The organism is Halomonas sp. ND22Bw (genome assembly GCF_003011945.1).
Classification (GTDB): Bacteria; Pseudomonadota; Gammaproteobacteria; order Pseudomonadales; family Halomonadaceae; genus Halomonas; species Halomonas halophila.
In genome coordinates this window covers 1-111,703 of the sequence record NZ_PXWD01000004.1, presented here as the reverse complement: position 1 = coordinate 111,703, position 111,703 = coordinate 1, and the positions used below count along the sequence as shown (strand labels likewise).

Sequence of the window (111,703 nt, the reverse complement as noted above, 5' to 3'; positions counted from 1 at the left end):
CCCTCGGCGATGTCGGCCTCGGGGATCACCAGCGACGGCGCCATGCGCAGCACGTTGGGGCCGGCGACCAGCGCCATCAGGCCCTCGTCGATGGCCAGCGGCAGGATGTCCTTGGCGCGGCCCTCGTATTCGTCGGCCATCTCGGCGCCGATCAGCAGGCCCATGCCGCGAATTTCATTGAACACGCCGTGCTTGCGATTGATGGTCTCGAGGTGCTCGCGGAACAGGTCGTGGCGACGCTTGACGCCCTCCAGCACCTCGGGGGTGTCGATGTGCTCCACGGCAGCCAGGGCCACGGCGGAGGCCAGGGCATTGCCGCCGTAGGTGGAGCCGTGGGTACCGATGGCCATGGCCGGCGCGATACGGTCGGTGGTCAGCATGGCGCCCACCGGGAAGCCGCCGCCCAGCGACTTGGCACTGCTCAGGATGTCCGGGGTCACGCCGTACTGCATGTAGGCGAACAGCGTGCCGGAACGGCCCACGCCGGTCTGCACCTCGTCGAAGATCAGCAGGGCGTCGTGCTCGTCGCACAGCGCACGCAGGCCCTGCAGGAACTCGGGGTCGGCGGGCAGGATGCCGCCCTCGCCCTGCATCGGCTCGACCATCACCGCGCAGGTGTCGTCGCCCATCAGCTCGCGCACCGCCTCGAGGTCATTGAACTCGGCATGAATGATGCCGCCCGGCACCGGCCCGAACCCCTGGGCGTACTTGGGCTGGCCGCCGACGCTGACGGTGAAGAAGGTGCGGCCGTGGAACGACTGGCGGAAGGAGATGATCTTGTCCTTGTGCTCGCCATGGGTGTTGTAGGCCCAGCGGCGCGCCAGCTTCAGCGCGGCCTCGTTGGCCTCGCCCCCGGAGGAGCACAGGAAGACCTTGTCGGCGAAGGTCCGCTCGACCAGGGTACGCGCCAGCTCGAGTGCCGGCTCGTTGGTATAGACGTTGGAGAGGTGCCACAGCTTGTCGGCCTGCGCCTTGAGCGCGTTCACCAGCACCGGATGGCAGTGGCCCAGGGCGTTCACCGCGATGCCGCCGGCGAAGTCGATGTACTCACGACCTTCCTGATCCCACAAGCGGCTGCCCTCGCCGCGCACCGGGATGGTCTTCTGCGGCGAGTAGTTGGGCACCATGTACTGGTTGAAATCGCTGCGGGTCGGGGTGTGGGTCATGACGTTCTCCGTTGTCTCGAGCCGAACTCGTTCAGGATGAATCGGGGATCATTCGAGTATAGGGAGCCCCCTGCCGAGGGTCTTTCAGCAATGGGACGACGACTTGTGAAAAAGGCAGGCGCCCGTCGAGGCGGCTCACGGTGCGATCGGCTAAGGTGACGCCAGACCGAGGAGGCTTCTGGATGTTCAATACCACCGCCTGGAACCGGCTGCGCTACGACGCCTATGCCCCGATCTACGATGCCGTGGCCGAGAGCGCCTTCCGCCGCGCCCGGCAGGCCGCGCTCGGACAGGTGCACTGGCGCCCCGGCATGCGCGTGCTGCTGGTGGGTGCCGGCACCGGGCTCGACCTGCCCTGGCTGCCACGGGACATCGAACTGCACGCCACCGATCTCAGCCCGGCCATGGTCCGGCGCCTCGAACGGCGCGCCGAGGCGCTGCATCGCGACGTCCAGGCCGAGGTGATGGACGCCGAGGCCCTCGACTATCCCGAGGGCCACTTCGACGTGGTGGTGATGCACCTGATCCTGGCGGTGATGCCCGACCCGGCCCGCGGCCTCGCCGAGGCGCACCGGGTGCTGGCCGACAACGGCCAGCTGTGCGTGATGGACAAGTTCCAGGCCGACGCGCGTCCGGCCGGGCTCGGCCGACGCGCGCTGAACCTCGTCACCTCGGCCATCGCCACCGACATCACCCGCCAGGCGCGGCCGCTGCTGGACGACGCCGGCTTCGCCGTCGAGGCCGACCGGCCGGTGATGATGGGCACGCTGTTTCGCGCCCTGCTGGCGCAAAAGCACGGCTGACGATATCGAAGCCCTCAGCCCAGACGCTCTTCCCGGGGCGTGATGCCGAAGTGGTTGCGATAGGCGGTGGAGAAGTGCGCCGCCGAGGAAAAGCCGGTCTGCAGGGCGATCTCGCCGGCCGGGCGGTCGCTCTCGCGCAGCTGCTTGCGGGCCTGCTGGAGGCGCAGGTTGAGGTAGTAGCGGCTGGGCACCGCCTGCAGGTGCTTCTTGAACAGCCGCTCGAGCTGGCGCCGCGAGATGCCCAGGTGCTCGGCCAGCTCGTGGGTGGTCAGCGGCTCCTCGATGTTGGACTCCATCAGCGCCACGGCGTCGATCAGGCTCTGCGGGGCGTTGCCCAGCCGGGTGCGCAGCGGCACCTGCTGCGGCTCGTCACCCATGCGGATGCGCTCGAGCACGAAGTGCTCGGAGATGCGTTCGGCCAGCTCGGCGCCGTGCTGGCTGCCGATCAGCGTCATCATCATGTCCATGGCCGCGGTGCCGCCGCCGCAGGTCAGGCGGTCGCGGTCGATCTCGAACAGCTGCTGGGAGAGGCGCACCCGCGGGTAGTCGCGGGCGAAGGCCTCGAAGCGCGTCCAGGGCAGGGTCGCCCGGTAGCCCTCGAGCACGCCGGCCCGGGCCAGCACCTCGGTGCCGCCGCCGATGCCGCCCAGCACCACCCGGGCGGCGGCCAGGCGGCGCAGCCACTCGAGCAGCGCCTCGGGCACGCTGCCGGAGAGCGGCCCGGGGGCACAGACAAGCAGCATGTCGAGGGCCTGGTCGGGCTCGCCGGCCGAGGCCTCGGGCACCAGCGCCTGGCCGGCGGCGCTGGGCACCGGACGCGCGTCGATCGCATAGGTGGAGAGCCGGTAGAGGCTGCGCTCCGCCAGGCGATTGGCCACCACCAGCGGCTCGGTGGCGCAGGCCTGGGCGAGCAGGGAGAAGCCCGGCAGCACCACCACGCCCACGTGCCGGGACAGCGGCACGGCGGATGCAAGGGGTGAAGCGTCGGGCATGGGGGTTCTCTCGCGGGCGGAACAGAGCCCCATTCTAGGCCGAAGGCGCCGGGCGTAACAGCCGTGCGGACACGACGACGCCGGGCACAGGGCCCGGCGTCGCGCACGATGGAGGCTCAGTCGGCCAGGCCGATCACCAGCAGGCCGACGACGACCACCGCCACCACCACGATCAGCGCGGGCAGCAGCCAGGCCATGCCGCTGTCGGGCTCGCGGGCCTCGGGCTGCTCCACGTCCGGCTCGGGGTGGTCGTAGTCCTCGGGCTGGCTGACCTCGTGCAGGTGCTCCAGCTCCTCGTCCGGCGTCTTGCTTTCCCTGGTATCCATAGGCACCTCCCGGGCGCGTGGGTCGGGAAACGGGACGCCGGCACGCCGGGCCCCGTTACAGGTTCACGACATCGAAGTCCCGCTCGGTTTCCACGTCGGCGTCGTAGTCGACGTCGTCGCGCTCGAAGCCGAACAGCTTCAGGAACTCGTGCTTGTAGCCAGCATAGTCGGTGATGTCGAACAGGTTGTCGGTGGTCACCTGCGGCCACAGGTCCTTGCAGGCCTGCTGGACATCGTCGCGCAGCTCCCAGTCGTCGAGGCGCAGGCGGCCGGCCTCGTCGGTGTCGGCGCTGCCGCCCTGCCCTTGCGATGAATAGAGCCGTTCGCCGAACAGGCGGTTGAGCTGGTCGATGGTGCCCTCGTGCAGGCCCTGCTCCTTCATCACCTTGTAGACCATGGCGATGTAGAGCGGCATCACCGGGATGGCCGCGCTGGCCTGGGTGACCACGGACTTCAGCACCGCCACGTTGGCGCTGCCGCCCTGCTTGGCCAGGCGCTTGTCGATCTCGCCGGCGGCGCGATCGAGGTCTTCCTTGGCCTTGCCCAGGGCGCCGTGCCAGTAGATAGGCCAGGTGATCTCGGTGCCGATGTAGCTGAAGGCCACCGACTTGGCGCCTTCGGCCAGCACGCCGGCCTTGTCCAGGGCGTCGATCCACAGCTCCCAGTCCTCGCCGCCCATCACCGCGGTGGTGTCGTCGATCTCCTGCTGGGTCGCCGGCTCCACCTCGGCCTCGATGATGGCGTCCTTGTTGGTGTCGATGGCGGTGGCACGGTAGGTCTCGCCGATCGGCTTGAGGCTGGAGCGCTTCACTTCGCCGCTGTCCGGCAGCTTGCGCACCGGCGAGGCCAGCGAGTAGACCACCAGGTCGACCTGGCCCATGTCCTGCTTGATCAGCTCGATGGCCTGCTCGCGGGCCTCGTGGGAAAAGGCGTCGCCGTTGATGGACTTGCTGTACAGCCCTTCCTGCTTGGCGAACTTGTCGAAGGCCGCGGCGTTGTACCAGCCGGCGGTGCCCGGCTTCTTCTCGGTGCCCGGCTTCTCGAAGAACACGCCCAGGGTATCGGCGCCGTAGCCGAAGGCCGCGGTGATGCGCGCGGAGAGGCCGTAGCCGCTGGAGGCGCCGATCACCAGCACCTTCTTCGGCCCAGCGCTCTTGTCCAGGTTGCGGGCGCGGGTCGCCTCGATCTGCTCGAGCACGTTCTGCTCGCAGCCGACGGGGTGAGTGGTGGTGCAGATGAAACCGCGGACCTTGGGCTTGATGATCACGTTAGACCTCTTGGCGTTCGCAGCGGGGCGCCGGACAAGCGCCGCCCCGGTGAAAGGAAATTCGTACGTGGCGACATTCTAGCGGCCTCGCCCGGCGCTGTCCGCCCTTGAGCGCGGCCGCCGGCTGGGGCAGGATGCTCGCCATCCCCCCACCCTCAGGAGATCCCATGGACGCACAGACCCTCGTCGACACGCGCGGCGACCTCTGGTTGGCGCTGGCGCCACTGTGGCTGGAGCGGGAACCGCGGGAGACCGACTACGCGCGCATGATCGAGGAGATCGAGCGCCACGGTCTGAGCGAGCGCGAGCTGGAATGGGTATTCCGCCTGGAGCTGGCGCCGGTGCTGACCCGCCAGCAGATGTCGGTGGCCGGCGAATGGCGCGAGTTCGACGACTACCGGCTGATGAAGCGCCTGGTGGCCCACAACCTGCGGCTGACCGGCTGGCGACGCCGGACCTGGGCGCTGTTCTCGGGGCTGACCACCATGATGGCCCGCCATCGCTTCAACGAGCTGATGGAGCGGCTGATGATCGCCCGTGGCCGGGACGTGCCCTCCTGACGACTCAGGATTCGTCGAGCGCCTGCTCCAGCGCCTCGATCAATGTCGCCTCGCCGTCCCGCGGCGAGAAACGCCGGATCACCCGGCCGTCGCGCCCCACCAGGAACTTGGTGAAGTTCCACTTGATCATTCCCGTGCCCAGCACCCCCGGCGCCGCTCGCTTGAGCTCGACGAACAGCGGATGGGTGCCACCACCGTTGACCTTGACCTTCTCCATCAGCGGGAAGGTCACGCCATATTCCCGCTCGCCGAAGGCGCAGAAGGCCTGGGCCGATTCCGGCGACTGGTGGGCGAACTGGTTGCAGGGAAAGGCCAGCACGGTGAAGCCGCGATCGCGGTAGCGGCGATAGAGCCGCTCGAGGTCGCGCAGCTGGGGGGTGAAGCCGCATTTGCTCGCCACGTTGACGATCAGCAGTACCTGGCCGCGCAGGGCGCGCAGGTTGAAGGGCTCGCCATGGGAAGTGTGGCAATCGTGATCATGGATGCTCATGGCGCGTGCTCGCAGTCTGATCCTCCACGATGCCACGCCGCATGGCGGGACGCCAGTCCCGGCGCGACCGTGCCAGCACGACGTCAGAGCGATGCCGGATAACGTGCGAGCGGCCGATTCACGCGCCCGCCTCCAGCCGCCCGCGCTGCCACAGGGTCTCCACCGCCTGGCGGGTATCCGACGTCACGCCATCCAGCGCCAGCGCCTCTTCGGGCGAACACCAGAAGGCATCGGCGACCTCCTCGGCCTGCAGCGTGAGCGGCCCGTCGTAGTCGACCAGATAGGCGCTGCCGAAGATGTGGTGGCCATCGGCGTCATACACGAACTCCAGCACGTGACGCAGCGGCTCGCCGATGATGCCCAGCTCCTCGGCCAGCTCGCGCCGCGCGGCCTGGTGTACCGATTCCCCGGCCCCGACCACGCCGCCGGCGGCCAGGTCGAGACCGCCCGGGAACACCTCCTTGGTCAGGGTGCGACGCTGCACGCACAGCTCGCCGGCGGCGTTGCGCACCACGATGTAGGTGGCGCGATGCCAGTAGCGATAGCGGCGCATGGTGGCCCGGGAAGCACTGCCGCAGGGCCGGTTGTGGGCGTCCACCAGCTGGATGCTCTCATCGGCGATGCGGGGGGCAGGCAGCGGCGCGGGCGCCAGGGCGTCGTCGGTCATCGTGGCTCTCCGATGAAATGCCTTCAGCCTACTCAGTCAGGCCCCGAGCGTCACGCGTCATCGCCTCGCCGGCTTTGACCGGCCCGCCGGCAGCCGCCATGCTCAGGAGAGACCGCTGGCCGGAGGTCCGCCATGCACGATCACGCGCCCCGCGACCGGCTGGCCACCCACACGGTGGCCAACCAGCCGCCCCCGCCCGAGGACCGCGACGCCCTCGTCGACGACATTCCGCTCCAGGAGGCGCTGGCGCGGGAGGCACCGGACTGGGTCGCCCGCCGACTGGCCTCGCTGGGCCGTGAGGTCGGCAGCCGGCGCGTGCAGGCACTGGGCGAGGCGGCGAATCACCACCCGCCCGAACTCAGGCTGTTCGACCGGCACGGCCGGCGCCTGGACGAGGTCGTCTATCATCCCGCCTATCACGAACTGATGCACCTGGCGATGGACCACGGCTGGCACGCCGTGGCCTGGCAGGAGGAGGGCCGCGGCGGGCACCAGGCCCACGTCGCCGCCCTCTATCTGCTGACCCAGGCCGAGCCGGGCTTCTGCTGCCCGGTAACCATGACCCACGCCGCCCTGCCGGCGCTGCGCGCCTCGCCCGAGGCCATGACCGAGTGGGCGCCGAAGCTGCTGGCCTGGGACTACGATCCTCGCCCGCTGCCCGCGGAGCAGAAGAGCGCCCTGACCTTCGGCATGGCGATGACCGAGAAACAGGGCGGCAGCGACGTGCGTGCCAATACCACCCGGGCACAATCCACCGGCGACGGCTGGCGGCTGACCGGCCACAAGTGGTTCTGCAGCGCGCCCATGTCCGACGCCTTCCTGACCCTGGCCCAGACCGACGAGGGTCTCGGCTGCTTCCTGGTGCCGCGTTTCGCCCCGGACGGCACGCGCAATCCCATCGAGCTGCAGCGCCTCAAGGACAAGTGCGGCAACCGTGCCAACGCCTCGGCGGAGATCGAGTACCGCGACGCCTGGGCCCGGCCGCTGGGCGAGCCCGACCGCGGCGTGGCGACCATCCTGTCGATGGTGCAGCAGACCCGGCTGGATGCTGCCACCGCACCGGTGGCGATGATGCGCCAGGGGCTCGTCGAGGCCTGGCGCTTCGTGCGCCATCGCCAGGCCTTCGGGCGGCGGCTGGCGGAACAGCCCCTGATGCGCACGCTGATCGCCGACATGAGCCTGGAGGTGGAAGCCGGCGTGGCGCTGACGCTGCGCACCGCCCGGGCCTTCGACGGGGCCGCGCGAGGCGACGACCACGAACGCGCCCTGGCCCGGCTGCTGCCGGCGCTGGCCAAGTACTGGCACAACAAGCGCGCGCCGGGCTTCCTGGCCGAGGCCATGGAGTGCCTCGGCGGCATCGGCTACGTGGAGGAAACGCCGCTGGCGCGGCTCTACCGCGAGGCGCCGGTCAACTCGATCTGGGAGGGCTCCGGCAACGTGATCTGCCTGGACGTGCTGCGCGTGCTCGGCCGTCATCCCGAGGCGCTGGCCGCGCTGCGCGTGGAGTGGGATGCGGTGAAGGGCGAGTCCGCCGAGCTCGACCGCGCCCAGGCCGGACTGGAGGGCCTGATGAACGAGCCGCCCGAGACGCTCGAGCCACGCGCCCGCTGGCTGACCCAGCGCCTCGCCCAGTGCCTGCAAGCCGCACTGCTGCTGCGCCATGCCCCACCGGCGGTGAGCCACAGCTTCTGCCGTAGCCGGCTGGGCGAGCATGCCGGCGGCGCCTACGGGGTGCTGCCCCCCGATGCGCCGCTGGACGAGATTCTCGCCCGCCTGCCGAACTGAGGCCGGCGAGCGAAATCGAGCGGGCTAGAGGATCGGCCCGGACACCACCCGCAGCGCCAGGGCCAGCAGCAGCAGCCCGGTGATGCGGTTGATCCAGTGCGCCCGGGCCTGCAGCCAGGGCAGCACCCGCGAATGGGAGAGACCGACGGCCACCAGCACGTACCAGCCGCCGTCGATGATCACCGCCGTGAGCACGATGATCGCCCGGGCCGCCAGGCTCATGTCCGGGGTCACGAACTGGCTGAGCAGGGCCACGAAGAAGAGGATCAGCTTGGGATTGGCAAGCGCCACCAGCATGCCGTCGCGGGCGGCCTGGCCTCGGGTGGTGGCGACCGCCTGGGCGTTCACCGCCCCACCGCGGCCGGCGCGCAGCGCCTTGATGCCCAGCCAGGCAAGGTAGGCCGCCCCGCCCCAGGTGACCGCCTGGAACAGCGTCGGGAAGCGCACGATCAGCTCGCCCAGCCCCCACACGGTGAGCAGCGCGTAGAGCCCCACCCCCAGCGCGTGCGAGATCGCCGCCGCGATGCCCGGCACGCGCCCACCGCCCAGGGTATGACGCAGCACCATGGCCAGGCTCGGCCCCGGCGACATCGCGCCCATGGCACAGATCGCGGCCAGCGACATCCATAACGAAAACGGCATGACGGTCTCCTTGAGTCGATGATGGGGCGGCGACGCCTCCGCCCAGCAGGGCCTCCCTGGCCTCGCCCGGCTTCCCCGGCGAGGCGGGTAAGGACGGGCCGGACATCATACGATATCGTGTCGTGGGTTGCCCGGCAGGGCGCCCCTCCCCGACCCGAACGCCAAGGACCGCATGAGCGACGACGCCCAGCAAGCTCCGCCCCAGGACAGGCCCAACAGCCTGACCACGCTGATCACCCAGGTACAGCAGGCCGGGCGGCAACGAGACGACGTGAGCCTGGAGGCGATCCTCGACACGGCGGGCCGGCGCAGCTTCGCGCCCTTACTGCTGATCGCGGGGCTCATCACCCTGGCCCCGCTGATCGGCGACATCCCCGGGGTGCCCACCCTGATGGCCAGCCTGGTGGTGCTGGTGGCGGCCCAGCTGCTGATGGGCCGCAAGCACTTCTGGCTGCCACGCTTCCTGCTTGAGCGGCGGGTCTCCCGGGCACGCTTCGTGCGGGTCACCGACGGACTGTTGCGCCCCGCCCGCTGGGTTGATCGCATCCTGCAGGCGCGGCTGGTCTGGCTCACCCGCGCTCCGGCCCACCTGCCGGTAGCCCTGACCTGCCTGCTGATCGGGCTGGCCATGCCGCCGATGGAACTGGTGCCCTTCTCCGCCAACGGCGGCGGCCTGGCGTTGACGCTCTTCGGCCTGGCGCTGCTCGCCGAAGACGGCCTGATGGTACTGGCGGCCTATCTGCTGACCGGCACGACCCTGGCCCTGGTGATCATCGGCCTCGCCTGACACCGCGACCCCGGAGCCCGCGATGCCAAGACCCGATTCACGACTGGCGCGGACCGTCGCCCTGGCCGCGGGCGCCGGCTACACCGCCAAGGGCATCGTCTACCTGCTGGTGGGCGGCCTTGCCTTCCTGGCGGCGATCGGCCTGGGTGGCGACAATGTCGGCACCAAGGAGGCCCTGTTCGGCCTGGCCCGCCAACCGTTCGGCGACCTGATGATCACCGGGCTCGGAGGCGGACTCGCCGCCTATGCCGCCTGGCGTCTGCTCCAGGCCCTGCTGGACACCGAGGACGTCGGGCACGGCCTCAAGGGGCTGGTCACCCGATTGGGCTTTCTGATCAGCGGGCTCATCCACGCCAGCCTCAGCGTCTACTGCCTCGACCTGCTGCGCGACGCCGCCGAGGCCACGAACAACGGCACGGCCAGCGACCATACCGCCCAGGTGATGGGCCATCAGGGCGGGCTCTACGTGATCTTCGCCGTCGGCCTGGTATTCATCGCCATCGGCCTGCGGCAGCTGTGGCGAGCCATGCGGCAGACCTACCTCAAGAACTGGTATCGCCAGGACCTGGGACCGCTGCAGCGGCGGCTGGCCGACATCGTCACCCGCTGGGGGCTCTGCGCCCGCGGCCTGGTGTTCCAGATGATCGGCCTGTTCCTGTGCCTCGCGGCCTGGCGCACCGACCCGAGCGAGGCTCAGGGCCTCGGCGGCGCACTCAACGTGCTGGCCGCCCAGCCCTTCGGCCCCTGGCTGCTCGGTGCGGTCGCCCTGGGACTGGCGAGCTACGGCCTCTACTGCCTGATCAACGCCGCCATTCGCGATACCAGCCTCGACTGATGCCCCAACCGGCGCGGCCATCACCCACCGCCACGAGCCGTTGTCGACCGATAAAAAAACAGCGGCCCAACAAGAGGCCGCTGCCAAAACAGGGAATGTGTCGTGCAGGAAATAACGACACCCCATGATTATCCATCGATAGTCAGCGAACGATGTTCCAGTAAGGGCTAATGAAAAGGGTCATATCTGAGCTTAAACAAGTGTTGTATACGAGCGTTCATCGTCAGGAAAAACAATAACGTAGACAAAACCCACCCGCATCGTTTCGACACCAGGAAAACAACTGATTCAGGTCAATGAAGTGTCTTTTCCGATGAATCGATTCAATGAAAATCGCGGCGTTTTCGCTCGATGAAATACCTACTACACGGAAAGAAATGCAGGACCAAAAAAAGCCGCCCTGAGGAGGCGGCGAGAGACCGTGACTAGCAATGAGGAGAAGCCGACAACCGCTGACCCTAGCGGCCGTCAGCCGTGGCGGTTCATCAACGCCACGTCCTCAACGTAAGCGTTCCTCGCTCGCCCGTCAATGCAAATGCGAATATTTTTTATCTTTAGGCGTAACGCCATCCTCCGGGCCAGGCCTCCGGGCATAAAAAACGCGGCCGGAGAGGGCCGCGAAGGATACGGGGATGTGTCGGGCTGAGGGATGCCGACACCCTTCCAATATGCACACGCCACGGGAGGCGCAGTGAATCAATGAAAACTGATAAATGAACGCTGCTTGGGCTTTCGACGGACACAAGAGCCGGGACGCGGGGCAGTAAGGGCGCACAGGACAACGAGCACGACGAGGCGATGACCGGCGTGGACACCTTGTGGGTACTTGAAAGTTATCTAATTCAGAACAAGCACGAGGAGGGAAGTAAGTGCTTGATTTGGTGGTACCGGTGGTCGGACTCGAACCGACAAGGGCTTGCACCCGGCGGATTTTGAATCCGCTGCGTCTACCAATTCCGCCACACCGGCAACGGCGCTGCATTATACGTGGGCCGGGCGGGAGGTCAATCGCGCCCCCTGACTTCACGGCGGCGACAGGGTATCCTAGGCGGCTTGCCAATGGCTCGGCCGAGCCGCCCTTCTCATCCCACCATCCGGACGTTTCACCCCATGCAGCGCGCCGATTTCCACTATGAGCTCCCCGAGGCGCTGATCGCCCGCTATCCCTCCGAGCAACGCAGCGACTGCCGGCTGCTGTGCGTCGACGGCGAGAGCGGCTCGCTCGCGCACCGCCGCTTCCCCGACCTGCTCGAGACCCTCGATCCGGGCGACCTGCTGGTGTTCAACGACACCCGGGTGATCCCGGCCCGACTGCACGGCCACAAGGCCAGCGGCGGGCGCGTCGAGATGCTGCTGGAGCGCCCGCTGGACGCCCATCGCGGCCTGGCCCACCTGCGCTCGAGCAAGTCGCCCAAACCCGGCACCGAGATTGCGTTCGAGGGCGGCATCCGCGCCGTGGTCGAGGGCCGCCGCGAGGCGCTGTTCGAGCTGCGATTCCTCGGCGAGACGCCGCTGGTGGAGCTGCTGGAGCAGCACGGCCACATGCCGCTGCCGCCCTACATCACCCGCGAGGACGAGCTCTCCGACCGCGAGCGCTACCAGACCGTCTACGCCCGCCGCGAGGGCGCGGTGGCCGCCCCCACCGCGGGGCTGCACTTCGACGAGCCGCTGCTCGAGGCCCTGGCCGAGAAGGGCGTGGAAAGCGCCTTCGTCACCCTGCACGTGGGCGCCGGCACCTTCCAGCCGGTGCGCGCCGACGACATCCGCGACCACGAGATGCACAGCGAGTGGATCGAGGTCTCCGAGGCGGTCTGCGAGCAGGTGCGCGCCGCCCGCGCCCGGGGCAACCGCGTCATCGCGGTGGGCACCACCAGCGTGCGCTGCCTGGAATCGGCCTGCCTGAAGAGCGACGACGGCGAGATCGCGCCCTACAGCGGCGAAACCGACATCTTCATCTATCCCGGCTACGACTGGCGGGTGGTCGACGCCCTGATCACCAACTTCCACCTGCCGGAGTCGACCCTGCTGATGCTGGTGTCCTCCTTCGCCGGCTATGAGACGGTGATGGCCGCCTACCGCGAGGCGGTGCACGAAGAGTACGCCTTCTTCAGCTACGGCGACGCCATGTTCCTGACGCGCGCCCGCTGACCCGAGCCTGCCGGCCCTCCATACGGCCGACCGCTTCGACGAATTTCGAGAGACCCCATGCGAGACGAATGCTTCATGAACTTCGAGCACCTGGCCAGTGATGGCCGGGCGCGCCGCGGCCGCCTCAGCTTCCCGCGAGGCACCGTGGAAACGCCGGCCTTCATGCCGGTGGGCACCTACGGCACCGTCAAGGGCATGACGCCCGAGGCGGTCAAGGAGATCGGCGCCGAGATCATCCTCGGCAACACCTTCCACCTGTGGCTGCGCCCGGGCACCGAGGTCATCGAGGCGCACGGCGACCTGCACGACTTCGCCCAGTGGGACAAGCCGATCCTCACCGACTCCGGCGGCTTCCAGGTGTTCTCGCTCGGCGAGATGCGCAAGATCACCGAGCAGGGCGTGCACTTCCGCTCGCCGGTGGACGGCTCCAAGGTGTTCATGGGCCCCGAGGAATCGATGGCCGTGCAGCGCTCGCTGGGCTCGGACATCGTGATGATCTTCGACGAGTGCACGCCCTACCCGGCCACCGAGGACGAGGCCCGGAAATCCATGGAGATGTCGCTGCGCTGGGCCCGGCGCTCCCGCGACGCCCACGGCGACTCGCCCTCGGCGCTGTTCGGCATCATCCAGGGCGGCATGTATCCCGAGCTGCGCGAGGCCTCGCTCGAGGGCCTCGAGAAGATCGGCTTCGACGGCTACGCCATCGGCGGCCTGTCGGTGGGCGAGCCCAAGGAAGAGATGATCAAGGTACTCGACTACCTGCCCGAATGGATGCCGGCCGACAAGCCGCGCTACCTGATGGGCGTGGGCAAGCCGGAGGACCTGGTGGAGGGCGTGCGCCGCGGCGTCGACATGTTCGACTGCGTGATGCCGACCCGCAACGCGCGCAACGGCCACCTGTTCACCGGCGAAGGCACGGTCAAGATCCGCAACGCCAAGCACCGCCACGACACCCGTCCGCTGGACGAGGCATGCGACTGCTACACCTGCCAGAACTTCTCCCGCGCCTACCTGCATCACCTCGACCGCTGCGGCGAGATGCTCGGCTCGATGCTCAATACCATCCACAATCTGCGCCATTACCAGCGCCTGATGGCTGGTTTGCGCGGTGCTATCGAAGCGGGTACATTGGCGAACTTCGTGGAAGGGTTCTACGCGCAGCGCGGTCTGCCGGTTCCCCCCGCTCCGAATTGATCGACGGCCGGCCCCCGTGGCCGGCCGTCGAGCGCCGCTGGAAGGCGTCTTGTTTCCCCGCGACTCAGGAGATCGTCGTACATGCTGGACTTCCTCATTTCCCCGGCCATGGCCCAGGACGCTGGCGCCGCTCCGGGCGGTGGCATCGCCCAGATCGTGATGCTGGTCGGCTTCGTGCTGATCTTCTACTTCCTGCTGTGGCGTCCGCAGGCCAAGCGGGCCAAGCAGCACAAGCAGCTGATCGCCGGCCTGTCCAAGGGTGACGAGATCGTCATCGGCGGCGGCATGATGGGCCGCATCACCAAGGTCAGCGAAGACAGCGAGTTCCTGTCCATGGAAATCGCCGAAGGCACCGAGGTCAGCGTCCAGAAGAACGCCGTGGCTTCCGTTCTGCCCAAGGGCACGCTCAAGTCCATCTGATCGGATGCCCCCGCGCCCGCACGCCTACCCGGCCGTGCGGGCTGCCCTGCGACCACCGAGGCGGGGCCCGGCCGACCGGCTCCGCCCGGTGCTCGTGATGGCGCAGCGTCCGTCCCATCATTAGCAACCTGAGGGCAGGGCCCCCATGCTCAATCGTTATCCCCTGTGGAAGTATCTGCTGATACTCCTCGTGCTCTCCGTCGGCCTGATCTACTCTCTCCCCAACCTCTTCCCCGAGGACCCGGCGGTACAGATCAGCAGCGACGGGGGCGACTTCAACCTCGACCAACGCCGCCTCGAGCAGCTCGAGAGCTCCCTCACCGACGCCGGCCTCGGCATCCAGTCCGTCGAACGCGACGCTGGCAGCGTGCTGATCCGTCTCGACAACGCCGACGACCAGATCCAGGCCCGCGACATGCTCAGCGAGCGCCTGGGCGACGACTACGTGGTGGCGCTGAACCTGGCCGAATCCACCCCGGGCTGGCTGGAATCGCTGGCTGCCTCCCCCATGACCCTGGGCCTGGACCTGCGCGGCGGCGTGCACTTCCTGCTCGAGGTCGACATGAAGGCGGCCCTGACCCAGCGCCTCGAGGTCAACGCCAGCGCCATGCGCGAGACCCTGCGCGACGAGCGGATCCGCTATCGCAATACCGAGGTCGAGGAACGCTCGATCCACATGGACTTCATGAACGAGGAAGATCGCGACGAGGCCCGCCGCCTGATCAGCCGCGACTTCCCCGAGTTCGAGTACAGTGACCTCGAGCGCGACCGCGGCGCCGGCCTGGCGATGACGCTGACCGACACCGCCGTGCAGGAGATCCAGGACTACGCGGTCAACCAGAACCTGACCACGCTGCGCAACCGCGTCAACGAGCTCGGCGTGGCCGAACCGCTGGTCCAGCGCCAGGGGCCGGCGCGCATCGTCGTCGAGCTGCCCGGCGTGCAGGACACCGCCGCGGCCAAGCGCATCGTCGGCGCCACCGCCAACCTGGAGTTCCGCCTCGAGGCGCGGCCGGACACCCCGGAGGCCGAGACCGAGACCTATGCCTTCCGCAACGCGGAACGCACTGCCACCCTGATGCGCGACGTCATCATCACCGGCGACAGCGTCTCGAACGCCAACCGCAGCTTCGACGAGAACGGCCGGCCCCAGGTCAACATCAACCTGGACGGCACCGGCGGCACCCTGATGAACCGCGCCACCCGCACCAACATCGGACGCAACATGGCGGTGCTGTTCATCGAGCACAAGACCCGCGAGCGCACGGTGATGGAGGACGGCGAGGAAACCGTCGTACGTTCGCCCTACACCGAGCGCAGCATCATCAGCCTGGCCACCATCCAGAGCGCGCTCGGCAACAGCTTCCGCATCACCGGACTCGACTCGCCCACCGAGGCGGCCGACCTGGCGCTGCTGCTGCGCTCAGGCTCCTTGGCCGCGCCGATCTACTTCGCCCAGGAGCGCACCATCGGGCCGAGCCTCGGCCAGAAGAACATCGAACGCGGCATCCTCTCGGTGCAGATCGGCCTGCTGCTGGTCGTGGCCTTCATGCTGATCCGCTACAAGGTGTTCGGGGTGATCGCCAACGTCGCGCTGGCCTTCAACCTGGTCATGCTGGTGGCGGCCATGTCGCTGCTCGGGGCCACGCTCACGCTGCCCGGCATCGCCGGTATCGTGCTGACGCTGGGCATGGCGGTGGATGCCAACGTGCTGATCTTCGAGCGCATACGCGAGGAGATGCGCGGCGGGCTCTCGGCCCAGCAGGCCATCCACGCCGGCTACGAGCGCGCCTTCACCTCGATCGTCGATGCCAACATCACCACCCTGCTGGTGGCGTTGATCCTGTTCTCGATCGGCACCGGCCCGGTCAAGGGCTTCGCCGTGACGCTGTCGCTGGGCATCCTGACCTCGCTGTTCACCTCATTGATGGTGACCCGCGCCATGGTCAACCTGTGCTACGGCGGCAAGCCCGTGAAGAAGCTCTGGATTTAGGAGAAGGCCATGCAATCGTTCATCAATCGACAGCTCGACTTCATGGGCAAACGCCGGCTGGCCTTCATCGCCTCCGGGGTGATGCTGCTGGTGTCGATCGTCGCCCTGCTGGTCAACGGGCTCAACCTGGGCCTGGACTTCACCGGCGGCACCCTGGTCGAGGTCCGCTACGCCACCGCGCCGGCGCTGGCCAGCGTGCGTGAGGCCCTGGAGGCCGCCGGCTTCCAGGACGTGGCGGTGCAGACCTTCGGCGCCTCCACCGAGGTGCTGATCCGCCTGCAGCAGGCCTTCGATGCCGGTGTCGGCGACCAGGTGGTCGACCTGCTGAACCAGGGCGGCGCCAGCGTCGACCTGGTGCGCGCCGAGTTCGTCGGCGCCCAGGTCGGCGACCAGCTCCGCGACCAGAGCGGCATGGGCATGCTGGTGGCGCTCGGCATCGTGATGCTCTACGTCGCCTTCCGCTTCCAGTACAAGTTCGCCCTCGGCGCCCTGCTGGCCCTCGTCCACGACGTGGTGATCGTGATCGGCGCCTTCGCCCTGTTCGGCTTCGAGTTCGACCTCACGGTGCTGGCCGCGGTGCTGGCGGTGATCGGCTACTCGCTCAACGACACCATCGTGGTCTACGACCGCATCCGCGAGAACATTCGCAAGTCGCGCATCGACGACATGCCGGCGATCTTCAACGAGGCGATCAACCAGACCCTGTCGCGGACCCTGGCCACCTCCGGCACCACCCTGCTGGTGCTGCTGGCGCTGCTGATCCTGGGCGGCGACATGATTCACTACTTCGCCGTCGCGCTGATCATCGGCATCGCCGTGGGTACCTTCTCGTCGATCTACGTGGCCGCGGCCCTGCTGCTGCCGCTGAAGCTCAGTCGCGAGGATCTGATCCCGGCCAGGAAGGAAGATCCGGAGGCCGAGGAGCTGCCCTGACGGCATTGCCTCACCATCCGTTCACGACACCCCGCTTCGGCGGGGTGTCGTCGTTCAGGGCGGCAACACTTCCCTCGTCCGCCTGGCGACGTCGACTTTAGGCGTCCCCGAAGCCGAAGACTTTCCCGCAAAGACGTGCCGAATCATCTTCTTAATGCTGCCGATAACCGTTTTAATATCAAAGAGCCGGAATCCATATATTAGACGCTATCCCAGGACGCTCCCTAGGCTTTGCCTGCTAAATAATAACGAGCGAGGAGCGCGCGATGACACAACGCAGACTCGGCATCGTCGAGAAAATCGGCTTCGGCATGGGCGATGCCGGCAACAACATGACCTTCGCCGCCGTGGTCATGTATCTCTCGTACTTCTACACCGACGTCTACGGCATCTCCCCGGCCGTGGTCGGCACGATCTTCCTCTCGATGCGCTTCGTGGATGCCATCACCGATCCCCTGATGGGCGCGCTCGCCGACCGCACCCGCAGCCGCTGGGGGCGTTTCCGGCCCTACCTGCTGTTCGTGCCGGTGCCGCTGGCCGTGGCCTGCGTGCTGATGTTCACCACTCCCGAGTGGTCCGGCACGGCCAAGATCGCCTACGCCTTCGCCACCTACTTCATCATGTCGCTGCTCTATACCGCGGTGAACATCCCCTACTGCGCGCTGGGGGGCGTGATCACCGACGATCACCGCGAGCGCGTGTCGTTCCAGTCCTGGCGCTTCATCCTGGTCGGCGTGGCCTACCTGATCCTCAACAGCGGCCTGATGCCGCTGGTCGAATGGATCGGCGGCGATGACGAGGCCAAGGGCTTCCAGTACAGCATGACCATCATGTCGGCGATCGGGCTCGGGATGTTCCTGTTCTGCTTCCTGACCGTGAGGGAACGCGTGCACCCGACGCCGACGCAACACGACCGGCTGACCGCCAAGCTCAAGGCCCTGGCCATGAACCTGAAGTGGCGGATCGTGCTGGGCGTGACCTTCCTGCAGGCGCTGCAGTTCTTCCTGCGGCAGGGGGCGGCGATCTACTTCGCCACCTACGTGCTGGGCTTCGGCACCCTGGGCATTTCGGCATTCATCACCAGCGGCGCGCTCGCCAGCATCGCCGGGACCGCGCTATCGCCTCGGCTGAGCCGGCGCATCAGCAAGCGCAAGGTGTTCCAGGCCAGCACCCTGGCCCTGATCGCGGCCTCCTGCCTGCTGTTCCTGGTGCCCGGCCAGTGGGCCATCGTGGCGAGCCTGCTCTTCGTGCTGGTCAGCTTCATGCACGGCGTCGGCGCCCCCATCTCCTGGGCGCTGATGGCCGACGCCGAGGACTACGGCGAGTGGAAGACCGGACAGCGCAACACCGGGGTCTCCTTCGCCGGCAACCTGTTCTTCCTCAAGATGGGGCTGGCGGTCTCGGGCGGGATGATCGGGTTCCTGCTGTCGTGGGGCGGCTATCAGGCCAATGTCGACCAGCAGAGCGACTCGGCGCTGCTGGTCATCAGCCTGCTGCTGACCTTGATCCCCGCCATCGTCTGCCTGCTGATGTTCTGGGCCACCTACCTGTTCGGCCTGAACGACGATGACATGGACGAGGTACGCGCCGCCCTCCAGCAGCGCCGACCCGATGACGGCACGCCGTCCCCGGCCGCCGATCCCGCCTCCGGCGAGGCTTCGGCCTACACCTGACGCCGACGCACTTCCGTGCCACACGGCTCCCTGAAACGCGAGACGCCACCCCGAGGGGTGGCGTCGTCGTGGCTGGACGGGCCTCTCGCGAGGCGTCGGCTCAGTCCTGGGTCACCGCCTCCCGGGCGCGGCGCACCGCGCCGGCCAGCGAGCGGGTCAGCTCGAGCACGCCGCGCGAGGCCTCGGCGGGGCTCTCGGCCGCGGCCACGGTGTCGGTCAGCGCCGAGCCGACCACCACCGCGTCGGCGAAGCGGGCGATGCGCTCGGCCTGCTCGGGGGTGCGGATGCCGAAGCCGACGCCGATCGGCAGGTCGGAGTGCACGCGGATGGCCTCGACCTCCTGCGCCACGCGCTCGGCGGATGGCGCGGCGGCGCCGGTCACGCCGGTGCTGGAGACGTAGTAGAGGAAGCCCGAGGTGTTCTCGAGCACCAGTGGCAGGCGCTTGGCGTCGGTGGTCGGGGTCGCCAGGCGGATGAAGTCGAGGCCGTGGGCCTGGGCCGGCAGGCACAGCTCGGCGTCGTGCTCCGGCGGCAGGTCGACCACGATCAGCCCGTCCACGCCGGCCTCGGCGGCCTCGGCGAGAAAGGCCTCGACGCCCATGCAGTAGATGGGGTTGTAGTAGCCCATCAGCACCACCGGGGTGGCGTCGTCGCGCTCGCGCAGGACACGCACCATGTCCAGGGTCCTGGCCATGGTCTGCCCGCCTTCCAGGGCGCGCAGGGTGGAGGCCTGGATGGAGGGGCCGTCCGCCATCGGGTCGGTGAACGGCATGCCCAGCTCGATCACGTCGGCGCCGGCCTCGGGCAGCGCCAGCAGGGTCTCGAGGCTGGTGTCGTAGTCGGGATCGCCGGCGCTGATGAAGGTGACGAGGCCGGCGCGGTCGGCGGCCTTGAGCTCGTCGAAGCGGCGCGCGATGCGGTCGTGGCGTTGGGTCATCGTCTCTCTCCTCATTGTGCCGGTGCGTCGGCGGCCAGCTCGTCGGCCAGGCGTTCGGTGACGGTGGTCATGTCCTTGTCGCCGCGCCCGCTCAGGTTCAGCACCATGACGTGATCCTCGGGCAGGGTCGGCGCCAGCTTGATCGCATGGGCGATGGCGTGGGACGACTCCAGCGCCGGGATGATGCCTTCCAGGCGGCACAGGGTCTTGAAGGCATCCAGCGCCTCGCCGTCGGTCACGGCGACGTACTCGGCGCGGCCGACCTCGTGCAACCAGGCGTGCTCGGGGCCGATGCCCGGATAGTCCAGACCCGCCGAGATCGAGTGCGCGTCGGTGATCTGGCCCTCGGCGGACTGCAGCAGGAAGGTGCGGTTGCCGTGCAGCACGCCGGGGCTGCCGCCCTGCAGGCTGGCGGCGTGCTTGCCGGTGTCCAGGCCTTCGCCGGCGGCTTCCACGCCGATCAGGCGCACGCGCTCGTCCTCGAGGAAGGGGTGGAACAGGCCCATGGCGTTGGAACCGCCGCCGATGCAGGCCACCAGCGAATCGGGCAGCCGCCCCTCCTTCTCGGCCAGCTGCTCGCGCACCTCCTGGCCGATCACAGACTGGAAGTCGCGCACCATGGCCGGATACGGGTGCGGGCCGGCCACGGTGCCGATGATGTAGAAGGTGTCCGCGACGTTGGTCACCCAGTCGCGCAGGGCGTCGTTCATCGCGTCCTTCAGGGTGCCGGTGCCGCTGGTCACCGGGATCACCTTGGCGCCCAGCAGCTTCATGCGCTGCACGTTGGGCTGCTGGCGGTCGATGTCGGTGCTGCCCATGTAGATGATGCATTCCATGCCGAAGCGGGCCGCCACGGTGGCGGTGGCCACGCCGTGCATGCCGGCGCCGGTCTCGGCGATGATGCGCTTCTTGCCCATGCGCCGGGCCAGCAGCACCTGGCCGATGCAGTTGTTGATCTTGTGCGCGCCGGTATGCATCAGGTCTTCGCGCTTGAGATAGATCCGCGCGCCGCCGAGCGCCTCGGTCAGCCGCTCGGCAAGATACAGCGGGCTCTCGCGGCCGATGTAGTCGCGGCGCAGCGCGTCGAGCTCGGCGTGGAAGTCCGGGTCCTGCTTGGCCGACTCGTAGGCTTCCTGCAGCTCGAGAATCAGCGGCATCAGGGTTTCGGCGACGAAGCGACCACCGAAGCGGCCGAAGAAGCCATCGGCATCGGGGGCGATCTCGGCGGTGGGGTGCGGCAGACCCATGGTGACGACTCCTGACGATCAGTGGGGAATGGCCACCACGATAAATCGCGCCGCCCCCTGTGATAAGCGATCATTGCTCGCTAATCTGTGAGAAAAGCTGACATGTCTGGAGCCCGCCTTGAGTGATCGACTGCCCTCGCTGAATGCCCTGCGCGCCTTCGACGAGACGGCCCGCACGCTGAGCGTCACGCGCGCCGCCGAGGCGCTTCACGTCACTCATGGCGCGGTCAGCCGCCAGCTCAGGCAGCTCGAGGAACAGCTCGGGGTGACGCTGTTCCGGCGTCAGGGCCGCGGCCTGGCGCTGACCCAGGAGGGCGAGCTGTTGCGTGCCTCGACCTCACAGGCCTTCGAGCGCCTCGGCCAGGCCTGCAGCCAGCTGCGCCGACGCGCCTCGGAGGCGCCGCTGGTGCTCGGCTGCCCCGGCAGCTTCCTGGCCCGCTGGTTCATCCCCCGACTGGATCGGCTGAAGGCCCAGTGCCCGGCGCTGAACCTGCACCTGACCGCCGACGACGAAGTCGCCGCCCGGCTCGGCACCGACGTCGACGCCGTGCTGCGCTTCGCCGAGCCGCCCTGGCCCGACGGGGTGCGGGTCGTCGAGCTGGCCCCGGAGCGCATGGGGCCGGTGCTGGCACCGGAACTGCTCGAGGACGCCAGCCCGGCCACCGCCCCTGCCGCGCTGACCACGCTGCCGATGCTGCATACCCAGTCGCGCCCCCAGGCCTGGTCGCAGTGGTTCGCGGCCCGGGGGCTGGACCCCGCGACGATGCGCCACGACCAGTCGTTCGAGCACCTGCACTACATGCTCGAGGCGGCGCTGGTAGGCCTGGGCGTGGCCATCGCGCCGTCCTACCTCGTGGAGGAAGACCTGCGCACGGGCCGGCTGGTCGCGCCCTGGGGCTTCATCGAGACGCCGGCCCGGCTCGGGCTGTGGCTGCCGGCGGGCGCCCCGCGGCGGGACATCGATCGACTGGTCGAGTGGCTCAAGCAGGAGCTGGCCCGCTCCAGCGGCTGACGCCTCGCGCCAGCCTCTCGCCTCCCCCCACACAGCAAAAAGCCCCCGGGGTCGCCGGGGGCTTCTCGTGCCGCGTGCCGCCGAGTGGGCGGCGGGCTCGCCTCGGGTCGTGCCTAGGCGACGCCCTGCGCCTCGTCGTCCGTATCGGGAGCGAAGACTTCGCGGGCATGATGATAGAGCACGCCGGCGTAGCCGTTGCGCTGCATCACCTTGAGGATCTTGGCCGGGTTCTCGTCATCCAGGGCGCGACGCAGCTTGTCGCGCTGCTCGTCGTCCAGCGACTCGTGCCAGTGGTAGGGCTCGCCATTCGCGCTGGCCGCCTCGGCACGGCGGATCAGGTCCATCTCGACCCGGCCGCCGTAGCGGTACAGCAGGTCGTAGCCTTCCTGGAGATGCAGGGCCGGCACGTCGCACGGTTTCTCCAGGCTTTCCAGCACGTTGTAGTAGTAATAGCTGAGCGGTTCCATCATCACTCCTCTCGCGAATGAGGGGCATGGCCCGGCCGTGGTGAGAGGGTGGCCGGGGTGCATGGAGCCGGGGCGAAAAATGCCGCCGACTTCCCCACGCTACACCCAGTGGCGCGCCCAGAACAGTCTCGAGAACGTCATACTTCTGTCGCTGTTGCCCTGAAACGCAAGACGCCCCCGCGGCTGGGCCGCGGGGGCGTCTCGATCGACCTGAGATTCCAACAACAACACCATCTCGGACGAGGGAATGCAGATTCCTGTCGCGAGCGCAGCAAGAAATCGGCGTTTCCTCAGAAGTGCGGCTTGAGCTGCTTCAGCAACGCCTTGAACATCCGCGGTCCGGCGGCCATCAGCTGGCCATCGGTGGTCACCGAGGGCTGGCCGTCCGGCGTGCCCTGCAGGGCGCCGGTTTCCTTGAGCAGCAGCGAGCCGACCAGCAGGTCCTGCTCGTCGATGCCCATCACGAAGGCGGCGTCGACGCGGCCGGCGGCCAGATCGGCGAGGTCCAGCAGGCCGCAGCCGGAGGCGCGCATCAGGTCCACCTGGGGCGCCAGCTGCTGGGTGACGGTCAGGTAGGACGGCAGCTGGCGCTCACGCACCCAGCTCTCCGGCAGGCTCATGGCGATGCGGGAGCCGGGGATCGCGGTGGCCTTGGAGACGCGCAGGCGCTTGCCGTTGAGCTGGGCACCGCGGCCGCGGCTGGCCAGGTACTCGTCATCGCTGAAGGGGCAGATCACCACCGCATGCTCCGGGCGGCCCTTGACCAGGCATACCAGCGACAGTGCGAAGCTCGGCGCGGCGACGGCCAGGTTGGAGTAGCCGTGGAAGGGTTCGATGCGCCACAGCACGTCGGCGCCCTCGCCTTCGCCGGCGCGGTGCGGCGTGTAGCGGCCGACGACGCCGTGCTGGGGGTAGCCACGGGACAGCTGGCGGGTGATCAGCGCCTCGGCGTTGCGGGCGGTGTCCTCGAGCAGCTTGTCGAGATTGTGTTCTTCGTGGGCGTTCTCGATACGCTCACGGATACGCAGAAACTGTTCGCCGGCGCTGCGTGCGGCACGCAGGGCGTACTGGACCATCGGATGCATGATCGGGCCTTGGGGAGTCGGTGGTGTTAAAGAACGGAGATCGGCGCGCATCCTAGCAGAAGCACGGGAGCCGCGCCACGCAAAGCCGCGGCATGCTAGACTCTCGCCCCTTCACCATCGACGCGACACCAGACAGGCCCTCCCCATGCTCGAGCGCATCCGCATCGTCCTGATCGGCACCAGCCATCCCGGCAACATCGGCGGCACCGCCCGCGCCATGCACAACATGGGCCTGGCGGACCTGGCCCTGGTGGCGCCGCGCTGCGAACCGCTCACCGCCGATACCGTCTCGCGGGCCTCCGGCGCCGACGCGCTGGTCCACGCCGCCCGCACCGTGGAGACCCTGGAGGAAGCGGTCGCCGACTGCACCCTGGTGGTCGGCGCCAGCGCCCGCTCGCGTACCCTGCCCTGGCCGATGATCACGCCCCGCGCGCTCGGCGAGCGACTGCCCGAGGAGCTGGCCGCCCCCGACGGCCGCGTGGCGCTGGTCTTCGGCCGCGAGGACAGTGGCCTGACCAACGCCGAGCTGCAGCGCTGCCATGCCCACGTGCACATCCCCACCAACCCGGACTTCAGCTCGCTGAACCTGGCCGCCGCGGTGCAGGTACTGGCCTACGAGTGCCGGCTGGCGTGGATGGAACACGGCGAGACGCCGGCGGCGTCCGCGGAGAAAGACGATGCCCAGCCGCTGGCCAGCCACGAGGAGCTGGAGCACTACTTCACGCACCTCGAGCGCACCCTGATCGCGATCGGCTTCCACGATCCGGCCCAGCCCCGCCAGCTGATGGCGCGGCTGCGTCGCTTCACGCTGCGCGCGCGTCCGGAGCGCATGGAACTCAACATCCTGCGCGGCATCCTCTCGAACACCGAGAAGCTGGCCCGGCCGGAGCAGCCGGCCACCGGCGAGCGGGCCTCCGGCGAGCCCGGCAGCGACTGAGCCGATGCCGGGGGTGCGGCGGGCCACGGCTTGAAGCCGGCCCGCCGCACCCCCACTATGAAGACATTCCCCGCTCCCGTTCGGCCGCTTGCCCCGCAACGCCTGGCTCTTCAACCAAGGACCCGCCGCATGTTTCAACGTCTGCGCGAAGACATCAACAGCGTATTCGACCGTGACCCGGCGGCGCGCAACTTCCTGGAAGTGCTCACCAACTATCCCGGACTGCACGCCCTGCTCGTCCATCGGCTCAGTCACTGGCTGTGGCAGAAGAACCTCAAGTGGCTGGCCCGCACCCTGTCGAGCCTGGCGCGCTGGTTCACCGGCATCGAGATCCACCCCGGGGCGACCATCGGCCGGCGGTTCTTCATCGACCACGGCATGGGCGTGGTGATCGGCGAGACCGCCGAGGTCGGCGACGACGTCACCCTCTACCAGGGCGTGACCCTGGGCGGCACCAGCTGGAACAAGGGCAAGCGCCACCCGACCCTGGAGGACGGCGTCATCGTCGGTGCCGGGGCCAAGATCCTCGGCCCGTTCACCGTCGGCGCCGGGGCCAAGGTCGGCTCCAACGCCGTGATCACCAAGGAGGTGCCGGCCGGCGCCACCGTGGTCGGCATCCCCGGCAAGGTGGTCAAGCGCGACGACCCCGACACCGTCACCCCGCTGGAGGTCGACCCAGAACGCCGCGAGGCCATGCGCCGCAAGTTCGGCTTCGACGCCTATGGCGTCAGCCAGGACATGCCCGACCCGGTGGCTCGCTCGATGCAGGCCATGCTCGACCACATGCACGCCGTCGACGAGCGTCTCGAGCGCATGTGCACCACCCTGCGCAGCATCGACGCCGGCTTTCGCGACAGCAATCTGCCCGAGCTGCGCGACGAGGACTTCGCCAACGTCCTCGCCGACGTGGACAGCTGCTGCGGCCCTCAGGACGAGCCCCAGGGCGACAAGACCGCGGATGCCCAGGACCACACCGAGGCCGAAGGCGGCGACACCGCCGCGCGCCGCCGCCAGAATGGTTGACCGTGATACTCGGGTTTCCTCATAATATTGGCCCGATCCGACGCCGCCGGAATCGGCCCGCCTCGCCGCTGGCCGACGCCCGCGCCGGCACCGAGGTAATGCCCCCATGCGCCTGACCACCAAGGGACGCTACGCCGTCACCGCCATGCTCGACCTGGCCATGCATGCCGACGAAGGCCCCACCAGCCTCGCCGACATATCGCGTCGCCAGGAAATCTCGCTGTCCTATCTCGAGCAGCTGTTCGCCCGCCTGCGGCGCGCCAGACTGGTGGACAGCGTGCGCGGTCCGGGTGGAGGCTACCTGCTGGCGCTGGCGCCGGACGCCATCTCGGTGGCCCGGGTGATCGACGCGGTCAACGAGTCGGTCGACGCCACCCGCTGCGGCGGCCTGTCGGACTGTCAGCAGGGTGACACCTGCCTGACCCACCATCTGTGGAACGAGCTGTCCGACCAGATTCACGGCTACCTCGAGGGCGTGACCCTGGGTCAGCTGGCCGGTCGCGAGGAATTCCAGCGCATCGCCGAACGCCAGCGGCGCCGCCTCGACGACGACCAGATCCCCACCGTCTCGCCCTGAACCCCTTACCGGTCCGATTCCATGAGCGCATCCGTCTACCTCGATTACGCCGCCACCACGCCCGTCGACCCACGCGTCGCCGAGGTGATGAGCCGCTATCTGACCCTGGAAGGCACCTTCGCCAACCCGGCCTCGCGCAGCCACATGCCCGGCTGGCAGGCCGAGCAGGCGGTGGAGAGCGCGCGCCGCCAGGTCGCCGACCTGATCGGCGCCGATCCGCGCGAGATCGTCTGGACCAGCGGCGCCACCGAGGCCGACAACCTGGCGCTGACCGGCTACATGCGCGCCAACCGCGCGCGCGGCAACCACCTGGTGACCTCGACCATCGAGCACAAGGCCGTGGTGGACACCGCTCGCGCCCTCGAGCGGGAAGGCGTCGAAGTGACCTGGCTCGCGCCCGAGTCCGACGGACGCGTCACCCCCGAGGCGCTACGCGCCGCCATGCGCGAGGACACCGTGCTGGTGTCGCTGATGGCGGTGAACAACGAGCTCGGCACCATCAACGACATCGCCGCGCTGGCCGAGGTCGCCCACGCGGGCGGCGCCGTCTTCCACACTGATGCCGCCCAGGCCACCGGCCGCATCGCCCTCGACGTGGCGGCTCAGGGCATCGACCTGATGTCGCTGTCCGGGCACAAGGCCTACGGCCCCAAGGGCGTCGGGGCACTCTACGTGAAACGCGACCCGGACCTGCGCCTCGAGGCGCTGATCCACGGCGGCGGCCACGAGCGCGGCATGCGCTCGGGCACCCTGCCGACCCATCAGATCGCCGGCATGGGCGAGGCCTTCGCCATCGTCGGCCGCGAGCACCAGGACGACCAGGCCCGCATCGCCGCCCTGCGCGACCGCTTCCTGGCCGGGCTCGAGGGCCTCGAGGGCGTGCATCGCAACACCGCGACCGCGCACTCGGTGCCCAACATCCTCAACCTGGCCTTCGAGGGCGTCGACGGCGAATCGCTGCTGATGGCGCTGCGCGAGATCGCGCTGTCCACCGGCTCGGCCTGCAACTCCGCCAGCGTCGAGCCATCCTATGTATTGAAAGGCATCGGCGTGCCACGCCGCCTGGCGCTCGCCTCGCTACGCTTCAGCTTCGGCCGCTTCACCACCGAGGCCGACATCGACCGCACCCTGGAGGCCCTGCGCCACGCCCTCACCGGGCTTCGCCGCTAGCCTCCGACGCCGCAGGAGAACCACCATGGCGACACTTTCGATCACCACCGCCGCCGCCGACCAGATCCGTCGGGTGCTCGACGAACGCGGCCACGGCCTGGGCCTGCGGGTCTCGGTCAAGCCCAGCGGCTGCTCCGGCTACAGCTACGTGCTCGACTTCGCCGACGAGGCGGCCAACGACGACGTCATCGTCGAGGAGCACGGCGTGAAGGTCTACGTGGCCCCGGACGCGCTGGAAGTGCTCGACGGCAGCGAAGTGGACTATGTCTCGGAAGGGCTCAACCGCTACTTCCGCTTCAACAATCCCAACGTCAAGGACGAGTGCGGCTGCGGCGAGAGCTTCAGCGTCTGAGCCCGCCGCGCCGATTGTCCATCGCCGCTCGGGGACGGTATACTCTGCGCCCAATTCGGCGCCCGGCGCCGAGACGCCTCTTTACTCCGGCCTCGCGCCACCCCGGCCCTCCCGGGGTGGCGCGAGGCCGTCAACGCTCGTGACTTCCCAGACTGGAGAACGCACCCATGGCTACCGAACGCACCCTGTCCATCATCAAGCCCGACGCCGTCGCCAAGAACGCCATCGGCGAGATCGAGAGCCGCTTCGAGAAAGCCGGCCTGAAGATCGTTGCCGCCAAGATGCTGCAGCTGTCCCAGGAGCAGGCCGAAGGCTTCTACGCCGAGCACAGCGAGCGTCCGTTCTTCGGCGCCCTGGTCGGCTTCATGACCTCCGGTCCGGTCGTCGTGCAGGTGCTCGAAGGCGAGAACGCCATCGCTGCCAACCGTGACCTGATGGGCGCCACCAACCCGAAGGAAGCCGAGGCCGGCACCATCCGCGCCGACTTCGCCGAGTCCATCGACGCCAACGCCGTCCACGGTTCCGACTCTCCGGAATCCGCGGCCCGCGAAATCGCCTACTTCTTCGAAGACAGCGAGATCTGCTCCCGCTAAGGAAACGCCGATTCGGGGCGCGCCCGCGCCCCGAATCCGCGGTTTCCTCTCGGACCGGCAGCCTCACTGCCGCGCGGGGGCGATCTCGCCCCCGCACCCAGCCCCACCGACGCCGCTGACCGCCCATGACCGACACCACCGCACCCCAACGCTCCAATCTGCTCGGCATGACGCGCGAGGAGATGGAAGCCTTCTTCCTGTCCATCGGCGAGAAGAAGTTCCGCGCCGCCCAGGTGATGAAGTGGATTCACCACGAGGGCTGCGACGACTTCGCGTCCATGACCAACCTGTCCAAGGCGCTGCGCACGCGTCTCGAGGAAGTCGCCGAGATCCGCGGACCCAGCGTGGTCTACGAGGGCACCTCCAGCGACGGCACCCGCAAGTGGGTACTGGAAGTGGAGGACGGCAGCTACGTGGAAACGGTGCTGATCCCCGCCGAGAACGGCAAGCGCCGCACCCTGTGCGTCTCGTCCCAGGTCGGCTGCTCGCTGGACTGCAGCTTCTGCTCCACCGGCAAGCAGGGCTTCCAGCGCAACCTCACCGCCGCCGAGATCATCGGCCAGGTGTGGGTCGCCAGCAACAGCTTCGGCCCGCGCAAGGACACCGCCAATCGCCCGGTCACCAACGTGGTTATGATGGGCATGGGCGAACCGCTACTGAATTACGACAACGTCGTGCCGGCCATGAAGCTGATGCTCGACGACAACGGCTACAGCCTTTCCAAGCGCCGCGTCACGCTCTCCACCTCGGGCGTGGTGCCGATGCTCGACCGCCTCGGCGACGAGCTCGACGTGAGCCTGGCCATCTCGCTGCACGCCGCCAACGACGAGCTGCGCAACGAGCTGGTACCGCTCAACCGCAAGTACGACATCCGCACCCTGCTCGACGCCTGCCAGCGCTACCTGGGCAAGTGCGACGACACCCGCGTGGTCACCATCGAGTACACCCTGATCAAGGACGTCAACGATCAGCAGGAACACGCGCGCGAGCTTGCCGAGCTGCTCAAGGAGCTGCCGTGCAAGATCAACCTGATCCCGTTCAATCCCTTCCCGCACTCGGGCTACGAGAAGCCGTCGCGCAACCAGACCATGCGCTTCCAGCAGTGGCTGGCCGACCTGGGCTACACCGCGCCGGTCCGCTCCACCCGCGGCGATGACATCGACGCCGCCTGTGGCCAGCTGGTGGGCCGGGTCAAGGATCGCACCAAGCGCCACGCGCGCTACATCCAGTCGATCCAGATCGACGCCGACTGAGCCCCGGGGGCGCCTTGACTTCAACCGGGCACGACGCTTTGATGGTCGGGCCTTTTTCACCCACGGTCGCGCGGCCCCGTGCCGCCGCCCAGCGAGGATGCCATGACACGCCGCCCGCACGGTTCCCGACTGTTATCCGTCACCGTCGTCCTGGCGAGCGTTCTCTGGCTGACCGGCTGCGCCACCCGGTCCGACGTGGCGCCGCCCGCAGCGGACACCGGCGACCCCGTGGCCGCCTATACCCGGCTCGGCACCGCCTACCTGGAGCGCAACAACCTGCCTCGCGCGCTCTCGGCCCTGGACCGCGCCCTGGAGATCGACGACGACGCCCCCGAGGCGCTGCAGGCCATGGCCATCGTCTATCAACGCCAGGGCGAGGACGCGCTCGCCGACGAGACCTTCCAGCAGGCCATCGACGCCGCCCCCGACCTGACCCGGGCACGCAACAACTATGCCGCCTTCCTGTATGATCAGGGGCGCATCCGCGAGGCCTGCCATCAGCTCGAGCAGGCCGCCGCCGATACCCAATATGCCAATCGCGCCCAGCTGTTCACCAACCTGGGCCAGTGTCAGCGGCGCCTCGGCGACATCGAGGCCGCGCGCCACAGCCTGCAGCGTGCCCAGAGCATCGATCCGCGTCGCGCGGACAGCTACCTGCGCCTGGCCCAGCTCGAAGTCGACCAGGGGCGCTACGCGGTCGCCGAGCAGCAGCTGCAGCGCTACCGGCGCCTGGCCGGCCCCACGCCCGCGGCGCGGCAGCTGTCCGAGGAGCTGTCACGCGCCCGGGGCGAACGCTCCACGGCCGCCGTCGAGGCGCCCTGACGCCGTTTTTTCATGAAGGATGCACGCATGAGCGACAACCCTTATTCGGAGCCCGACGCCGCCCCCCAGGCCTCGCCCGGCGAGCTGCTGCGCCGCCAGCGCGAAGCCCAGGCGCTGTCCCGCGACGAGGTCGCCGAGGCCCTGAATCTGCGGCCGGCGGTGATCGACGGCCTGGAACGCGACGACTACGAAGAGGTGCCGATCGCCACCTACCGTCGCGGCTACCTGCGCAGCTACGCCAATCTGCTGGGCATCGACCCGGCGCCGGTGCTGGCCGCCTACCGGGCCCACAGCGGCGGCGAGGAGCAGGAAAGCAAGGTGACCCCGGTCCACGTGGTCAACAAGCCGCCCTCGAAGCTCGGCGCCTGGCTGTTCCGCCTGGCCACCCTGCTGGTCATCGCCGGCATGGTCGGCCTGACCCTGATGTGGTGGCAGAGCCGCGGCGGCAGCGAGCCGCCCACCCCCGGCGACAACGCCCCGGTGGCGGTGGACAGCCTCGACGGCACCACCATCACCGAGGGCGGCGAGGCCCCGAGCGACGAGCGCACCGGCGACTGGACCCAGGAAGTCGCCGCCACCCGCGCCGAGGAAGCCGCCGCCACCCGCGCCGAGGAAGCCGCGGCCGAGCCTGACGCCGACACCGACGCCGCCGACAGCACGGGCGAGCCGACCGAGGACGCAACCGCCGACGGCGACGAGACGACCATCGCCGATACGGATACCGACGCCGCGGCCGACGACAGCGTCGCCGCCGACGAGGCCGACGACGGCAGCGACACCGACACAGAGACCGCCGCCGAGCCGGCGGCCGATCCCCGGGTACTGGAGCTGACCTTCAACGAGCAGTCCTGGACCGAGATCTTCGACGCCACCGACGCGCGCGTCTTCGTCGGCCTCCAGCAGCCCGGCACCACGGCCACCGTCGAGGGCGAGCCGCCCTTCCGCCTGACCGTGGGCAACGCCACCGGCGTCGAGCTGAGCTGGCGCGGCGAGCCCGTGGACCTGACCACGCGCACCGGCGCCAACAACGTCGCCCGTTTCACTCTGGGAGAATGAGTCCGACCATGCACGCTACATCGCCCATCACCCGTCGCCAGTCACGCCGCATCCATGTCGGCAAGGTGCCGGTCGGCGGCGGCGCCCCCATCTCCGTCCAGAGCATGACCAACACCGACACGCTCGACGTGGCGGCCACCGTGGCGCAGATCCGCCAGCTGGAGACGGCAGGCGCCGACATCGTGCGCGTCTCGGTGCCCACCATGGACGCCGCCGAGGCTTTCGGCCGCATCAAGCGCGAGGTCGAGGTGCCGCTGGTCGCGGACATCCACTTCGACTACCGCATCGCCCTGCGCGTCGCCGAGCTCGGCGTCGACTGCCTGCGCATCAATCCCGGCAACATCGGCCGCGAGGACCGCGTCCAGGCCGTGGTCAGCGCCGCCCGCGACAACGGCATCCCGATCCGCATCGGCGTCAACGCCGGCTCGCTGGAGAAAGACCTGCAGAAGAAGTACGGCGAGCCGACCCCGGCCGCGCTGGTCGAGTCCGCGATGCGTCACATCGACCACCTCGAGCGCCTCGACTTCCCCGACTTCAAGGTCAGCGTCAAGGCCTCCGACGTGTTCATGGCCGTGGCCGCCTATCGCGACCTCGCCGGACGCATCGAGCAGCCGCTGCACCTCGGCATCACCGAGGCCGGCGGGCTGCGTTCGGGCACCGTCAAGTCCTCCATCGGGCTCGGCATGCTGCTGATGGACGGCATCGGCGACACCATCCGCGTGTCGCTGGCGGCCGATCCGGTCGAGGAGATCAAGGTCGGTTTCGACATGCTCAAGAGCCTGCGCCTGCGGGCCAAGGGCATCAACTTCGTCGCCTGCCCGAGCTGCTCGCGCCAGAACTTCGACGTCATCGGCACCATGAACGAACTCGAGGAGCGCCTCGACGACGTGCTCACGCCGCTCGACGTCTCGGTCATCGGCTGCGTCGTCAACGGCCCGGGCGAGGCCAAGGAAAGCGACATCGGCCTGACCGGCGGCAGCCCCGCCAACCTCGTCTACATCGACGGCAAGCCCGCCAGCAAGCTGCGCAACGACCACCTGGTCGACGACCTCGAGCGGATGATCCGCGACAAGGTCCGCGAGAAAGAGCAAGCCGAGCAGGATGTCATCGCCCGGGACGCCTGAGGCGTGCCGACAAGGAGCCAGCATTGAGCAAGAAGATCCAGGCCATTCGTGGCATGAACGACCTGCTGCCGGAGCAGTCCCCGCTGTGGCAGTACTTCGAGGGCCAGGTGCGCACCCTCATGAGCCGCTACGGCTATGACGAGATCCGCACCCCCATCGTCGAGCAGACCGCGCTGTTCAAGCGCTCCATCGGCGAGGTCACCGACATCGTCGAGAAGGAGATGTACACCTTCGAGGACCGCAACGGCGACAGCCTGACGCTGCGTCCCGAGGGCACCGCGAGCTGCGTGCGCGCCGCCATGGAACACGGCCTGCTGCACAACCAGACCCAGCGGCTGTGGTACCAGGGCCCGATGTTCCGCCACGAGCGCCCGCAGAAGGGTCGCTACCGGCAGTTCCACCAGGTCGGCGTGGAGACCTTCGGCCTCGAGGGCCCGGACATCGACGCCGAGCTGATCCTGCTCTCGGCGCGGCTGTGGAAGCAGCTCGGCCTGTTCGAGCACGTCACCCTGGAGCTCAACTCCCTGGGCTCGCCGGAGGCGCGCGCCGCCTACCGCGACACCCTGGTGAGCTACTTCCAGCAGCACCTGGATGTGCTCGACGAGGACTCCCGCCGCCGGCTCGAGACCAACCCGCTGCGCATCCTCGACTCCAAGAACCCGGACATGGCTCCGATGCTGGCCGACGCGCCGCGGCTGATGGACCACCTGGACGACGAGTCGAAGCAACACTTCGAGCGCCTGACCGCCATGCTCGATGCCGCCGGCATCGCCTACGTGGTCAACCCGCGGCTGGTACGCGGCCTGGACTACTACTCGCGCACCGTCTTCGAGTGGACCACCACCGCGCTAGGCAGCCAGGGCACGGTGTGTGCCGGCGGCCGCTACGACGGCCTCGTCGAGCAGCTCGGCGGCAAGGCCGTGCCGGCGGTCGGCTTCGCCATGGGCATCGAGCGCCTGATCCTGCTGCTCGACACCCTGGATCTCGTTCCCGACGAAGCCCGCGGCGACCTGGACGTCTACCTGCTGCCGATGAGCGAGGCCACCGAGTCGGCCGCCCTGCTGCTCGGCGAGCGCCTGCGCGAGGCGCGGCCCGAGCTCGGCGTGCAGCTGCACTGCGGCGGCGGCAGTTTCAAGAGCCGCATCAAGAAGGCCGACAAGAGCGGTGCCCGCCTGGCCCTGCTGCTGGGCGAGGACGAGCTGGCCGAGAACGCCGTGACGCTCAAGTTCCTGCGCGAGGACCGCGAACAGCAACGCCTCGACCAGGACGCCCTCGCCGATACCCTCGCCTCCCTGCTGGCAGGCGACGCCTGACGCTCTAGGACAGACAAGGAGACCGCCCGTGGCGGAGATGAGAACGGAAGAAGAGCAGGTCGAAGCGATCAAGCGCTGGTGGAAGGAAAACGGCACCTCGCTGATCGCCGGCGCGGCGATCGCCGCCGCCGGGGTCTTCGGCTGGAACGCCTGGCAGGACTACCAGACCGGGCAGGCCGAAGCGGCCTCGGCCACCTACCAGCAGGTGCTGACCCTGAGCGGCCAGGACAGCCTGGATGACGGCGCCCGCCAGCGCATCGACGAGCTGACGACGCGACTGGTCGAGGACCACGGCGACAGCCTCTACGCCGACCTGGCGCGCCTGATGGACGCCCGCGTGGCGGTAGATGCCGGCGACCTGGACGCCGCCGAAGGCACCCTGGCGGCGCTGATCGACGACGGTGACCGCCCCTACCTGCAGGGCGTGGCGCGGCTGCGCCTGGCGCGCCTGCAGCTGGCCGGCGACGACGCCGAGGCGGCCCTGGCGACCCTCGACGGCGACCTGCCGTCGCCGCTGGCCGCCCAGCGCGCCGACATCCGCGGCGACGCCCACCTCGCACTGGGCGACCGCGACGCCGCCCGCCAGGCCTGGCAGGAGGCCCTGAGCCTCTCCGAGGCCGGCGACCAGCCGCTCTACGGCGTGCAACTCAAACTGGACGATCTGGGCGTCGAGGAGACCTCATGAGCAAGACTGCACTCGCCATCGCCGCCACCGCCGCGCTGGGCCTGCTGACCGGCTGCGCCGGCCAGGTGGAGCCCGAGTATCCGCCCAAGGAACTGCGTGACACCGCGGGCACCACCAGCGTCGAGACCCTGTGGGAAGAACAGGTCGGCGACGGCCTCGGCCAGGGCGGCTATCCGCTGGCCCCGGCCCGGGACGGCGACCTGCTGTTCGCCGCCGACCACAGCGGCCTGGTCCAGGCCATCGACGCCGACAGCGGCGAGCCGCGCTGGCGCGTCGAGCTCGATGCCGCCGCCTCCAGCGGCCTCACCGCCGTGGCCGACCGGGTCTATCTCGGCACTCGCAACGGCGAGGTGCTGGCCCTGGACCAGGCCGACGGCGAGGTGCTGTGGCGCACCCGCGTCAACAGCGAGGTGCTGGCCGCGCCCCAGGCCAACCGCCAGCTGCTGGTGGTGCAGGCCGTGGACGGCAGCGTGACCGCCCTGGACCGCGCCAGCGGTGCCGAGCGCTGGGTCTACAGCGGCAACCGCCCCGCCCTGACCCTGCGCAGCACCGGCACGCCGCGGGTCATCGACCAGGTGACCTTCGCCGGCCAGGCCAACGGCCGGCTGGTCACCCTCGACAACCGCGCCGGCCAGCCGCTGTGGCAGCGCCGCATCGCCGTGCCCCAGGGCCGCAGCGAGATCGAGCGCCTGGTCGACCTGGCCGGCCAGCCGCTGCTGACCCAGGACGGCCGGCTGTTCGTGACCAGCTACAACGGCCGCCTGGCGGCCCTGCAGGCCACTACCGGCGAGATCCTCTGGGCCCGCGACATCTCCAGCTATCGCAGCCCGGTCATGGTCGGCGACTTCCTGTTCGTGGTCGACGAGGCCAGTCACGTGATGGCCCTCAACGCCGGCAACGGCGAGACCCTGTGGGAACTCGATGACCTCGAGGGCCGCGAGCTGACCGACCCCGCCTTCGCCGACGGCCGCCTGGTGGTGGGCGACTTCGAGGGCTACCTTCACCTGATCGACGCCCGCGAGGGTGACCTGGTCGGCCGCACCGAGATCGACGACGCCATCAGCGTGGCTCCGCTCACCGACGGCAAGCGCATCTACGCCCTGGCCGACGACGGCAGCCTCGAGGCCCTGGAACTGCAACCATGACTCCCGTGATCGCACTGGTCGGCCGCCCCAACGTGGGCAAGTCGACCCTCTTCAACCGCCTGACGCGCACCCGCGACGCCCTGGTGGCCGACTTCCCGGGCCTGACCCGGGATCGCAAGTACGGCAACGGCGCGCTCGGCGGCAAGGCCTACACGGTGATCGACACCGGCGGCATCAGCGGCGACGAGGAAGGCATCGACGCGGCCATGGCCGAGCAGTCACTGCAGGCCATCGACGAGGCCGACATCGTGCTGTTCCTGGTCGACGGCCGCAGCGGCCTGAACGTGGCCGATGAAGCCATCGCCAACCACCTGCGCATCAACCAGAAGAAGACCTGGCTGGTGGTCAACAAGACCGACGGCCTGGAAGAGCACTCCGCCATGGCGGACTTCTGGCAGCTCGGCCTCGGCGATCCGCATCCGATCGCCGCCGCCCACGGCCGCAACGTCACCGCGCTGATCGACGAGGTGCTCACGCCCTTCCCCGAGCGCGACGCCGACGTCCCGCTCGACACCGGCACCAAGGGCATCCGCATCGGCGTCATCGGCCGCCCCAACGTGGGCAAGTCGACGCTGGTCAACCGCCTGCTCGGCGAGGAGCGGGTGGTGGTCTTCGACGAGGCGGGGACCACCCGCGACGCCATCGAGATTCCCTTCGAGCGGCGCGGCGAGCCCTACGTGCTGGTCGACACCGCCGGCGTGCGGCGGCGCAAGAACGTCAGCCAGACCGCCGAGAAGTTCTCGATCATCAAGACCCTCGAGGCGATCAAGGAGTGCCATGTCGCCATCATGGTGCTCGACGCCCGCTCGGGGCTGGTGGAACAGGACCTGCACCTGCTCGACTACGTGCTGACCAGCGGCCGCGCCCTGGTGCTGGCGGTCAACAAGTGGGACGGCCTGGAGAGCGAGGCCAAGGACAAGATGCGTGCCCAGATCAAGCGCCGCCTGGGCTTCGCCGACTACGCCGACCTGCACTTCATCTCGGCGCTGCACGGCACCGCGGTGGGCGATCTCTACCCGTCCATCGAACGCGCCTTCGCCTCGGCCAACAGCCACTGGTCGACCAACCGCCTGACCAACATCCTGCACGACGCCGTGGAGCAGCACCCGGCGCCGATGATCCACGGCCGCCGCATCAAGCTGCGCATGGCCCACCAGGGCGGCAGCAACCCGCCGATCATCGTCGTGCACGGCAACCAGACCGAGTCGCTGCCGGAGGCTTACAAGCGCTACCTGACCAACACCTTCCGCAAGGTGCTCAAGGTGCGCGGCACGCCGATGCGCTTCGAGTTCCGCTCGGGCAAGAACCCCTACGATCACATGGCCGGCGCCAGCGACCGCGAGAAGGCCAAGAAGCGCGAGCTCGACCGCACCAAGGAGTCTCGCCGCGGTCGTCGCTGACGTCGCCCGGCGACGACAGGTAGCGTCGCCATCCGTCGACGCTCGACGCACCGGCGAATCTCGCCGATAGTACTCGCGCCGATAGCGCAGACCGCCGGCCCTCGGGCCGGCGGTCTGCGTCTGTCACCCCGAGGCGGTCGCCGCCAGCCCACCTCCCGTAGCGAGAGTCGCCATGTTCCTTCGTGCCCTGCGCCGCCGCGCGCGCGTCCTGATTCCCGGCTGTCTGGCCCTGCTGCTCGGCGGCTGCCTGACGCTGCCCCAGACCGGCCTGTTCGCCTTCCGCCTGGCCGTCACCTCGCTCGGCGTCGAGAACATCCGCATCGGGCCCTACGCCCTGGATGCCGGCCTCGACACCACCGATCTCGGCTCGCTGATCGCCTCCAGCCTCGGCACCGGCAGCCTGCCGGTACAGGCCACCATGGCGCTGGGCCTGGGCCTGCCTGCCGGGCTGCCCGCGGTGCAGATGGACGGCTTCGACTGGCACCTGGACGTGCCCGGGCTCGAGGCGGTCAACGGCCGCTATGAGCAGGACGTGACGCTGACCCCGGGCGACGACGCCGACCTGCGCCTGCCGCTGGCCTTCGACCTGCTGCGGGCCGATCGCAGCCAGCTCTCGCCGCTGGTCGATCTGGCCCGCCAGATGGCCCGCACCGGCGACCTGCCCCAGGGCAGCGAGCTGGCGATCACGCCGGGCGATCTCAGCGGCCTGGGCATGACGCTGCCGTCGGGGCTGCTGACGCCGACCATTCGCCTGGCCGTGGGCGAGGACGGCACGCTGAGCCCGATCGGCGATCAGCCTTGGTGATCGGAACCCTGGTCGTGGAGACGCTGGCGACCGATCCACTGGCAGGCGAACTGCCAGGCCACCCGGCCGCTGCGTCCGCCGCGCAGGGTGGCGTAGCGCACCGCCTCGGCCCGCGCCTCGTCGCCCCAGTCGTCCGCGTCGCCGAGGCGCCGCGTCCAGTGCTCGCAGGCCTCGAGGTAGGCGCTCTGGGAGAACGGGTGGAAGGCCAGCCACAGCCCGAAGCGGTCGGACAGCGAGATCTTCTCCTCGACCGCATCGCCGTGGTGGAGCTCCTCGCCGACCAGGCGGGTGGCGTCGTTGTCGGCCATCGACTCCGGCAGCAGGTGGCGGCGGTTGGAGGTGGCGTAGAGCAGCACGTTCTCGGGCGGGCCGGTCAGGGTGCCGTCGAGCACGCTCTTCAGCGCCTTGTAGGCATCGTCGTTCTGCTCGAAGGAGAGATCGTCGCAGTAGACCACGAAGCGGTGCGGCAGGTGACGCAGCTGGGCCACCAGCGACGGCAGCGCGCCAAGATCGTGACGATCCACCTGGACCAGGCGCAGCCCCTCGTCACCCAGGCCATTGAGCAGCGCCCGTACCAGCGACGACTTGCCGCTGCCCCGGGCGCCCCACAGCAGCGCGTGGTTGGCGGGGTGACCGCGCAGGAAGGCGCGGGTATTGTCGACCAGCTGGCGCTTCTGGCGCTCGATGCCGAGCAGATCGTCGAGGGCCAGGGCGTCGCGCGGCGGCACCGGCACCAGCCGCCCGCCCAGGGCATGGCGCTCCCACAGCGCGGCCACGTCACGCGTCCAGTCGACCGCCTCGGCGGCCGGCGGCAGCCAGGGCTCGACCCGGGCCAGCAGCGACAGCAGACGCTGCGACAATTCCTCGTCCATGAACTTCCTCCATGCTTGCAGGTTTCGTGGTTGATCTTGCAGGTGTGGGGGGTATCTTGTGGCGAACGCTTATTCGCCGTCCAGTGGCGCTGCCACGGCCGGCCTCAGGAGGACTCCGATGCGCTGGATTCACTGTCTCGCCGTGGGCGCGCTCAGCGTCGCCCTGGCCGCCTGCACCACCTCGCCCACCGGACGCTCGCAGCTGACCCTGATGTCCGACGACCAGCTCGACCAGATGGGGGCCCAGGCGTTCTCCCAGTATCAGCAGGAACGCCCCATCGTCGGCGGCGCGCCGGATCGGCTCGCCCAGTGCGTGACCCGCGAGATCGTCGCCGCCCTGCCGCCGAGGCTGCAGCAGGAGAACTGGCAGGTGCGGGTCTTCGAGGACGACTCGGCCAACGCCTTCGCGCTGCCCGGCGGCTACGTGGGGGTGAACACCGGGTTGCTCGAGATCACCGAGAACCAGGACCAGCTGGCGGCGGTCATCGGCCACGAGATCGGCCACGTGCTGGCCCAGCACGCCAACGAGCGCGCCTCGACCCAGAGCGCCACCAACCTCGGCCTCTCGGTGCTGTCCTCGGCCGCCGGCCTGGAAGGCGCCGGCGGTCAACAGGTGATGGCGGCACTGGGCATGGGTGCCCAGTACGGCATCCTGCTGCCCTTCTCGCGCCGCCACGAAAGCGAGGCCGACACCATCGGCCTGCGACTGATGGCCGATGCCGGCTTCGACCCGCGGGCCAGCGTCGCGCTGTGGCAGAACATGGCCAACGCCGGCGGCGGCCAGCCCCCGGAGTGGATGTCCACCCACCCCAGCCACGGCAGCCGCATCTCGGGCCTCGAGTCCGACATGAACGAGGCGCTGCAGCGCTATCGGCAGGCCGGGCGGGCGCCGAACTGCGGACAGCCCTGAGCGGGTAGAGAGCCCTGAGCGGGTAGAGAGCCTTGAGCGGATAGAGAGCCCTGAGCCAGCCCCCTTATCGAGCCACATATCAAAACGCCCCGAGCCGGACGATGGCTCGGGGCGTTCTTTTTCGCGGCCTGGTGGCGTTACAGCGCCCGGCGCAGCGCCTCCAGCACCGGATCCACGTCCGGGCGTACGCCGCGCCATAGACAGAAGGACTCGGCCGCCTGGCCCACCAGCATGCCCAGGCCATCGATGGTGGCCGCGTCGCGCTCGGCGGCCCAGCGCAGGAAGACCGTGGGCTCGGCGCCGTACATCATGTCGTAGGCGGTGGCGCCGGGGGCGAACAGATCGTTCGGTAGCGGCGGCAGGTCGCCGCCGAGGCTGGCGCTGGTGCCGTTGATCACCACGTCGAAGGGGCCTTCCACCGATTCGAAGCCGCCGCCGCTCACCCGGCCCAGGTCCGCGAAGTCCGCGGCCAGGCCGTCGGCCTTCTCGCCGGTGCGGTTGGCGATATGCAGGCGCGCCGGGGCTTCCGCCAGCAGCGGTTCCAGCACGCCGCGCACCGCGCCGCCGGCGCCGAGCACCAGAATCCGCGCCCCGGAAAGCGTCACGCCGCGGCGCTTGAGATCGCCGACCAGACCGGCGCCGTCGGTGGTGTCGCCCCGGGTGCGGCCGTCGGCCTCGAGGATCAGGGTGTTCACCGCCCCGGCGCGCTCGGCCCGGGGAGTGAGCGCATCACACAGCCGGTAGGCCGTTTCCTTGAACGGCACGGTGACGTTGGCACCGCGCCCGCCCGCCTCGACGAAACGCCCCCAGGCGCCGGCGAAGTCGTCCAGCGGCGCCTCGATGGCGGTGTATTCGAGCGTCTCGCCGGTCTGCTCGGCGAAGGCGGCGTGGATGGCCGGAGACTTCGAGTGGCCGATCGGGTGGCCGAAGACGCAGTAGCGGTCCGTCATGCCGGGTTCTCCTTGGATGGGCTCTCCTGGGCCTGGTGTTCCTTGGCCTGCTCGCCCAGCCAGTCCCGGGGCGCCAGGTAGTTCTCGTAGAGGTCGGCCTCGGGGCTGCCGGGTTCCGGCGTCCAGGCATATTCCCAGCGCGCCAGCGGCGGCATCGACATCAGGATCGATTCGGTGCGCCCGCCGCTCTGCAGGCCGAACAGGGTGCCGCGGTCCCAGACCAGGTTGAACTCCACGTAGCGGCCGCGGCGGTAGAGCTGGAAATCGCGCTCGCGCTCGCCATAGGCGGTCTCGCGGCGGCGGCGGACGATCGGCAGGTAGGCCTCGAGGAAGCTGTCGCCGACCGCGCGCTGGAAGGCGAAGCAGTCATCGAAGCCGCCCTCGTTGAGGTCGTCGAAGAACAGCCCGCCGACGCCGCGGGTCTCGTCGCGGTGCTTGAGATAGAAGTAGTCGTCGCACCAGGCCTTGTAGCGCGGGTAGACGTCGTCGCCGAAGGGCGCGCAGGCGTCCCGGGCCACCCGGTGCCAGTGGCGCACGTCCTCGAGCACCGGGTAGAAGGGCGTCAGGTCGTAGCCGCCGCCGAACCACCACACCGGCTCTTCGCCTTCCTTCTCGGCGACCAGGAAGCGCACGTTGCCGTGGCTGGTGGGCACGTGGGGATTGGTCGGATGCAGCACCCAGGACACGCCCACCGCGTGAAAGCCGCGGCCGGCGAGCTCGGGCCGGGCGGCGGTGGCCGAGGGCGGCAGGGTCGCGCCATGCACGTGGGAAAAGTTGACGCCGCCCTTCTCGAACACGGCGCCGTCTTCGATCACCCGCGAGCGGCCGCCTCCGCCCTCGGCGCGCTCCCAGGCGTCCTCGCGGAAGGTCGCCCGGCCGTCCTCGGCGGCCAGCGCCTCGCACAGCCGGTCCTGAAGGTCGAGCAGATAGGTCTTCACGGGGTCGAGATGGGCGTAGGCCACGGGGCCTCCTTGATCGGCAGTGAAGCGGGGAGTCAGTCGCGCAGCACGCGGCCGGTGACCAGGTCGCGAATGGTGCTGGGGCGGTCGTAGCCGCCCAGGGGGCCGTCGAGCACGGCGTCGAGCTCGTCATCTTGCCCGTCACCGAAGATCGCACGGATCTCGTCGGCGCTCATCGCCGAGGGCTCGCCGGCGCGGTTGGCCGAGGTCGAGACGATGGGGCCGCCGAAGGCGCGGCACAGGGCGGCGACCAGCGGGTGGTCGCTGACCCGCAGCGCCACCCGATCGTGCTCGCCACGCACCAGCGGCAGCGACCGGCCGTTGTCCGGCACCAGCCAGGTGGTCGGCGTGTCGCGGGGCTCGGCCAGGGCCTGCCGGCGGGCGTCGTCGAGCCCTTCCAGCCAGGGCGCCAGCTGCTCGAGGTCGGCGGCCACCAGGATCACGCCCTTGGCCGGGTCGCGGCGCTTGAGCGCGAGCAGCCGGGTCAGGGCGGTGGCGTCGTCAGGGTCGCAGCCGAGGCCCCAGACGGCCTCGGTGGGATAGGCGATCACGCCGCCGGCGCGCAGGGCGGCCACGGCGTCGGCGAGGGAAGGATCCTGGGTCATGTTGGGATTCCGGCGATGTCCGACATGGGCCGGGATTCTACCACGCTCCCCCGGGGGCCGGCAGGCGCACCCAGCCGCCGGCGGCGGGGCCGGCGCGTCCCTCCAGCTCGAGGGCCAGCAACCGGCGCTGGCAGTCGGCCACCGACAGCCCGGTGAGGTTCACCAGGGCATCGACCGGGGTCGGGGTGTCGCTGAGCCAGGCCAGCAGCGGGTCGTCGTTGGCCGTGGAGGCCGCCGGCGCAGCGTCCGCCTCGGGACGCGCGGGCGTTGCCTCCACCGGCGCGGCCCAGGCGGGCAGCTCGGCGAGGATGTCGTCGACGTCGCGCACCAGCACCGCGCCGTCGCGCAGCAGCCCCAGGCAGCCGCGCGCCTGGGGATTGTGGATCGAGCCCGGCACGGCGAACAGCTCGCGGCCCTGCTCGCCGGCCAGCCGGGCGCTGACCAGCGAGCCGCTACGCTCGGCGGCCTCCACCACCAGTACGCCGCGAGCCAGCCCGGTGACGATGCGATTGCGGCGCGGGAAGAAGGCGGGATGAGGCTTGGTGCCGGGCGGATGTTCGGACAGCAGCAGGCCGCCCGGCTCGCGCAGCCGCTCGTGCAGGGCGCGATGGCGGGCCGGGTAGATGACGTCCGCCCCACCGCCCAGCACCGCCACGCTACGGCCGCCCGCCTCCAGCGCCGCCTGCTGGGCGGCGGCGTCGATGCCCAGCGCCATGCCGCTGACCACGCCCCAGCCGCGCTCGGCCAACGCCCGGGCGAAGCCGCCGGCGTTGGCGAGTCCCTCACGAGTCGGCTTGCGAGTGCCGACCATGGCCAGCCGCGGCGGCGCCAGCGCGCCGAGATCGCCCCAGGCCCACAGCACCGGCGGCGGATCGGCGATCTGGGCCAGCGGCGCCGGCCAGGCGGGATGATCGGGATGAAGCAGCACGCGATCGGACGCCTCGGCGAGCCAGGCCTCGTCGGCGTCTAGCGAGACCGTCAGCGGGCTCCTGGCGGGATGGTCGAGCCACAGCCGCAGGGCGGTCGCCGCCTCGCGCGGCATCACCGCCAGCCAGCCTTCGGGCCAGGCCGGGGCCCGGGCGGCGAGTTCGGCCAGCCCCGCGGGTCCGAGCCCGGGCAGGCGCGACAGCAGCAGCCACTCCCTGGCCGTCGGCATGATCGCGGCCTAGCGCTGCGCGGTGTCCAGGCCTGCGCCCGGGGTATGCAGGCGATCGCCCACCGCCAGGGTACGCGAGGCCTGCATCACCAGGCCGTAGCTCATCTTCTCGTAGGGTCGCACGACCATCACCAGGCCGGCGTCCTCGCCGGGCAGGCGCAGCATCTCGCCGGTGCGCGGGTCGTTGACGAGCTCACCGCGCTGCTCCACCGTCAGCACATGGCCGGGCGCCAGGCCGTCGCGGGTGCCGCGGTCCAGAGCGACCATCTGCAGCCGCCCGATGAAGCGCACGCCGCCGGGCACCGACAGGATGCGGCCGTCGACCCGGCGCTCCGGCGCCCGCGGCTGGAACTCGGTGACCAGACCACGGTCTTCCAGCGGCAGGATGATGTCGTCGTTGCGGATCTCCTGGCGGGTCCTGGTGGCCTCGAGCACCGCGATGTCGTCCTCCTGGCGCAGCTGGCGGGCCTCGCCCACACTCTCGAGCTCGAGGCCCAGTACCTCGCCGGTGGCCTCGTCGAGATAGCGCTTGCCGGGGCGATAGATGCCGACGCGACCGCCGGCCGGCACCTCGCCGCGGGCATAGAAGCGATCGCCGGCACCGCTGATCAGCCGCCGATCGTCGCCGCCCACCACGTAGGCCAGCTCGGCGAGCGTCTCGGGGTCGGTGAGGACCCGGTGATCACGGGTGAACAGGCGCACGGATTCCAGCGGAATCGGGTCGATGGCCTCGCGCCGCGGCACGGTGCGCACCTCGGGCGACAGGCGCACCACGCCCCGGCCGCGCTCCAGCCCCAGGCAGGCCCGGCCGCCGCAGTCATAGAGGGTGACGATGTCGCCGGGGTAGATCAGGTGCGGGTTCTCGATCTGGGGATTGACCTGCCACACCTCGGGCCACTGCCAGGGGTGCTGCAGGAAGCGCCCGGAGATGTCCCACAGGGTATCGCCCCGCACCACGGTATAGCGATCCGGCGCGTCGCCCCGCAGCCCGTCATTCCAGGACAGCCCCTGCGCCTGGACGACACCGGCCGTCATCGCCCCCAGCGCCAGCGCCCCCAGCCAGCGCCTCACGAGCCCGCTGCGTCCGATCTGCTTCATTCCCTTGCTCCCCGGCCGATGATCGCGGCGGCACCGGGAACCTCGCCATCGTGGTATAGTCTGATGCTATCGATACGATGCGCGAGGCGCGGTTTCCCGGCTCGCCGCAGGCTTCTAGAATAGTCGTATTTCCCGAATGACAGCACAACGGTGACACCAACGCCATGGCCAAACTCCCCATTCTCGAATTCCCCGACGAGCGGCTCCGCACCAAGGCGGCCCCGGTCGAGACGGTCGACGACGAGGTGCGCCAGCTGGTCGACGACATGCTCGAGACCATGTACGCCGCGCCCGGCATCGGCCTGGCGGCCACCCAGGTGGACGTGCATCGCCGGGTCATCGTGATCGACGTCAGTGAGGACCAGAGCACGCCGCTGGTGCTGATCAACCCCGAGTACACCCCGATCGGCGAGGAGCGCGAGCCGATGCAGGAGGGTTGCCTGTCGGTCCCCGAGTACTACGCCGAGGTGCCGCGGGCGCTGAAGGTCCGGCTCGAGGCGCTGGATCGCGACGGCCAGCCCTACGAGCTGGAAGCCGACGGCCTGCTGGCCCACTGCATCCAGCACGAGCACGATCACCTCGAGGGCGTGCTGTTCGTCGACTACCTCTCGCCGCTGAAGCGCGACCGGGTGATGAAGAAGATGCAGAAGCGCCACCGGCTGACCCAGCCGGCCTGAGCCGCCTCGACGCCCTTCGCGACACGAAGGCCGGTGCCCCGATGGGCGCCGGCCTTCGTCGTTTGGGCCCGGCTCCGTTATCATGGGCAGCATTCATTCCGGCAAGGCCCCGAACCCATGTCCCGACCCCTGCGCGTCATCTTCGCCGGCACGCCCGACTTCGCCGCCGAGAGCCTGGCAGCGTTGCTGGCGAGCTCCCATCGCGTCGTCGCCGTCTACACCCAGCCCGACCGCCCCGCCGGCCGCGGCCGCAAGCTCACCCCGAGCCCGGTCAAGGCGCTGGCCCAGGAGCATGAACTGCCGGTCTACCAGCCGGCGTCGCTGAAGACGCCCGAGGCCCTGGCGGAACTGGCCGCCCTCGAAGCCGACATCATGGTGGTGGTGGCCTACGGCCTGATCCTGCCCAAGGCGGTGCTCGACACGCCGCGCCTCGGCTGCATCAACGTCCACGCCTCGCTGCTGCCGCGCTGGCGCGGCGCCGCGCCCATCCAGCGCGCCATCGAGGCCGGCGACGCCGAGAGCGGCGTGACCATCATGCAGATGGACGAAGGGCTCGACACCGGCGCCATGCTGCGCATCGCCCGCACCCCGATCACCGCCGCCACCACCGGCGGCGCCCTGCACGATGCCCTGGCCGCCCAGGGCGGCCGGGCCATGGTCGAGACGCTGGACGCGCTGGCCGGCGACGGCCTCGCGGCCACGCCCCAGCCCGAGGACGGCGTCACCTACGCGGCCAAGCTGTCCAAGGCCGAGGCCGAGCTGGACTTCCGCGAGAACGCCGAGGCCCTGGCCGCGCGCATCCGCGCCTTCAATCCCTGGCCGGTGGCCTGGTGCGCGCTGGGCGACGACCGCCTGCGCCTGCTGATGGCCGAGGCCGACGCTCAAGCCACACCCGGCGGCGACAGCGCCGCGCCCGGCACCCTGCTGCCCCACGCGGACGACGCCCTGCGCATCGCCTGCGGCGAGCGGGGCGATCAGGTCCTTCGCGTCACCCGGGCCCAGCTGCCCGGCGGCAAGCCCCTCGACGTGCGCGAGCTGCTCAAGGCTCGCGCGGATCGCTTCGCGCCCGGCAGTCGCCTGGGCCGGCCGAACCAGGAGACCACCGCATGAACCAGCCGCGCCATTCCTCCCGCTCGCCCGACACCGGCCAGGCGGTGCGCGCCGCCGCCGCCCGTGCCCTGGTGCCGGTGATCTCCGGCCGCGGCTCGCTCAGCAATCTCGACGACCATCAGGTCGTCTCCCGGGACCGTGGCCTGTTCAAGGAGCTGTGCTTCGGCAGCTGCCGCACCCTGTGCCGTCTCGAGGCACTCGCCGGCAAGCTGCTGGACAAGCCGTTCAAGCCCCGCGACGCCGACGTTCAGGCGCTGCTGCTGGTGGGCATCTACCAGCTGCTCTACATGCGCATCCCGCCTCACGCCGCGGTGGGCGAGACCGCCGGCGCCGCGCGACTGATCAACAAGCCCTGGGCCACCCGGGTGCTCAACGGCTGCCTGCGCCGCCTGCAGCGCGAGGCCGGCCCGCTCCAGGCCGAGGTCGACCGCGACCCGGCGGTGGCGCTGCTGCATCCGAAGTGGTGGCTGAAGGCCTTCCGCCAGGCCTGGCCGGACGACTGGCGGGCGATCTGCGAGGCCAACAACCTGCCGGGGCCGATGACGCTGCGCGTCAATCGCCGCCACGGCGACCGCGAGAGCTACCTCGCGCGCCTCGATACCCCGGACATCGGCGCCCGCCTGTGCCTGCACTCGCCCGAGGGCCTGACCCTCGACGAGCCCTGCGACGTCGGCCGGCTGCCCGGCTTCCAGGAAGGCCTGGTCAGCGTGCAGGACGAGGCGGCCCAGCTGGCCGCCGAGCTGCTCGGCCCGACCCTCGCCCCACGCCCCGGCGCCCGGGTGCTGGACGCCTGCTGCGCCCCCGGCGGCAAGACCGCCCACCTGCTCGAGCTGTTCGACGTCGACCTGCAGGCCATCGACAGCGACGACACCCGATTGGCGCGGGTGGAAGACACCCTGTCGCGGCTCGGCCTGGAGGCCGACCTGGCCCACGGCGACGCCACCCGGCGCGACTGGTGGGACGGCACGCCCTTCGACGCCATCCTGCTCGACGCGCCCTGCTCCGGCAGCGGCGTGATCCGCCGCCATCCCGACATCAAGCGCCTGCGCCGCCCCTCCGACATCGCCAAGCTGGCCGAACTCCAGGCCCGGCTGCTCGACAACCTGTGGCCGCTGCTGGCGCCGGGCGGCACCCTGCTCTACGCCACCTGCTCGGTGCTGCCCGAGGAAAACGCCGACCAGGTCGCCGCCTTCCTCGCCCGCACGCCAGAGGCCGAGGTGACCACGCCGGAGGGCGTGGCCTGGGGCCGCCCCGCCGGCGCCGGCCGCCAGCTGCTGCCAAGCGCCGACAGCCATGACGGCTTCTTCTATGCCAGACTGAGGAAGCGGACCGCCTGACGCGGCCGGAGGAGGCCGGCGCCCGCCGGCCTCCTCGTCACTTTCCCGCTGCCAGAGGACGACACCATGAACCATACCTACAAGCACATCGAGCTGACCGGCAGCTCCGAGACGAGCATCGAGGACGCCGTGCAGGGCGCGCTGACCAAGGCCTCGGAGAGCCTGCACGGCATGCGCTGGTTCGAGGTCATCGACACCCGCGGCCACATCGAGCACGGCCGGGTGGCACACTGGCAGGTCACGATCAAGGTCGGCTTCACCCTGGACTGAGCGCGATTCCGCCCTGTTCATCCACCCACGGCTGGTTTAGGCTTGCCGCCCATCCAGAGACGGCGCTCGCGCGGCGCCGTCCGTCTTGCTGCGGACTGTGACACGCGATGAAGATCATCATCCTCGGCGCCGGCCAGGTCGGCGGAACCCTGGCCGAACACCTGGCGCACGAAGAGAACGAGATCACGGTGGTGGACACCGATGCCAAGAAGCTCCGCGAGCTTCATACCCGGCTCGATATCCGCACCGTGACCGGCGCCGGCTCCTATCCGATGGTGCTGCGCCAGGCGGGCTGCGAAGACGCCGACATGCTGATCGCGGTGACCAACTCCGACGAGGTGAACATGATCGCCTGTCAGGTCGCCTACACGCTGTTCCGCACGCCGACCAAGATCGCCCGCGTCCGCGCCACCGCCTACCTGACCCGCAAGGGCCTGTTCGCCCACGAGGCGGTACCCATCGACGTGCTGATCAGCCCCGAGCAGGTGGTCACCGATCACATCCGCCGGTTGATCGAGCACCCCGGCGCCCTGCAGGTGCTGGAATTCGCCGGCGGCCAGGTCCAGCTGGTGGCGGTGAAGGCCTTCTACGGCGGCCCGCTGGTCGGCCAGGAGCTCGGTTTCCTGCGCCGCCACATGCCCAGCGTGGACACCCGGGTGGCGGCCATCTACCGCCGCAACCGGCCGATCATCCCCCGCGGCGACACCGTCATCGAGGCCGACGACGAGGTGTTCTTCATCGCCGACCGCCGCGACATCCGCGCGGTGATGAGCGAGCTGCGTCGCCTCGAGCGCGACTTCCGCCGGGTGATCATCGCCGGCGGCGGCAACATCGGCGAGCGCCTCGCCGAGCACCTCGAGCACAGCCACCAGGTGAAGATCGTCGAGCACAGCCTCGAGCGCTGCACCCAGCTCTCCGAGCGCCTCGACCGCACCGTGGTGCTCCACGGCAGCGCCACCAGCAAGCGCCTGCTGGAGGAAGAGAACATCGAGGACTGCGATATCTTCTGCGCGCTGACCAACGACGACGAGGTCAACATCATGTCGTCGATGCTGGCCAAGCGCATGGGCGCCAAGAAGGTCCTCACCCTGATCAACAACGCCGCCTACGTCGACCTCGTCCAGGGCGGCGAGATCGACATCGCCATCTCGCCGCAGCAGGCCACCATCGGCAGCCTGCTGACCCACGTCCGTCGCGGCGACATCGTCAACGTGCACTCGCTGCGCCGCGGCGCCGCCGAGGCCATCGAGGCCATCGCCCACGGCGACCAGCAGTCGTCCAAGGTGGTCGGCCGTGCCATTGGCGAGATCGACCTCCCCCGGGGCACCACCATCGGTGCCGTGGTGCGCGGCAAGGACGTGCTGATCGCCCACGACGACGTGGTCATCCAGTCCGGGGATCACATCATTCTGTTCGTCATCGACAAGCGCCGCATCCGCGACGTGGAGCGGCTGTTCCAGGTCGGCCTGACCTTCTTCTGATGCCGAGCGCCGCCGGCCTTCACGCGAGGGAATCCGCATGACACACCTGCCACCGTTCGATGACGCCGTTCGCCACCCGCGGGTCCACGCCGCGGAGACGCGCCCGTGAGCCTGCTGGTGAAGCGGGCGGCCATCCAGCGCACCCGCCACTGGGCACCGGTGTTCAAGGTACTGGCCCTGCTGTGGCTGGTGCTGGCGGCCTTCATGCTGGTGCCCTGGCTGGTGCTGCTGCTGGAGGGCGACGTGGACGCCACGGCGTTCGGCCTGTCGATCCTGATCATGCTCGGCGCCTCGGCCACGGTGCTGCTCTCGACCCTGCGCGTGGAGGTCAGCTTCAAGCCCTGGCAGATGTTCGTGCTGACCTCGCTGAGCTGGGTGTCGATCAGCGGCTTCGCCAGCCTGCCGCTGGTGCTGGGCGCCACCCAGCTGTCGTTCTCCAACGCGGTGTTCGAGTCGGTCTCGGGGATCACCACCACCGGCTCCACCGTGCTGAGCGACATCGACGACCTCTCCGACGGCCTCAAACTGTGGCGAGGCCTGATGCAGTGGCTGGGCGGGGTCGGCATCATCGTGATGGGCATCGCCATCCTGCCGTTCCTCAAGGTCGGCGGCATGCGACTGTTCCACACCGAGTCGTCGGACTGGTCCGACAAGGTGATGCCCCGCACCGGTGGCATCGCCAAGGCCACCCTGGTGATCTACTGCGGCATGACCCTGGCCGCGGTGGCAAGCTACTGGCTCGGCGGCATGCTGCCACTGGACGCCATCGTCCACGCCATGACCTCGGTGGCCACCGGGGGCTTCGCCAACTCGGATGCCTCCTTCGGCGCCTACGCCGACCGGCCCCACCTGATGTGGATGGGCAGCCTGTTCATGCTCGGCGGCGCCCTGCCCTTCGTGATCTACATCCGGGTGCTGCGCGGCGCCCGCATGGCACTGTGGCAGGACCAGCAGGTACGCGGCCTGCTGGGCCTGCTGGCGCTGGTCATCCTGCTGCTCACCGCCTGGCGCATCTGGCAGGGCCGTGACGCCTTCGAGGCCCTCACCCAGGTGACCTTCAACGTCGTCTCGGTGGTCACCACCACCGGCTATGCCGGCGACGACTACACCGCCTGGGGCAGCCTGGCGGCGGTGGCCTTCTTCTACCTGAGCTTCATCGGCGGCTGCAGCGGTTCCACCAGCGGCGGCATGAAGGTGTTCCGCTTCCAGGTCGCCTCCATCCTGCTGCGCAACCAGCTTCGCTTTCTGGTGCACGCCAACGGCGTCTTCTCGGCCCGCTACAACGGCCACCCGCTGACCGACGACGTGACCCGCGGCGTCATCGCCTTCTCGTTCTTCTTCTTCCTGACCATCGCCGGGCTGGCGCTGGGGCTGTCGCTGCTGGGCCTGGACCTGGTCACCGCCCTGTCCGGCGCGGTCACCGCGGTCGCCAACGTCGGCCCCGGCCTCGGCGAGATCATCGGCCCGGCGGGCAACTTCGGCCCCCTGCCCGACGCCGCCAAGTGGCTATTGTGCGTCGGCATGCTGATGGGCCGGCTGGAGATCCTCACGGTGCTGGTGCTGTTCACGCCGATGTTCTGGCGCAAGTAGGGAAGCCCGGATTCATGGCGGCGCTCGACATCCATCAGCGCTTCCCCCCGACCTTCCATCGGACGCGGTACAGCGACAACTCGCAAAGCCGGTGCAAGCGCCCGCGGCGGGTTTGGCCCGCCGGCGGGCTTCGTGGATAATCGAGCCTTCATCCTTCAGACCCGAGCGTCCATGACCGACTCCCAGGACACCGCGACCGTCGATCGCGAGCAGGCCGCCGGCGGCGGCCCGCGCCGCACCCTCAAGGTGGGCGAGACCCGCTACACCCTGCTGGGCACCGCCCACGTCTCCGCCGAGAGCGCCACCGAGGTGCGCGAGCTGATCGACTCCGGCGAGTTCGACGCGGTGGCCATCGAGCTGTGCGACTCGCGTCACCAGAACCTGGCCAATCCCGATGCCCTGGGCGAGCAGGACCTGTTCCAGATCTTCCGCCAGGGCAAGGCCGGGATGGTGGCCGCCAGTCTGGCACTGGGCGCCTTCCAGCAGCGCGTCGCCGAGCAATCCGGCATCGAGCCCGGGGCCGAGATGCGCGCCGCCCTGGAGGCCAGCCAGGCCCGTAACCTCCCGCTGCTGCTGATCGACCGCGACGTCGGCGTGACCCTGAAGCGCATCTATCACAACGTGCCCTGGTGGCAGCGTTTCTCGCTGTTCTCGGGGCTGCTCGGCGGCGTGCTGTCGCGTCAGGACGTCTCCGCGGCCGACATCGAACGGCTCAAGGAAGGCGACGTGCTGGAGTCCACCTTCAGCGAGTTCGCCAGCGAGTCCGAGACCCTCTACACACCGCTGATCAGCGAGCGCGACCGCTACATGGTGCTGCGCCTGGCCGAACAGTGCCCGCCGGGGCGCTACCGCCACGTGCTGGTGGTGATCGGCGCCGGCCACCTCAAGGGCATGGCCGAGCACCTCGAGCAGCCGCTGCCCGAGGCGCCGACGCCGGAGCGCGAGACGCTCGAGGCCACGCCGCCGCCCTCGAAGGTGTGGAAGGCGCTGCCCTGGCTGATCACCGCCCTGGTGCTGACCGGCTTCGCCATCGGCTTCTCGCGCAACACCGAGCTCGGCTGGCAGCTGGTGGCCGAGTGGTTCCTGATCAACGGCGTGCTCTCGGGCGCCGCCACCCTGGTGGCGCTGGCCCACCCGCTGACGGTGATCGCCACCGTGTTCGCCGCCCCGCTGACCTCGCTCAATCCCACCATCGGTGCCGGCTTCGTGGCCGCCGGGGTCGAGCTGGCCATGCGCAAGCCCAAGGTGCGCGACTTCGCCACCCTGCGCCACGACGTCACCGAGGTGAAGGGCTGGTGGCGCAACCGGGTCTCACGCACCCTGCTGGTGTTCCTGACCGCGACCCTGGGTTCCGCCGCCGGGACCTGGATCGCCGGCTTCCGCATCGCCGGCGCCCTGTTCGGCGGCTGACGCCGCTGCCACGCCGGCAACGACAAGGGCCCCGGACATCGCTGTCCGGGGCCCTTTTCCTGTCCGATCGCCGAAGCCGGCGAGGTGCGGCCGGCGAGGCGCGGCTCAGCGCGACTGAAGCGCCGCCTCGCCCTCGGCCGGGCGACGCTTCCAGGCACCGGCCAGCAGCGAGCCGGAAACGTTGTGCCACACCGAGAACAGCGCACCCGGCAGCGCCGCGGTGGCGCTGAAGAACTGGTTGGCCAGGGCCACGGCAAGCCCGGAGTTCTGCAGCCCCACCTCGAAGGCGATGGTGCGCGCGGTGCGCTCGTCGAAGCGCAGCGCCCGGGCCAGGCCGTAGCCGCCGGCCAGGCCGATGGCGTTATGGGCGATCACCGCCAGCGCCACGACCGGCCCCAGAGTCGCCAGCCGCCCGGCGTTGAGCGCCACCACGATGGCGATGATCACCACGATGGCCAGCATCGCCAGGCTTGCCAGCGCCGGCTCGACCCGGGCGATGCGCTCGCCCAGCCAGTGATTGACGATCACCCCGATCAGGATCGGTGCCACCACCAGCTGGGCGATGCTGGTCAGCATGCCCGCCACCGGCACGTCGACGCTCTCGCCGACCAGCAGCAGGGTCAACAGCGGCGTGGCCACCACCGAGAGCAGGGTCGAGACCATGGTCATCGACACCGACAGCGCCACCCGGCCGCCGGCCAGCCAGGTCATGACGTTGGAGGAGGTGCCGCCGGCGGTGGCGCCGACCAGCACCATGCCGATGGTCAGGGCGTCGGAGAGCCCCAGCAGGCGCGAGATCGCCAGCGCCGCCAGCGGCATGATCAGGAACTGCAGCGCCACGCCCACGGCGATCGGCGCCGGCGACTTCACCACCCGGGCGAAGTCGGCCTTGGACAGCGTCAGGCCCATGGCGAACATGATGACCACCAGCAGCGTCTTGATGCTGCCGGCCAGGCCGGTGAAGAGCTGCGGCTGGAAGGCCGCCACCACGGCCAGCAGCACCGCCCAGACGGGAAAGAGACGATTGAAGCGCTCGAAGAAATGCATGACGTGTCCTTGCGATGGAAAGAAGGTGGGGGCTTTTTATGAATGATCTCGGGCGCGGCCGCCCGCGCCCCTATGGTCGTCGGTCGGCGTAAGCCGGGCAATGCCCCTCGAGGCGGAAAAACGTGGCCGATCACCGGGCCGCCGTGATACGTTCGAGATCAATAATTAGCAACAAAACATTGATGCCATGACTTCATCCAACGCCCGAGAGCGCTTCGGTATCCGGCTCTCCACCGTCTCGCGCCGCTGGCGGCGTGCCCTCGATCATCACATGGCGCTGGTCGGCCACACCGATACCAGCTGGGCGCCACTGGTCCATCTCGGTGCCGGCGGCGACGGCCTCAGCCAGAAGGCACTGGCCAAGCGCGTCGGCATGGAAGGCTCCAGCCTGGTACGCCATCTGGACCGCCTGGAGGCCAAGGGTCAGGTCCAGCGCGTCAACGACGAGCAGGATCGCCGCACCAAGCGCGTCTTCCTGACCCCGGCGGGGCGCGACGCCGTGGACGCCCTCCAGGAGGAACTGCTCGGCGTCGAGCGCGACCTGCTCAGCGACCTGAGTGATGCCCAGCTCGAGGCGCTGCTCGAGGCCCTCGATCTGATCGACCGGCGCCTGCAGAAGGAACCCGGCGCCCTGGAAGAGCCTCCCGCTCCCGCCTGATCGCTACGCCTCGCCTTCCCGGGCCGCCCGCAGCCGCTGCATGGCCGGCGTCGGCGTCTCGATCTTGCCGTGGCGCCGGCTGGCGGCATAGCTGTCATTGAACACGTCGAAGTAGTCGTCGAGCCGCTCCGCGGCCTCGGTGTCGCCGGCCTGGCGCAGCAGCTCCGCGGCCACCTCGGCGGTGCACAGATGGGCGGCCGAGGCCGGCTTGCGCAGTCGGTAACGGGTCAGCCGCTCGGTGGCCAGCGGCAGCACCGGCAGCTCGGCCAGATAGGGGCTCTTGCGGAAGATACGCCGCGCCTGGCGCCAGGTGCCATCGAGGATGACGAACACCGGAATCCGACCATCGTCCTGGCGCGCCGCCACCGTTTCCATGCCGACCACCCGGTGGGCGTAATCCGCCTGGTCGTCGGGGAAGATCACGAAGGGCGCATAGCGCTCGTCCTCGAGCATCGCCAGCAGCCGTTCGTCCGGCTCGGTGCGATACCAGGTGAAGACCTCGGTGGTGGGCAGGACGTCGCGGATCAGCCGTCCGGTATTGGTGGGCTTGTAGTGCTCCAGCGGATGGGTGATCAGCCACACCCGGGTGCGGCTGTCCGCCGTCACCTTGTAGGGGCACAGGCAGTTCAGCGCCGGCAGGTTGCAGGTCTCGCAGCGGCGCACGAAGCTGCCGCGGGCCTTGAACTCGCGCCGCGGCGGCCGCGGGTGTCCGGTGGCGGGGTCCACGTCGCCGTGGTCGGGGGTCGGGGTGTCGTCCTGCATGAGTCGTCTAGCCGGAGGTGAGAGGGCGATAAGGGAGCCGCATTCTAGCACGCCCCCGCCGCTGCCTCCGGCCGCGCGACGCCTCAGTCGAGCCGCCCCTCCGGCATCGAAAGCGCTCTCGTCTCGCGCCAGTGGCGCACCAGCGCCGGCACGCCCTCGCCGGCGGGCCGGGCGATCTTCGCCACCCCGGCCGGCGCCAGGGCATGGGCCTCGGGGTCGACCAGCGCGCAGGGTGCGCCGAACGGTGCCTGGTCGAGCAGCATGGCGGCCGGCATCACCGCCAGCGAGGTTCCCACCACCAGCAGCAGGTCGGCCTCGGCAACGATGTCGCAGGCCTCGGGATAGGCCGGCACGGCCTCGCCGAACCACACCACGTCGGGACGCAGCTGGGCGCCCTTGTCGCACACATCGCCCAGGCGAATGCCGCCCCGGGACAGCGGATAACGCAGCTTCGCGTCGACGCTGGAGCGCGCCATCAGGATCTCGCCGTGCAGGTGCAGCACGCTGCGCGAGCCGGCCCGCTCGTGCAGGTCGTCGATGTTCTGGGTCACCACGCTGACCCGGAAGCCGTCCGCCTCGAGTTCGGCCAGGGCCCGGTGAGCAGCGTTGGGCCTGGCCCCGCGCACCTGGTCGCGGCGCGCGTCGTAGAAGCGCAGCACCCGCTCGGGGTCGCGGGCCCAGCCCTCCGGCGTGGCGACCGCCTCGACGGGCTCGTCGGCCCACAGGCCATCGGCGGCGCGGAAGGTCTGGATGCCGCTCTCGGCACTGATGCCGGCGCCGGTCAGTACTACCAGGTGGGGGCGGGAGTCGTCGCTCATGGTCGTCTCGCGGATCGGGGAACTCGCCCCAGCTTGCCATATTCCGCCTCGCCGGAGCAGAGGGCGACGGATGACATCCGCCCGTCGCGCGGCGACAATGGGCGCCCTCGCCGCATCCCCCGAGTCGCCCGATGAACGAACCGCTGCCCATCCTCCATCACGACGAGCATCTGGTCGCCGTGCACAAGCCCTCCGGGCTGCTGGTGCATCGCAGCGCCCTGGCCCGGGGCGAGCGCCATTTCCTGCTGCAGACCCTGCGCGACCAGCTGGGCCAGCGGGTCTATCCGGTGCACCGCCTGGACCGTCCCACATCGGGACTGATGGTGTTCGCGCTGTCGTCCGAGGTCGCCCGCCGCCTGGGCGAAGCCTTCGAGCAGCACCGCGTGGCCAAGCGCTACCTGGCCGTGGTGCGCGGCACCGGGCCGGACGCCGAGCGCCTGGCGTATGCCCTGCGCGAGGAGGACGGCCGCCGCCCCAAGGCCGAGATGCCGGCCATGGAGGCCGTCACCGAGGTGCGGCGCCTGGACAGCGTGGAGCTACCGGTGCGGGTCGACCGCTACCCCACCAGCCGCTACTCGCTGATGGAGGCGCGCCCGCTGACCGGGCGGCGCCACCAGATCCGTCGCCATCTGTCCCAGCGCGGCTACCCGATCATCGGCGACGCCAAACACGGCAAGGGCGTGCACAACCGCTTCTTCGCCGACCGACTCGACTGCCCGCGGCTGCTGCTGGCCGCCGTGGGCCTGAGCTTCGACCACCCGGTGGAGGGCCGACGCCTGGACCTGGGCTGCGCCCTGGATGCGCCCATGACCGCGCTGTTCCGGCGCTTCGGCTGGGCGGGCCACCTGCCCACCAACCGCCGCGCCCCTTCCGCCGAGCCATGTGAACTGCCATGAACGATTTTCCGAGCCCCGCCGCCCTCGAGACCGACGACCACGCGCTGCGCTTCGGCGGCATTCGCCGCCTCTACGGCTCCCGCGCCCTGGAGCGCTTCCGCCACGCCCACGTGGCGGTGATCGGCGTCGGCGGCGTGGGCAGCTGGGCCGTGGAGGCCCTGGCCCGCTCCGGCATCGGCAAGCTGACGCTGATCGACCTCGACGACGTCTGCGTGTCCAACGTCAACCGCCAGCTGCACGCCCTGGACGGCACCGTCGGCCGGCCCAAGGTCGAGGTGCTGGCCGAACGCTGCCGGGCCATCCAGCCCGGCATCGAGGTGGTGGCGGACACCGCCTTCGTGACCCCGACCAACCTCGCCGAGCGGCTGCCCGAGGACCTGGACCACGTGATCGACGCCATCGACAGCGTGGTGGCCAAAGCGGCGCTGATCGCCTGGTGCAAGCGCCGCAAGCTGCCGATCACCGTGACCGGCGCGGCCGGCGGCCAGACCGACCCGACGCGCATCCGGGTGGCCGACCTGACCCGCACCGAGCACGACCCGCTGCTGGCCAAGGTGCGCTCGCGGCTGCGCCGCGACCACGGTTTCTCGCGCAACCCCAAGCGACGCTTCTCGGTGGAGTGCGTCTACTCCGACGAGCAGCTGGTCTACCCCGGCGCCGACGGCGAGATCTGCCACGCCAAGCCCGCCGCCGGCGAGGCCACCCGCCTCGACTGCGCCTCGGGCTTCGGTGCGGCGACCTTCGTCACCGGCAGCTTCGGCTTCGTGGCCGCCTCGCGCACCCTGACGCGGCTGGCCCGCACCGCCGCCGTCCCCCGCTGAATTCCCTGGAGAGAGACTCATGGACGTTTCGCATCCCGTGCCCGGCATCTACCGCCACTACAAGGGCCCGCGCTACGAGGTGATCGGCGTGGCCCATCACAGCGAGACCGAGGAGGCGCTGGTGACCTACCGCGCCCTCTACGGCGAGTACGGCCTGTGGGTGCGCCCGCTCGGCATGTTCATGGAAACGGTCGAGGTGGACGGGGAAGCGACGCCCCGCTTCGCGCTGGAGAAGGCCTTTTCCTGAGCCCGAGCAGGCTAACGCCGAACGCAAAGAAGGCGCCCCGTAGGGCGCCTTCTTGATATCGATGACTGATGTTCGGGGGCAAGACGAAGCGAGGGTTATCCGCCAGGGATGGCGGATGAAGCGCCCATGGATGGGTTCATAGCGCCTCGCGCAGGCTTGTCACCGAACGAGTCCATTCGACAAGGCCTTATTCCGCTTCGTGCATCTGCTTCTGCAGGTAGTTCTCGATGCCGACCTTGTCGATCAGCGAGAGCTCGGTCTCGAGCTTGTCGATGTGCTCTTCCTCGTCGGCGAGGATGTCGCGCAGCAGGTCGCGGGTGACATAGTCCTGCACGGACTCGCAGTAGGCGATCGCCTCGATGTAGTCGTCTCGGCCCTGGTGCTCGAGCTTGAGGTCGCACTCGAGCATCTCCTTGGTGTCCTCGCCGATCAGCAGCTTGCCGTAGTCCTGCAGGTTGGGCACGCCCTCGAGGAACAGGATCCGCTCGATCAGCTTGTCGGCGTGCTTCATCTCGTCGATCGACTCTTCGTACTCGAACTTGCCGAGTGCGGCCAGTCCCCAATCCTGATACATCTTGGCATGCAGGTAGTACTGGTTGATCGCCACCAGCTCATTGCCGAGCGCGGTATTGAGGTATTCGAGGACCTTCTTGTCGCCTTTCATGACACCACCTCATTGCTGTCGTCGGGGTCGTCCTTCAGCTTGGCACGCGCGTCATCGCACCGCCATCCATGCCGGACAGTCTAGGCGATATCCTAAAAAACTCAAACAAATCAAAGCGTTGAAAACGCCAAAGGAAACGATAGCGATTGCCATCAAACGGCGTAGGCGAGCCCTTCGCTGGCCAGGGCCATCTCTTCCTGGATCGTCTCGCGGGTGATGGCCTTGCCCATGCAGGCGCACTTGCCGCACTGGGTGCCGCAACCCGTCTCGCGCTGGACCTCGCGCCAGCTGCGCGCGCCCTCTTCCACGCTGCGGCGGATCGCCTTGTCGCTCACACCCTTGCACAGACACACGTACATGACATCACCTCATCTCGACCATGAGATCGAATGTAAATGATTCGCATGGACTATCGCAAGCATAGACGACGATGATTCTCGTCCGGGTCGCCCCCGATGACGTCAGCGACGCTTTCCCGGGAGCACCACCAGACGAGTGCCGGACGCCAGATCCGCCCAGCTGCGCCGTTCGCCGTCGAACAGCACCCAAAGATGACCGAGGCCCAGCGGCAGCCAGCCGAGCGCGCCGACCAGGCAGCGCACCAGGCTCTGACGGCGATCGATGGCATGGCCGTCGAGGGTCTGCACCCGCAGCCGCCAGGCCTGCATGCCCAGCGTCATGCCGCCGCGGGTCCAGAAGTAGGTAAAGAAGAGACAGGCGGCGATCGCCAGCAGGACACGCAGCGACCACACCTGGCCGGCGCCGAGGCCGACCCGCTCGGGAGGAATGCCCAGCAGCAGGCGGCTGACCGCCACATGGGCGGCGCCGATGACGATCCACAGCGCCAGCACCAGCAGGGCATCGTAGAGCATGGCGCCCAGCCGCCGGCCGAGGCCGGCGGGCCAGACGTCGTCGAGACGGTCGAAGCGGCGCGACATGAGAGCTCCCGGTCAGCCGGTGCGGCGAAGCAGGTAGAGGCCGAGGCCGGCACAGAGCAGCGTCGGCACCAGTACGGCCCAGGCCGGCGAGAAGCCGAACAGCGTGGAAGCCGGACCCAGCAGGTCCTGCAGGTACTTGAACACCAGCCCGGTGACCACGCCGTAGAACACCCGGGTGCCGGCGGCCACGGTGCGCAGCGGGCCGAACACGAACGACGCCGCCACCAGCACCAGCGAGGCCATGGTCAGCGGCATCAGCATCTTCTGCCAGAAATAGATCAGCGGCTGGGTGGCACTCTGCCCCTGGGACTCGAGGAAGCGCGCATAGGCCCACAGCTCGCTGGGCGCCTGACTGTCCACCTCGCGCAGCAGCCGGTCGAGGCGCTGAGGCGTCAGCTCGGTCTCCCAGGCCCGCGTCGACTGGCGGGAGGTCTCGGTACGGCCGTCGACGAAGCGGGTCTCGGTGACATCCTCCAGCACCCAGGCGCCGCCCTGCCATACCGCGCGGCGGGCACTGAGGGCCTCGCGCAGTTCCTGGCCCTCGAAGCGATAGCGGGTCAGGTCCAGCACCACGTCGTCGGCGCGGATCGCCCCGAAGCGATAGAAGTCATCGCCCTCGCGCTGCCAGCCACCGCTCTCGGTCAGCACGGCGCCCTCGCCCTGCATCTGCTCGAGACGCCAGGCGCTGGCGAACTGCTCGGTCCTGGGGCTGACGAACTCGGCGACGAACAGCACCACCGCGATCACCAGGATGATCGGCTTCATCACGCCCCACAGGATGCGCACCAGCGAGCGGCCGGCGGCGCGCATCACGGTCAGCTCGTTGCTCGAGGCCATGCTGCCGAGCCCGATCAGGGCGCCGATCAGCACCCCTACCGGGGCGTACTGATAGAAGCGCCAGGGCAGCCGGAACATCAGGTAGAAGAGCACCTGCAGGGCGCCGTAGTCGCCCTCCACGTCGCCCAGGTCGTTGATGTAGGTGATCACCAGGTCGAGCCCCAGCAGCACCACCTGCACCACCAGGATCGCGCCGAGGATCTGACGGGCGATGTAACGGTCGAGACGGTCGGCGATCATCCACTCATCCCCTTGCGTTGTGCCTGCAGCGTCATCGCCAGGCCGATGGCCAGGAAGCCACCATGGATCGGCCACATGCCGATGCCCGCCGGCCAGCTGCCGCGGCCGATGGCGTCCAGCGACGCCAGCAGCAGGCTGAGGTAGGCCACGTACAGGAAGATCGCCGGCAGCAGCTTGGCGAAGCGGCCCTGGCGAGGATTGACCCGCGACAGCGGCATCGCCATCAGGGTCAGGACGAAGACCATCAGCGGCAGTCCCAGGCGCCACTGCAGCTGCGCCGCGGCGGGGGGCGACTCGGCGGCGAACAGCGCCGGCGTGGTGGCAAGCTCGGGATTGTCGAGGTCGAGGCTTTTCTCATCCTGCGACAGCCGCACCGCGTAGGTACCGAACTCGAGCCGCTCGGCCTGGGCCCGGCCCGGCTCGACGCTGTAGCGCTCGCCGTCGGTCAGCACCAGGAAGCGGCTGCCGGTCTCCTCGTCGACGGTCTGATAGCCGGAAGATGCCCGGGTCACCACGGTGCCGGGCGTGCCGTCGGAGCGGCGCTGGCGCTCGCTGATGAAGACCTCGCGCATCTCCTGCTGGTCGTCGGTCAGCGTCTCGGTATAGGCAGTGCGGCCATCGCCGAAGTCCTGGAAGCGTCCCGGGTTCAGCACCGAGAAGTCCAGCTGGCTGCGCTGCTGCTCGATCACCACTTCCTTCTTCAGGGCCCCGGCGGGGCTCAGCCACAGGCTGCACAGGCCCACCATCACCGCCACCACGGTGGCGGGCAGCAGGCTCACCTGCAGCAGCTTGTTGGGGCTGGTCCCGCAGGCCACCAGCACGGTGATCTCGCTGTTCAGATAGAGCTGTCCGTAGGCGAGCAGGATGCCCAGGAAAAAGGCCAGCGGCAGGATCAGCTCGAGGAACCCCGGCATGTGAAACAGCATCAGGGAGCCGAGGATATGCAGGGGAATCTCGCCGTCCGCGGCGTCGGCGAAGTAGCGGATGAAGCGGCTGCCCATGATCACCAGCAGCAGCACCCCGGCCACGGCGGCCATGGTCTGCAGGATCTCGCGGGTCAGATAGCGGAATATGATCAAGGTTGTCTCCCGGTCCGGGTCCGTCCGGCCCGGCCCTCTTCCATGCAATGAGACGCAGGCCCGGGGGAGTGTCGGGCGCCACAGATCGGTGTGAAGTCCGGCAGGCTCCTGGGGTACACTGGGACGACTCGGCCATGTGCCGGCATTATCCAGAATCCCCCACCGCTTGTCTTGTGGAGACACCATGGAATTCCCAGTTCAGACGGCCAATCCCGCCAAGGTCGAGACGGCCTGCCTCGTGGTACCGGTGTTCAAGGATGGCGACCTGTTGCCCGCCGCCGCCAAGCTCGACGATGCCAGCGAGCGGCTGATCGGCCAGCTGATCGAGCGCGAAGACTTCGACGCCAGGCTGGGCAACGTGCAGATGGTCCCCTTCGCCCCCGGTCTGAACGCCGACCGCCTGCTGCTGGTCGGCCTGGGGCCCCGTGACAAGTGCCAGGAAGGCGCCTTCCGCAAGGCCGTGGACGCGGCCTTCACCGCCCTGGCGACGCTGCCCGCCGACGACGCCGCGGTGGCCTTCACCGACGTGCCGGTCCCCGACCGCGACAGCGACTGGAAGGCGCGCACGGTCGCCGAGGCCGCCCACCGCGCGGTCTATCGCTTCACCGAATTCAAGTCCGAGCCCGGCCCGGCGCCGAAACTCGAGCGCGTGACCCTGCTGGTCAGCGAAGGCGACGACGCCGAGGCGGCCCGCGAGGGCGCCCGGGTCGGCGACGGCATCGGCCAGGGCATCAACGCCGCCCGCACCCTGGGCAACCTGCCCGGCAACGTCTGCACGCCGCGCTATCTGGCCGACCGCGCCGAGCAGCTGGCCGCCGGCTCCGACGGCGCGCTGAGCGCCGAGATCCTCGACGAGGAGGCCCTCGAGACGCTGGGCGCCCACTCGCTGCTCTCCGTGGGTCACGGCAGCGACGAGCCCTCGCGCCTGATCGTGATGAAGTACCAGGGCGCCGAGGACCCCGACGAGGCCCCCCACGTGCTGGTCGGCAAGGGCATCACCTTCGACTCCGGCGGCATCTCGCTGAAGCCCGGCGCGGGCATGGACGAGATGAAGTTCGACATGTGCGGCGCCGCCAGCGTGTTCGGCGCCGTCACCTCGGTGCTCGCCGTGCGGCCGAAGATCAATCTGGTGGCGATCGTCGCCAGCGCCGAGAACATGCCCAGCGGCCGCGCCACCAAGCCCGGCGACATCATCAAGACCCTCCGAGGCCTGTCGGTGGAAGTGCTCAACACCGACGCCGAGGGTCGCCTGGTGCTGTGCGACGCCCTGACCTACGCCGAGCGCTTCGAGCCGGCCAGCGTGGTCGACATCGCCACCCTCACCGGCGCCGCCATCATCGCCCTGGGCCACCACGCCACCGGCCTGATGGCCAACGACGACGACCTGGCGCTGGACCTGCTCGATGCCGGCGAGACCGCCTGGGACCGCGCCTGGCACCTGCCGCTGTGGGACGAGTACCAGGAGCAGCTGGACTCCAACTTCGCCGACCTGGCCAACATCGGCGGCCGCCCGGCAGGCACCATTACCGCCGGCTGCTTCCTCTCGCGCTTCGCCGACAAGTTCCCCTGGGCGCACCTGGACATCGCCGGCACCGCCTGGAACTCCGGCGCGCAGAAGGGCGCCACCGGCCGCCCGGTCAGCCTGCTGACCCAGTACCTGCTGGACCGCGAGGCCGAGGGCCAGGTCGAGGCCGACGGCGAGGCCTGAGCGCCGCCACCACGCCCGGGCTTGCCTTTTGGGCGTGGCGACTTTTTCATGTGAATGTCGACATTCGTTGACCGGGCGGCCTCTCGCCCGGTCACCCTGTTCAGCCTGCCGGGGCGCCGGCCGCGCCCCGATAGAAGCGGAGACCAAGCCGTGTCCACCGAACGTTTTTCCATGCTGCCCACCGCCGATGCCACGGCGACCCCGATCCGTGAGGAGATCCTGAGCGACCCCGGCTTCGGGCGCTACTTCACCGATCACATGGCCCACGTCCGCTGGACCGTCGACGCCGGCTGGCACGGCCATGAGGTACGCCCCTACGGTCCGCTGACCCTGGACCCGGCCGCCGCGGTGCTGCACTACGGCCAGGAAATCTTCGAGGGCGTGAAGGCCTACCGCCACGCCGACGGCTCGGTGTGGACCTTCCGCCCCGAGAAGAACGCCGAGCGCTTCCGTCGCAGTGCGCGTCGCCTGGCCCTGCCGGAGCTCTCCGACGAGGACTTCATCGACTCGCTCAAGGCACTGCTGGCCCAGGACCACGACTGGGTGCCGACCCCGGCCAGCGAGGCCGACGAGTCGAGCCTCTACCTGCGTCCGTTCATGATCGCCAGCGAGACCTTCCTCGGCGTGCGCCCGTCCCACGAGGTCGACTACTACGTCATCGCCTCCCCGGCCGCGGCCTACTTCAAGGGCGGCATCAAGCCGGTGTCGATCTGGCTGTCCTCGCACTACAAGCGCGCCGCCCCCGGCGGCACCGGCTTCGCCAAGTGCGGCGGCAACTACGCCGCCTCGCTGGCCGCCCAGAAGGAAGCCGCCGACCACGAGTGCAGCCAGGTCGCCTTCCTCGACGCCGCCGAGAACAAGTGGATCGAGGAACTGGGCGGCATGAACCTGTTCTTCGTCTACCGCGACGGCCGCATCGTCACCCCGCGCCTGACCGACACCATCCTCGAGGGCGTGACCCGCGACTCGGTGCTGACCCTGGCGCGCGACGAGGGCCTGACCCCGGAAGAGCGCCCGATCAGCATCGACGAGTGGCGCGAGGGCGCGGCCAGCGGCGAGATCGTCGAGGTCTTCGCCTGCGGCACCGCCGCGGTGATCACCCCGGTGGGCGAGCTGGTGACCGAGGACGACACCATCCGCCTGGCCGCCGAGGGCGACAACGAGATCGCCAAGCGCCTGCGCACCCGCCTGCTGGACCTGCAGTACGGCCGCAGCGAGGACAAGTACGGCTGGCTGACCCGCCTGGTGTAAACGGCTTTTCCTGCCCCCGGAGAGACGGGTTTTCCCGGGGGCAAGGCCGAGCGCAGTCCGTTTTAGACGGAGTCTCATGACCCGCATCGATTTCTACATCCTCCCCGAGACCACCCTGGAAGCGCGGTTGGCGTTCGCCTGCCGGCTCGCCGAGACCATCGCCCGCAAGGGCTATCGGCTGCACCTGCACGCCGAGGACGAGGCCATGGCCCGGGAGCTGGACGACACCCTCTGGACCTTCCGGCCCGATGCCTACCTGCCCCATGCGCTGCTCGGCAGCGAGCAGGCCGACAGCGTGCCGGTGACCCTCGGCTGGCAGGAGCCGCCGCCCGGCGACGCCGGCGTGCAGGCGATGCTCAACCTTCACCCGGAGATTCCCGAGTGGTTCTCACGCTTCGAGCGGGTCGCCGAGATCATCAACCAGCACCAGGCGGTGCTGACCGCCAAGCGGCGCTGCTGGCAGACCTACAAGAAGCGCGGCTACCCGGTCACGCCGCACCATCTGCGCGCCGGGGCCTGAGTTCCTCCTTTTCCTGAGCCGCATTTTTCGGGGCTATTCCGTCGACAGGTCTCCGAGGGGCGCTATGAACCCATCCCTGGGCGCTTCTTTGGCCATCCATGGCCAAAAACCCCCTCTTCGACCTGCCCCCGGCGCCCCTCACGGCTCCGTGAAGCCCGTCGACCGCCCATGACGCCGCCCGGCCCCTCGGGCTATAATCGACCCCATTTTTCGCGTCCCGCACCGCCGGCCCGAGGGCCCGCCGTGCCGCGTCGTCGCCACCTCCTTCGACCCGGAAGACCCCATGGACAAGACCTACCAACCCGAGCAGATCGAATCCCGCTGGTACGAGCGCTGGGAAGCCGACAACCGCTTCGCCCCCTCCGGCGAGGGCGAGCCGTTCTCCATCATGATCCCGCCGCCCAACGTCACCGGCAGCCTGCACATGGGCCATGCCTTCCAGGACACCATCATGGACACCCTGACGCGCTGGCGGCGCATGCAGGGTCGCAACACCCTGTGGCAGGTGGGTACCGACCACGCCGGCATCGCCACCCAGATGCTGGTGGAGCGCAAGGTCGCGGCCGAGGAAGGCAAGAGCCGCCACGACCTCGGACGCGAGGCCTTCACCGACAAGATCTGGGAGTGGAAGCACGAGTCCGGTGGCCACATCACCCGCCAGCTGCGCCGCATGGGCGCCAGCGTCGACTGGTCCCGCGAGCGCTTCACCATGGACGACGGCTTCTACAAGGCCGTGCAGGAAGTCTTCGTGCGCCTCTATGAAGAGGACCTGATCTACCGCGGCAAGCGGCTGGTCAACTGGGACCCGACCCTGCACACCGCGATCTCCGACCTCGAGGTCGAGAACAAGGACCAGCAGGGCCAGTTCTGGCACTTCCGCTACCCGCTGGCCGACGGCGTGACCACCGACGACGGCAAGGATCACCTGGTCGTCGCCACCACCCGTCCCGAGACCCTGCTCGGCGACAGCGCCGTGGCGGTCAACCCGGAAGACCCGCGCTACGCCTCGCTGGTCGGCAAGTTCGTCGAGCTGCCGCTGGTCGGCCGCCGCATCCCCGTCGTGGCCGACGAACACGCCGACATGGAGAAGGGCTCCGGGTGCGTGAAGATCACCCCGGCCCACGACTTCAACGACTACGAGGTCGGCAAGCGCCAGAACCTGCCGCTGATCAACGTGTTCTCCAAGGACGCCGCCGTCCTCGAGGCCGCCGAGGCGTTCGACCTCCAGGGCCGCCCGCTGGCCGACATCGACACCTCGCTGCCCGCCGCCTACGCCGGCCTCGGCCGCTTCGAGGCCCGCGAGCGCCTGGTCGCCGACATGGACGCCGCCGGCCTGCTCGAGCAGGTCGAGACCGTCAACAACACGCTGCCCTACGGCGACCGCTCCGGCGACGTCATCGAGCCGCTGCTCACCGATCAGTGGTTCGTCGCCGTCGAGGAGCTGGCCAAGCCGGCCATCGCCGCGGTCGAGAACGGCGACATCGAGTTCGTGCCGAAGAACTATGAGAACATGTACTTCGCCTGGATGCGCGACCTCCAGGACTGGTGCATCTCGCGCCAGCTGTGGTGGGGCCACCGCATCCCGGCCTGGTACGACGCCGTGGGCAACGTCTATGTGGCCCGCAGCGCCGAGGAGGCCCGCGCCAAGCACGGTCTGGCCGACGACCTCGAACTGACCCAGGACGACGACGTGCTCGACACCTGGTTCAGCTCCGGGCTGTGGACCTTCGGCACCCTGGGCTGGCCCGAGCAGACGCCGGAGCTGGCGACCTTCCATCCGTCCAGCGTGCTGGTCACCGGCTTCGACATCATCTTCTTCTGGGTCGCCCGGATGATCATGATGACCCTGAAGTTCACCGGCGAGGTGCCCTTCAAGCAGGTCTACGTGCACGGCCTGGTGCGCGACGGCCAGGGCCAGAAGATGTCCAAGTCCAAGGGCAACGTGCTCGACCCGATCGACCTGATCGACGGCATCGACCTGGACGCCCTGGTCGAGAAGCGCACCGGCAACATGATGCAGCCGCAGAAGGCCAAGGCGATCGCCAAGGCCACCCGCGGCGAGTTCCCGGACGGCATCGAGCCCCACGGCACCGACGCCCTGCGCTACACCTTCCTGTCCCAGGCCACCACCGGCCGCGACATCAAGTTCGACATGGGCCGCCTCGACGGCTACCGCAACTTCTGCAACAAGCTGTGGAACGCCTCGCGCTACGTGCTGATGAACGCCGAAGGCGAGGACTGCGGCGCCGCCGGCGGCGAGGTCGAGCTGTCGCTGGCCGATCGCTGGATCATCTCCCAGCTGCAGAAGACCGAGGCTCAGGTCACCAGGGCGATGGAGGAGTTCCGCTTCGACCACGCCTCCCAGGCGCTCTACGATTTCGTGTGGAACGAGTACTGCGACTGGTACCTCGAGCTCTCCAAGCCGGTGCTGTGGGACGACGGCGCCTCTGATGCCGCCAAGCGCGGCACCCGTCGCACCCTGGTGCGCGTGCTCGAGGCCGTGCTGCGCCTGGCCCACCCGATGATGCCCTACATCAGCGAGGAGATCTGGCAGCGCGTGGCCCCGCTGGCCGGCGTCGAGGGTCCGTCCGTGATGACCCAGCCGTGGCCGCAGGCCGACGAGGCGCTGATCGACGAGGACGCCACCCGCGACATCGAGTGGCTCAAGGGCGTGATCGTGGCCATCCGCAACATCCGCGCCGAGATGAACATCGCCCCGGGCAAGCCGCTGGAGGCGCTGCTGACCAAGGGCACCGCCGGCGACAGCGAGCGCCTGGAGGCCAACCGGCTGTTCCTCTCCAAGCTGGCCAAGCTCGAGAGCGTCACCTGGCTCGACGATCCCGAACAGGCGCCGCTGTCGGCCACCCAGCTGGTCGGCGAGATGGAAGTGCTGGTGCCCATGGCCGGGCTGATCGACAAGGACGCCGAGCTCGCGCGTCTGGCCAAGGAGATCGAGAAGCAGGACAAGCTGATCGGCGGCATCGAGAAGAAGCTCGGCAACGACAGCTTCGTCGCCAAGGCCCCCGAGGCGGTGGTGCAGAAGGAGCGCGACAAGCTGGCGGACTTGGAGGCCGCCCGCAAGGTACTGGTGGAACAGCGCGACAAGATCGCGGCGCTCTGACTCCGAGCGCTTGAGGAGAACGGCGCGACAAGCTCGCGCGGTTCTCCTGGCGAAGCCGCCCGCAAGGTGCTGGTGGAGCAGCGCGACAAGATCGCCGCGCTCTGACTCCGAGCGCTTGAGGCGAACGGCGCGACAAGCTCGCGCGATTCTCCTGGCGAAGCCGCCCGCAAGGTACTGGTGGAACAGCGCGACAAGATCGCCGCGCTCTGACTCCGAGCGCTTGAGGAGAACGGCGCGACAAGCTCGCGCGGTTCTCCTGGCGAGGCCGCCCGCAAGGTACTGGTGGAACAGCGCGACAAGATCGCGGCGCTCTGACTCCGAGCGCTGAGGAGAACGGTGCGACAAGCTCGCGCGGTTCTCCTGGCGAAGCCGCCCGCAAGGTGCTGGTGGAGCAGCGCGACAAGATCGCCGCGCTCTGACTCCGAGCGCTGAGGAGAACGGTGCGACAAGCTCGCCGCACTCTGATCCTTCTTTCGCCAAGCACCACTCCCACTCGGCCCCGCCTATGGCGGGGCCGAGTGCTTCACGCCCGCCGGTCGAGCCGCCCACGGCGAACAGCGATCGATCGGGACAGTTAGCAAACACTGTTTTTGATTCTCGGCATCGATTAAAATAACCGGCTAATCCTTATCAGGGTATTGGTCATGCAGCTGCGCCGAATCCTCTTCTACAACCTTCTTGGCTTCGCCTTGATCGCGAGCTGGTGGCTCCCCACCGCGCTGGCCTGGACCCGCCTCGACGACGACGTCTTCTACTTCTTCAACCAGTTCATCGGTCCCGCCTACCCGTACTGGACCGAATTCCTGGCGGCACTCAACACCCGCGCCTTCGACCTGGCGATGTTCGCGGTGCTCATGGTCATGATGTTCTTCGCCATGCACCGAGACCCCAGGGGCAGCTGGCAGAAGTGGCTGGCGATCGGCCTGGTGATGTCGGCCGTGGCCGCCCTGCTCGGCGAGCTGCTGCACCAGAACCTGCTGGCGGCACGCCCGAGCCCCACGCTGTGGCACCAGGACGTCAACTTCCTGAGCGAACACACCGCCCTGGTGGCCAAGGACGAGGCGTCCAACAGCTTCCCCAGCGATCACGGGCTGATGGCCATGGTGTTCGCCAGCTTCATGCTGCGCTTCGCCGACCGGCTGATCGCCAGCCTGGCGGTGGCCCTCAGCGTGCTGGTCACGCTGCCGCGCATCATGGGCGGCGCCCACTGGGTCAGCGACGTCTATCTCGGATCGCTCGCCATCGCCCTGGTCGTGCTGCCCTGGGTGCTGTGCAACGCCTCGATCTCGAGGCTCATCAGGCGGCTGGCGACGTTCTTCGACGGCGCCTGTCGGCGCCTGGGTCCGGTCCGTTCCTGGCCACGGCGGCTGTACGACCAGCGGGGCATGCTCAAGCGCATCTCGGCCTACAACCTCGCCGGCGTGCTGTTGCTGCTGAGCTGGGCCGTGCCGCATGGCATCCTGTGGATCGACCTGGACGACCATCTCTTCTGGCTGTTCAACGCCTGGATCTCGCCGGAGAACCCCCACTGGGCCGACCTGCTGGCGGTGCTCAACTCACGCGCCTTCGACGCGATCTCCTTCGGGATACTGGTCCTGCTCTTCACCCTGGCCATGCGCCGCGACACGCGCGAGGATCGCGTCCGACACTGGACCGCCATCGGCGTGACCATGCTGATCACCGCCGGCATCGTGGCGCTGATCACCAATGAGGCGATCAGCTACGGCCACCCCAGCCCGACGCGCTTCTTCGAGCACGCCGCGCGGCTGACCGACATCGTCAGCATCCCGACCAAGGATTCCGATGCCAACAGCTTCCCGGGCGACCATGGCCTGATGCTGATGGTCTTCGCCGGCTTCATGCTGCGCTTCGCGGATCGCTGCATCGCCGGCTGGAGCCTGGCCTTCGTGGTGCTGCTCAGCGCGCCGCGCATCCTGGTCGGCGCCCACTGGTTCAGCGACGTCTACATCGGCGCACTGAGCATCGCCCTGCTGCTGCTGCCCTGGGTGCTGTGCACGCCGATGGCCGAGGGGCTGACGCGCGCCATTCGACAGTCCCTGCCGCGCCTCCCGCTCCGGCACTGAGCCGGTCGGCGACGGCGCCCCCACGACAAGGGCCCGCCTGATTCAGGCGGGCCCTTGTCGTCTTTTCCTCTGGTCGTCCTGGCGGTATCGACCGTCTCAGTCGACGCGGCGGAAGCCGCCCAGCACATGCTGGTCGGGGCCGAAGAACACCAGCCGGTCATGATCGATCAGGTAGCGATAGGCCTCGTCCAGCATCTCGGTGACCTGGCGGGCGCCGGCCATGTTCGGGCAGGCGCGGCGGGTCGAGGTCAGCGAGGAGAACTCGATGCGGTTCTGCGCATCCAGCGCGACACTGCCGGTGAAGCGGTTGCAGCCGTCGCTGCCGGTGACGTTGCCGTCCGCCGCGACCTGGAACCAGGGCGTGGCCGGCATCTCCAGTCGCTCGCTGGTACCCACCAGCAGCAGGTTCCAGCGAGGCCCGACCACCGGGCCGGAAACGGTGTCGCCGGGCGGGGGGACCGGCGCAGGGCCGGCGGCACAGCCGACCATCAGCGCGGCCAGCATCAGCGGCAGGGCAAGGCGAAGGGGGGCAGACATGGCGTCATCCTTGAACGTTGGCGGGAGCGTATCGATATCGAGATCAAGCTTGCCCCAGGCCGTCGTCTCGGACAATGCTTTGCGCATCCCATCGAACAAGGAGAGGTCCCATGCTCAACGCCCTGCACAACGATCCCCTCGGCAAGCTGCTGCTGCGACTCGCCGTGGGCGGCCTGATCCTGTTTCACGGCATCTCGAAGCTGCTCAACCCCGGTTCGTTCGACTGGATCGGTGGCCTGCTGGAGGGCTATGGGCTGCCCGCCGTGCTCGCCTACGGCGTGCTGATCGGCGAGGTCGTCGCCCCGGTGATGGCCATCCTCGGCTGGCAGACCCGCCTGGCGGGCCTGCTGATGGCCGGCAACATGCTGGTCGCGGTGCTGCTGGCCCACACCGGCGAGCTGTTCATGCTCAACGACAGCGGCGGCTGGCAGCTCGAGCTGCAAGGCATGTTCTTCGCCGGCGCCCTGGCGCTGGTCTTCCTCGGCAGCGGACGCATGGCGCTCCGGCCCGACTGAGCGCCCGCGCCACTGCCCCGCACAGACAACGCCGCCGACGGGCCTCCGTCGGCGGCGTTGTCATTACCGCAGGACAGGCCGGCGGCCGCTTACCAGCTGCCGGTGTTCTCCATGGATGCCCACGGCTCCTTCGGTGCCTGTGCCTCACCGGCCTGCAGCAGCTCCACGGAGATGCCGTCGGGACTCTTCACGAAGGCCATGTGGCCGTCGCGGGGCGGGCGGTTGATGGTCACGCCGTTGGCCTGGAGGTGCTCGCACAGCGCATAGATGTCGTCAACGCGATAGGCCAGGTGGCCGAAGTTGCGGCCGCCGGTGTAGGTCTCCGGGTCCCAGTTCCAGGTCAGCTCGAGCTCCGGCGCCTGCAGCTCCGTGGAGCGCGACTCGTCTGCCGGGGCGGCGAGGAACACCAGGGTGAAGCGCCCCTTCTCGTTCTCCTTGCGGCGCACTTCCTTGAGCCCCAGCAGGTCGCAGTAGAAGTGCAGCGAGGCGTCCAGATCGCTGACCCGGACCATGGTGTGCAGATATTGCATGTCTCTCTCCCTATTTCGCGGATCGATTGAATTTCACAAGTGCTGTCGGCGGGGGCATGCTGAGGCATCATGCTCCCCGACGCCTTCCTCGACGAGCAGGTTCCATGAGCCACTACTGTGACCTGGCCCCCGGCCATCCGTTTCACGGCCCCTATCACGACCATGAATACGGCTTTCCCGTTGCCGATGACGACACGCTGTTCGAGCGCCTGGCCCTGGAGATCAACCAGGCGGGACTGTCCTGGCTGACCGTGCTCAAGAAGCGCAACGCCTTCCACGACGCCTTCGAGGGTTTCGCCGTCGACCGCGTGGCCGCCTACGGCGATGTCGAGCGTGCCCGACTGCTGGCCGACGTCGGCATCATCCGCAACCGCCTCAAGGTCGACGCCGTCATCCACAATGCCGGCGTGATCCAGAACCTGCGCGACGAGCACGGCAGTTTCCACGCCTGGCTGGAGGCCCATCATCCGCGCCCCCACGCCGACTGGGTCGGGCTCTTCAAGCGGACCTTCCGCTTCACCGGCCCGGAGATCGTCGGCGAGTTCCTGATGAGCAGCGGCTACCTGCCCGGCGCCCATCGCGACGACTGCCCGGTCCAGGCCCGCGTCCTCGCCGCCGGCCCCGCCTGGGCCCGGGCCAGCGAGACGACACGCCCCGCTCCCTGATATCACCACGACCCGAGGACCCTCTCGCCCATGGATTCCCTGACACAGGCCGCGCTGGGCGCGGCGATCGGCGGCACCGTACTGGGCCGACGGCTGGGCCGCAAGGCGGTGCTGATCGGCGCCGCCCTCGGGACCCTGCCCGACCTCGACGTGGTCATCGACTACGGCGACGCGGTGGCCAACGTCACCCAGCACCGCGGCTTCAGCCATTCGCTGTTCGTGCTGGCCGGGCTCGCGGCCCTGCTCGCCGGGCTATCGGCCCGCTTCGCCAAGGCGCGGGACATTTCCCCGGGCCGCTGGCTGGCCTTCTTCGGCCTCTGCCTGCTGACCCACCCGCTGCTGGACGCGCTGACCACCTACGGCACCCAGATCTGGTGGCCGCTGGACCTTCGCCCGACGGCCTACCCGCTGGTGTTCATCATCGACCCGTTCTATTCGCTGCCGCTGCTGGCGACGGTACTGATCGCCCTGTTCAGCGGCCGAATCGGCGCCACCCGCTGGGGGCTGGCACTGTCCTGCCTGTACCTGGTGCTGTCGTTGGGCGCCCGGACCCTGATCGAGCAGCGCGTGGAGCCGGTGCTCGCCGAGAACGGCCTGGAGGACGCGCCGCGTCTCATCCAGCCCACGCCCTTCAATATCCTGCTGTGGCGCGTCAGCGTGGCCGAGGCGGACCGCTACCACGAGACGCTGGTCGGCGTCTTCGATGGCGACCGGCGGCCCCGGATGGAGCATTTCTCCCGCGGCAGCGAGTGGGAGGCCGTGGTCCGGGACGATGCCAGCGGGCGTCGCCTGGACTGGTTCGCCGGCCCCTTCCTGCGCTACGAGGTCGACGAGAATCGGGAGCCGGCCACCCTGGTGGCCACCGACCTGCGACTGGGCTTCCCGGGCTTCCACGCCTTCCACTTCGCCCTCGCCGAGCGCACCGACGACGGCTGGCGGCCGCTCGCCGCGCCCTACCAGCTCGAGCCCCGGCGCCGTGACAGCGAGGCGGCGCTGAGGCGGCTGGGCACGCGAATCCTCTCCACCGAACCGCGGCTCTGCGTCGGTCAGTTCGTCGAGCCTCGCTGGCGGCTGTCGACGTCCGCCACCTGCTGACCGGCTGCCCCATAACGCGAACAGGGCGACCCAAGGGTCGCCCTGTTCGCGTTATGGATGATGCTCAGGTCGGCATCGCCGGCTCAGAGGCGCTCGACCAGGCCGGCGATGGCCTGGCGAGCCTCGCTCATGGCCGCGTCGTGCTTGGCCTCGCCCATGTTCAGCCCCTCGGCGAACACGGTATCCACCTCGCCGATGCCCATCAGGCCCAGCATGTGGGTGAGGTGCGGGGTCTGGCTATCGAGCTCGGAGCCGGCATACTCGCCGCCGCGCGCCGCCAGCAGAATGGCCCGCTTGCCTTCGATCAGGCCCACCGGGCCGTTCTCGGTGTAGCGGAAGGTCACGCCGGCGCGCAGCACGCGGTCGAACCAGGCCTTCATCTGCGACGGCACGCCGAGGTTGTACATCGGCACGCCGAGCACCACCACGTCATGGGCCAGCAGTTCCTCGATCAGGGCGTCGGAACGGGCCGCCAGCTCGCGCTGCTCGGCATCGCGCTCTTCCGGTGCCACCTGCCAGCTGGCGAGCTCGGCCAGCCCCAGGTGCGGCAGATCGTCGGCCACCAGATCGCGGCGAGTGATCTCCACGCCGTCGCGCTCGCCGGCCAGGGCGCTGAAGTGATCGGCCAACGCCTGGGAGTTGCCGCCGAGAATGGAAGAGGTCAGAACGAGGACGCGGGTCATGGCGATCTCCTTGAAGCTTCGTGAGCGGAAGAATGATCGCCATTATATATTCGCTTTTGGCCACGATAAGCGGAAAAAACCGCGCCTATCATTCGATAGATTCGAACATTCTGCCCCTCAGGGCGCGATCCCCTGCCCGCAGCCCCGATAGGTCTCGCCGTTGAGCGACAGCGTCACCCGGGCCGGCCAGGGCTGGCCGCTCATGTCGTCGAAACAGGCCTTGGCCTCGATGCGCAGCGTGAAGGGCCGCGCCGCCTGGCCGCTGGCCAGGATCACCCGGCCGGCGCCGTTATCGAGGGTGGTCACCCGATAGGGCAGCGTCATCTCACGCTCGCCGTAGTCGAGCGTCAGGTCGAGCTCGGGCACGTCGTTGGCCAGTGCCACGTGCCAGCCCGGCTCGTTGCCGCGGCCATGGAACATCACGCCGGGATGGCCTTCGCGGGTCAGGGCATCGAGGGCGATGTCGCGCCGGCAGTCCAGCCGGCCCCGCTGGCTCTCGACCAGCGCCTCGTCGCCCTTCAGCCATACGCTCAGCCCGCCGTTCTGATAGCGGCTGCCGCTGGCCACCACGGACGGCGTGAGCCGGGTGGCGCCGAGGGCCGACCACAGTCGCAGCTCGTCGTCGCCCTCGGCGGTCACCAGATCCTGGGCCGGGGTGCAGCGCCAGCCGACCAGCTCGTCGGCCTCGCCGGGAAACAGCGTCGACGGCAGCAGCGGCGCCTTGGGCGCGTCGGCCTCGGCGGACGTGCCCGCGTCACTGGTCTCGGGCGGCTCGGGAGCGGTCTCGGGGGTCGGCGAGTTGACGTAGGTGATGCAGCCGGACAGGCCCAGCGACATCAGCAGCGGCAGGGCGATCCGGCAGGAAGAGAGGCGGAACATGGCAATGACTCCTTGTGCGACGAGACTCCATCGTCGCCAGCATACCAGCCGCCGAGCGCATTTGGCGCCATGCCCCGCGCTCCGAAGCCATGGCACGACCTCGACGCGGGCCGCGGCATCCGGCTGGCCCATACGTCTGAATAAAACTAAACTTGCTCTTCATCATCATGAAGTTAGCTCAAAAGCATGCTCGAACTCCGCCACCTCCGCACGCTCATCGCCCTGCGCGACGCCGGCTCCCTGGTCGAAGCCGCCGAGCGGGTGCACCTGACCCAGTCCGCCCTCTCCCACCAGATCAAGGACCTGGAGGAGCGGCTGGGCAGCCCGCTGTTCCTGCGCAAGACCCGGCCGGTGGAATTCACCCGCGCCGGGCTACGCCTGCTGGCGCTGGCCGAACAGGTGCTGCCCCAGGTTCGCATGGCGGAGCGCGACCTGGCCCGGCTGGCCGGCAACGAACAGGGCCGGCTGCACATGGCCATCGAATGCCATAGCTGCTTCCAGTGGCTGATGCCCACCGTGGACCACTTTCGCGATCACTGGCCCGAGGTGGAGATCGACATTCCCGGCGGCCATCACTTCGACCCCCTGCCGGCCCTGGCCCGGGAGCAGCTCGACCTGGTGATCACCGCCGATCCACAGCCGCTGCCCGGCGTCCACTACGAACCGCTGTTCCGCTACGAGGGACTGCTGGCCGTGGCCCGCCAGCACCGCCTGGCCGGCCGCCCCTTCGTGGCGCCGCAGGACCTGGTCGACGAGACGCTGATCACCTACCCGGTGGAGCACGGACGACTGGACGTCTTCACCCAGTTCCTCGACCCGGCGGACTGCCGGCCCCGCGAGGTACGCACCGCCGAGCTGACGATCATGATGATGCAGCTGGTGGCCAGCGGCCGCGGCGTCTGCGCGCTGCCCAACTGGGCGCTGACCGAATACCTGGAGCGGGACTACGTGAAGGCGGTGCCGCTGGGCGAGCACGGGGTGTGGAGCACGCTGTTCGCGGCGATCCGCGAGGAGACGCGCGATGCGCCCTGGATGGAAGACTTCCTGCGCACCGCCCGGGAGACCTCGTTTGCGGTGCTGGAGGGCGTCAAGCCGGCCTGAGCGCCCGGCTCAGGCGTCATGACCCGCGGCGCGCTGGGGCAGCAGCAGCGTGAAGCGCGCCCCGCCGAGCGAGGGACTGGCGTCCACCATCACGCTGCCGCCGTGCCAGGCCATCACCTTCTGCACGATCGACAGCCCCAGGCCGTAGCCGCCCGAGTTGCGGGCCCGGCTGTCGTCGAGACGCGCGAAGGGCTTGAAGATCTCGCTGCGCTTGGCCACCGGCACCCCGGGGCCGTCATCCTCGATGTCGATGCGCACCAGCCGCGGCTCGCCGTGGATGCGGATCAACACCCGGGCGCGGGCATGGCGGCAGGCATTGGCCACCAGGTTCTGCAGGGCCCGCTGCAGATAGCGCGACTCGGCCGCGGCCTCCACCTCCTCGCCGGGCACCAGGTTGAGGCTCAGCTGGGCGTGCAGCGGGTGCAGCGCCTCGATGACGCGCTCGGCCATCGCGCGACACTCCACCAGCGAGGTCTCCATGGGCACGCCGTTGGCCGTCTCGCTGCCCAGGCGTGCGTAGGTCAGGATCTCGTCGACTAGGTCGTCGAGCTCGGTGATGTCGGCGTCGATGCCCTGCAGATGGCGCCGCACGCCCGGCTCGTCGGTCATGTCCTCGACCATCTGAACGGCGAAGCGGATACGCGCGACCGGGGTGCGCAGCTCGTGGGACACCGCCCGGATCATGTCCTGCTGGCCGCGCAGCAGCGACTGCACCTGGGTCGCCATGCCGTTCAGCGCCATGCCCAGCCGACTCAGGAAATCGTTGCCCTCGACCTTGACCCGGGTGTCCAGGCGGCCGGCGGCGATGCGGGTGGCGGCCAGTTCCAGGCGTGCCATGCGTGCCTCCACGCCACGCACGATCAGGTAGATGATCACCGCCAGCATGCCCAGCAGCATCAGCAGCAACAGCAGCAACAGCGACGCCGGCAGCGGCTCGAAGGCGTTGAGCGGGCCGACCTCGACCCACTGGGTCCCGCCCGACGCGACTGGCAGCTGAAGATAGAGCGACATCGCCCAGCGCTGGGGCAGCAGGCGCACCACCACCTCGGCATCGCTCAGCGAAGCCAGACGCGTCGGGTCGAGCCCCTCGGGCGGCGTGTCGGTCAGGCTCAGCTGGATCACCCCGCTACGCAGCCGGTCGAGCCGCGCCGCGCGGCGCTCCGGGGGCACCTCGACCAGCCACTGACCCAGCTGCCGCGCCAGGCCCACCAGCTGATGCTCGCCCAGCGAGGCCAGCTCCAGGCGCAGCAGCCGCGGCTCGTCGTCCAGCCGGCGGTGCAGCAGCCAGCCCATGGTCTCGGTCTGACGCACCAGGGTCTGGCCGCCCTCGAGCCGCGCGCGCTCGAAGTAGCCGAGCGGATAGTCGGTCATCTCGTGCAGCGACAGCCGAATGCCGAGCCGGGCGCTCTGTTCGCGCAGCCAGGCGTCACGCCGCTCCGCGGGCAGCGCCTCGAGCCGGGCGCTGAACAGCGTCATCGGCGCCTCGGCGAGCTGTTCCTGATAGTGCTGACGCCGCACCTTGTCGACCACGGTGATGGCCAGCAGCGCCAGGGCGAAACTCATCACCAGGGCCAGCGCCAGCAGCACGTAGACCCGCAGGAAGGTGCTGTCGGACAGGGCCCTGGGCAGCAGGCGGAAGGACGCCATCAGCCTTCCTTGACGAACAGGTAGCCCTTGCTGCGCACGGTCTTGATCCGCTGCGGCTGGTTGGGATCGTCACCGATCTTGGGGCGAATCCGCGAGACCCGTACGTCGATGGAGCGATCCTGACCGTCGTACTTGATGCCGCGCAGCTGGGAGAAGATCTCTTCCCGGGTCAGCACCCGGCCGGCGTTGCTGGCCAGCAGCCACAGCAGATCGAACTCGGCGCTGGTCAGGTCGACGCGCTCGCCGGAGAGGAAGGCCTCACGGGTCGAGCTGTCGATCTCCAGCGGCCCGAACGCCAGCCGCGGCTCCTCACCGACGGCGCCGGTCTCGCGGCGACGCATCAGCGCCCGCATGCGCGCCAGCAGCACCCGTGGCTGCACCGGCTTGGCCACGTAGTCGTCGGCGCCCATCTCCAGCCCCAGCACCTGGTCCATGTCGTCGGTGCGGGCGGTGAGCATCAGGATCGGCCCGGGGTAGTCGGCGCGCACCCGACGGCAGATCGACAGGCCGTCCTCGCCGGGCAGCATCAGGTCCAGAATCACCAGGTCGGGCTGCAGGGCGAGGATGCTGTCGACCCCCCGGGCGCCGTCGGGCTCGAGAGTCACCCGAAAGCCGTTGGCCTCGAGGTAGTCGCGGGTCAGCTCGGCCAGGCGCTCATCATCCTCGATGATCAGTACGTGATCCTGCTCGGAAGGGTCCAGGCTGTCGTCCATTTGTGCGTCATCTTCCTCAATGGGCGTGCGGATGGTGTGGGTCGTCGGCACTCGTCCGACCACCGATAGCTAAAGAATACCCGACAACGCGTTCCTTCGCTCGTCGACGCCCACCTCGAATCGGCGCCAGCGGCCCAACCGTGCGGGTTGGCGAGAAGTGCCCAGAACTCCCCCCGGATGGTCACAGCCCATCCACAAGTTATCCACTTGATGGACGAGAAAAAGCACACTATCTTGTGCCCACCTTCGGCAGGGACACCACATCCTGTGCCATAGCAACCACCCCGAATTCTGTCAACCGTCGCCCCTCGGCGGCCTTCTTCAACCGACCAGGTAGGGACCCCCGGCGCCATGGATACCACCGCTGCCCCGGACCACTCGTCCGTCTCCGTTACCGCACCGCAGACCCTGCGTGTCATCAAGCGCACCGGCGATGTCGCGCCCTTCGATGCCGGCAAGATCGCCGTGGCCCTGAGCAAGGCCTTCATCGCCGTCGAGGGCGACAACGCCGCCACCTCTTCGCGGGTGCGCGACTTCGTGCAGCAGGCCTCCGAGGGCATCGCCCAGGCCTTCCAGCGCCGCATGCCCGACGGCGGCACCGTGCACATCGAGGACATCCAGGACCAGGTCGAACTGGCCCTGATGCGCGCCGGTGAGCAGAAGGTCGCCCGCGCCTACGTGCTGTACCGCGAGGAGCACGCCCGCGCCCGCGCCGAGGCCGGCGCCGACATCGAGAAGCCGCACCCGACGCTCAACGTCACCGCGCCGGACGGCAGCACTCGCCCTCTGGACCTGGGCCGGGTCGAGACCCTGGTCTTCGACGCCTGCGAGAATCTCACCAACGTCGATCCGCAGAAGATCGTCGAGGACTCGCTGAAGAACCTCTACGACGGCGTGAGCGCCGACGGCGTCTCCCAGGCGCTGATGATGACCGCGCGGACCCTGGTCGAGAAGGATCCCAACTACACCTACGTCACCGCCCGCCTGCTGCAGGACAACCTGCGCCGCGAGGCGCTGTCGTTCCTGGGCATCGCCGACGAGGCGACCTACCAGGAGATGGCCGACTTCTACAAGCCGGCCTTCCAGGCCTACATCGAGAAGGGCATCGAATTCGAGCAGCTCGACCCGCAGCTCGCCGAGTTCGACCTCGAGCGCCTGGGCGATGCCCTGGACCACACCCGCGACGCCCAGTTCACCTACCTGGGCCTGCAGACCCTCTACGACCGCTACTTCATCCACCGCGACGAGGTGCGCTACGAGCTGCCCCAGGTGATGTTCATGCGCGTCGCCATGGGCCTGGCGCTCAACGAGGACGACCGCGAGGCGCGGGCCATCGAGTTCTACGAGCTGCTCTCCAGCTTCGACTACATGGCCTCCACCCCGACCCTGTTCAACGCGGGCACCGTGCGCAGCCAGCTCTCCAGCTGCTACCTGACCACCGTGCCGGACGACCTGGACAGCATCTACAGCGCCATCCGCGACAACGCCCTGCTCTCCAAGTGGGCCGGCGGCCTGGGCAACGACTGGACCCCGGTGCGTGCGCTGGGCTCCTACATCAAGGGCACCAACGGCAAGTCCCAGGGCGTGGTGCCGTTCCTCAAGGTGGTCAACGACACCGCCGTGGCCGTGAACCAGGGCGGCAAGCGCAAGGGCGCCGTCTGCGCCTACCTCGAGAGCTGGCACCTCGACATCGAGGAGTTCCTCGAGCTGCGCAAGAACACCGGTGACGACCGTCGTCGTACCCACGACATGAACACCGCCAACTGGGTGCCGGACCTGTTCATGAAGCGCGTCTTCGACGACCAGGAGTGGACCCTGTTCTCGCCGGCCACCTGCCCGGACCTCCACGACCTGTACGGCGCCGCCTTCGAGAAGCGCTACAGCGAATACGAGGAGATGACCCGCAACGGCCAGCTCAAGCTGTTCAAGCGCGTCAAGGCCAAGGACCTGTGGCGCAAGATGCTCTCGATGCTGTTCGAGACCGGCCACCCGTGGATCACCTTCAAGGACCCGTGCAACCTGCGCAGCCCGCAGCAGCACGCCGGCGTGGTCCACAGCTCCAACCTGTGCACCGAGATCACCCTGAACACCTCGGTCGACGAGATCGCGGTGTGCAACCTGGGCTCCATCAACCTGGCCCAGCACGTGGTCGACGGCGAGTTCGACGGCGACAAGCTGAAGAAGACCGTCAAGACCGCGGTGCGGATGCTCGATAACGTCATCGACATCAACTACTACGCGGTGCCGCAGGCGAAGAACTCGAACTTCAAGCACCGCCCGGTGGGCCTCGGCATCATGGGCTTCCAGGATGCCCTCTACGCCCAGGACATCGCCTACGCCTCCGAGGACGCCGTGACCTTCGCCGACCGTTCCATGGAACTGGTCAGCTATCACGCCATCGAGGCCTCCAGCGACCTGGCCGCCGAGCGCGGACACTACCAGAGCTACGAAGGCTCGCTGTGGAGCCAGGGCGTGCTGCCGATCGACTCCGTCGAGAAGCTGAAGGAAGAGCGCGGCGCGAAGTACATCGAGGTCGACACCTCCACGACCCAGGACTGGGATCGCATCCGCGACAAGGTCGCCGCCCAGGGCATGCGCAACTCCAACGTCATGGCCATCGCCCCGACCGCGACCATCTCGAACATCTGCGGCGTCTCGCAGTCGATCGAGCCGACCTATCAGAACCTGTTCGTGAAATCGAACCTGTCCGGCGAGTTCACCGTGGTCAACTCCTACATGGTCAACGACCTGAAGGAGCGCGGCCTGTGGGACGAGGTCATGATCAACGACCTCAAGTACTACGACGGCTCCGTGCAGCCCATCGACCGCGTGCCGGACGACCTGAAGGCCAAGTACGCCAGCGCCTTCGAGGTCGAGCCCAAGTGGCTGGTCGAGGCCGCCGCCCGTCGCCAGAAGTGGATCGACCAGGCCCAGTCGCTGAACCTCTACATCAAGGGCGTCTCCGGCAAGAAGCTGGACGTGACCTACCGCATGGCGTGGTTCCGCGGCCTCAAGACCACCTACTACCTGCGCGCCCTGGGCGCCACCTCGGTGGAGAAGTCCACCGTGGACCGCGGCAACCTCAACGCGGTGAGCAACGCCTCGCCCGGCGCCGCCCCGGCCCCGACGCCGTCCGCCGCGCCGGAAGCCAAGCAGGAGCCCAAGGGCATCGACGACTTCCTGCAGGGCAAGAACGGCGGCGGCTCCCGCGCGCCCTCCGCGGGCGAGATCGACGAGCTGGGCTGCGAGGCCTGCCAGTAACGGCGTCACGCGCCACCGCTCGAGCCGGAGGGATCTCCCTCCGGCTCCGCCCCTTCTACCATCGCCGCAGCGCTCCCCCGACGCGAACGCCTGCGGACCATCCGGCCGACCACCGGGAGAGACACAGATGATCGATTGGAACGAGTTCCACGAAGACGACACCGCCACCGCCGAAGCCCCGCAGCCGGCTCCGGCGCCGCAGCCCGCACCCAAGGCCGAGGCACCCGCCGAAGAGGTCCGCGACAGCGCCTGCGCCTACCAGATCGCCGAGCAGGACCGTCTGGCCCGCGCCAAGCAGTCCCTCGAAGAGCTCGACGTGGCCGCCGGCCTCGAGGAACTCGAGATGGGCGCCCAGCGCATCGACGTCGAGCAGAAGCGGATGATCAACGCCCGCGCCGACCTCAACCAGCTGGTGCCCTTCAAGTACGAGTGGGCGTGGCAGAAGTACCTGGACGGCAGCGCCAACCACTGGATGCCCCAGGAAGTGAACATGAACGCCGACATCGCGCTGTGGAAGAGCGCGGACGGCCTCACCGCGGACGAGCGCCGCATCGTCGAACGCAGCCTGGGCTACTTCTCCACCGCCGACTCGCTGGTCGCCAACAACCTGGTGCTGGCCGTCTATCGCCTGATCACCAACCCCGAGTGCCGCCAGTACCTGCTGCGCCAGGCGTTCGAGGAAGCGATCCACACCCACGCCTATCAGTACTGCGTGGAGTCGCTGGGCATGGACGAAGGCGAGGTCTTCAACATGTACCGCGAGGTGCCCTCCGTCTCGGCCAAGTCCGCCTGGAGCCTCAAGCACACCCAGTCGCTGGCCCGCCCGGACTTCCACACCGGCACCCCGGAGACCGACCAGGAGCTGCTGCGCAACCTGATCGCCTTCTACTGCGTGACCGAGGGCATCTTCTTCTACTGCGGCTTCAGCCAGATCCTGTCCATGGGCCGGCGCAACAAGATGACCGGCGTCGCCGAGCAGTTCCAGTACATCCTGCGCGACGAGTCGATGCACCTGAACTTCGGCGTCGACATGATCAACCAGATCAAGATCGAGAACCCGCACCTGTGGACCGCCGAGTTCCAGGACGAGGTCACCCAGATGATCCTCGAGGGCACCGAGCTGGAGATCGCCTACGCGCGCGACACCATGCCCCGCGGCGTGCTGGGCATGAACGCGGCGATCATGGAGGAGTACCTGCACTTCATCTGCAACCGCCGCCTGGCGCAGATCGGCCTCAAGGAGCAGTTCCCGGGCGCCGAGAACCCCTTCCCGTGGATGAGCGAGATCATCGACCTGCGCAAGGAAAAGAACTTCTTCGAGACCCGCGTCACCGAATACCAGGTGGGCGGCGCCCTGAGCTGGGACTGATCGTCCTCTGCTCCTAGCGAGACGCGAGCGTCACGCTCGGCGGGCCATGTCAGGCGACATGGCCCGCTTTGCGTCGCGACGCCGCAATGGGTAGGCTTTGCCGCCGTCCCGCACCCCATCCCGTATCACGTCAAAGGAAGCAACATGCAACTCGGTATCATCGGACTCGGCCGAATGGGCGGCAACATCGCACGCCGCCTGGTGCGCGACGGCCATGAAGTCGTCGCCTACGACCAGGACGCCGCCACCGCCCAGGCCCTCGTCGACGACGGCATCGGCCACGCCGAGAGCCTCGCCGCGCTGGTCGAGAGCCTCGACGCGCCGCGCGCCGTCTGGGTGATGCTGCCCGCCGGCGAGCCGACCGAGGCCACCATCGACGCGCTGGCCGAGCTGATGGCGCCGGGCGACACCATCATCGACGGCGGTAACACCTTCTACAAGGACGACATCCGCCGTGCCAAGGCGCTCGAGCCGAAAGGGCTGCACTACGTCGACGTCGGCACCTCCGGCGGCGTCTGGGGCCTCGAGCGCGGCTACTGCATGATGGTCGGCGCCGAGGACGCGACCTTCGACCGCCTGGAGCCGCTGTTCGACAGCCTGGCCCCCGGCTACGGCGACCTGGAGCGCACCCGCGGCCGCAACGCCCCGAACGAGCGCGCCGAGCGCGGCTACATTCACGCCGGCCCGGTGGGCGCCGGCCACTACGTCAAGATGGTCCACAACGGCATCGAGTACGGCCTGATGCAGGCCTACGCCGAAGGCTTCGAGCTGATGCAGAGCAAGGCCTCGCCGGACCTGCCGGAAGACCAGCGCTTCGACCTGAACCTGGCGGACGTGGCCGAGGTCTGGCGTCGCGGCAGCGTGGTCTCCTCCTGGCTGCTCGACCTCACCGCCCAGGCGCTGGCCGGCGACCCGCGCCTCGACCACTACTCCGGCGCCGTCTCCGACAGCGGCGAGGGTCGCTGGACCGTCGATGCCGCCGTGGAACAGGGTGTCTCCACCCCGGTGCTGGCCAACGCGCTGTTCTCGCGCTTCGCCTCGCGCAAGGAGAACACCTACGCCAACCGCCTGCTGTCGGCGATGCGCTTCGGCTTCGGCGGCCACGTCGAACCGCCCAAGCAATAGGCCGGAAGGCTCATGGGCGCCGGTGCCGGCTCAGGATCAGCGCCAGCCCCACCAGCATGCCCGCCAGGTGCGCGAAGTGCGCCACGCCCTGGCGGGTCCCGGCGATGCCCAACCACAGCTCCACCAGGCCGATGACGATCACGAAGTACTTGGCCTTCATCGGTATCGGCGGGATCAACAGCAGGATGTACTGGTTGGGGTAGCGCAGGCCGAAGGCCAGCAGCAGCGCATAGACGCCGCCCGAGGCGCCCACCGTGGGCGCGAACGGGCCGGTCGACATCGATACCACCAGCAGCTGCGCCGCGCCCGCTCCCAGCACGCACAGGACGTAGTAGCGCGCGAAGCGCTGGCTGCCCCAGTCGCGCTCCAGCGGGCTGCCGAACATCCACAGCACGAACATGTTGATGGCCAGATGAAAGAGGCTGCCGTGCAGAAAGGCATAGCTCAGCAGCTGCCAGAGATGGAACTCGCCCGCCGGCAGCCCCGAGGGCAGCGTCTCCGGCGCCACGCCGAGCGGCCACAGCGCCAGATAGCGCAGCATCGGTCCCGGCAGCAGCTGCTGCACCAGGAACACCAGGCCATTGGCCGCCAGCAGCAGACCGATCACCGAGCTCCTGCCGTGTCCCTCGCCCTTTTCCAGCGTGCGTCGCACTCCGCGTCCTCCCGGCTGCCATCTTTTCAAGGTGGACGGCAATGCCACCGCGTCGCAAGGTCGAGGGGTCGTCGTTGCGCCAGGCCGCGCTCTGGTCGACGCTGAAGGATCAGGGAACGCCAGCATCCGATTTGCACGTAATCTATTAGAATGAGAACATTTCCACACTCATTTCCCCCGGAGACTCGACGCCCCATGCCCCGACGGTCACTCGCCCCCCTGATGACGCCCCTTCTGCTGCTGCCCGCCGCCGGCCAGGCCGCCGAGCTGGCCCTCGAGCCGCTGACGGTCAGCGCATCGCGTCTCGAGCGTGAGCTCTATGCCACGCCCGCCGCCGTGTCCGTAGTGGACGAGGAGCGGATCGCCCAGGGCCAGCCCCGCGAGCGCCTCAACGAGTCGCTGGCCACCGTGCCGGGGCTGTATCTCCAGAACCGTCACAACTTCGTCCAGGGCGAGCGGGTGTCGATCCGCGGCTTCGGCGCCCGCACCCCCTGGGGCGTGCGCGGCATCACGGTACGCGTCGACGGCATTCCCTACACCCTGCCCGACGGCCAGGCCCAGCTCGATGCCATCGACCTGGACAGCGCCCGGCGCATCGAGGTCATCCGCGGCCCGGCGGCGGTGCAGTACGGCAACGCCGCCGGCGGCGTGATCGACGTCACCACCGCCGACGGCGCGAGCGACCCGGGCACCCGGCTGCGCGTCGAGGGCGGCAGCGACGGCTATCGCAAGCTGAATCTCAGCAACGGCGGCGTCGAGGGCCCCTGGTCGCATCACGTCAGCGTCTCGGCGCTGGGCATGGACGGCTATCGCGATCACAGCGAGGTCGAGAAGTACCAGCTCAACGCCAAGCTGCGCCGCGAGCTGGACGCCGACCGCTCGATCACCGCCATCGTCAACCTGCTCGACAACCCGCGCTCCGAAGATCCGGGGGCGCTGGATGAAGAGGGCGTCAGCGAGGATCGGGAAGGCACCCTAGATTCCCTCGGCTATTACTCCTACTCACCGACCCGTATCGGTGCAGGACAGTCGGTCGATCAGCAGCTGCTGGGCCTGGAGTACGAGGACCGGGCCGCCGGCCCCGGCGAGCTGACCCTGCGCGGCTTCTACCTGAAGCGCGACTTCGAGCAGCAGCTGGCCTATGCCGGCCCCAGAAGCAGCGTCGGCGTGGGGAACTTCGTCGCCTATGATCGCGACTACTACGGCGGCAGCGCCGAGTATCGCCAGTCGCTGACCGTGGGCGGCCTGCCGCTGAGCTACGTGACCGGCGTCGACCTGGCGCGCCAGGAAGACGAGCGCTATCGCGATGACGTCGCCATCGACGGCGAACACCTCCGCCGCTCCGCCGACGAGACCCAGACCGCCAGCTCGGTCGGCGTCTTCGCCCAGGGCGATCTGGACCTGAGCGACCGGTGGACGCTGTCGCTTGGCACCCGCTTCGACCACACCAAGTTCGATATCGATGATCACTACCTCGCCGATGGCGACGACGGCGGTGACCGCAGCTTCGATCAGTGGAGCGGCAGCGCCGGACTGAGCTACCGCTATCGGCCCAACCACCAGGCCTACCTCTCGACCGGCACCGCCTACGAGACGCCGACCTTCACCGAGTTCGCCAACCCGGCCGGCGTCGGCGGCTTCAACCCGGACCTCGAGCCGCAGAAGGCCTGGAACCGCGAGATCGGCCTGCGCGGCAGCTTCGTCGATGCCGGCCTCGACTACGACGTGGCGCTGTTCTCGACCCGGGTCCGCGATTCGCTGATCTCCTACCAGCTGGAAGGTCGTGACCGCGACTTCTACCGTAACGCCGGGCGCAGCCGCCAGGACGGCCTGGAAGTGGCCCTGGGCTGGCAGTTCGCCGAGGACTGGCGCCTCGACAGCGCCCTGACCCTGGCGCGCTACGAGTTCCAGGACTACGAAGATGAAGACGGCAACTACGCCAACAACCGCATCCCGGGCATTCCCGAGCGCACCTGGGTCAACCAGCTGACGTGGCAGGGCCTCGGCGAGCGCTTCGCCACCCTGGAGACCCGCTACGTGGGCTCGATGTACGCCGACGACGAGAACAGGGTGAAGATCGACGACGTTTGGCTGGCCAACCTGCGTGCCGGCGACGGCTGGCGCCTCGGCGACGACACCCTGCTCAAGGCCTACGCGGGCGTGCAGAACCTGTTCGACCGCGAGCACTTCGACAACATCGCCATCAATGCCAACAACGGCCGCTATTTCTATACGGCGCCGGACCGCAGCGTCTATGCCGGCGTGGAGCTGGCGTTCTAGGCCGCGTCTTCGCGCCTCTCCCGGGGCCGCCTCAAGGGGCGGCCCCGCGTCGTTTCCAGGAGCCTGCCCCGATGAATGACACCCCCATCCTGCATATCGCCGCCGCCCTGATCGAGGACGCCGAGGGCCGCCTGCTGCTGGTGCGCAAGCGCGGCACCGAGGCCTTCATGCAGGCCGGTGGCAAGATCGAGCCCGACGAGTCCCCCGCCGAGGCCCTGGCCCGGGAGCTCGAGGAGGAGCTCGGCCAGCCGCCGACGCGCCTCGAGCCGCTGGGCGAGTTCAGCGCCCCCGCCGCCAACGAGCCCGGCCACGGGCTGCGCGCCCACCTGTTCCGCGCCGAGCTCGCGGGTCCGCTGCAGGCCGCCGCCGAGATCGCCGAGCTGCGCTGGGTGACGCCGGCCGAGGCCCTGGCGCTGCCGCTGGCGCCGCTGACCCGCGACGAGGTGCTGCCCCGCGCCGGCCTGACCGAGGCCTGAGATGGAACAGCCGATCGTCGGCTATCACCGCGACGACGAGGGCCACTGGGTCGCCGAGCTGGCCTGCGGCCACCATCAGCACGTCCGCCACCAGCCGCCCTGGGCCGAGCGCCCCTGGGTGACCACCGAGGCCGGCCGCCGCTCGCGGCTTGGCCTGGCGCTGCCCTGCGTGAAGTGCGACCGCGGCGAGCCGCGTGACGCGCCACCCCGCCACGCCCCACCCTAGCCAACGGGGCGCATGCGATAGGATAGAGAGACCGCCGCTCCCACCATTCCGCCATCGAAGGAGCCCGACGTGGCCATCGCCCTGCTCTACAACGCCCTGATCTTCCTCGCCGCCGCGGTGCTGATCGTGCCGCTGATCAAGCGGCTGGGGCTCGGCGAGGTGCTCGGCTATCTGGTCGCCGGCGTGGTGATCGGCCCCTCGGCATTGGGCCTGGTGCCGGACGCCGACGCCGTGCTGCAGTTCTCCCAGGTCGGCATCGTGTTCCTGCTGTTCGTGATCGGCCTGGAACTCAAGCCGGCCCGCCTCAGGCTGATGCGCAAGGCGGTGTTCCACTTCGGCAGCCTGCAGGTGGCCGTCACCACGGCGCTGCTCACCGGCCTGGCCCTGCTGGCGGGCCTCTCGCCTGCCGCGGCGCTGGTGGTCGGCTTCAGCCTGGGGCTGTGCTCCACGCCGCTGGTGCTGCAGCTGCTCGGCGAGCGCGGCGAGCTGGGCAGCCGCCACGGCCGCTACGCCTTCGCCCTGCTGCTGTTCCAGGACATCGCCGCCATTCCGGTGCTGGCGGCCATTCCACTGCTGGCCGGCGGCGCCTCCCTGGGCGGCGACTGGACCCACCTGCTGGCCGAGGCGCTGATCGCCGTCGGCGCCTTCGCCGGCCTGATCGTCGGCGGCCGCTACCTGCTGCGCCCGCTGTTTCGCTTCGCCGCCGGCACCCGCAGCCGCGAGGTCTTCGCCGGCACGGCGCTGCTGGTAGTGATCGGCGCCGCCCTGCTGATGGAGCTGGCCGGGCTGTCCATGGCACTCGGCGCCTTCAGCGCCGGTGTGCTGCTGGCCGACTCGGAGTACCGCCACAGCATCGAGGCCGACATCGAGCCCTTCCGCGGCCTGCTGCTGGGGCTGTTCTTCATGGCGGTGGGCATGACCGCCCAGGTCGGCCTGCTGGCCGAGGAACCCGGCCTGGCGCTGGGCCTCGCCGCCGGCCTGCTGGCCGCCAAGTGGCTCGCCATGACGCTCTCCGCCCGGCTCTACCGCAGCGACTGGAAGACGTCGCTGAACCTCGGCGCGCTGCTCTCCCAAGGCGGCGAGTTCGGCTTCGTGCTGCTCACCGCGGCGGGCGCCGCCGGCCTGCTCGACGCCTCGCTGGTCGGCCTGCTGGTGCTGGTGGTGTCGCTGTCCATGGCCGCCACGCCGGTGCTGTTCCTGGTCCATGCGCGGCTGATCCGGCCGCTGCTGAAGACCGACAAGCCGCGCCGCGACTACGACCGGCCACCACCGACCGGGCCGCAGATCATCATCGCCGGCTTCGGGCGCTTCGGGCAGATCATGGGCCGCATCCTGCAGGGGCTGAAGATCCCCTATACGGTGCTCGACAGCAACGCCGAGCGCGTCGACGTGGTGCGCCGCTACGGCACCGAGATCTACTTCGGCGACGCCTCCCGTCTCGACCTGCTGGATGCCGCCGGCGCCGACAAGGCCCGGGTGATGGTGGTGGCGATCGGCGACATCGAGACCTCGATGCGCATCGTCCAGCGGGTCAAGCGGCGCTTTCCGCACCTGCGCGTCTACGCCCGGGCCCGGGACCGCTACCACGCCCAGCTGCTGATGCGCGCCGAGGTCACCTACATCATCCGCGAGCTGCTGCCGGCGAGCCTGGAGCTGACCCGCGAGGTGCTGGTCGGCGTCGGCATCTCCCGCGAGCAGGCCAGTCACACCGTGGAGACGTTCCGCCCCCACGACGAACGCGCCCTAGAACGCCAGCTGGAAGTGTTCGGCAACAAGCGCGAGCAGATCCAGACCATCCAGCAGGCCGCCCGCGAGCTCGAGGAGCTGTTCGAGGCCGACGAAGACATCGCCACCACCGCGCCCGAGCGCCCGCCAGAGCGGCGCTGAAGGCCACGCGGCCAGGCCAGGGCTTATCGGGAAAGGAGAGACCATGACGCATCACAAGGGCACCCGGGAGACCGGCCGCGACCTGCTGGCCGACGTCAGCCTGCCCGCCGCGGTGATCCAGGAGGCGCCGCTGGCCCACAACCTGGCCTGGATGCAGGCCTTCGCCGAGCGCCACGGCGCGCGGCTGGCGCCCCACGGCAAGACCACCATGACCCCGGCGCTGTTCCGCCGCCAGCTCGAGGCCGGCGCCTGGGGCATCACGCTGGCCACCCTGCCCCAGTGCCGCGCCGCCTTCGCCGAGGGCGCCACCCGCCTGCTGCTGGCCAACCAGCTCATCGGCCGCGCCAACATGGCGATCGCCGTCGCGCTGATGCGCGCCGGCGCCGAGCTCTACGTGACCGTGGACGGCCACGACAACGTGGCCGAGCTGGGCGAGGTCTTCGACGAGGCCGGCCTGACGCTGCCGGTGCTGATCGAGGTGGGCGTGGCCGGCGGACGCTGCGGCTGCCGAGACGACGGGCAGATCGCGGCGCTGGCCCGGGACATCGCCGCGCGGCCGGGGCTGACGCTGGCCGGCCTGGAGGGCTACGAGGGCGTGGTCCACGGCGACGATCCGGCCGCGAGGATTCGCGCCTACGGCGAGCGGCTGGTGGAGAACCTTCACCGGTTGGCGGACGAGGGTCTGTTCGGCGTCGCATCGCCGATCGTCACCGCCTCGGGCTCGGCCTGGTACGACCTGATCGCCGAGGCCTTCCGCGACGGCGGCCTCGAGGGCCGCTTCACCCCGGTGCTGCGCCCGGGCTGCTACGTGGTGCACGACCACGGCCTCTATCGCGAGGCCCAGCGCGGCGTGCTGGCGCGTCGCCCGGACCTGCACGAAGGCCTGCGCCCGGCGCTCACGGTCTACGCCCAGGTGCAGTCGCTGCCGGAGTCAGGGCTCGCCATCGTGGCGCTCGGCAAGCGCGATATCGGCGGCGACCGCCTCCCCGAGCCCCTCGTGCGCTATCGGGAAGGCGGCCGCGTCGAGGCGCCGCTGTCGGTGGCGGGATGGGAAGTCACCAGGCAGATGGATCAGCACACCTTCGTCGCCCTGCCGGAAGATGCCAAAGATGTGAAGGTGGGCGACGTGCGCGTAGGCGACGTGATCGCCTTCGGCGCCTCCCATCCCTGCCTGACCTTCGACAAGTGGCGGCTGATCCACCTCGTCGATGACGGCCTGACCGTCATCGATACCTGGGAGACGTACTTCTAGGAAAGGAGCGCTAGGGCCGCCGGGTATCAAAGGCCACGCTGCGCACCAGGGCGATAACCGACATGCCTGGCTCGAGTCCCATCTCATCGAGGGACTTGCGGGTCAGCCGCGCGCGCAGCCTCTGCTCGTCGGCCCCCTTCTCACCGAGCCTCAGGCGCAGCTCCACGGCGGCCTGCCCGGGCGGCGACGGGCCGATCTCCTCGACCGTCGCGCGCAGTCGATTGCGATAGCTGATGGCACCGGGTTCGCCCAGGGCCAGCGCCACCTCGCGCACCGGGATGCGCAGCCGCAGCCGCGTGCCGGGCGCGGCGTCCACCGCGGGCAGCGTCAGCCGCTGACCGTCGGCCAGGCGCAGCCGGCTCAGCGCATAGTGCGGGTCGTGTTCCTCCACCGTCGCCGTGACCAGGGTCGCGGCATCGAAGCCGCCCAGCCGCTCGGTGAGTTCGAAGCGCTGCAGCAGCGCGTCCAGCGGGCCGTCGGCGACCACCCGCCCCTGCTCGAGCAGCACCAGGTGGTCGGCGATGGCGGTCAGCTCGTCGGGATCGTGGCTGACGTAGACGATGGGGATGTCGATGTCGCCGGCCAGCCGCGCGATGTAGTCCAACAGCTCCTGCTTGCGGGCGCCGTCGAGGCCGGTCAGCGGCTCGTCCATCAGCAGCAGCCGCGGTTCGCTGAGCAGCGCCCGACCGATCGCCACCCGGCGCGCCTCGCCACCGGACAGCGTGGCCGGGAAGCGCTCCAGCAGCGCGCCGATGCCAAGCAGCTCGACGACGGCATCGAAGCGCTCGCGCGCCGCGCCGCGCATGCCGTAGGCGAGATTGCCGCGCACCCGGTAGTGGGGAAACAGCCGCGGCTCCTGGAACACCACGCCCAGACGGCGCCGATGCGGCGGCACCCGGATGCCGCGCGCGGTATCCACCAGCGTCTCGTCGCCGAGGCGGATCGCCCCGCGGTGCGGCGCATCGAGCCCGGCGATCATCCTGAGCAGGCTGGTCTTGCCGCTGCCGGAGGGGCCGAACAGCGCGGTCACACCGCTCGCAGGCAGCGCCAGCGACGTCGACAGCGAGAAGTCGCCGAGGCGCTGCTCGACGTCCAGGGTCAGCGCCGAGCACGCGCCGGCGGCGCCGTCATGGGCGGCGGTCACATATGGCATGGCATCCTCTCCATTACCCATCACGCTGGCGAAGCCGGCGCCGGGCCCGGCGCGCCAGCCACTCCGAAGCCACCAGCGAGACCATGGCGATGACCACCGACAGCGCGCACAGCCGCGCCGCCGCGCCTTCCTGGCCGGGCGTCTGGATCAGCGTGTAGAGCGCCAGCGGCAGGGTCCGGGTCTCGCCGGGGATGTTGGCGGCGAAGGTGATGGTGGCGCCGAACTCCGACAGCGCCCGGGCGAAGGCCAGCACGGTGCCGGTCAGAAGCCCCGGCAGCGCCAGCGGCAGGGTGATGGTGAACAGCACCCGCAGGCGGCCGGCACCCAGGGTGCTGGCCGCAGCTTCCAGATCGACGTCCACCGCCTCCAGCGACAGGCGCACGGCCCGCACCAGCAGCGGGAAGGCCATCACCCCGCCGGCCACCGCCGCGCCCTGCCAGGTGAAGGGCAGGCTCACGGCGAACCACTCGTTCAGCCACCGGCCCAGCCAGCCCTGACGGCCCAGCGACAGCAGCAGCAGATAGCCGACCACCACCGGCGGCAGCACCAGAGGCAGATGCAGCACGCCATCGAGCAGCGCCTTGCCGCGGAACTCGCGGCGCGCCATCAGCCACGCCAGGGCGATGCCCGGCACCAGGATCCAGGCCACCGCGGTGCCCGCCACGCGCAGGCTGATCAGGATGGCCTCGACCTCCACCGGCGACAGCATCGACTAGCCCTTGGCGCCGTCTTCGGCGGCCGGCTCGGCGCCGGCGGCTTCGAAACCGAAGCGGGTGAAGATGGCCCGGGCCTCGTCGCCGCCCAGCCAGGCGCGGAAGGCCTCGGCGGCGTCATCGGCCGGCGGATCGATCAGCGCCACCGGGTAGCGGATCGCCGGGTGGCTGTCGAGCGGGAACAGGCCCAGCTCGTGCACCCGGTCGCTGGCCAGGGCGTCGGTGCGATAGACGATGCCCAGCGGCGCCTCGCCGCGCTCGACCAGCGCCAGGGCGGCGCGCACGTTGTCGGCTCGGGCCAGGCGCGGGGCCAGCGCGTCCCACTCGCCGAACGACTCGAGCGCCTGGCGGGTATAGATGCCGGCCGGCACGTGGTCGGGATCGCCCACCGACAGGCGTTCGCCGTCGGCCAGCAGCTCGCTCAGTGGCGTGCCGTCGCCGGGAGTGAAGGACGCCGTCTCGTCGTCGGCGGCGATCAGCGACAGGCGGTTCTGCAGCAGGTCGGCCCGCTCGGCGAGTTCGATGCCCTGCTCGCCCAGCCAGTCCATCCACTGCTCGTTGGCGGAGAAGTAGAGATCGGCCGGCGCGCCGCGGGCGACCTGTCGCGCCGCGGTGGACGAGGAGGCATAGACCGGCACCACGTCGACGTCGTGGCCCGCTTCAAAACGCTCGATGGCGGTATTCAGGGCGTCGGTGAGCGAGGCGGCGGCGAAGATGCGCACCTTGGCGGCAGCATCGGGCTCGGCCTGGGCCGGCACGGCAACGACGCCCAGCACCAGGGCGAGGCCGGCGACGAGGACGCGCAGCGGACGACGAGCGGTGAACGGCGGCATGGAGACTCCCGTTATGTCTTGTTGGAAACAACGGAACATTAGCGCTCCACGAATGCCCTGGCAAGCGCGATCAGCTCGACGCCTCCGGCGCCTCCACGTGCATCAGCGCGAGCAGCGCCCGGGCATCGTCGCAGGCCTCGGGATCGAGGCGGCGCTCGATCGCCCGGTAGCGCGCCAGCAGCTCCTCGCCCAGCGGCGTGAGCTCGGCCCCGCCGCGGGTGCTGCCGCCGGTGCTGGTGGCGATCACCTCGCTCGGGAAGTGGCGGTTCATGGTCTCGATCAGCTGCCAGGCCTTCTTGTAGCTCATGTTCAGCGCGCGGCTGGCCGCGGTGATCGAGCCCTCCCGGGCGATCGCCGCCAGCAGGTCGACCTTGCCGGGCCCCAGCACCACGTCACGATCGGCGACCAGTCGCAGCTGGAAGGTGGGGCGTTCATGGCGGGTTCGGGTCATCGGCGTGTCCTCGTCGGCAAGGTCGGAAGGAAGAAAACATTGGCGCGGCTCAAGGCGCCGGCCGCCACCAGTCGGGCAGCAGGGCGAGATTCTCGGCCCGGGCGAAGCGGTCGTCCATCAGCACCACCACGCCACGGTCCTCGGGGCCGCGGATCACCCGGCCAGCGGCCTGCACCACCTTGATCATCCCGGGTACCCGATAGGCGTAGTCGAAGCCACGGCCGAAGCGTTCCTCGAGCCGCGCCTCCAGCGCCGCATGATAGGCGTCGAAGGGCGGCAGGCCGAGGCTCGCCACGAAGGCGCCCACCAGCCGCTCGCCGGGCAGGTCGATGCCCTCGGCGAAGGCGCCGCCGAGCACCGCGAAGGCGATGCCGGTCTCGCCGGGCACGAAGCCGGCCAGGAAGGCCTCGCGCTCGTCTTCGTTCATGCCGCGCCGCTGGGCGCGCACCGGAATCTCGGGGCAGGCCGCGCGGAAGCGTGCCAGCGCCGCCTCCAGGTAGGCGAAGCTGCTGAAGAAGGCCAGGTAGTGGCCGGGACGGCGCCGGTACTGGCCGGCCAGCTCGGCGACGATGGGCGAAAGCGACGCCTCGCGATCGCGCAGCCGGGTCGACACATCGGTGCGCAGCCGCACCTCGAGCTGCTCGGCGACGAAGGGCGCGGGTACGCTGCGAGTCACGGCATCGTCGGGCAGGCCCAGCAGATCGCGATGATAGCCCGGCGGACTCAGGGTCGCCGAGAACAGCACCGCACAGCGGGCGGCGCGAAAGCGCGGCGCCAGGAAGTCCGCCGGCACCAGGTTGCGGATCGCCAGTCGGGCCCGGCCGCGCCCGTGACGCTCGAGCTCGCATAGCGAGTGCTCGCCGAAGGTCTCGGCACGCCGGGCGAAGGCCAGGGCCTCGAACAGGAACTCCTGCAGCGACGGATCGGCACCGGCGGGATGCTCACCCAGGTAGTCGGTGATCGCCGCCACCGCCTGCTGCAGGGCGCCGAGCAGCGCGCCCGGTACCTGCTCCAGCGCCTGCCACTCGCGCTCCTCGACCTCGCGCAGCAGGTCCTGCCAGCGCCGTGCGAGCCGCGACAGCGGCCGGGAAAGGGCCGGCGGTGCGCCCTTGCGCAGCCGGTTGAGCCGGCGCTGGTCGAGCCCCGCGCTGTACATGCCGCGGGCCCGGTCGACCAGGTTGTGGGCCTCGTCCACCAGCACGCCGAGGCGCGCGCCCTCGGCCTGGACCAGGCCGTGGATCAGGGCGCCGTCGTCGAAGTAGTGATTGACGTCGCCGACCAGCACGTCGGCCCAGCGGGCCAGCTCCTGGCCCAGGTAGTAGGGGCAGACGCCGTGCTCGAGGGCCAGCTCGCGCAGCGACGCGCGATCCCAGAAGCCGCGGGCCACGGCGTCGCGGCGCGCCGCCGGCAGCCGGTCGTAGAAGCCCTGGGCGAGCGGGCAGGATTCGCCGTGGCAGGCGCGGTCGGGATGCTCGCAGGCCTTGTCGCGCGCCACCAGCTCAAGCACCCGCAGCGGCAGTCGCTCGCTGTCGCGGTCGACGCCCAGGTCCGTCAGGGCGTCCAGCGCCAGCCGCCGCCCCGGGGTCTTCATGGTCAGAAACGCCAGCCGGTCGAGACCCTGGCGCGGCATGGCGGCGAGCAGCGGATAGAGGGTGCCGAGCGTCTTGCCGATGCCGGTGGGCGCCTCGGCCAGCAGGCAGCGGCCGGTGGCGGCGGCGCGGTAGGCGTCCTCGGCCAGGGTCCGCTGGCCGGGCCGGAAGTCGCCATGGGGGAAGGCCAGCGCGGCGAGGGCCACGTCCCGCGCCGCACGATGTTCAGCCTCCTGATCGGCCCAGGCCGCGTAGGCCCGGGCGTGGGCCTCGAGCCGCGCCCACAGCTCGTCGGCACTCGCCTCGCGGGTCAGCACGGTCTCGCGGCCGGAGGCGATGTCCAGGTAGACCAGCGCCAGGGTGACCGACGCCAGGCCGCGCTCGGCGCACAGCAGCGCCCCGTAGGCCTCCGCCTGGGCCCAGTGCAGGGCGCGCTGGTTGGCGGCCATGCGCTCGAGGCTGCCGCGGTGGGTCTTGATCTCCTCCAGGCGCTTGGCCGCGGGGTCGACGCCGTCGGCGCGGCCGCTCACGGTCAGGCCGGCGACGTCGGCGGACAGCGCCACCTCGGCTTCAAAGCCGTCGCCGCGCCGGCTTTGCACCCGGGCGTGGCCCTCGATGCCCTCCCGGGCGCTGGGGGCCGGGGTGAAGCGGTGGTCCAGATCGCCCTCGCGGGCGGTGAACTCGCACAGCGCGCGCACGGCGACGCGGCGGCCCGCCTCGCTCACGCGCCCTCCCATCTCACGTGGCAGACCGCCACCGGGATGTCATGGGCATGAAAGAAGGCCAGCCAGCGGCGCTGGTTGTCCTGCAGCCGGTCGCCGGGCCCCTTGACCTCGATCAGCCGATAGCCGGCGCCGCTCTCGCCTTTCTCCCCCTCGGGGAAGAACTGGATCAGGTCGGGCAGCCCGGCGCGATTGGCCCTCGGGTCGTCGAGCAGCCGCTGGAACAGGGCGCGCAGGTGCGCCGGCGGGATGGCGGCCAGGGCACGCTCGAGCAGCGCCTCGTCGAGGGCGCCCCAGTGCACGAAGGGCGAGGCCAGGCCCTGCTTCTCACCGAAGCGCGTTCGCACGGTCTCGCGATAGCGGCCGTCATCGAGCTGGGCCAGGCAAGCGTCGAACAGCGCCCGACGCCGGGCCACGAAGTCCTCGCGATGGAGATCGGCGGGCCCGGTGTGGAAGGGGTGGAAGAAGGCGCCGGGCAGCGGCGCGAAGACCGCCTCCCAGCACAGCAGGCCGAACAGCCCGGTGATCAGGGCGTTCTCCACGTAGTGCACCGGCGCCTCGGGCGTGGCCAGATGCTCGGCCACCGCCCGCTCCACCCCGCCCGCTCGCGGTTCCAGCGTCAGGTCGAGCCGCTCGGGCGCGGGCTCGATCTCACGCGCCGGCGCCGGCAGGCCCAGCTTGCGACACAGCCGCGGGCGCAGCCGCGCCAGCGCCTGGCGTTCGGCCTCGTCCACCGGCTCGGCCGCCTCGATCAGCCGGTGGGCCAGGGCGAACTCGCCGCGTCGCTCGAGCAGGCGCAGCCGGCGTACGCGCGCCTCGCCGAGGCCGGCGGCGGCATAGCCCTCGAGCGCCGCCTCGGTCTCGCCCCTTCGCTCGGCCTCACGGCCCAGCTTCAGCAGCAGCCGCGAGCGGCGGGCGGCCAGCCAGGCGTTGTCGGGCGCCGGCGGTACCTCGGCGGCCAGCGACACCGGACAATCGCCGTCGTCGAGACGCTCGCGCAGCCGGTGCAGGGCCAGGTAGGCGTCGACCTCGTCGCGGCGCTGGAAGGCCCGGGAATCCGCCCCGAAGGGCACGCTCTCGAAGCGCTGCAGGCCGAGCTCGGCGAGCACGAACTCCGCCCAGTCCTGGCGCAGGTTGCCGAAGAACATCAGCCTGAGCCGGTCGCAGAGCTCCATCAGGGTCAGGCGCACCACGCGATCCGGGGCCGCCGGCCACCAGTCCTCCAGCCGGCGAGGCTCGAGCCCGCGCTCGGCCATGGCCGCGTGCAGCGCGCCCTTGGCCACGCTTTTCGGCAGGCCGGCCGCGGCGATCTCGTCGGCGAAGGCACGGCGGAGCTCGGCCAGGCGCAGCTGGCGGAACAGCTCGTCGAGGGTCAGCGCCGGGGCGGCCTCGACCCAACCGGCCTGGATCAGCGGGCCGAGGGCAGCATCAGACTCGCCGATCTCGTCGTAGGCCAGGCGCGAGACGCGAAAGTGCTCGCCCTTGCGCATCACCATGCGCACCAGCAGCGCCCGGGAGGCCCGGGGCAGGGTCGGGAAGTCGGCGAGGAAGGCGCGCTCGGCCTCGGAGAGCAGGTCCGCGTGGCGCGCAGCCACCCAGTCCAGCACGCACTGGAAGTTCGCCAGGTAGTAGAAGGGATCGTCCAGGGAGGCCGTGAGCGCGGCGGCGGAGGTGACGCTGTTCATGCCGGCCATGGTATCAGCCTCGTGCCGGCGGGTGAGCCCCGTCGGCGCTCAGCCCTTGCCCTTCTCGGGCACCCGCAGGGTCAGGGTGTCGCCGCGCATCTGCAGCTCGAAGCGGCCAAGGAAACTCATGCCCAGCAGCACCGTGCCGCCCTCGAGGCCGGGCACGACGGAGCCCGGCACGTCGCGGGCGACCAGCCCGCCGAGACGCACCTCGTCGAGGGTCGTCAGATGGCCGCGCACCCGACCATTGGCGGTGGAGAAACTGGCTGAGCCGCGCAGCGGCAGGTCGAGGCGCTCGGCCAGATCCGCGGGCACGGCCACCTGAGTGGCGCCGGTGTCGAGCAGCATGGTCACCGGCTCGCCGTTGAGGCGCCCGGTGGCCACGAAGTGACCGTTGGCGTTGCGCGCGAGCGTCAGCGGGCCACCGTCCAGCGACTCGGCGAGATGGGCGTTGGGATTCTCCCGCGCCTCGAACCAGCCCTGGAACCACCAGGTGCCGAGCCCGATCAGCAGCGCCCAGAAGGCCAGCATCATGCCCAGTCCCGCGCGCCTCATGCCACCGCCCTGCTCGCTCATTCATCGCCCTCCCGTCATCCGGCGCGCCCATCATGACACTGGACGCCCGCCGGCGCCCATGCTGGGATGAGACCTTTCGTTCACCCTCAAGGAGCGATCATGAGCGACGCCTCACTCTCTGCCGATGCCCTCGAGGCCGGCACGATCTACCGGCTGTTCTCCGGCGCCATCGCCCCGCGCCCCATCGCCTGGGTGGCCACCGTCGACGCCGAGGGGCGCGCCAACCTGGCGCCCTTCTCGTTCTTCAACGTGGCCAGCGTCAATCCGCCGGTGCTGGCCTTCTCGCCGCTGCTCAACGGCGAGGGCAAGGCCAAGGACACCCTCCACAACCTCGACGAGGTCGGTGAATGCGTGATCCACGTCGGCAGCGAGGCGCTGGCCGAGGCGCTCAATGCCACCAGCGCCAGCCTGCACCGCGGCGAGGACGAGTTCGACCACGCCGGGCTGACCAAGGCGCCGATGGGCGAGCTCAGGGTGCCGCGCATCGCCGAGTCGCCGATCGCTTTCGGCTGCCGGCTGCGCGAGGTGATCCGCTTCGGCGACAGCCCGCTGGCCGGCAACCTGGTGCTCGCCGAGGTGGTCGCGGTGCACGCCGAGCCCGAGGTCTGGGACGGCCGCCACGTGGATATCGAGACACTGCGCCCGGTCGGCCGCATGGCCGGCTCGGACTATAGCCGCACCACCGACCTGTTCGCCCTCGAACGCCCCGCCTGAAATAGCGTTTTATACCCGCTAGATGGCCCCTATGAGCCATGTCGGGGACAAGCTTAAGCGAGGGGTTTTTGGCCATGGGTGAGGCGACCCTCGCCGAACGGGCTGGCCATGGATGGCCAGCACCGGTCCTGCAAGCGGAGCAGGACGCGAGAGCGCTGCAGGGCCAAAGCAGCGCCCAGGGATGGGTTCATAGCGCCCTCGCGCGAGCTTGTCTCCGGGCTCATTTAGCCCCCTGAAGACACAGTTGAACCATTTATCCTCTCCCACTCTCTCGCCGCCTGCATGCCTCTCTGCTGATCGACGAACAGGCAGATCAGGATGGCGACGATGAACAGTCCCGCACACAGCAGGATCGAGGCCTGCAGTCCGACCACCGACTGCAGCAGCCCCAGGGCGACGATGCCCACCACCCCGGCGAGCTTGTTGGCCAGGCCCCAGAAGCCGAAGAACTCGGCGGCTTTGCGGCTCGGCGAGAACAGCCCCACCAGGGCGCGGCTGGCGGACTGGCTCGAGCCCAGGCTGAGCCCGGCCAGGCAGCCGACCAGCAGGAACAGGTGCTGGGCCTGCCAGTCGAGTCCCAGTGCGGCGTTGAGCCAGGCGGTGAGCGTTGGCGTGGCCCAGATCGCCAGGATCGCCGCCACCCACAGCACCAGGGTGATCAGGTAGGTGGCCCGGGTGCCGATGCGGTCCTGTATCGCGCCGAAGCCGATCGCCCCGGCGGCGGCGGTGATCTGCACGATGATGAACATGACATTGCGCACGGACTCGTCCCAGCCGATCACCTGGGCGCCGTAGATGAAGGCGAAGGCGATGATGATGTAGACCCCGGCCATGGAGAACAGCAGCGACACCAGGAAGATGGCCAGGTCGCGAAAGCGGCGCAGCTCATGGAGGGTGGTCGAGACCCGCCGCCAGGCGATCGTGCGGTAGGACAGCCCGCTGTTCTGCGGCGTGCCGCGCTCCTTCAACCACAGGAAGGTGGGAATGGCGGTGACCAGGAAGAAGCCGGCGGCGAAGGGCCCGACCCAGCGGATGCGCTCGAAGTTCTCGGCGCTGGCCTCGCCCAGCACCATCAGCGTGAAGCCGGCGGCGAACAGCCCGCCGACGTAGCCCAGCGCCCAGCCGAAGCCGGAGATGCGGCCCAGCGACGCCGGCGGCCCGAGCCCCGGCAGGAAGGCGGCGATGAAGGACTCTCCCATGGAATAGGCGTAGTTCGAGACCACGATCAGGATCAGCCCCAGCCACACGTAGCCCGGGGCGACGAAGTAGAGCAGCGCCGTGGCGATGATGGTGACCACGTAGCTGGCGAACAGGAAGCGCTTCTTCTCCGCCCGATAGTCCATCACCGCCCCGCACAGCGGCCCGGTGATCACCACCAGCAGGTAGCTGATCGCCAGCGCCAGGCTCCACAGGAAGTTGGCAAGCCGGTAGCCGTCGCCGCGGTCGCCGACGATCACCGTGGTGAACAGCTCGCCGAACACCACGGTGATGATCAGCAGGGTATAGGCCTGGTTGGCGAAGTCGAACATCGCCCAGCCCAGGATCTCCTTGCGCGAGGCCCAGGGCGTCGCGGGCGCGTCGGCGGTGGTCACGCTCATGGCGGGGCATCCCTGTCGAGAAAGAGGCCAAGATAGCAGCCGCGCCTCTCGCCGACTATCGACGACGTCCCCCTACCCCGCTACACCAGATCCCGCGGAATCGTCTCGTCCCAGGTGCGGGCGAAGATGCGTGTCTCGCCTTCCCAGGCGTCCAGGGTGGCGCGCAGGCGGAAGTTGTCCGCGTCGCTGGTCATCAGCGTGCGGGTCAGGGTGCGCACCTCCCAGTCGCCGCGCTGGAAGGTGCGTTCCCATTCGGTCCAGCCGCTGACGCTGTCGTAGCTGCCGTAGGAATAGCAGTAGCGCTCGGTGACCCGGCCGGCGATCTCCAGGTCGATGGCGTCGAGCCGGTAGCGGCCCTCGTCGTTGATCACCTCGAGCGTGGTCTGGTCGTTGGCCAGGTCGCGGATCACCCGCCAGCTTTCCTGGGTAGGCTGGATCAGGGTCTTGGCGATGGGCGGCGCACCCTCCGGCTCGAGGAAGGCCGGCAGCGCCGCCTCCTCTTCCGGCTGCGGCGCGCGCACCGGCAGCACCAGGCGGCTGCGCCCGGGGCACAGCGTCAGGGTGACCGGTCGCGGCGCCGGCCAGGCCAGCGGCCAGTAGCTGGTGGACAGCGACAGGCGGATCGCGTGCCCGGCCGGGAACTGCTGGGCGATGTGCTTGAGCGCCACCGTCACCCGATAGCGCCGGCCGGGTTCCAGCGGCTCGGGATGCTCGTCGCTGTCGCGATGGGTCAGGTTCAGCAGGCCATAGGACACCCGGGTGGCCTTGTCGTCCTCGGCGACGTCGATCAGCCGCAGCGCCACCATGGCCACCGGCCGGTCGGCCTCGAGCTCCAGCTCGACCGTGGGCTGGCCGCAGATCTCGATCGCCTCCTCCAGCCGCGGCGTCTGGAACACCAGGCAGCCGCCGTCCTCGTCACGCTGGTCGTGGGGCAGGTCCGGCGGCGCGTTGTAGGAGCACCACTTGCCGGCGTAGAGCCCCACCGACAGCGACGAGCGCAGCGTCATCACCTCGTCGTCCTCCGCCGCGTCCGGCGCCTCGGGCAACAGGTCGTGGCCCACGCTCAGGCGGAACGACGCCGGCACGATGCGCGGCGACGGCCAGCTCGGCTCGGCCACCCAACGCCCCGGGCGCTCGGCGTAGCGCGCCGAGGGCGGCACCGACTCCTGCATCCACACCCGCAGCATCGGCTCGTCCATGATCCCGGTGTCACGCCCCTTGAGCCACTGGTCCCACCAGCGCAGCGATTCCTGCAAAAAGCCGATGGCCGGCCCCGGCACGCCGAGGTGCGGATACTTGTGCGACCAGGGGCCGACCAGCCCCTTGCGCGGCACCTCGAGCCCCGCCAGCAGGCGGAAGACGGCGTTGCAGTAGCCGTCGGCCCAGCCGCTGATGGCGTACACCGGGCAGCGGATGGCGGCGAAGTCCTCGCACACCGAGCCGTGTTTCCAGTAGTCGTCGCGGCGCTGGTGCTCGAGCCACTGGGCCAGCCAAAGGCCGCTGCCGTCGAGGCGCTCGAGCCACATGTCGCGCCAGCGGTCGCCGACCAGCGCCGGGTCCGGCGGGCAGGCGTTGCCGTCGAACATGGTCGAGGCCCAGGACAGGTTGTCGCCCAGCAGGCAGCCGCCCATGTGGTGGATGTCGTCGGCGTAGCGGTCGTCGGTGGAACACAGGGTGATCACTGCCTTGAGCGCCGGCGGCTGCAGGGCGGCGATCTGCAGGCCGTTGAAGCCGCCCCAGGAGATGCCGACCATGCCGACCTCGCCGCTGCACCAAGGCTGGGCGACCAGCCACTCGATGATCGCCACGCCGTCGGCCAGCTCCTCGGGCAGGTACTCGTCGGTGAGCACGCCGTCGGACTCGCCGGTGCCGCGGATATCGACCCGCACCCCCGCATAGCCGTGGCCGGCCCAGTAGGGGTGGCTCTGGACGTCGCGGGCGGCGGTGAGGTCGCGCTTGCGATAGGGCAGGTACTCGAGGATTGCCGGCACCGGATGGTCCTCGGCGTCCACCGGCCGCCAGATGCGGGCCGCCAGGCGCGTGCCGTCGGCCATGGGGATCCAGGTTTCCTCCTCCTGGACCCTGCGGGGAAAGTCCTCGACGATGCGCATCCCGTTGCTCCTCTCTCTACCCCAGACGTCAGCCCCAGTTGTCAGCCCACGATGTCCTCGAATTCGAAGGTCAGCCGCGCCGCCAGGCGCTCGTAGTCCTCGAGCAGCCGCTCGGCGCTGTCGGCGCCCATCCAGACATGCGCCAGCGCGAAGCTGTAACTGTCCTGTTCCGGCAGCGTCGACAACCGCTGGCCGGAGGCCACCTGCAGGGCGATCACCGTGCCCGGGAAGTCCGCCTCTAGCGCGGTGACCTCCTCGTCGCTCGGCACCCTGACGACCACGGCGTCGACGAAGAACACCCGATAGAAGAACTTGGCCGCCACCGCGAACTCGCCCCGACGGTGCGGCATCTCGGGGCGCCGCCCCAGCGCCAGGTCGAGGGCGACCTGCTGGTGGCTGACGCCGTCGACCTTCTCGAACAGGTCGCAGTGCGACTGCGACAGCCGGGTGTTGATCTCGAGCAACCAGATACGGTCCTGCACCTCGTCCCAGAAGAACTCGATGTTGAAGGCCGAGTTGTCGAAACCGATATGCCGCATCACCCGCTCGGTGAGTGCGCACATGGCATCCTGCACGACCTCGGGCAGCCCGGAGGGATAGCGGTAGTGGAAGAAGCTCAGCACCTGGGGATAGCGCAGCGAGTCGACGATGCCATAGCTGACCACCTCGCCCTCGAAGACATAGCCCTCCACGGTGCACTGCCAACCGCCGATGATGGCCTCGGCCATGCAGAAGTGGCCCTCCACGGCGGCGATCTCGTCGGGCAGCCGGGCCTGCTCGAGCACGGTGTTGAACGGATCGGCGATCAGGCCGATCTCGGCCTGGAGGCGCTCGATGGCGTGCTGGAAGTCTTCCGGGGTGTCGATGCGAAACCCCAGCCGCGAACCGGAGGACTTGATCGGCTTGACGAAGAACGGGAAGTGAAGCCCCGCGTCGCTGATGCGAATCAGGGCCTCGTCATCGAAGGGATCGAAGGCGGTGAAGGCCGGCATGTGCGCGGAGACGACCTCCTGCTGCACCCGCCGGCTCCAGTACTTGTGCTCGCACTTGAGCAGGCTCGAAAGCGTCGGCGAGCGGGTGCCGAAGCGCTCGCAGAGGATCGGCAGCATGGTCGAGACGGGGAAATCCATGTAGCCGACGATGGCGTCCACCGTGCCGTCGAAGGCTTCCAGCCGGGCGGTGGATTCCTCGAGCATGGCGGCGATGTCGAAGACCTCGGTGTCGTAGACCGCCTCGGGATCGATGACGCCGTGGAAACGGCATTCCTCCGCCCCCTTCAGGGTCTCGAGCCGCTGACGGTTGAAGTCGTCCAGCCCCACCACGAAGACGTTGCGTACTGCGGGGTTCATGATCGCTCCCTGCCGCCATCACAGGCGCCACGGGCCGATCCCGGGCGCCGTCGCGGCGACGCGAACATTACCCCTGCAGCATAGCCCAGCCGGCGACGCCTCAGCTGCCCCGGGCGCTCGCCTCGATGGCCTTGAGGGCGTCCTGCAGCTCCTGGAACAGCGCCTGGGTGTGGCCGACCACTTCGCCGATGTCCTTGGCCGAGCCCGTGGCCTGCTCGGCCAGGGCGCGCACCTCCTCGGCCACCACCGAGAAGCCACGCCCCGCCTCGCCGGCCCGCGCCGCCTCGATGGAGGCATTGAGCGACAGCAGGTGCGTGCGCATGGCGATCGCCTCGATGTCCTCGGCGAACTGGGTGACCCGCTGGTTGGCCTTGGCGAACTCCTCGGTGCGCTCGACCATGTTGGCGCGATGGGTGACGTCCTCGGACACATCGCGCAGGAAGGCGGTGTAGACCAGGCGCTCGTCGATGCGGATGCGCGCCAGCGACAGGCTGGCCCAGGTCGAGTCGCCGTCCTTGCGCACCACCTCGACCTCGCGGGTCCTGCCGACGATGCGGTCCTCGCCGGTATCGCGGTTGCGCTGCACGTAGGCGTCGTGATTCGCCTGGATGGCGTGGGGCACCAGCATCTTGACGTTCTCGCCCAGCACCTCGCGGCGCTCATAGCCCCACAGCCGCTCGGCGGCGGCGTTGAAGAAGGTCACCCGATTCTGCTCGTCGATGGTCACCACGGCGTTGACGGCCTGTTCCAGGGTGCTTTCCATCAGGGTACGGAACTCGCGCTCCTCGGTGATATCGCGCACGAAGGCGGTATAGCACTGGCGTCCATCGACCAAGAAGCGCGACAGCGCCAGGTTGACCCAGCGCGTCTCGCCGTCGAAGCGCTCCAGCTGGACATCACGGCTGGTGCCGACGATGCGATCGTCGCCGTGGCGTCGGTGACGATCGACGAAGCCGTCGTGCTGGCCGCGGATCGCCCCGGGCACCAGGCGGTTGACGTTCTCGCCCAGCACCTGCTCGCGGCGACAGCCCCACAGCCGCTCGGCGGCGGCGTTGAAGAAGGTCACCCGGTTCTGGTCGTCGATGCTGACCACCGCGTCCAGGCACTGCTCCAGCGCCTGATGGGCGCCCTGATCCGCCGGCCGTTCCTCGCCGAGCTCGCGCACCACCGCGGCATAGCCCTCGCCGTCGTCCTGGGCGACGCGGGACAGCGCAATGCCCACCCGCCGCCGGCTGCCGTCGGGGCGCTCCAGCATCACTTCGCGATGCCGCCCCACCTGAACGTCCCGGCCACTGGCGCGGTTGAGGTGCAGGTGATCGCGATGCTCGTCGCGCAGCAGCTCCGGCACCAGCCGGTCCACCGGCTGGCCGAGCACCGCCTCGCGGGACAGCCCCCAGAGCCGCTCCGCCGCGGCGTTGAAGCGGACCACCCGATCGGCGGCATCGATCACCACCATGCCGTCCACCGCGGATTCCATGACCGACTCGGCGAGCCCTTCGGGCGCCGCGCGCTCCAGCACCGGTGCCCCTGCCGATGCCTCTTCGCTTCCACGCTGCCACCACTTGCGGTAGTTCAACTGCATGAGTTCCCCCTGCATTCTTTTTTATGACGACCGTCAGCACCTACTCGCCTCCGATCGGATGACACTTTTGCCACTCTAGTCTGACTTCGGCAGTTCGGTCGTTGAATTGAGGCAATGGCGCGTCACGGCGCCCACGCTCGGGGCCATCGCGCGGCCCCAGCGGGACATCAGAGAGGGAACGGGCAGGAAGGGAGGCGTCGGCGAGTCTGGCGCCGGGGTCAGCGCTTGTCTGCCCCGGCGGCTTCGCCCGACTCGCCGGCTTCGCGGGCCAGGCGCTCCACGGCGCCGCCGCCCTCGCGGGTCAGGCTCTCCAGGCGCTCGATCTGCTCGCCCAGCCGCGGCAGCGCCTCGCGGCGATAGCTCGCCAGGTCATCGACCGCCGCCATGACGTCGGCGAAGGCACCCTCGAGGGCCTTCATGTCGAGGTTGGCGGAGGCGGCGCGGGTCTGGATGTCCACCCCCTGCTGGCGCAGCGCCCGGGCGGTGCCGGCGATGGTCTCGCTGGTGGTGGCGTTGAGCGACTCGACGCGGTCGAGCACCAGCCGCTGGTTGGCCAACGCCAGCGCCACGGTGGCCGCCACGCTCAGCGCCGACACCGTGACGTTGACCGCCCGGTCGACGCCGCGCATCAGCTCGCGGTTGTTGCGGATGATCACCTCCAGTGCCAGCACGCCCTGCTGGCACACCGCCTGCTGCTGCTGGAGGTCGAGGATGCGCTGGCGCAGCGGGAACAGCAGCTCTTCCTCGACGAAGGCGCGTCGGTCGTCGTCCACGATCTCGTCCCGGGCCGCCACCAGGCGCTCGTCGATCAGCCGGCCCAGCGACACCTGCCGCTCGAGCTGGTCGAGGGTCGCGCGCATGGCCTCCTGGTCGTCGGAGAGCGTCAGGTTGTCCCGCTCCAGCATGTCGCGGCCGCCCTGGAGATCGGCGATGATCGCCTCCAGCGCCTGCTGGGCGGTCTCGAAGCGGTGGAAGTAGCGCTGCAGCCGGCTGCTGGTGCCCGGCAGCAGACGACGCACCCGGTCGAAGCGACCGGGCTCGAGGCGATGATGGCGCGGATCCAGATCGTCCATGCGGCCGCGTAGCGCCACCAGTGCCTTGGCGACGGGCCCGCCTTCCTCGCCATGGCGGGCCAGCTGGCGCAGCGGCGTCTTGAGCATCTCGCTCTGGCGCGCGGCCTGCTGCTGGAGCTCGAGGCCCATCTCGTCCACCGCCCGACGCTGCCGGGCGGCGGCACCCTCGGCCTCGTCGTCCAGCGTCTGGGTCACGAAGGCCTCGGCCATGGCGGCGAGCTGCGGGTCCGCCGCAGCACGCTCGGCCTCGTCCGCCGCCGGCCGCTCCAGTTCCTCGGCGATGCGTTCCACGGGCGGCAGCGACAGCGGGCTGCCCTCGGGCTGAGACGCGTCGGTCATTGGCAGGCTCTCCTCTTCTCTTCCTGACGCCCCGGGGCAGTGACGGCCGGGGCCTGGGGCAATCTATGCGCGGGACCGATCAGGTCTCGCGGCCGTAGCGCCCGGCACCGTCGATGAAGCGGCGCAGCTCCTCGCAGGCCTGGTCGGCGCCGACCCTGGCCCGCGGGCGGCCGGTGACGATGCGCGACAGCGCCACGCTGGTGTCGTCCAGTGCGGTCAGCGCCGCTTCGTTGCGCGCGGCCAGCCGGCGCAGCGATTTCTCGGTGTCCTCGATCAGCGCCAGCCGTCGGCGCAGGGCGTCGGTCTCGTTGGCCGACAGCTGGTCGGCCTCCTGGCCGAGGCGGCGGCGGATGAAGTCGATGTCGAGGCCGGCCACGCCGCGGGCCTGGGAGGCCATGGCGGTGAAGTTGTCCACCGCGCCCATGCACACCTCGACCACCAGCGAGCGGGCCCGCTCGTGGGCCAGCTCGCCGGCCGTGAAGCGCGAGGCCATGACCTCCAGCACGTTGCCGTAGCGGCTGTAGAGCCGGTCGACCTGGGCGGCGTGATCGGCACGGTCGACTTCCAGCAGCGCCTGCTTGGCCCGGCACAGCGCCTGCACCACTTCGTCGGCGTCGGCCGGCGGGTGGTCCGGGTCGAGCTCGCTGACGCCGGCCTCGCGGGCCGACTCGTGGCGGCGGCGGGTGGCCTCGGCGCGCAGCATCTCCTCGAGCCGGCGCTTGTGGCGCCGCGCCCGGAAGCGTCGCCAGCGACGCTCCAGCGGCAGCTCCACGGCGATGCCGACCAGGCCGGCCAGCCAGCCGCCGAGGCTGGGGTCGAAGCCGCCCCACAGCGAGGTCAGCCACATCAGCAGGCTGAGGAAGGGCACCAGGAAGGCGTAGCGCACCACCACCTGCCAGCGGGTGGGGTGCTCGCTGGCCAGCGCCAGCCGCGGGCTGGCCAGCCCGGCCAGGCACCAGGGCAGGCAGGTCAGGAACAGGCCGTAGGCGGCTCCCTGAAGGAATCCCAGCATGGCGTCGTCGTGGCCTCCCGTCGGCCGGTCTCGATGGTGACGGTCTCATGATGAGGCCAGCACGGCCATCCCGCCACCCCGACCGACGACACGCACCAATAAAGTGCAGCTGATGACGACCGATTCACTCTCAAGGTGCGGCGAGGGCCGGCTCGCGCGTCGGCTCGGCCTGCGGAGCCGCACCGCGCCGATACTCGATCACGCCATACCAGCCCAGGCCCTCGTAGGTCTCGTAGCCCGGCGTCTCGGCGAAGGCGACCAGGCGCCGCTCGTCGCGGTCGAAGCCGCGCTCGCGACCCTCGGGCGACAGCGGGAAGGTCTCGCCCAGGGCCGCCTCGCCGAGGGAATCGGCGATGATGCCGTGGCGGGCGTCGACCAGCATCACCCGGCAGCGCTCGCGCTCCTCCTCGGACAGCCCCACGCCCTGCACCACGTCGCGGGACTGGGGCGCCCAGTCGAAGAAGATGCCCAGCACGCCGATCACCACGCCGTCCTCGCGGCCGCCCTCGCGAATCGCGGTGGCGTAGGTGGCCACTGCGGCGTCTTCCAGAGAGGGATTGCGCTCGATATCGGCGACGATGAAGTCGTCCCCGGAGGCGGTGCGCAGCGCTCGCTGGAACCAGTCGTCGCTCGAGACGTCGGCGCCGATGGCTTCGGGATAACGGTCGGGACGGCCGGTGGCGATCACCCGGCCGTCCCGGTCGGCGACCCACAGGTCCAGATAGACGGTGTAGGAGCGCAGGATGGTGGCCAGCCGGTCGCTGGCGTGGGCCTGGCGGGCCGCGTCGTCCGGCGCCGAGGCCGCCTCCACCACGGCGCTGTCGGTGGCCCACCAGCGCACGTCGCAGGAGCGCTCGAAGAGGTTGCGGTCGATGATCTCCACCGCGTTCAGGGCCAGGTCGGTGAGGCGCTGGCCGCGGAAGTCGTCGACCATGGACGTGCCCGCCTCTTGCAGCTCGGCGGTCTGGCGGGCGACCTCGTCGCGAAAGCTGCGGGCGATGCGCTGGATGTCGCTGGACACCTCGCCCATCTGTTCGGCGACCACGCCGAAGGCGGCGCCCGCCGACCCGGCGCGGGCCGCCTCGATGCGGGCGTTGAGGGCCAGGATCTCGGTCTGGCGGGTGATGCTCTCGATCCGTCCGATCTTCTCGCGGGTCACGTCGGACATGCCGTAGGCCAGGTCGAGGATGCGATTCTCTTGCACGAGCAGACTCCTTGTTATCGTATGGGGCGGTGCCCTGCGTCATGTTTCGTCATTCGCTAATGCAGAGAACGCGATGCAAGAAGCGGGCCCGGCCCATCGTCATCGCCCGGTGGCCCCTCGAGAGGATCAGAAAAACGGCGTTCCGAAACTTATTCGTCTGAGGTACATCCCACGAGGGAATTCATCCGAAACAGGAGAACACCATGAAACGGACCACGATGCTCACCGCCGGCGCCCTGCTGACCCTGGCACTGGCCGGCTGCGGCACGACGACCGGCGAGCGCGCCGCGAGCGGTGCGGGCGTGGGCGCCGCGGTGGGTGCCGGCGCGGCGGCCGTGACCGGCGGCGATGTGACCGAGGGCGCAGTGATCGGCGGCGGCGTGGGCGCGGCCACCGGCGCGGCCACCGACGAGGAAGACATCAACCTCGACGAGCGCTGATCGCGTTCAGCGGCAGACCCGCCAGCCACGCATGGCCAGGTGGAAGTGATCGGCATGCGCGGCGTTGTAGTCCGGGCCCAGCACGGTGCCGAAGACGTCACAGGCGCCCTGCCGGGCCCGCTCCAGGAAGTCACCCTCGGCATCGTCGTCGCCCCAGTCGCCGGGCAGCGCAATGCGCCGGCCGTCGGCGAGCCGATAGGCGGCCACGTCCAGCGCCTCCGCCGTGGCGTGCTGGCTGCGCCGCCCTTCTTCGCGTCCATAGATATTGCGGCAGGCGAAGCTGCCGTAGTGCTCCACCGACGCCACGGGCTCGCCAAACAGCGCCCTTGCGGCGGGCTGCAGGCGATGGCGCTCGTAGCGCAGCCAGGCCACCACCAGCGGGCAGCTGGCCACGAAACTCGAGCTGAATCTCACCCCCGAGCGCTCCAGGCGCACCACGTTCTCGAGCGGGCAGCCCGCCACCGGCTCGTGATCGGCCAGCGGCGTGTAGGCCAGCGCCGGCTCGTCGCTGCTCGCCAGCACCGCCAGGCACGCCTCGGGATCGTCCTGCAGGCGGCCGAGCTTCCAGCGTGTCAGCGGCGTCGGCGGATCTTCCACGGCCAGCGGCCGCCAGGGGTTCCAGCCGGCGGGCAGCGTCCAGATGCCCTTGTCGAGCGCGATCCCCACCAGCAGGCCGATGATCGCCAGGATCAGCCACAGCGTGCGCATGTCCCTCCCGTGATTGCAGTCGTGTCGTCTCGAGCTTAGCCCGGTCCATGCCGTGTCACCTCAGGCGCCGCCGGTGATACCCTGAGGCGGCTTTCCGCCATTCGAGCCTGCCGTTGCCCATGAACCTCACCGACCTGCTCGCCAACTCCGCCAGCCAGGCCTGGCACCAGCGCCTGGCCCAACTGATCCGCAGCGCCGGTCATGCCAGCCTGCCGACCCTGCTGGAGCAGACACTGCACGAGCTGGTCGGGTTCGACACCATCCTGATCAACACCTACAAGGGACGTCACCGGCCCCTGCTGATCCACGACAACTATCCGCCGGATCGGCGGCAGCAGGGCATCGAGCGCTACCTGAGCCAGGCCTACCTGCTCGATCCCTTCTTCCAGGCCGTCCACGACGGGCTCGACCACGGCGCCTGCCGGCTGCGCGAGCTGGCGCCGGACCGCTTCGAGGCGAGCGACTACTACCACCACTACTATCGCGCCCTGGGGCTATCCGACGAGATCGGGCTGTTCGCCCGGGTCGACGCCGACGTGGTGATGGTGGTGTCGCTGGGCTTCCGCGGCGACGGCCCTCGGGTGACGCGTCGCGCCATGCTGGCGCTTCGCCATATCGCTCCGGTGGTGGCCGCCCTGCTCGGCGAATACTGGAAGTGGCAGGGGCACGGCTTCCAGGCCCGACTGGAGGAGCGCGAGCCGGTGGAGGCGGCCTTCGACAGCTTCGGTCAGGAGGCCCTGACCCAGCGCGAACGGGAGATCGTGAGACTGCTGCTGGCGGGGCACTCCACCAAGTCGGCGGCCCGCGAGCTCGACATCAGCGACGGCACCGTCAAGGTCCACCGCAAGCACATCTACCAGCGCCTGGACGTCTCCAGCCAGTCGCAGCTTTTCCGGCTGTTCCTCGACCACGTGGCGCTGGTCTCGCGCCAGCAGGGCGGCTGACGCGAAAAGGCCGGTCGCGGTTCACCGCGGCCGGCCTTTTCGTCTCGCGCGGGAGCGGCTCACCTAACGCCTTTCTCCTCACGCCTTTCTCCTCGCACCTCGCACCTCACATCGCCAGCGTCATCCACACGCTCTTCAGATCGGAGTACTCCTCCAGCGAGTGATGCGACTTGTCGCGCCCGTTGCCCGACTGCTTGACCCCGCCGAAGGGCAC

The 111,703-nt window shown here is 69.6% G+C and carries 107 protein-coding genes and 1 tRNA gene (1 of these 108 cut by a window edge); 59 read left to right on the top strand and 49 right to left on the bottom strand.

The annotated features are described in order from the left end of the window. Positions 1 to 1,166 carry the 5' portion of an aspartate aminotransferase family protein gene (locus CVH10_RS07570; RefSeq protein ID WP_106488257.1) on the bottom strand. It extends 49 nt beyond the left edge of the window, so 1,166 of the gene's 1,215 nt are visible here — the first part of the coding sequence; it begins with the start codon at positions 1,164 to 1,166; its stop codon lies beyond the left edge, outside the window. 182 nt (positions 1,167 to 1,348) lie between these two features. On the opposite strand from CVH10_RS07570, the gene CVH10_RS07565 reads away from it, so the two are divergent. Then, a complete protein-coding gene (locus CVH10_RS07565) occupies positions 1,349 to 1,969 on the top strand; it encodes a class I SAM-dependent methyltransferase (RefSeq protein WP_106488256.1) in 621 nt (206 codons plus the stop codon). A gap of 14 nt (positions 1,970 to 1,983) precedes the next feature. Here CVH10_RS07565 and CVH10_RS07560 read toward each other — a convergent pair whose 3' ends face one another. The 3 genes from CVH10_RS07560 to fabV form a co-directional block, all read right to left on the bottom strand. Further along, positions 1,984 to 2,961, bottom strand: coding sequence for a GlxA family transcriptional regulator (locus CVH10_RS07560; RefSeq protein WP_181244370.1), 978 nt, complete (start codon positions 2,959 to 2,961; stop codon positions 1,984 to 1,986). Positions 2,962 to 3,077: 116 nt separating this feature from the next. Continuing rightward, a complete protein-coding gene (locus CVH10_RS07555; protein ID WP_035593850.1) occupies positions 3,078 to 3,287 on the bottom strand; it encodes a hypothetical protein in 210 nt (69 codons plus the stop codon). Positions 3,288 to 3,342: 55 nt separating this feature from the next. Further along, positions 3,343 to 4,554 (bottom strand): enoyl-ACP reductase FabV, encoded by a 1,212-nt coding sequence (fabV, locus tag CVH10_RS07550; RefSeq protein ID WP_035593852.1) that lies wholly within the window; start codon positions 4,552 to 4,554, stop codon positions 3,343 to 3,345. Between the two features lie 167 nt (positions 4,555 to 4,721). Between fabV and CVH10_RS07545 the strand changes: the two genes are divergently transcribed. Then, positions 4,722 to 5,114: a hypothetical protein gene (locus tag CVH10_RS07545; RefSeq protein ID WP_035593854.1), complete on the top strand. Its 393-nt coding sequence runs from the start codon at positions 4,722 to 4,724 to the stop codon at positions 5,112 to 5,114. 4 nt (positions 5,115 to 5,118) lie between these two features. Here CVH10_RS07545 and CVH10_RS07540 read toward each other — a convergent pair whose 3' ends face one another. Further along, positions 5,119 to 5,604 carry a glutathione peroxidase gene (locus CVH10_RS07540; RefSeq protein ID WP_035593856.1) on the bottom strand — a complete coding sequence of 162 codons (486 nt, stop codon included), beginning with the start codon at positions 5,602 to 5,604 and terminating at the stop codon, positions 5,119 to 5,121. A gap of 118 nt (positions 5,605 to 5,722) precedes the next feature. Next, the gene (locus CVH10_RS07535) at positions 5,723 to 6,271 is read right to left on the bottom strand and encodes an NUDIX hydrolase (protein WP_106488255.1); all 549 of its coding nucleotides are present in this window, start codon (positions 6,269 to 6,271) and stop codon (positions 5,723 to 5,725) included. A 132-nt stretch (positions 6,272 to 6,403) separates the two neighbouring features. On the opposite strand from CVH10_RS07535, the gene CVH10_RS07530 reads away from it, so the two are divergent. Further along, positions 6,404 to 8,056, top strand: a complete 1,653-nt coding sequence (locus CVH10_RS07530) for an acyl-CoA dehydrogenase family protein (protein WP_106488254.1) — start codon at positions 6,404 to 6,406, stop codon at positions 8,054 to 8,056. A gap of 24 nt (positions 8,057 to 8,080) precedes the next feature. Here CVH10_RS07530 and CVH10_RS07525 read toward each other — a convergent pair whose 3' ends face one another. Beyond that, positions 8,081 to 8,698, bottom strand: coding sequence for a LysE family translocator (locus tag CVH10_RS07525; RefSeq protein WP_035593860.1), 618 nt, complete (start codon positions 8,696 to 8,698; stop codon positions 8,081 to 8,083). A 172-nt stretch (positions 8,699 to 8,870) separates the two neighbouring features. Between CVH10_RS07525 and CVH10_RS07520 the strand changes: the two genes are divergently transcribed. Together CVH10_RS07520 and CVH10_RS07515 are read left to right on the top strand one after the other, a co-directional pair. Then, the gene (locus CVH10_RS07520) at positions 8,871 to 9,485 is read left to right on the top strand and encodes an exopolysaccharide biosynthesis protein (RefSeq protein WP_106488253.1); all 615 of its coding nucleotides are present in this window, start codon (positions 8,871 to 8,873) and stop codon (positions 9,483 to 9,485) included. 22 nt (positions 9,486 to 9,507) lie between these two features. Beyond that, the gene (locus CVH10_RS07515; protein ID WP_035593865.1) at positions 9,508 to 10,320 is read left to right on the top strand and encodes a DUF1206 domain-containing protein; all 813 of its coding nucleotides are present in this window, start codon (positions 9,508 to 9,510) and stop codon (positions 10,318 to 10,320) included. Positions 10,321 to 11,202: 882 nt separating this feature from the next. Here the strand turns inward: CVH10_RS07515 and CVH10_RS07510 are convergent. Next, a tRNA-Leu gene (locus tag CVH10_RS07510) sits at positions 11,203 to 11,289 on the bottom strand. Between the two features lie 141 nt (positions 11,290 to 11,430). Between CVH10_RS07510 and queA the strand changes: the two genes are divergently transcribed. The 6 genes from queA (at position 11,431) to CVH10_RS07480 (ending at position 18,681) form a co-directional block, all read left to right on the top strand. Then, positions 11,431 to 12,468, top strand: coding sequence for a tRNA preQ1(34) S-adenosylmethionine ribosyltransferase-isomerase QueA (queA, locus tag CVH10_RS07505; protein WP_035593891.1), 1,038 nt, complete (start codon positions 11,431 to 11,433; stop codon positions 12,466 to 12,468). 75 nt (positions 12,469 to 12,543) lie between these two features. Beyond that, positions 12,544 to 13,662: a tRNA guanosine(34) transglycosylase Tgt gene (gene tgt, locus CVH10_RS07500; RefSeq protein ID WP_200880065.1), complete on the top strand. Its 1,119-nt coding sequence runs from the start codon at positions 12,544 to 12,546 to the stop codon at positions 13,660 to 13,662. A gap of 81 nt (positions 13,663 to 13,743) precedes the next feature. Further along, a complete protein-coding gene (gene yajC, locus CVH10_RS07495; protein ID WP_035593895.1) occupies positions 13,744 to 14,082 on the top strand; it encodes a preprotein translocase subunit YajC in 339 nt (112 codons plus the stop codon). Between the two features lie 145 nt (positions 14,083 to 14,227). Continuing rightward, on the top strand, positions 14,228 to 16,075 hold the full coding sequence (secD, locus tag CVH10_RS07490; protein ID WP_035593897.1) for a protein translocase subunit SecD: 1,848 nt from the start codon (positions 14,228 to 14,230) through the stop codon (positions 16,073 to 16,075). Positions 16,076 to 16,084: 9 nt separating this feature from the next. Next, on the top strand, positions 16,085 to 17,008 hold the full coding sequence (gene secF / locus CVH10_RS07485; protein WP_035593899.1) for a protein translocase subunit SecF: 924 nt from the start codon (positions 16,085 to 16,087) through the stop codon (positions 17,006 to 17,008). Between the two features lie 266 nt (positions 17,009 to 17,274). Beyond that, positions 17,275 to 18,681, top strand: coding sequence for an MFS transporter (locus CVH10_RS07480; RefSeq protein ID WP_106488252.1), 1,407 nt, complete (start codon positions 17,275 to 17,277; stop codon positions 18,679 to 18,681). 100 nt (positions 18,682 to 18,781) lie between these two features. On the opposite strand, the gene trpA is transcribed toward CVH10_RS07480, so the two are convergent. Together trpA and trpB are read right to left on the bottom strand one after the other, a co-directional pair. Next, positions 18,782 to 19,618, bottom strand: a complete 837-nt coding sequence (trpA, locus tag CVH10_RS07475; RefSeq protein ID WP_106488251.1) for a tryptophan synthase subunit alpha — start codon at positions 19,616 to 19,618, stop codon at positions 18,782 to 18,784. A gap of 11 nt (positions 19,619 to 19,629) precedes the next feature. Continuing rightward, entirely contained in the window at positions 19,630 to 20,865 is a 1,236-nt protein-coding gene (gene trpB / locus CVH10_RS07470; RefSeq protein WP_106488250.1) for a tryptophan synthase subunit beta, read from the bottom strand. A gap of 118 nt (positions 20,866 to 20,983) precedes the next feature. Between trpB and CVH10_RS07465 the strand changes: the two genes are divergently transcribed. Further along, positions 20,984 to 21,877, top strand: coding sequence for a LysR family transcriptional regulator (locus CVH10_RS07465; RefSeq protein WP_106488249.1), 894 nt, complete (start codon positions 20,984 to 20,986; stop codon positions 21,875 to 21,877). 113 nt (positions 21,878 to 21,990) lie between these two features. Here CVH10_RS07465 and CVH10_RS07460 read toward each other — a convergent pair whose 3' ends face one another. Together CVH10_RS07460 and CVH10_RS07455 are read right to left on the bottom strand one after the other, a co-directional pair. Further along, on the bottom strand, positions 21,991 to 22,347 hold the full coding sequence (locus CVH10_RS07460) for a hypothetical protein (RefSeq protein ID WP_237022343.1): 357 nt from the start codon (positions 22,345 to 22,347) through the stop codon (positions 21,991 to 21,993). 287 nt (positions 22,348 to 22,634) lie between these two features. Continuing rightward, positions 22,635 to 23,429: an inositol monophosphatase family protein gene (locus CVH10_RS07455; protein ID WP_035593909.1), complete on the bottom strand. Its 795-nt coding sequence runs from the start codon at positions 23,427 to 23,429 to the stop codon at positions 22,635 to 22,637. A 145-nt stretch (positions 23,430 to 23,574) separates the two neighbouring features. Here CVH10_RS07455 and trmJ point away from each other — a divergent pair, with 145 nt between their 5' ends. From trmJ to CVH10_RS07380, 15 genes are all read left to right on the top strand, one after another. Continuing rightward, positions 23,575 to 24,366: a tRNA (cytosine(32)/uridine(32)-2'-O)-methyltransferase TrmJ gene (gene trmJ / locus CVH10_RS07450; RefSeq protein ID WP_052052379.1), complete on the top strand. Its 792-nt coding sequence runs from the start codon at positions 23,575 to 23,577 to the stop codon at positions 24,364 to 24,366. A gap of 129 nt (positions 24,367 to 24,495) precedes the next feature. Next, on the top strand, positions 24,496 to 25,389 hold the full coding sequence (gene cysE / locus CVH10_RS07445; protein WP_106488248.1) for a serine O-acetyltransferase: 894 nt from the start codon (positions 24,496 to 24,498) through the stop codon (positions 25,387 to 25,389). A 106-nt stretch (positions 25,390 to 25,495) separates the two neighbouring features. Beyond that, on the top strand, positions 25,496 to 25,966 hold the full coding sequence (locus tag CVH10_RS07440; RefSeq protein WP_035593913.1) for an Rrf2 family transcriptional regulator: 471 nt from the start codon (positions 25,496 to 25,498) through the stop codon (positions 25,964 to 25,966). Positions 25,967 to 25,987: 21 nt separating this feature from the next. Beyond that, positions 25,988 to 27,136: an aminotransferase class V-fold PLP-dependent enzyme gene (locus CVH10_RS07435; protein ID WP_035593916.1), complete on the top strand. Its 1,149-nt coding sequence runs from the start codon at positions 25,988 to 25,990 to the stop codon at positions 27,134 to 27,136. 25 nt (positions 27,137 to 27,161) lie between these two features. Next, positions 27,162 to 27,488 carry an iron-sulfur cluster assembly accessory protein gene (locus tag CVH10_RS07430; protein ID WP_035593918.1) on the top strand — a complete coding sequence of 109 codons (327 nt, stop codon included), beginning with the start codon at positions 27,162 to 27,164 and terminating at the stop codon, positions 27,486 to 27,488. A gap of 167 nt (positions 27,489 to 27,655) precedes the next feature. Further along, on the top strand, positions 27,656 to 28,081 hold the full coding sequence (gene ndk / locus CVH10_RS07425; RefSeq protein WP_035593920.1) for a nucleoside-diphosphate kinase: 426 nt from the start codon (positions 27,656 to 27,658) through the stop codon (positions 28,079 to 28,081). Between the two features lie 125 nt (positions 28,082 to 28,206). Then, on the top strand, positions 28,207 to 29,334 hold the full coding sequence (gene rlmN / locus CVH10_RS07420; RefSeq protein ID WP_035593922.1) for a 23S rRNA (adenine(2503)-C(2))-methyltransferase RlmN: 1,128 nt from the start codon (positions 28,207 to 28,209) through the stop codon (positions 29,332 to 29,334). Between the two features lie 102 nt (positions 29,335 to 29,436). Then, entirely contained in the window at positions 29,437 to 30,156 is a 720-nt protein-coding gene (gene pilW, locus CVH10_RS07415) for a type IV pilus biogenesis/stability protein PilW (RefSeq protein ID WP_035593924.1), read from the top strand. Positions 30,157 to 30,183: 27 nt separating this feature from the next. Next, on the top strand, positions 30,184 to 31,212 hold the full coding sequence (locus CVH10_RS07410) for a RodZ domain-containing protein (RefSeq protein ID WP_106488247.1): 1,029 nt from the start codon (positions 30,184 to 30,186) through the stop codon (positions 31,210 to 31,212). An 8-nt stretch (positions 31,213 to 31,220) separates the two neighbouring features. Further along, entirely contained in the window at positions 31,221 to 32,336 is a 1,116-nt protein-coding gene (ispG, locus tag CVH10_RS07405; RefSeq protein ID WP_035593928.1) for a flavodoxin-dependent (E)-4-hydroxy-3-methylbut-2-enyl-diphosphate synthase, read from the top strand. A gap of 23 nt (positions 32,337 to 32,359) precedes the next feature. Next, complete coding sequence (gene hisS / locus CVH10_RS07400; protein WP_035593930.1) at positions 32,360 to 33,649, top strand: histidine--tRNA ligase; 1,290 nt, start codon at positions 32,360 to 32,362, stop codon at positions 33,647 to 33,649. Positions 33,650 to 33,677: 28 nt separating this feature from the next. Beyond that, positions 33,678 to 34,334, top strand: coding sequence for a tetratricopeptide repeat protein (locus CVH10_RS07395; protein WP_035593932.1), 657 nt, complete (start codon positions 33,678 to 33,680; stop codon positions 34,332 to 34,334). Beyond that, positions 34,331 to 35,479: an outer membrane protein assembly factor BamB gene (bamB, locus tag CVH10_RS07390; protein WP_035593934.1), complete on the top strand. Its 1,149-nt coding sequence runs from the start codon at positions 34,331 to 34,333 to the stop codon at positions 35,477 to 35,479. The genes CVH10_RS07395 and bamB overlap by 4 nt, the downstream gene beginning before the upstream one ends. Further along, positions 35,476 to 36,879: a ribosome biogenesis GTPase Der gene (gene der, locus CVH10_RS07385; protein ID WP_035593936.1), complete on the top strand. Its 1,404-nt coding sequence runs from the start codon at positions 35,476 to 35,478 to the stop codon at positions 36,877 to 36,879. The genes bamB and der overlap by 4 nt, the downstream gene beginning before the upstream one ends. A gap of 172 nt (positions 36,880 to 37,051) precedes the next feature. Further along, complete coding sequence (locus CVH10_RS07380) at positions 37,052 to 37,684, top strand: hypothetical protein (RefSeq protein WP_035593938.1); 633 nt, start codon at positions 37,052 to 37,054, stop codon at positions 37,682 to 37,684. Here the strand turns inward: CVH10_RS07380 and CVH10_RS07375 are convergent. Beyond that, positions 37,672 to 38,556, bottom strand: a complete 885-nt coding sequence (locus CVH10_RS07375) for an ATP-binding protein (protein WP_035593940.1) — start codon at positions 38,554 to 38,556, stop codon at positions 37,672 to 37,674. The genes CVH10_RS07380 and CVH10_RS07375 overlap by 13 nt on opposite strands. A gap of 118 nt (positions 38,557 to 38,674) precedes the next feature. Between CVH10_RS07375 and CVH10_RS07370 the strand changes: the two genes are divergently transcribed. After that, positions 38,675 to 39,466, top strand: coding sequence for a M48 family metallopeptidase (locus CVH10_RS07370; RefSeq protein ID WP_035593942.1), 792 nt, complete (start codon positions 38,675 to 38,677; stop codon positions 39,464 to 39,466). Positions 39,467 to 39,603: 137 nt separating this feature from the next. On the opposite strand, the gene aroE is transcribed toward CVH10_RS07370, so the two are convergent. Genes aroE through CVH10_RS07345 form a run of 5 tightly spaced genes read right to left on the bottom strand, consistent with a single transcriptional unit; the run spans position 39,604 to position 44,234 of the window. Then, positions 39,604 to 40,416 carry a shikimate dehydrogenase gene (gene aroE, locus CVH10_RS07365; protein WP_106488246.1) on the bottom strand — a complete coding sequence of 271 codons (813 nt, stop codon included), beginning with the start codon at positions 40,414 to 40,416 and terminating at the stop codon, positions 39,604 to 39,606. Then, positions 40,413 to 41,378: an oxygen-dependent coproporphyrinogen oxidase gene (gene hemF / locus CVH10_RS07360; protein WP_106488245.1), complete on the bottom strand. Its 966-nt coding sequence runs from the start codon at positions 41,376 to 41,378 to the stop codon at positions 40,413 to 40,415. The genes aroE and hemF overlap by 4 nt, the downstream gene beginning before the upstream one ends. A gap of 32 nt (positions 41,379 to 41,410) precedes the next feature. After that, on the bottom strand, positions 41,411 to 41,980 hold the full coding sequence (locus CVH10_RS07355; RefSeq protein ID WP_106488244.1) for an L-threonylcarbamoyladenylate synthase: 570 nt from the start codon (positions 41,978 to 41,980) through the stop codon (positions 41,411 to 41,413). 37 nt (positions 41,981 to 42,017) lie between these two features. Next, positions 42,018 to 43,136, bottom strand: coding sequence for a DNA-processing protein DprA (gene dprA, locus CVH10_RS07350; protein WP_035593951.1), 1,119 nt, complete (start codon positions 43,134 to 43,136; stop codon positions 42,018 to 42,020). Between the two features lie 9 nt (positions 43,137 to 43,145). Further along, positions 43,146 to 44,234, bottom strand: coding sequence for a LysM peptidoglycan-binding domain-containing protein (locus CVH10_RS07345; RefSeq protein WP_106488243.1), 1,089 nt, complete (start codon positions 44,232 to 44,234; stop codon positions 43,146 to 43,148). A 164-nt stretch (positions 44,235 to 44,398) separates the two neighbouring features. On the opposite strand from CVH10_RS07345, the gene def reads away from it, so the two are divergent. From def to CVH10_RS07310, 7 genes are all read left to right on the top strand, one after another. Continuing rightward, positions 44,399 to 44,911 (top strand): peptide deformylase, encoded by a 513-nt coding sequence (def, locus tag CVH10_RS07340; RefSeq protein WP_035593953.1) that lies wholly within the window; start codon positions 44,399 to 44,401, stop codon positions 44,909 to 44,911. Positions 44,912 to 45,028: 117 nt separating this feature from the next. Further along, a complete protein-coding gene (fmt, locus tag CVH10_RS07335; protein WP_106488242.1) occupies positions 45,029 to 46,021 on the top strand; it encodes a methionyl-tRNA formyltransferase in 993 nt (330 codons plus the stop codon). Beyond that, entirely contained in the window at positions 46,018 to 47,358 is a 1,341-nt protein-coding gene (rsmB, locus tag CVH10_RS07330; protein WP_106488241.1) for a 16S rRNA (cytosine(967)-C(5))-methyltransferase RsmB, read from the top strand. The genes fmt and rsmB overlap by 4 nt, the downstream gene beginning before the upstream one ends. 66 nt (positions 47,359 to 47,424) lie before the next feature. Beyond that, positions 47,425 to 47,628 (top strand): dodecin, encoded by a 204-nt coding sequence (locus CVH10_RS07325; protein WP_026068441.1) that lies wholly within the window; start codon positions 47,425 to 47,427, stop codon positions 47,626 to 47,628. Between the two features lie 107 nt (positions 47,629 to 47,735). After that, on the top strand, positions 47,736 to 49,109 hold the full coding sequence (gene trkA, locus CVH10_RS07320; RefSeq protein WP_035593961.1) for a Trk system potassium transporter TrkA: 1,374 nt from the start codon (positions 47,736 to 47,738) through the stop codon (positions 49,107 to 49,109). A 111-nt stretch (positions 49,110 to 49,220) separates the two neighbouring features. After that, on the top strand, positions 49,221 to 50,699 hold the full coding sequence (locus tag CVH10_RS07315; RefSeq protein WP_186810066.1) for a TrkH family potassium uptake protein: 1,479 nt from the start codon (positions 49,221 to 49,223) through the stop codon (positions 50,697 to 50,699). A gap of 171 nt (positions 50,700 to 50,870) precedes the next feature. Further along, positions 50,871 to 52,109, top strand: coding sequence for a TraB/GumN family protein (locus CVH10_RS07310; protein ID WP_035593963.1), 1,239 nt, complete (start codon positions 50,871 to 50,873; stop codon positions 52,107 to 52,109). Positions 52,110 to 52,214: 105 nt separating this feature from the next. On the opposite strand, the gene CVH10_RS07305 is transcribed toward CVH10_RS07310, so the two are convergent. After that, a complete protein-coding gene (locus CVH10_RS07305; protein WP_035593965.1) occupies positions 52,215 to 53,156 on the bottom strand; it encodes a bile acid:sodium symporter family protein in 942 nt (313 codons plus the stop codon). A gap of 187 nt (positions 53,157 to 53,343) precedes the next feature. On the opposite strand from CVH10_RS07305, the gene CVH10_RS07300 reads away from it, so the two are divergent. After that, positions 53,344 to 53,814 carry a MarR family winged helix-turn-helix transcriptional regulator gene (locus tag CVH10_RS07300; protein ID WP_035593967.1) on the top strand — a complete coding sequence of 157 codons (471 nt, stop codon included), beginning with the start codon at positions 53,344 to 53,346 and terminating at the stop codon, positions 53,812 to 53,814. Positions 53,815 to 53,817: 3 nt separating this feature from the next. Here CVH10_RS07300 and CVH10_RS07295 read toward each other — a convergent pair whose 3' ends face one another. Both CVH10_RS07295 and CVH10_RS07290 read right to left on the bottom strand, forming a co-directional pair. Then, entirely contained in the window at positions 53,818 to 54,576 is a 759-nt protein-coding gene (locus CVH10_RS07295; protein WP_035593969.1) for a tRNA-uridine aminocarboxypropyltransferase, read from the bottom strand. Between the two features lie 83 nt (positions 54,577 to 54,659). Continuing rightward, positions 54,660 to 55,394 carry an NAD-dependent deacylase gene (locus CVH10_RS07290; protein ID WP_035593971.1) on the bottom strand — a complete coding sequence of 245 codons (735 nt, stop codon included), beginning with the start codon at positions 55,392 to 55,394 and terminating at the stop codon, positions 54,660 to 54,662. A gap of 131 nt (positions 55,395 to 55,525) precedes the next feature. Between CVH10_RS07290 and CVH10_RS07285 the strand changes: the two genes are divergently transcribed. Genes CVH10_RS07285 through CVH10_RS07275 form a run of 3 tightly spaced genes read left to right on the top strand, consistent with a single transcriptional unit; the run spans position 55,526 to position 57,358 of the window. Beyond that, positions 55,526 to 56,290 carry a pseudouridine synthase gene (locus tag CVH10_RS07285; RefSeq protein WP_035593973.1) on the top strand — a complete coding sequence of 255 codons (765 nt, stop codon included), beginning with the start codon at positions 55,526 to 55,528 and terminating at the stop codon, positions 56,288 to 56,290. Then, positions 56,287 to 57,111: a tRNA cyclic N6-threonylcarbamoyladenosine(37) synthase TcdA gene (tcdA, locus tag CVH10_RS07280; protein ID WP_106488240.1), complete on the top strand. Its 825-nt coding sequence runs from the start codon at positions 56,287 to 56,289 to the stop codon at positions 57,109 to 57,111. The genes CVH10_RS07285 and tcdA overlap by 4 nt, the downstream gene beginning before the upstream one ends. Before the next feature lie 19 nt (positions 57,112 to 57,130). After that, positions 57,131 to 57,358, top strand: a complete 228-nt coding sequence (locus tag CVH10_RS07275; RefSeq protein WP_035593977.1) for a DUF1653 domain-containing protein — start codon at positions 57,131 to 57,133, stop codon at positions 57,356 to 57,358. A gap of 187 nt (positions 57,359 to 57,545) precedes the next feature. Here the strand turns inward: CVH10_RS07275 and bfr are convergent, their stop codons facing one another. From bfr to lptF, 5 genes are all read right to left on the bottom strand, one after another. Further along, entirely contained in the window at positions 57,546 to 58,022 is a 477-nt protein-coding gene (gene bfr / locus CVH10_RS07270) for a bacterioferritin (RefSeq protein ID WP_035593979.1), read from the bottom strand. A 152-nt stretch (positions 58,023 to 58,174) separates the two neighbouring features. Then, the gene (locus CVH10_RS07265; protein ID WP_035593980.1) at positions 58,175 to 58,381 is read right to left on the bottom strand and encodes a (2Fe-2S)-binding protein; all 207 of its coding nucleotides are present in this window, start codon (positions 58,379 to 58,381) and stop codon (positions 58,175 to 58,177) included. Between the two features lie 102 nt (positions 58,382 to 58,483). Then, positions 58,484 to 58,960, bottom strand: coding sequence for an RDD family protein (locus CVH10_RS07260; RefSeq protein ID WP_035593982.1), 477 nt, complete (start codon positions 58,958 to 58,960; stop codon positions 58,484 to 58,486). A gap of 12 nt (positions 58,961 to 58,972) precedes the next feature. Further along, positions 58,973 to 60,037, bottom strand: coding sequence for an LPS export ABC transporter permease LptG (gene lptG, locus CVH10_RS07255; protein ID WP_035593984.1), 1,065 nt, complete (start codon positions 60,035 to 60,037; stop codon positions 58,973 to 58,975). Then, on the bottom strand, positions 60,034 to 61,116 hold the full coding sequence (gene lptF, locus CVH10_RS07250) for an LPS export ABC transporter permease LptF (protein WP_106488239.1): 1,083 nt from the start codon (positions 61,114 to 61,116) through the stop codon (positions 60,034 to 60,036). The genes lptG and lptF overlap by 4 nt, the downstream gene beginning before the upstream one ends. A gap of 184 nt (positions 61,117 to 61,300) precedes the next feature. Here lptF and CVH10_RS07245 point away from each other — a divergent pair, with 184 nt between their 5' ends. The 5 genes from CVH10_RS07245 (at position 61,301) to CVH10_RS07225 (ending at position 69,800) form a co-directional block, all read left to right on the top strand. Then, entirely contained in the window at positions 61,301 to 62,824 is a 1,524-nt protein-coding gene (locus CVH10_RS07245) for a leucyl aminopeptidase (RefSeq protein ID WP_046079557.1), read from the top strand. Between the two features lie 171 nt (positions 62,825 to 62,995). Then, positions 62,996 to 64,075: a branched-chain amino acid aminotransferase gene (locus tag CVH10_RS07240; protein ID WP_106488238.1), complete on the top strand. Its 1,080-nt coding sequence runs from the start codon at positions 62,996 to 62,998 to the stop codon at positions 64,073 to 64,075. A 76-nt stretch (positions 64,076 to 64,151) separates the two neighbouring features. After that, on the top strand, positions 64,152 to 64,595 hold the full coding sequence (locus tag CVH10_RS07235) for a DNA polymerase III subunit chi (RefSeq protein WP_016855202.1): 444 nt from the start codon (positions 64,152 to 64,154) through the stop codon (positions 64,593 to 64,595). 283 nt (positions 64,596 to 64,878) lie between these two features. After that, positions 64,879 to 67,716 carry a valine--tRNA ligase gene (locus CVH10_RS07230; protein WP_106488237.1) on the top strand — a complete coding sequence of 946 codons (2,838 nt, stop codon included), beginning with the start codon at positions 64,879 to 64,881 and terminating at the stop codon, positions 67,714 to 67,716. A 644-nt stretch (positions 67,717 to 68,360) separates the two neighbouring features. After that, positions 68,361 to 69,800: a phosphatase PAP2 family protein gene (locus tag CVH10_RS07225; protein WP_106488236.1), complete on the top strand. Its 1,440-nt coding sequence runs from the start codon at positions 68,361 to 68,363 to the stop codon at positions 69,798 to 69,800. 96 nt (positions 69,801 to 69,896) lie between these two features. Here the strand turns inward: CVH10_RS07225 and CVH10_RS07220 are convergent, their stop codons facing one another. Continuing rightward, positions 69,897 to 70,337 (bottom strand): META domain-containing protein, encoded by a 441-nt coding sequence (locus CVH10_RS07220; RefSeq protein WP_035599978.1) that lies wholly within the window; start codon positions 70,335 to 70,337, stop codon positions 69,897 to 69,899. 110 nt (positions 70,338 to 70,447) lie between these two features. Between CVH10_RS07220 and CVH10_RS07215 the strand changes: the two genes are divergently transcribed. After that, positions 70,448 to 70,852: a DoxX family protein gene (locus tag CVH10_RS07215; protein ID WP_035599975.1), complete on the top strand. Its 405-nt coding sequence runs from the start codon at positions 70,448 to 70,450 to the stop codon at positions 70,850 to 70,852. A gap of 89 nt (positions 70,853 to 70,941) precedes the next feature. On the opposite strand, the gene CVH10_RS07210 is transcribed toward CVH10_RS07215, so the two are convergent. After that, the gene (locus CVH10_RS07210; RefSeq protein ID WP_035599973.1) at positions 70,942 to 71,382 is read right to left on the bottom strand and encodes a VOC family protein; all 441 of its coding nucleotides are present in this window, start codon (positions 71,380 to 71,382) and stop codon (positions 70,942 to 70,944) included. A 104-nt stretch (positions 71,383 to 71,486) separates the two neighbouring features. Here CVH10_RS07210 and CVH10_RS07205 point away from each other — a divergent pair, with 104 nt between their 5' ends. After that, positions 71,487 to 72,047 carry a DNA-3-methyladenine glycosylase I gene (locus CVH10_RS07205; RefSeq protein WP_106488235.1) on the top strand — a complete coding sequence of 187 codons (561 nt, stop codon included), beginning with the start codon at positions 71,487 to 71,489 and terminating at the stop codon, positions 72,045 to 72,047. 30 nt (positions 72,048 to 72,077) lie between these two features. Further along, the gene (locus tag CVH10_RS07200; RefSeq protein ID WP_106488234.1) at positions 72,078 to 73,142 is read left to right on the top strand and encodes a metal-dependent hydrolase; all 1,065 of its coding nucleotides are present in this window, start codon (positions 72,078 to 72,080) and stop codon (positions 73,140 to 73,142) included. Positions 73,143 to 73,225: 83 nt separating this feature from the next. On the opposite strand, the gene CVH10_RS07195 is transcribed toward CVH10_RS07200, so the two are convergent. Both CVH10_RS07195 and CVH10_RS07190 read right to left on the bottom strand, forming a co-directional pair. After that, complete coding sequence (locus tag CVH10_RS07195) at positions 73,226 to 73,825, bottom strand: FMN-dependent NADH-azoreductase (RefSeq protein WP_106488233.1); 600 nt, start codon at positions 73,823 to 73,825, stop codon at positions 73,226 to 73,228. Positions 73,826 to 73,942: 117 nt separating this feature from the next. Continuing rightward, the gene (locus tag CVH10_RS07190; RefSeq protein ID WP_106488232.1) at positions 73,943 to 74,704 is read right to left on the bottom strand and encodes a COG3650 family protein; all 762 of its coding nucleotides are present in this window, start codon (positions 74,702 to 74,704) and stop codon (positions 73,943 to 73,945) included. A 186-nt stretch (positions 74,705 to 74,890) separates the two neighbouring features. Here CVH10_RS07190 and CVH10_RS07185 point away from each other — a divergent pair, with 186 nt between their 5' ends. After that, positions 74,891 to 75,805 (top strand): LysR family transcriptional regulator, encoded by a 915-nt coding sequence (locus CVH10_RS07185; protein WP_035599496.1) that lies wholly within the window; start codon positions 74,891 to 74,893, stop codon positions 75,803 to 75,805. 9 nt (positions 75,806 to 75,814) lie between these two features. Here the strand turns inward: CVH10_RS07185 and CVH10_RS07180 are convergent, their stop codons facing one another. Together CVH10_RS07180 and CVH10_RS07175 are read right to left on the bottom strand one after the other, a co-directional pair. Continuing rightward, a complete protein-coding gene (locus CVH10_RS07180) occupies positions 75,815 to 77,452 on the bottom strand; it encodes an ATP-binding protein (protein WP_106488231.1) in 1,638 nt (545 codons plus the stop codon). Continuing rightward, positions 77,452 to 78,165, bottom strand: a complete 714-nt coding sequence (locus CVH10_RS07175) for a winged helix-turn-helix domain-containing protein (protein ID WP_046079567.1) — start codon at positions 78,163 to 78,165, stop codon at positions 77,452 to 77,454. Before CVH10_RS07175 ends, CVH10_RS07180 begins: the two co-directional genes overlap by 1 nt. 351 nt (positions 78,166 to 78,516) lie before the next feature. Here CVH10_RS07175 and CVH10_RS07170 point away from each other — a divergent pair, with 351 nt between their 5' ends. The 3 genes from CVH10_RS07170 to gnd all read left to right on the top strand — a co-directional run bounded on the left by CVH10_RS07170 (position 78,517) and on the right by gnd (position 83,920). Continuing rightward, the gene (locus tag CVH10_RS07170; protein WP_035599499.1) at positions 78,517 to 81,426 is read left to right on the top strand and encodes a ribonucleoside-diphosphate reductase subunit alpha; all 2,910 of its coding nucleotides are present in this window, start codon (positions 78,517 to 78,519) and stop codon (positions 81,424 to 81,426) included. A 127-nt stretch (positions 81,427 to 81,553) separates the two neighbouring features. Continuing rightward, positions 81,554 to 82,795 carry a ribonucleotide-diphosphate reductase subunit beta gene (locus CVH10_RS07165; protein WP_106488230.1) on the top strand — a complete coding sequence of 414 codons (1,242 nt, stop codon included), beginning with the start codon at positions 81,554 to 81,556 and terminating at the stop codon, positions 82,793 to 82,795. 144 nt (positions 82,796 to 82,939) lie between these two features. Further along, complete coding sequence (gnd, locus tag CVH10_RS07160; RefSeq protein ID WP_046079569.1) at positions 82,940 to 83,920, top strand: phosphogluconate dehydrogenase (NAD(+)-dependent, decarboxylating); 981 nt, start codon at positions 82,940 to 82,942, stop codon at positions 83,918 to 83,920. 10 nt (positions 83,921 to 83,930) lie between these two features. On the opposite strand, the gene CVH10_RS07155 is transcribed toward gnd, so the two are convergent. Beyond that, positions 83,931 to 84,572, bottom strand: a complete 642-nt coding sequence (locus CVH10_RS07155; RefSeq protein ID WP_046079570.1) for a rhomboid family intramembrane serine protease — start codon at positions 84,570 to 84,572, stop codon at positions 83,931 to 83,933. Positions 84,573 to 84,767: 195 nt separating this feature from the next. Between CVH10_RS07155 and CVH10_RS07150 the strand changes: the two genes are divergently transcribed. From CVH10_RS07150 to CVH10_RS07130, 5 genes are all read left to right on the top strand, one after another. Beyond that, on the top strand, positions 84,768 to 86,852 hold the full coding sequence (locus CVH10_RS07150) for a TonB-dependent receptor (RefSeq protein WP_106488229.1): 2,085 nt from the start codon (positions 84,768 to 84,770) through the stop codon (positions 86,850 to 86,852). Between the two features lie 71 nt (positions 86,853 to 86,923). Beyond that, positions 86,924 to 87,328 carry an NUDIX domain-containing protein gene (locus CVH10_RS07145; protein ID WP_106488228.1) on the top strand — a complete coding sequence of 135 codons (405 nt, stop codon included), beginning with the start codon at positions 86,924 to 86,926 and terminating at the stop codon, positions 87,326 to 87,328. A 1-nt stretch (position 87,329) separates the two neighbouring features. Continuing rightward, positions 87,330 to 87,554, top strand: a complete 225-nt coding sequence (locus CVH10_RS07140; protein ID WP_106488227.1) for a DUF3565 domain-containing protein — start codon at positions 87,330 to 87,332, stop codon at positions 87,552 to 87,554. Between the two features lie 69 nt (positions 87,555 to 87,623). Next, positions 87,624 to 89,441: a monovalent cation:proton antiporter-2 (CPA2) family protein gene (locus CVH10_RS07135; protein WP_106488226.1), complete on the top strand. Its 1,818-nt coding sequence runs from the start codon at positions 87,624 to 87,626 to the stop codon at positions 89,439 to 89,441. A 43-nt stretch (positions 89,442 to 89,484) separates the two neighbouring features. Further along, on the top strand, positions 89,485 to 90,693 hold the full coding sequence (locus CVH10_RS07130) for an amino acid deaminase (protein ID WP_106488225.1): 1,209 nt from the start codon (positions 89,485 to 89,487) through the stop codon (positions 90,691 to 90,693). Positions 90,694 to 90,703: 10 nt separating this feature from the next. Here CVH10_RS07130 and modC read toward each other — a convergent pair whose 3' ends face one another. The 7 genes from modC to CVH10_RS07095 all read right to left on the bottom strand — a co-directional run bounded on the left by modC (position 90,704) and on the right by CVH10_RS07095 (position 98,415). Further along, on the bottom strand, positions 90,704 to 91,846 hold the full coding sequence (gene modC / locus CVH10_RS07125; RefSeq protein ID WP_035598914.1) for a molybdenum ABC transporter ATP-binding protein: 1,143 nt from the start codon (positions 91,844 to 91,846) through the stop codon (positions 90,704 to 90,706). Positions 91,847 to 91,859: 13 nt separating this feature from the next. Then, entirely contained in the window at positions 91,860 to 92,555 is a 696-nt protein-coding gene (gene modB, locus CVH10_RS07120) for a molybdate ABC transporter permease subunit (protein ID WP_106488224.1), read from the bottom strand. A gap of 3 nt (positions 92,556 to 92,558) precedes the next feature. Continuing rightward, positions 92,559 to 93,392, bottom strand: coding sequence for a molybdate ABC transporter substrate-binding protein (modA, locus tag CVH10_RS07115; protein ID WP_035598908.1), 834 nt, complete (start codon positions 93,390 to 93,392; stop codon positions 92,559 to 92,561). 70 nt (positions 93,393 to 93,462) lie between these two features. Then, positions 93,463 to 93,843 carry a winged helix-turn-helix domain-containing protein gene (locus CVH10_RS07110; RefSeq protein ID WP_035598904.1) on the bottom strand — a complete coding sequence of 127 codons (381 nt, stop codon included), beginning with the start codon at positions 93,841 to 93,843 and terminating at the stop codon, positions 93,463 to 93,465. A gap of 49 nt (positions 93,844 to 93,892) precedes the next feature. Next, complete coding sequence (locus CVH10_RS07105) at positions 93,893 to 96,157, bottom strand: ATP-dependent DNA helicase (protein WP_369335748.1); 2,265 nt, start codon at positions 96,155 to 96,157, stop codon at positions 93,893 to 93,895. After that, on the bottom strand, positions 96,154 to 97,839 hold the full coding sequence (locus CVH10_RS07100; RefSeq protein ID WP_181244374.1) for a VRR-NUC domain-containing protein: 1,686 nt from the start codon (positions 97,837 to 97,839) through the stop codon (positions 96,154 to 96,156). The genes CVH10_RS07105 and CVH10_RS07100 overlap by 4 nt, the downstream gene beginning before the upstream one ends. A 48-nt stretch (positions 97,840 to 97,887) precedes the next feature. Beyond that, the gene (locus CVH10_RS07095) at positions 97,888 to 98,415 is read right to left on the bottom strand and encodes a TIGR02281 family clan AA aspartic protease (protein ID WP_035598464.1); all 528 of its coding nucleotides are present in this window, start codon (positions 98,413 to 98,415) and stop codon (positions 97,888 to 97,890) included. Positions 98,416 to 98,514: 99 nt separating this feature from the next. Here CVH10_RS07095 and CVH10_RS07090 point away from each other — a divergent pair, with 99 nt between their 5' ends. After that, entirely contained in the window at positions 98,515 to 99,129 is a 615-nt protein-coding gene (locus tag CVH10_RS07090) for a flavin reductase family protein (protein ID WP_106488221.1), read from the top strand. Between the two features lie 224 nt (positions 99,130 to 99,353). On the opposite strand, the gene CVH10_RS07085 is transcribed toward CVH10_RS07090, so the two are convergent. The 7 genes from CVH10_RS07085 to CVH10_RS07055 form a co-directional block, all read right to left on the bottom strand. After that, complete coding sequence (locus CVH10_RS07085; RefSeq protein WP_035598467.1) at positions 99,354 to 100,727, bottom strand: MFS transporter; 1,374 nt, start codon at positions 100,725 to 100,727, stop codon at positions 99,354 to 99,356. Positions 100,728 to 100,807: 80 nt separating this feature from the next. Further along, on the bottom strand, positions 100,808 to 102,838 hold the full coding sequence (locus tag CVH10_RS07080; protein ID WP_106488220.1) for a CocE/NonD family hydrolase: 2,031 nt from the start codon (positions 102,836 to 102,838) through the stop codon (positions 100,808 to 100,810). A gap of 41 nt (positions 102,839 to 102,879) precedes the next feature. Next, positions 102,880 to 104,187 (bottom strand): acetyl-CoA carboxylase biotin carboxylase subunit family protein, encoded by a 1,308-nt coding sequence (locus tag CVH10_RS07075; protein ID WP_106488219.1) that lies wholly within the window; start codon positions 104,185 to 104,187, stop codon positions 102,880 to 102,882. Between the two features lie 100 nt (positions 104,188 to 104,287). Further along, entirely contained in the window at positions 104,288 to 105,769 is a 1,482-nt protein-coding gene (locus tag CVH10_RS07070; protein WP_181244369.1) for a PAS domain S-box protein, read from the bottom strand. Positions 105,770 to 105,987: 218 nt separating this feature from the next. After that, entirely contained in the window at positions 105,988 to 107,181 is a 1,194-nt protein-coding gene (locus CVH10_RS07065) for a toxic anion resistance protein (RefSeq protein WP_106488217.1), read from the bottom strand. 79 nt (positions 107,182 to 107,260) lie between these two features. Continuing rightward, positions 107,261 to 108,193, bottom strand: a complete 933-nt coding sequence (locus CVH10_RS07060) for a cobyrinic acid a,c-diamide synthase (RefSeq protein ID WP_106488216.1) — start codon at positions 108,191 to 108,193, stop codon at positions 107,261 to 107,263. A gap of 130 nt (positions 108,194 to 108,323) precedes the next feature. Further along, positions 108,324 to 109,397, bottom strand: a complete 1,074-nt coding sequence (locus CVH10_RS07055; RefSeq protein ID WP_369335747.1) for a methyl-accepting chemotaxis protein — start codon at positions 109,395 to 109,397, stop codon at positions 108,324 to 108,326. Between the two features lie 203 nt (positions 109,398 to 109,600). Here CVH10_RS07055 and CVH10_RS07050 point away from each other — a divergent pair, with 203 nt between their 5' ends. Then, positions 109,601 to 109,837, top strand: a complete 237-nt coding sequence (locus CVH10_RS07050) for a hypothetical protein (protein WP_106488215.1) — start codon at positions 109,601 to 109,603, stop codon at positions 109,835 to 109,837. 6 nt (positions 109,838 to 109,843) lie between these two features. On the opposite strand, the gene CVH10_RS07045 is transcribed toward CVH10_RS07050, so the two are convergent. Then, on the bottom strand, positions 109,844 to 110,545 hold the full coding sequence (locus CVH10_RS07045; protein WP_106488214.1) for an extensin family protein: 702 nt from the start codon (positions 110,543 to 110,545) through the stop codon (positions 109,844 to 109,846). A gap of 119 nt (positions 110,546 to 110,664) precedes the next feature. Here CVH10_RS07045 and CVH10_RS07040 point away from each other — a divergent pair, with 119 nt between their 5' ends. Next, on the top strand, positions 110,665 to 111,489 hold the full coding sequence (locus tag CVH10_RS07040; RefSeq protein WP_106488213.1) for a helix-turn-helix transcriptional regulator: 825 nt from the start codon (positions 110,665 to 110,667) through the stop codon (positions 111,487 to 111,489). Positions 111,490 to 111,595: 106 nt separating this feature from the next. Here CVH10_RS07040 and CVH10_RS25270 read toward each other — a convergent pair. After that, positions 111,596 to 111,703, bottom strand: a 108-nt coding sequence (locus CVH10_RS25270; RefSeq protein WP_146142913.1) for an aldehyde dehydrogenase family protein, incomplete at its 5' end; no start/stop codon positions are given.

Bases quoted from the DNA above. Each gene is read 5' to 3' on its own strand.
- CVH10_RS07435 (WP_035593916.1), top strand. From the start codon at position 25,988: ATGAGCGCATCCGTCTACCTCGATTACGCCGCCACCACGCCCGTCGAC.
- CVH10_RS07165 (WP_106488230.1), top strand. From the start codon at position 81,554: ATGATCGATTGGAACGAGTTCCACGAAGACGACACCGCCACCGCCGAA.
- CVH10_RS07565 (WP_106488256.1), top strand. From the start codon at position 1,349: ATGTTCAATACCACCGCCTGGAACCGGCTGCGCTACGACGCCTATGCC.
- secD (WP_035593897.1), top strand. From the start codon at position 14,228: ATGCTCAATCGTTATCCCCTGTGGAAGTATCTGCTGATACTCCTCGTG.
- CVH10_RS07075 (WP_106488219.1), bottom strand. From the start codon at position 104,187: ATGAACCCCGCAGTACGCAACGTCTTCGTGGTGGGGCTGGACGACTTC.
- trmJ (WP_052052379.1), top strand. From the start codon at position 23,575: ATGCTCGAGCGCATCCGCATCGTCCTGATCGGCACCAGCCATCCCGGC.
- CVH10_RS07040 (WP_106488213.1), top strand. From the start codon at position 110,665: ATGAACCTCACCGACCTGCTCGCCAACTCCGCCAGCCAGGCCTGGCAC.
- lptG (WP_035593984.1), bottom strand. From the start codon at position 60,037: ATGATCGCCGACCGTCTCGACCGTTACATCGCCCGTCAGATCCTCGGC.
- CVH10_RS07370 (WP_035593942.1), top strand. From the start codon at position 38,675: ATGCGCTGGATTCACTGTCTCGCCGTGGGCGCGCTCAGCGTCGCCCTG.
- CVH10_RS07100 (WP_181244374.1), bottom strand. From the start codon at position 97,839: ATGAACAGCGTCACCTCCGCCGCCGCGCTCACGGCCTCCCTGGACGAT.
- CVH10_RS07275 (WP_035593977.1), top strand. From the start codon at position 57,131: ATGGACGTTTCGCATCCCGTGCCCGGCATCTACCGCCACTACAAGGGC.
- CVH10_RS07265 (WP_035593980.1), bottom strand. From the start codon at position 58,381: ATGTACGTGTGTCTGTGCAAGGGTGTGAGCGACAAGGCGATCCGCCGC.
- CVH10_RS07085 (WP_035598467.1), bottom strand. From the start codon at position 100,727: ATGAGCGTGACCACCGCCGACGCGCCCGCGACGCCCTGGGCCTCGCGC.
- modC (WP_035598914.1), bottom strand. From the start codon at position 91,846: ATGCCATATGTGACCGCCGCCCATGACGGCGCCGCCGGCGCGTGCTCG.
- bamB (WP_035593934.1), top strand. From the start codon at position 34,331: ATGAGCAAGACTGCACTCGCCATCGCCGCCACCGCCGCGCTGGGCCTG.
- CVH10_RS07525 (WP_035593860.1), bottom strand. From the start codon at position 8,698: ATGCCGTTTTCGTTATGGATGTCGCTGGCCGCGATCTGTGCCATGGGC.
- CVH10_RS07380 (WP_035593938.1), top strand. From the start codon at position 37,052: ATGTTCCTTCGTGCCCTGCGCCGCCGCGCGCGCGTCCTGATTCCCGGC.
- CVH10_RS07060 (WP_106488216.1), bottom strand. From the start codon at position 108,193: ATGCTGGGATTCCTTCAGGGAGCCGCCTACGGCCTGTTCCTGACCTGC.
- modA (WP_035598908.1), bottom strand. From the start codon at position 93,392: ATGCCGCCGTTCACCGCTCGTCGTCCGCTGCGCGTCCTCGTCGCCGGC.
- CVH10_RS07540 (WP_035593856.1), bottom strand. From the start codon at position 5,604: ATGAGCATCCATGATCACGATTGCCACACTTCCCATGGCGAGCCCTTC.
- CVH10_RS07310 (WP_035593963.1), top strand. From the start codon at position 50,871: ATGACCGACTCCCAGGACACCGCGACCGTCGATCGCGAGCAGGCCGCC.
- ndk (WP_035593920.1), top strand. From the start codon at position 27,656: ATGGCTACCGAACGCACCCTGTCCATCATCAAGCCCGACGCCGTCGCC.
- CVH10_RS07045 (WP_106488214.1), bottom strand. From the start codon at position 110,545: ATGCGCACGCTGTGGCTGATCCTGGCGATCATCGGCCTGCTGGTGGGG.
- CVH10_RS07200 (WP_106488234.1), top strand. From the start codon at position 72,078: ATGGATTCCCTGACACAGGCCGCGCTGGGCGCGGCGATCGGCGGCACC.
- CVH10_RS07260 (WP_035593982.1), bottom strand. From the start codon at position 58,960: ATGTCGCGCCGCTTCGACCGTCTCGACGACGTCTGGCCCGCCGGCCTC.
- modB (WP_106488224.1), bottom strand. From the start codon at position 92,555: ATGCTGTCGCCGGTGGAGGTCGAGGCCATCCTGATCAGCCTGCGCGTG.
- CVH10_RS07050 (WP_106488215.1), top strand. From the start codon at position 109,601: ATGAAACGGACCACGATGCTCACCGCCGGCGCCCTGCTGACCCTGGCA.
- bfr (WP_035593979.1), bottom strand. From the start codon at position 58,022: ATGAAAGGCGACAAGAAGGTCCTCGAATACCTCAATACCGCGCTCGGC.
- CVH10_RS07480 (WP_106488252.1), top strand. From the start codon at position 17,275: ATGACACAACGCAGACTCGGCATCGTCGAGAAAATCGGCTTCGGCATG.
- yajC (WP_035593895.1), top strand. From the start codon at position 13,744: ATGCTGGACTTCCTCATTTCCCCGGCCATGGCCCAGGACGCTGGCGCC.
- CVH10_RS07375 (WP_035593940.1), bottom strand. From the start codon at position 38,556: ATGGACGAGGAATTGTCGCAGCGTCTGCTGTCGCTGCTGGCCCGGGTC.
- trpA (WP_106488251.1), bottom strand. From the start codon at position 19,618: ATGACCCAACGCCACGACCGCATCGCGCGCCGCTTCGACGAGCTCAAG.
- rsmB (WP_106488241.1), top strand. From the start codon at position 46,018: ATGAACCAGCCGCGCCATTCCTCCCGCTCGCCCGACACCGGCCAGGCG.
- CVH10_RS07325 (WP_026068441.1), top strand. From the start codon at position 47,425: ATGAACCATACCTACAAGCACATCGAGCTGACCGGCAGCTCCGAGACG.
- CVH10_RS07070 (WP_181244369.1), bottom strand. From the start codon at position 105,769: ATGCAGTTGAACTACCGCAAGTGGTGGCAGCGTGGAAGCGAAGAGGCA.
- secF (WP_035593899.1), top strand. From the start codon at position 16,085: ATGCAATCGTTCATCAATCGACAGCTCGACTTCATGGGCAAACGCCGG.
- CVH10_RS07130 (WP_106488225.1), top strand. From the start codon at position 89,485: ATGACGCATCACAAGGGCACCCGGGAGACCGGCCGCGACCTGCTGGCC.
- CVH10_RS07175 (WP_046079567.1), bottom strand. From the start codon at position 78,165: ATGGACGACAGCCTGGACCCTTCCGAGCAGGATCACGTACTGATCATC.
- trkA (WP_035593961.1), top strand. From the start codon at position 47,736: ATGAAGATCATCATCCTCGGCGCCGGCCAGGTCGGCGGAACCCTGGCC.
- CVH10_RS07295 (WP_035593969.1), bottom strand. From the start codon at position 54,576: ATGCAGGACGACACCCCGACCCCCGACCACGGCGACGTGGACCCCGCC.
- CVH10_RS07345 (WP_106488243.1), bottom strand. From the start codon at position 44,234: ATGAAGCAGATCGGACGCAGCGGGCTCGTGAGGCGCTGGCTGGGGGCG.
- CVH10_RS07560 (WP_181244370.1), bottom strand. From the start codon at position 2,961: ATGCCCGACGCTTCACCCCTTGCATCCGCCGTGCCGCTGTCCCGGCAC.
- CVH10_RS07300 (WP_035593967.1), top strand. From the start codon at position 53,344: ATGACTTCATCCAACGCCCGAGAGCGCTTCGGTATCCGGCTCTCCACC.
- CVH10_RS07455 (WP_035593909.1), bottom strand. From the start codon at position 23,429: ATGCATCCGATGGTCCAGTACGCCCTGCGTGCCGCACGCAGCGCCGGC.
- cysE (WP_106488248.1), top strand. From the start codon at position 24,496: ATGTTTCAACGTCTGCGCGAAGACATCAACAGCGTATTCGACCGTGAC.
- CVH10_RS07530 (WP_106488254.1), top strand. From the start codon at position 6,404: ATGCACGATCACGCGCCCCGCGACCGGCTGGCCACCCACACGGTGGCC.
- CVH10_RS07065 (WP_106488217.1), bottom strand. From the start codon at position 107,181: ATGACCGACGCGTCTCAGCCCGAGGGCAGCCCGCTGTCGCTGCCGCCC.
- CVH10_RS07110 (WP_035598904.1), bottom strand. From the start codon at position 93,843: ATGACCCGAACCCGCCATGAACGCCCCACCTTCCAGCTGCGACTGGTC.
- CVH10_RS07095 (WP_035598464.1), bottom strand. From the start codon at position 98,415: ATGAGCGAGCAGGGCGGTGGCATGAGGCGCGCGGGACTGGGCATGATG.
- CVH10_RS07140 (WP_106488227.1), top strand. From the start codon at position 87,330: ATGGAACAGCCGATCGTCGGCTATCACCGCGACGACGAGGGCCACTGG.
- CVH10_RS07090 (WP_106488221.1), top strand. From the start codon at position 98,515: ATGAGCGACGCCTCACTCTCTGCCGATGCCCTCGAGGCCGGCACGATC.
- CVH10_RS07230 (WP_106488237.1), top strand. From the start codon at position 64,879: ATGGACAAGACCTACCAACCCGAGCAGATCGAATCCCGCTGGTACGAG.
- rlmN (WP_035593922.1), top strand. From the start codon at position 28,207: ATGACCGACACCACCGCACCCCAACGCTCCAATCTGCTCGGCATGACG.
- trpB (WP_106488250.1), bottom strand. From the start codon at position 20,865: ATGGGTCTGCCGCACCCCACCGCCGAGATCGCCCCCGATGCCGATGGC.
- der (WP_035593936.1), top strand. From the start codon at position 35,476: ATGACTCCCGTGATCGCACTGGTCGGCCGCCCCAACGTGGGCAAGTCG.
- dprA (WP_035593951.1), bottom strand. From the start codon at position 43,136: ATGCCGACGGCCAGGGAGTGGCTGCTGCTGTCGCGCCTGCCCGGGCTC.
- CVH10_RS07460 (WP_237022343.1), bottom strand. From the start codon at position 22,347: ATGATGGAACCGCTCAGCTATTACTACTACAACGTGCTGGAAAGCCTG.
- CVH10_RS07145 (WP_106488228.1), top strand. From the start codon at position 86,924: ATGAATGACACCCCCATCCTGCATATCGCCGCCGCCCTGATCGAGGAC.
- def (WP_035593953.1), top strand. From the start codon at position 44,399: ATGGCCAAACTCCCCATTCTCGAATTCCCCGACGAGCGGCTCCGCACC.
- CVH10_RS07170 (WP_035599499.1), top strand. From the start codon at position 78,517: ATGGATACCACCGCTGCCCCGGACCACTCGTCCGTCTCCGTTACCGCA.
- CVH10_RS07240 (WP_106488238.1), top strand. From the start codon at position 62,996: ATGCTGCCCACCGCCGATGCCACGGCGACCCCGATCCGTGAGGAGATC.
- CVH10_RS07180 (WP_106488231.1), bottom strand. From the start codon at position 77,452: ATGGCGTCCTTCCGCCTGCTGCCCAGGGCCCTGTCCGACAGCACCTTC.
- CVH10_RS07245 (WP_046079557.1), top strand. From the start codon at position 61,301: ATGGAATTCCCAGTTCAGACGGCCAATCCCGCCAAGGTCGAGACGGCC.
- pilW (WP_035593924.1), top strand. From the start codon at position 29,437: ATGACACGCCGCCCGCACGGTTCCCGACTGTTATCCGTCACCGTCGTC.
- CVH10_RS07440 (WP_035593913.1), top strand. From the start codon at position 25,496: ATGCGCCTGACCACCAAGGGACGCTACGCCGTCACCGCCATGCTCGAC.
- CVH10_RS07220 (WP_035599978.1), bottom strand. From the start codon at position 70,337: ATGTCTGCCCCCCTTCGCCTTGCCCTGCCGCTGATGCTGGCCGCGCTG.
- CVH10_RS07515 (WP_035593865.1), top strand. From the start codon at position 9,508: ATGCCAAGACCCGATTCACGACTGGCGCGGACCGTCGCCCTGGCCGCG.
- CVH10_RS07555 (WP_035593850.1), bottom strand. From the start codon at position 3,287: ATGGATACCAGGGAAAGCAAGACGCCGGACGAGGAGCTGGAGCACCTG.
- CVH10_RS07205 (WP_106488235.1), top strand. From the start codon at position 71,487: ATGAGCCACTACTGTGACCTGGCCCCCGGCCATCCGTTTCACGGCCCC.
- CVH10_RS07520 (WP_106488253.1), top strand. From the start codon at position 8,871: ATGAGCGACGACGCCCAGCAAGCTCCGCCCCAGGACAGGCCCAACAGC.
- CVH10_RS07430 (WP_035593918.1), top strand. From the start codon at position 27,162: ATGGCGACACTTTCGATCACCACCGCCGCCGCCGACCAGATCCGTCGG.
- fmt (WP_106488242.1), top strand. From the start codon at position 45,029: ATGTCCCGACCCCTGCGCGTCATCTTCGCCGGCACGCCCGACTTCGCC.
- queA (WP_035593891.1), top strand. From the start codon at position 11,431: ATGCAGCGCGCCGATTTCCACTATGAGCTCCCCGAGGCGCTGATCGCC.
- CVH10_RS07080 (WP_106488220.1), bottom strand. From the start codon at position 102,838: ATGCGCATCGTCGAGGACTTTCCCCGCAGGGTCCAGGAGGAGGAAACC.
- CVH10_RS07190 (WP_106488232.1), bottom strand. From the start codon at position 74,704: ATGTTCCGCCTCTCTTCCTGCCGGATCGCCCTGCCGCTGCTGATGTCG.
- CVH10_RS07150 (WP_106488229.1), top strand. From the start codon at position 84,768: ATGCCCCGACGGTCACTCGCCCCCCTGATGACGCCCCTTCTGCTGCTG.
- tgt (WP_200880065.1), top strand. From the start codon at position 12,544: ATGAACTTCGAGCACCTGGCCAGTGATGGCCGGGCGCGCCGCGGCCGC.
- tcdA (WP_106488240.1), top strand. From the start codon at position 56,287: ATGAACGATTTTCCGAGCCCCGCCGCCCTCGAGACCGACGACCACGCG.
- ispG (WP_035593928.1), top strand. From the start codon at position 31,221: ATGCACGCTACATCGCCCATCACCCGTCGCCAGTCACGCCGCATCCAT.
- CVH10_RS07185 (WP_035599496.1), top strand. From the start codon at position 74,891: ATGCTCGAACTCCGCCACCTCCGCACGCTCATCGCCCTGCGCGACGCC.
- CVH10_RS07215 (WP_035599975.1), top strand. From the start codon at position 70,448: ATGCTCAACGCCCTGCACAACGATCCCCTCGGCAAGCTGCTGCTGCGA.
- CVH10_RS07285 (WP_035593973.1), top strand. From the start codon at position 55,526: ATGAACGAACCGCTGCCCATCCTCCATCACGACGAGCATCTGGTCGCC.
- CVH10_RS07235 (WP_016855202.1), top strand. From the start codon at position 64,152: ATGACCCGCATCGATTTCTACATCCTCCCCGAGACCACCCTGGAAGCG.
- gnd (WP_046079569.1), top strand. From the start codon at position 82,940: ATGCAACTCGGTATCATCGGACTCGGCCGAATGGGCGGCAACATCGCA.
- CVH10_RS07210 (WP_035599973.1), bottom strand. From the start codon at position 71,382: ATGCAATATCTGCACACCATGGTCCGGGTCAGCGATCTGGACGCCTCG.
- CVH10_RS07545 (WP_035593854.1), top strand. From the start codon at position 4,722: ATGGACGCACAGACCCTCGTCGACACGCGCGGCGACCTCTGGTTGGCG.
- aroE (WP_106488246.1), bottom strand. From the start codon at position 40,416: ATGACGGACCGCTACTGCGTCTTCGGCCACCCGATCGGCCACTCGAAG.
- CVH10_RS07305 (WP_035593965.1), bottom strand. From the start codon at position 53,156: ATGCATTTCTTCGAGCGCTTCAATCGTCTCTTTCCCGTCTGGGCGGTG.
- CVH10_RS07195 (WP_106488233.1), bottom strand. From the start codon at position 73,825: ATGACCCGCGTCCTCGTTCTGACCTCTTCCATTCTCGGCGGCAACTCC.
- CVH10_RS07290 (WP_035593971.1), bottom strand. From the start codon at position 55,394: ATGAGCGACGACTCCCGCCCCCACCTGGTAGTACTGACCGGCGCCGGC.
- CVH10_RS07410 (WP_106488247.1), top strand. From the start codon at position 30,184: ATGAGCGACAACCCTTATTCGGAGCCCGACGCCGCCCCCCAGGCCTCG.
- CVH10_RS07355 (WP_106488244.1), bottom strand. From the start codon at position 41,980: ATGACCCAGGATCCTTCCCTCGCCGACGCCGTGGCCGCCCTGCGCGCC.
- CVH10_RS07225 (WP_106488236.1), top strand. From the start codon at position 68,361: ATGCAGCTGCGCCGAATCCTCTTCTACAACCTTCTTGGCTTCGCCTTG.
- CVH10_RS07535 (WP_106488255.1), bottom strand. From the start codon at position 6,271: ATGACCGACGACGCCCTGGCGCCCGCGCCGCTGCCTGCCCCCCGCATC.